This is a genomic window from Nocardiopsis sp. NPDC006938, from assembly GCF_042869555.1.
In the GTDB taxonomy this organism is placed as follows: Bacteria; Actinomycetota; Actinomycetes; order Streptosporangiales; family Streptosporangiaceae; genus Nocardiopsis.
Genome location: NZ_JBIAGA010000003.1, coordinates 57,672 through 173,014, shown reverse-complemented (window position 1 = coordinate 173,014; position 115,343 = coordinate 57,672). Strand labels below are relative to the sequence as shown.

95 protein-coding genes and 1 pseudogene (2 of these 96 cut by a window edge) are annotated in these 115,343 nt (G+C 71.9%); 45 read left to right on the top strand and 51 right to left on the bottom strand.

Annotated elements, in window-relative coordinates; all coding sequences use genetic code 11:
• The 3 genes from thrS to ACFYL4_RS06175 all read right to left on the bottom strand — a co-directional run.
• On the bottom strand, positions 1 to 403 hold the 5' end (the start) of the coding sequence (gene thrS / locus ACFYL4_RS06185; protein WP_387516844.1) for a threonine--tRNA ligase. Its footprint begins 824 nt before the window's first position; the window shows 403 of its 1,227 coding nt (coding positions 1–403); its start codon is at positions 401 to 403; its stop codon lies off the left edge, out of view.
• A 140-nt stretch (positions 404 to 543) separates the two neighbouring features.
• Positions 544 to 1,014, bottom strand: a complete 471-nt coding sequence (locus tag ACFYL4_RS06180) for an NUDIX domain-containing protein (protein WP_387516842.1) — start codon at positions 1,012 to 1,014, stop codon at positions 544 to 546.
• A 37-nt stretch (positions 1,015 to 1,051) separates the two neighbouring features.
• Entirely contained in the window at positions 1,052 to 1,633 is a 582-nt protein-coding gene (locus ACFYL4_RS06175) for a GNAT family protein (RefSeq protein WP_357756508.1), read from the bottom strand.
• Positions 1,634 to 1,839: 206 nt separating this feature from the next.
• Here ACFYL4_RS06175 and xylA point away from each other — a divergent pair, with 206 nt between their 5' ends.
• Positions 1,840 to 3,006, top strand: coding sequence for a xylose isomerase (gene xylA, locus ACFYL4_RS06170; protein ID WP_357756505.1), 1,167 nt, complete (start codon positions 1,840 to 1,842; stop codon positions 3,004 to 3,006).
• Positions 3,007 to 3,081: 75 nt separating this feature from the next.
• On the opposite strand, the gene ACFYL4_RS06165 is transcribed toward xylA, so the two are convergent.
• From ACFYL4_RS06165 to ACFYL4_RS06105, 13 genes are all read right to left on the bottom strand, one after another.
• Positions 3,082 to 3,762, bottom strand: coding sequence for a hypothetical protein (locus ACFYL4_RS06165; protein WP_387516839.1), 681 nt, complete (start codon positions 3,760 to 3,762; stop codon positions 3,082 to 3,084).
• A 29-nt stretch (positions 3,763 to 3,791) separates the two neighbouring features.
• Entirely contained in the window at positions 3,792 to 4,499 is a 708-nt protein-coding gene (locus tag ACFYL4_RS06160) for a hypothetical protein (protein ID WP_387516837.1), read from the bottom strand.
• Positions 4,500 to 4,652: 153 nt separating this feature from the next.
• Entirely contained in the window at positions 4,653 to 5,024 is a 372-nt protein-coding gene (locus tag ACFYL4_RS06155; RefSeq protein WP_017544239.1) for an STAS domain-containing protein, read from the bottom strand.
• Positions 5,025 to 5,332: 308 nt separating this feature from the next.
• On the bottom strand, positions 5,333 to 6,397 hold the full coding sequence (gene meaB, locus ACFYL4_RS06150; protein ID WP_357756497.1) for a methylmalonyl Co-A mutase-associated GTPase MeaB: 1,065 nt from the start codon (positions 6,395 to 6,397) through the stop codon (positions 5,333 to 5,335).
• A gap of 62 nt (positions 6,398 to 6,459) precedes the next feature.
• Positions 6,460 to 8,733: a methylmalonyl-CoA mutase gene (gene scpA / locus ACFYL4_RS06145; protein WP_357756494.1), complete on the bottom strand. Its 2,274-nt coding sequence runs from the start codon at positions 8,731 to 8,733 to the stop codon at positions 6,460 to 6,462.
• Positions 8,730 to 10,694, bottom strand: a complete 1,965-nt coding sequence (locus ACFYL4_RS06140; RefSeq protein WP_387516835.1) for a methylmalonyl-CoA mutase family protein — start codon at positions 10,692 to 10,694, stop codon at positions 8,730 to 8,732. Before ACFYL4_RS06140 ends, scpA begins: the two co-directional genes overlap by 4 nt.
• A 186-nt stretch (positions 10,695 to 10,880) precedes the next feature.
• Positions 10,881 to 11,282 carry a spore-associated protein A gene (locus ACFYL4_RS06135; protein ID WP_357756488.1) on the bottom strand — a complete coding sequence of 134 codons (402 nt, stop codon included), beginning with the start codon at positions 11,280 to 11,282 and terminating at the stop codon, positions 10,881 to 10,883.
• Between the two features lie 11 nt (positions 11,283 to 11,293).
• A complete protein-coding gene (locus ACFYL4_RS06130) occupies positions 11,294 to 12,934 on the bottom strand; it encodes a serine/threonine-protein kinase (protein ID WP_387516833.1) in 1,641 nt (546 codons plus the stop codon).
• Positions 12,935 to 13,098: 164 nt separating this feature from the next.
• Entirely contained in the window at positions 13,099 to 17,502 is a 4,404-nt protein-coding gene (locus tag ACFYL4_RS06125) for an FtsK/SpoIIIE domain-containing protein (protein ID WP_387516831.1), read from the bottom strand.
• 215 nt (positions 17,503 to 17,717) lie between these two features.
• A complete protein-coding gene (locus ACFYL4_RS06120) occupies positions 17,718 to 18,014 on the bottom strand; it encodes a WXG100 family type VII secretion target (protein ID WP_387516829.1) in 297 nt (98 codons plus the stop codon).
• Positions 18,015 to 18,153: 139 nt separating this feature from the next.
• Positions 18,154 to 18,807, bottom strand: coding sequence for a hypothetical protein (locus ACFYL4_RS06115; RefSeq protein ID WP_387516827.1), 654 nt, complete (start codon positions 18,805 to 18,807; stop codon positions 18,154 to 18,156).
• 107 nt (positions 18,808 to 18,914) lie between these two features.
• On the bottom strand, positions 18,915 to 19,217 hold the full coding sequence (locus ACFYL4_RS06110) for a hypothetical protein (RefSeq protein WP_387516825.1): 303 nt from the start codon (positions 19,215 to 19,217) through the stop codon (positions 18,915 to 18,917).
• A 46-nt stretch (positions 19,218 to 19,263) separates the two neighbouring features.
• Positions 19,264 to 24,462 (bottom strand): hypothetical protein, encoded by a 5,199-nt coding sequence (locus ACFYL4_RS06105; RefSeq protein WP_387516824.1) that lies wholly within the window; start codon positions 24,460 to 24,462, stop codon positions 19,264 to 19,266.
• Between the two features lie 244 nt (positions 24,463 to 24,706).
• Between ACFYL4_RS06105 and ACFYL4_RS06100 the strand changes: the two genes are divergently transcribed.
• Complete coding sequence (locus ACFYL4_RS06100; RefSeq protein WP_387516822.1) at positions 24,707 to 26,185, top strand: hypothetical protein; 1,479 nt, start codon at positions 24,707 to 24,709, stop codon at positions 26,183 to 26,185.
• Between the two features lie 114 nt (positions 26,186 to 26,299).
• Here ACFYL4_RS06100 and ACFYL4_RS06095 read toward each other — a convergent pair whose 3' ends face one another.
• From ACFYL4_RS06095 to ACFYL4_RS06085, 3 genes are all read right to left on the bottom strand, one after another.
• Positions 26,300 to 26,863 (bottom strand): hypothetical protein, encoded by a 564-nt coding sequence (locus tag ACFYL4_RS06095; RefSeq protein ID WP_387516820.1) that lies wholly within the window; start codon positions 26,861 to 26,863, stop codon positions 26,300 to 26,302.
• Positions 26,864 to 26,868: 5 nt separating this feature from the next.
• Positions 26,869 to 28,374: a PQQ-binding-like beta-propeller repeat protein gene (locus ACFYL4_RS06090; RefSeq protein WP_387516818.1), complete on the bottom strand. Its 1,506-nt coding sequence runs from the start codon at positions 28,372 to 28,374 to the stop codon at positions 26,869 to 26,871.
• Between the two features lie 118 nt (positions 28,375 to 28,492).
• The gene (locus ACFYL4_RS06085; RefSeq protein WP_387516816.1) at positions 28,493 to 29,125 is read right to left on the bottom strand and encodes a YigZ family protein; all 633 of its coding nucleotides are present in this window, start codon (positions 29,123 to 29,125) and stop codon (positions 28,493 to 28,495) included.
• A 276-nt stretch (positions 29,126 to 29,401) separates the two neighbouring features.
• Here ACFYL4_RS06085 and ACFYL4_RS06080 point away from each other — a divergent pair, with 276 nt between their 5' ends.
• Positions 29,402 to 30,019 (top strand): superoxide dismutase family protein, encoded by a 618-nt coding sequence (locus tag ACFYL4_RS06080; protein WP_387516814.1) that lies wholly within the window; start codon positions 29,402 to 29,404, stop codon positions 30,017 to 30,019.
• A gap of 53 nt (positions 30,020 to 30,072) precedes the next feature.
• On the opposite strand, the gene ACFYL4_RS06075 is transcribed toward ACFYL4_RS06080, so the two are convergent.
• Together ACFYL4_RS06075 and ACFYL4_RS06070 are read right to left on the bottom strand one after the other, a co-directional pair.
• Positions 30,073 to 30,780, bottom strand: coding sequence for a YidC/Oxa1 family membrane protein insertase (locus ACFYL4_RS06075; RefSeq protein WP_387516812.1), 708 nt, complete (start codon positions 30,778 to 30,780; stop codon positions 30,073 to 30,075).
• Between the two features lie 645 nt (positions 30,781 to 31,425).
• A complete protein-coding gene (locus ACFYL4_RS06070) occupies positions 31,426 to 31,725 on the bottom strand; it encodes a DUF6412 domain-containing protein (protein ID WP_387516810.1) in 300 nt (99 codons plus the stop codon).
• 248 nt (positions 31,726 to 31,973) lie between these two features.
• Here ACFYL4_RS06070 and ACFYL4_RS06065 point away from each other — a divergent pair, with 248 nt between their 5' ends.
• Positions 31,974 to 32,285, top strand: coding sequence for a hypothetical protein (locus tag ACFYL4_RS06065; RefSeq protein WP_357756449.1), 312 nt, complete (start codon positions 31,974 to 31,976; stop codon positions 32,283 to 32,285).
• A gap of 180 nt (positions 32,286 to 32,465) precedes the next feature.
• Here the strand turns inward: ACFYL4_RS06065 and ACFYL4_RS06060 are convergent, their stop codons facing one another.
• Positions 32,466 to 33,401, bottom strand: coding sequence for a sugar kinase (locus ACFYL4_RS06060; RefSeq protein ID WP_387516807.1), 936 nt, complete (start codon positions 33,399 to 33,401; stop codon positions 32,466 to 32,468).
• The gene (locus tag ACFYL4_RS06055) at positions 33,398 to 34,996 is read right to left on the bottom strand and encodes an amidohydrolase family protein (protein ID WP_387516805.1); all 1,599 of its coding nucleotides are present in this window, start codon (positions 34,994 to 34,996) and stop codon (positions 33,398 to 33,400) included. Before ACFYL4_RS06055 ends, ACFYL4_RS06060 begins: the two co-directional genes overlap by 4 nt.
• A 181-nt stretch (positions 34,997 to 35,177) precedes the next feature.
• On the opposite strand from ACFYL4_RS06055, the gene ACFYL4_RS06050 reads away from it, so the two are divergent.
• Positions 35,178 to 35,558 (top strand): RidA family protein, encoded by a 381-nt coding sequence (locus tag ACFYL4_RS06050; protein ID WP_387516803.1) that lies wholly within the window; start codon positions 35,178 to 35,180, stop codon positions 35,556 to 35,558.
• A 143-nt stretch (positions 35,559 to 35,701) separates the two neighbouring features.
• Here the strand turns inward: ACFYL4_RS06050 and ACFYL4_RS06045 are convergent, their stop codons facing one another.
• Positions 35,702 to 36,352, bottom strand: a complete 651-nt coding sequence (locus tag ACFYL4_RS06045) for a class I SAM-dependent methyltransferase (protein ID WP_387516801.1) — start codon at positions 36,350 to 36,352, stop codon at positions 35,702 to 35,704.
• A gap of 208 nt (positions 36,353 to 36,560) precedes the next feature.
• Between ACFYL4_RS06045 and ACFYL4_RS06040 the strand changes: the two genes are divergently transcribed.
• Positions 36,561 to 36,881 (top strand): hypothetical protein, encoded by a 321-nt coding sequence (locus tag ACFYL4_RS06040; protein WP_357756435.1) that lies wholly within the window; start codon positions 36,561 to 36,563, stop codon positions 36,879 to 36,881.
• A gap of 165 nt (positions 36,882 to 37,046) precedes the next feature.
• Here the strand turns inward: ACFYL4_RS06040 and ACFYL4_RS06035 are convergent, their stop codons facing one another.
• The gene (locus tag ACFYL4_RS06035; RefSeq protein ID WP_357756433.1) at positions 37,047 to 37,661 is read right to left on the bottom strand and encodes a TetR family transcriptional regulator; all 615 of its coding nucleotides are present in this window, start codon (positions 37,659 to 37,661) and stop codon (positions 37,047 to 37,049) included.
• 192 nt (positions 37,662 to 37,853) lie between these two features.
• On the opposite strand from ACFYL4_RS06035, the gene ACFYL4_RS06030 reads away from it, so the two are divergent.
• On the top strand, positions 37,854 to 39,560 hold the full coding sequence (locus tag ACFYL4_RS06030; RefSeq protein ID WP_387516799.1) for an MDR family MFS transporter: 1,707 nt from the start codon (positions 37,854 to 37,856) through the stop codon (positions 39,558 to 39,560).
• 58 nt (positions 39,561 to 39,618) lie between these two features.
• Here the strand turns inward: ACFYL4_RS06030 and ACFYL4_RS06025 are convergent, their stop codons facing one another.
• Positions 39,619 to 40,068, bottom strand: coding sequence for a GNAT family N-acetyltransferase (locus tag ACFYL4_RS06025; protein ID WP_357756427.1), 450 nt, complete (start codon positions 40,066 to 40,068; stop codon positions 39,619 to 39,621).
• A gap of 157 nt (positions 40,069 to 40,225) precedes the next feature.
• Complete coding sequence (locus tag ACFYL4_RS06020) at positions 40,226 to 41,419, bottom strand: cell division protein DivIVA (RefSeq protein WP_387517177.1); 1,194 nt, start codon at positions 41,417 to 41,419, stop codon at positions 40,226 to 40,228.
• 381 nt (positions 41,420 to 41,800) lie between these two features.
• Between ACFYL4_RS06020 and ACFYL4_RS06015 the strand changes: the two genes are divergently transcribed.
• The 3 genes from ACFYL4_RS06015 (at position 41,801) to ACFYL4_RS06005 (ending at position 44,321) form a co-directional block, all read left to right on the top strand.
• Positions 41,801 to 42,364 carry a gamma carbonic anhydrase family protein gene (locus ACFYL4_RS06015; protein WP_387516796.1) on the top strand — a complete coding sequence of 188 codons (564 nt, stop codon included), beginning with the start codon at positions 41,801 to 41,803 and terminating at the stop codon, positions 42,362 to 42,364.
• A gap of 337 nt (positions 42,365 to 42,701) precedes the next feature.
• Positions 42,702 to 43,229, top strand: a complete 528-nt coding sequence (locus tag ACFYL4_RS06010) for a hypothetical protein (RefSeq protein ID WP_387516794.1) — start codon at positions 42,702 to 42,704, stop codon at positions 43,227 to 43,229.
• Positions 43,230 to 43,574: 345 nt separating this feature from the next.
• Complete coding sequence (locus ACFYL4_RS06005) at positions 43,575 to 44,321, top strand: hypothetical protein (protein ID WP_387516792.1); 747 nt, start codon at positions 43,575 to 43,577, stop codon at positions 44,319 to 44,321.
• Between the two features lie 240 nt (positions 44,322 to 44,561).
• Here ACFYL4_RS06005 and ACFYL4_RS06000 read toward each other — a convergent pair whose 3' ends face one another.
• The 4 genes from ACFYL4_RS06000 to ACFYL4_RS05985 form a co-directional block, all read right to left on the bottom strand.
• Entirely contained in the window at positions 44,562 to 47,276 is a 2,715-nt protein-coding gene (locus tag ACFYL4_RS06000) for a sensor histidine kinase (RefSeq protein WP_387516790.1), read from the bottom strand.
• A gap of 262 nt (positions 47,277 to 47,538) precedes the next feature.
• Positions 47,539 to 48,387, bottom strand: a complete 849-nt coding sequence (locus ACFYL4_RS05995; RefSeq protein WP_387516788.1) for an ABC transporter permease — start codon at positions 48,385 to 48,387, stop codon at positions 47,539 to 47,541.
• Between the two features lie 130 nt (positions 48,388 to 48,517).
• Complete coding sequence (locus ACFYL4_RS05990; protein ID WP_387516786.1) at positions 48,518 to 49,522, bottom strand: ABC transporter ATP-binding protein; 1,005 nt, start codon at positions 49,520 to 49,522, stop codon at positions 48,518 to 48,520.
• 550 nt (positions 49,523 to 50,072) lie between these two features.
• Entirely contained in the window at positions 50,073 to 51,458 is a 1,386-nt protein-coding gene (locus tag ACFYL4_RS05985) for a DUF418 domain-containing protein (RefSeq protein WP_387516784.1), read from the bottom strand.
• A gap of 99 nt (positions 51,459 to 51,557) precedes the next feature.
• Here ACFYL4_RS05985 and ACFYL4_RS05980 point away from each other — a divergent pair, with 99 nt between their 5' ends.
• Together ACFYL4_RS05980 and ACFYL4_RS05975 are read left to right on the top strand one after the other, a co-directional pair.
• Complete coding sequence (locus ACFYL4_RS05980) at positions 51,558 to 52,829, top strand: sensor histidine kinase (protein ID WP_387516782.1); 1,272 nt, start codon at positions 51,558 to 51,560, stop codon at positions 52,827 to 52,829.
• Positions 52,804 to 53,469, top strand: coding sequence for a response regulator (locus tag ACFYL4_RS05975; protein ID WP_387516780.1), 666 nt, complete (start codon positions 52,804 to 52,806; stop codon positions 53,467 to 53,469). Before ACFYL4_RS05980 ends, ACFYL4_RS05975 begins: the two co-directional genes overlap by 26 nt.
• A gap of 158 nt (positions 53,470 to 53,627) precedes the next feature.
• On the opposite strand, the gene ACFYL4_RS05970 is transcribed toward ACFYL4_RS05975, so the two are convergent.
• Together ACFYL4_RS05970 and ACFYL4_RS05965 are read right to left on the bottom strand one after the other, a co-directional pair.
• Positions 53,628 to 54,227 (bottom strand): TetR/AcrR family transcriptional regulator, encoded by a 600-nt coding sequence (locus ACFYL4_RS05970; protein WP_357756398.1) that lies wholly within the window; start codon positions 54,225 to 54,227, stop codon positions 53,628 to 53,630.
• Positions 54,228 to 54,582: 355 nt separating this feature from the next.
• On the bottom strand, positions 54,583 to 56,802 hold the full coding sequence (locus ACFYL4_RS05965) for a (Fe-S)-binding protein (RefSeq protein ID WP_357769831.1): 2,220 nt from the start codon (positions 56,800 to 56,802) through the stop codon (positions 54,583 to 54,585).
• A 559-nt stretch (positions 56,803 to 57,361) separates the two neighbouring features.
• On the opposite strand from ACFYL4_RS05965, the gene dnaK reads away from it, so the two are divergent.
• From dnaK to clpB, 5 genes and pseudogenes are all read left to right on the top strand, one after another.
• The gene (dnaK, locus tag ACFYL4_RS05960) at positions 57,362 to 59,218 is read left to right on the top strand and encodes a molecular chaperone DnaK (RefSeq protein WP_357769829.1); all 1,857 of its coding nucleotides are present in this window, start codon (positions 57,362 to 57,364) and stop codon (positions 59,216 to 59,218) included.
• A gap of 44 nt (positions 59,219 to 59,262) precedes the next feature.
• Positions 59,263 to 59,988 (top strand): nucleotide exchange factor GrpE, encoded by a 726-nt coding sequence (grpE, locus tag ACFYL4_RS05955; protein WP_357769827.1) that lies wholly within the window; start codon positions 59,263 to 59,265, stop codon positions 59,986 to 59,988.
• Positions 59,989 to 60,156: 168 nt separating this feature from the next.
• Positions 60,157 to 61,314: a molecular chaperone DnaJ gene (gene dnaJ, locus ACFYL4_RS05950; protein ID WP_357769825.1), complete on the top strand. Its 1,158-nt coding sequence runs from the start codon at positions 60,157 to 60,159 to the stop codon at positions 61,312 to 61,314.
• Positions 61,311 to 61,817: pseudogene (locus tag ACFYL4_RS05945) on the top strand (heat shock protein transcriptional repressor HspR); the annotation flags it as partial. The gene dnaJ and the pseudogene ACFYL4_RS05945, both read left to right, overlap by 4 nt.
• Positions 61,818 to 62,104: 287 nt before the next feature.
• On the top strand, positions 62,105 to 64,723 hold the full coding sequence (gene clpB, locus ACFYL4_RS05940; RefSeq protein ID WP_387516776.1) for an ATP-dependent chaperone ClpB: 2,619 nt from the start codon (positions 62,105 to 62,107) through the stop codon (positions 64,721 to 64,723).
• A gap of 69 nt (positions 64,724 to 64,792) precedes the next feature.
• Here clpB and ACFYL4_RS05935 read toward each other — a convergent pair whose 3' ends face one another.
• The 6 genes from ACFYL4_RS05935 to ACFYL4_RS05910 all read right to left on the bottom strand — a co-directional run bounded on the left by ACFYL4_RS05935 (position 64,793) and on the right by ACFYL4_RS05910 (position 68,734).
• Positions 64,793 to 65,023 carry a hypothetical protein gene (locus ACFYL4_RS05935; protein WP_357769822.1) on the bottom strand — a complete coding sequence of 77 codons (231 nt, stop codon included), beginning with the start codon at positions 65,021 to 65,023 and terminating at the stop codon, positions 64,793 to 64,795.
• A gap of 363 nt (positions 65,024 to 65,386) precedes the next feature.
• On the bottom strand, positions 65,387 to 66,109 hold the full coding sequence (locus tag ACFYL4_RS05930; protein WP_357769821.1) for a VOC family protein: 723 nt from the start codon (positions 66,107 to 66,109) through the stop codon (positions 65,387 to 65,389).
• A 636-nt stretch (positions 66,110 to 66,745) separates the two neighbouring features.
• A complete protein-coding gene (locus ACFYL4_RS05925) occupies positions 66,746 to 67,090 on the bottom strand; it encodes a hypothetical protein (RefSeq protein ID WP_387516774.1) in 345 nt (114 codons plus the stop codon).
• Positions 67,091 to 67,227: 137 nt separating this feature from the next.
• Positions 67,228 to 67,761, bottom strand: coding sequence for an ATP-binding protein (locus ACFYL4_RS05920; RefSeq protein ID WP_387516772.1), 534 nt, complete (start codon positions 67,759 to 67,761; stop codon positions 67,228 to 67,230).
• 101 nt (positions 67,762 to 67,862) lie between these two features.
• Positions 67,863 to 68,183: a hypothetical protein gene (locus tag ACFYL4_RS05915; RefSeq protein ID WP_387516770.1), complete on the bottom strand. Its 321-nt coding sequence runs from the start codon at positions 68,181 to 68,183 to the stop codon at positions 67,863 to 67,865.
• Complete coding sequence (locus tag ACFYL4_RS05910; RefSeq protein WP_387516768.1) at positions 68,183 to 68,734, bottom strand: ATP-binding protein; 552 nt, start codon at positions 68,732 to 68,734, stop codon at positions 68,183 to 68,185. Before ACFYL4_RS05910 ends, ACFYL4_RS05915 begins: the two co-directional genes overlap by 1 nt.
• A 507-nt stretch (positions 68,735 to 69,241) precedes the next feature.
• Between ACFYL4_RS05910 and ACFYL4_RS05905 the strand changes: the two genes are divergently transcribed.
• From ACFYL4_RS05905 to ACFYL4_RS05895, 3 genes are all read left to right on the top strand, one after another.
• The gene (locus tag ACFYL4_RS05905) at positions 69,242 to 70,066 is read left to right on the top strand and encodes a helix-turn-helix domain-containing protein (RefSeq protein ID WP_387517174.1); all 825 of its coding nucleotides are present in this window, start codon (positions 69,242 to 69,244) and stop codon (positions 70,064 to 70,066) included.
• 12 nt (positions 70,067 to 70,078) lie between these two features.
• Complete coding sequence (locus tag ACFYL4_RS05900; RefSeq protein ID WP_357762518.1) at positions 70,079 to 70,258, top strand: DUF397 domain-containing protein; 180 nt, start codon at positions 70,079 to 70,081, stop codon at positions 70,256 to 70,258.
• Positions 70,259 to 70,434: 176 nt separating this feature from the next.
• Positions 70,435 to 70,668, top strand: coding sequence for a DUF397 domain-containing protein (locus ACFYL4_RS05895; protein ID WP_387517172.1), 234 nt, complete (start codon positions 70,435 to 70,437; stop codon positions 70,666 to 70,668).
• A gap of 252 nt (positions 70,669 to 70,920) precedes the next feature.
• Here the strand turns inward: ACFYL4_RS05895 and ACFYL4_RS05890 are convergent, their stop codons facing one another.
• Genes ACFYL4_RS05890 through ACFYL4_RS05880 form a run of 3 tightly spaced genes read right to left on the bottom strand, consistent with a single transcriptional unit; the run spans position 70,921 to position 72,822 of the window.
• Positions 70,921 to 71,361 (bottom strand): arsenate reductase ArsC, encoded by a 441-nt coding sequence (locus tag ACFYL4_RS05890; protein WP_387516765.1) that lies wholly within the window; start codon positions 71,359 to 71,361, stop codon positions 70,921 to 70,923.
• Positions 71,348 to 72,436 carry an ACR3 family arsenite efflux transporter gene (arsB, locus tag ACFYL4_RS05885; protein ID WP_387516763.1) on the bottom strand — a complete coding sequence of 363 codons (1,089 nt, stop codon included), beginning with the start codon at positions 72,434 to 72,436 and terminating at the stop codon, positions 71,348 to 71,350. The genes ACFYL4_RS05890 and arsB overlap by 14 nt, the downstream gene beginning before the upstream one ends.
• A complete protein-coding gene (locus ACFYL4_RS05880; RefSeq protein ID WP_387516761.1) occupies positions 72,433 to 72,822 on the bottom strand; it encodes an ArsR/SmtB family transcription factor in 390 nt (129 codons plus the stop codon). Before ACFYL4_RS05880 ends, arsB begins: the two co-directional genes overlap by 4 nt.
• Positions 72,823 to 72,901: 79 nt before the next feature.
• Between ACFYL4_RS05880 and ACFYL4_RS05875 the strand changes: the two genes are divergently transcribed.
• From ACFYL4_RS05875 to ACFYL4_RS05860, 4 genes are all read left to right on the top strand, one after another.
• Complete coding sequence (locus ACFYL4_RS05875; RefSeq protein WP_387516759.1) at positions 72,902 to 73,366, top strand: ArsI/CadI family heavy metal resistance metalloenzyme; 465 nt, start codon at positions 72,902 to 72,904, stop codon at positions 73,364 to 73,366.
• 247 nt (positions 73,367 to 73,613) lie between these two features.
• A complete protein-coding gene (locus tag ACFYL4_RS05870; protein ID WP_387516757.1) occupies positions 73,614 to 73,994 on the top strand; it encodes a hypothetical protein in 381 nt (126 codons plus the stop codon).
• 239 nt (positions 73,995 to 74,233) lie between these two features.
• Positions 74,234 to 75,097 carry an aminoglycoside phosphotransferase gene (locus tag ACFYL4_RS05865; protein WP_387516755.1) on the top strand — a complete coding sequence of 288 codons (864 nt, stop codon included), beginning with the start codon at positions 74,234 to 74,236 and terminating at the stop codon, positions 75,095 to 75,097.
• 250 nt (positions 75,098 to 75,347) lie between these two features.
• Positions 75,348 to 75,701: an Inorganic pyrophosphatase gene (locus ACFYL4_RS05860; RefSeq protein WP_387516753.1), complete on the top strand. Its 354-nt coding sequence runs from the start codon at positions 75,348 to 75,350 to the stop codon at positions 75,699 to 75,701.
• Between the two features lie 81 nt (positions 75,702 to 75,782).
• On the opposite strand, the gene ACFYL4_RS05855 is transcribed toward ACFYL4_RS05860, so the two are convergent.
• From ACFYL4_RS05855 to ACFYL4_RS05835, 5 genes are all read right to left on the bottom strand, one after another.
• A complete protein-coding gene (locus ACFYL4_RS05855; protein ID WP_387516751.1) occupies positions 75,783 to 76,796 on the bottom strand; it encodes a DUF2797 domain-containing protein in 1,014 nt (337 codons plus the stop codon).
• Positions 76,797 to 77,014: 218 nt separating this feature from the next.
• Positions 77,015 to 78,001 carry an NAD-dependent epimerase/dehydratase family protein gene (locus tag ACFYL4_RS05850; RefSeq protein WP_387516749.1) on the bottom strand — a complete coding sequence of 329 codons (987 nt, stop codon included), beginning with the start codon at positions 77,999 to 78,001 and terminating at the stop codon, positions 77,015 to 77,017.
• A 506-nt stretch (positions 78,002 to 78,507) separates the two neighbouring features.
• On the bottom strand, positions 78,508 to 78,774 hold the full coding sequence (locus tag ACFYL4_RS05845; RefSeq protein WP_387517170.1) for an AbrB/MazE/SpoVT family DNA-binding domain-containing protein: 267 nt from the start codon (positions 78,772 to 78,774) through the stop codon (positions 78,508 to 78,510).
• A 274-nt stretch (positions 78,775 to 79,048) separates the two neighbouring features.
• On the bottom strand, positions 79,049 to 79,486 hold the full coding sequence (locus ACFYL4_RS05840; RefSeq protein WP_387516747.1) for a YciI family protein: 438 nt from the start codon (positions 79,484 to 79,486) through the stop codon (positions 79,049 to 79,051).
• 100 nt (positions 79,487 to 79,586) lie between these two features.
• Entirely contained in the window at positions 79,587 to 80,999 is a 1,413-nt protein-coding gene (locus ACFYL4_RS05835; RefSeq protein ID WP_387517168.1) for an MFS transporter, read from the bottom strand.
• 402 nt (positions 81,000 to 81,401) lie between these two features.
• Here ACFYL4_RS05835 and ACFYL4_RS05830 point away from each other — a divergent pair, with 402 nt between their 5' ends.
• Positions 81,402 to 81,668, top strand: coding sequence for a hypothetical protein (locus ACFYL4_RS05830; RefSeq protein ID WP_387516746.1), 267 nt, complete (start codon positions 81,402 to 81,404; stop codon positions 81,666 to 81,668).
• Here the strand turns inward: ACFYL4_RS05830 and ACFYL4_RS05825 are convergent.
• Entirely contained in the window at positions 81,665 to 84,529 is a 2,865-nt protein-coding gene (locus ACFYL4_RS05825) for a BTAD domain-containing putative transcriptional regulator (RefSeq protein WP_357762554.1), read from the bottom strand. The two genes, ACFYL4_RS05830 and ACFYL4_RS05825, sit on opposite strands and share 4 nt — an antisense overlap.
• A gap of 302 nt (positions 84,530 to 84,831) precedes the next feature.
• Between ACFYL4_RS05825 and ACFYL4_RS05820 the strand changes: the two genes are divergently transcribed.
• From ACFYL4_RS05820 to ACFYL4_RS05795, 6 genes are all read left to right on the top strand, one after another.
• A complete protein-coding gene (locus ACFYL4_RS05820; RefSeq protein ID WP_357762556.1) occupies positions 84,832 to 85,221 on the top strand; it encodes a nuclear transport factor 2 family protein in 390 nt (129 codons plus the stop codon).
• Between the two features lie 214 nt (positions 85,222 to 85,435).
• Positions 85,436 to 86,128, top strand: coding sequence for a DUF1449 domain-containing protein (locus ACFYL4_RS05815; RefSeq protein WP_357762558.1), 693 nt, complete (start codon positions 85,436 to 85,438; stop codon positions 86,126 to 86,128).
• A 349-nt stretch (positions 86,129 to 86,477) separates the two neighbouring features.
• Entirely contained in the window at positions 86,478 to 88,523 is a 2,046-nt protein-coding gene (locus ACFYL4_RS05810) for an SPFH domain-containing protein (RefSeq protein ID WP_357762562.1), read from the top strand.
• 11 nt (positions 88,524 to 88,534) lie between these two features.
• Positions 88,535 to 93,568 carry a DNA repair ATPase gene (locus ACFYL4_RS05805; RefSeq protein ID WP_387516743.1) on the top strand — a complete coding sequence of 1,678 codons (5,034 nt, stop codon included), beginning with the start codon at positions 88,535 to 88,537 and terminating at the stop codon, positions 93,566 to 93,568.
• A 268-nt stretch (positions 93,569 to 93,836) separates the two neighbouring features.
• On the top strand, positions 93,837 to 95,225 hold the full coding sequence (locus ACFYL4_RS05800; protein ID WP_387516741.1) for an ATP/GTP-binding protein: 1,389 nt from the start codon (positions 93,837 to 93,839) through the stop codon (positions 95,223 to 95,225).
• Between the two features lie 40 nt (positions 95,226 to 95,265).
• A complete protein-coding gene (locus ACFYL4_RS05795) occupies positions 95,266 to 95,868 on the top strand; it encodes an RloB family protein (protein ID WP_387516739.1) in 603 nt (200 codons plus the stop codon).
• Between the two features lie 15 nt (positions 95,869 to 95,883).
• Here ACFYL4_RS05795 and ACFYL4_RS05790 read toward each other — a convergent pair whose 3' ends face one another.
• From ACFYL4_RS05790 to ACFYL4_RS05780, 3 genes are all read right to left on the bottom strand, one after another.
• Entirely contained in the window at positions 95,884 to 96,390 is a 507-nt protein-coding gene (locus ACFYL4_RS05790) for a hypothetical protein (RefSeq protein WP_357762571.1), read from the bottom strand.
• Positions 96,391 to 96,485: 95 nt separating this feature from the next.
• Positions 96,486 to 97,088 (bottom strand): suppressor of fused domain protein, encoded by a 603-nt coding sequence (locus ACFYL4_RS05785; protein ID WP_357762574.1) that lies wholly within the window; start codon positions 97,086 to 97,088, stop codon positions 96,486 to 96,488.
• 116 nt (positions 97,089 to 97,204) lie between these two features.
• Positions 97,205 to 97,837, bottom strand: coding sequence for an NAD(P)H-dependent oxidoreductase (locus ACFYL4_RS05780; protein WP_357762577.1), 633 nt, complete (start codon positions 97,835 to 97,837; stop codon positions 97,205 to 97,207).
• Positions 97,838 to 97,957: 120 nt separating this feature from the next.
• On the opposite strand from ACFYL4_RS05780, the gene ACFYL4_RS05775 reads away from it, so the two are divergent.
• From ACFYL4_RS05775 to ACFYL4_RS05710, 14 genes are all read left to right on the top strand, one after another.
• The gene (locus tag ACFYL4_RS05775; RefSeq protein WP_387516736.1) at positions 97,958 to 98,569 is read left to right on the top strand and encodes a TetR/AcrR family transcriptional regulator; all 612 of its coding nucleotides are present in this window, start codon (positions 97,958 to 97,960) and stop codon (positions 98,567 to 98,569) included.
• 196 nt (positions 98,570 to 98,765) lie between these two features.
• Positions 98,766 to 99,455 carry a DedA family protein gene (locus ACFYL4_RS05770; RefSeq protein ID WP_387516734.1) on the top strand — a complete coding sequence of 230 codons (690 nt, stop codon included), beginning with the start codon at positions 98,766 to 98,768 and terminating at the stop codon, positions 99,453 to 99,455.
• A 151-nt stretch (positions 99,456 to 99,606) separates the two neighbouring features.
• Positions 99,607 to 100,647, top strand: a complete 1,041-nt coding sequence (locus ACFYL4_RS05765) for a hypothetical protein (RefSeq protein ID WP_387516732.1) — start codon at positions 99,607 to 99,609, stop codon at positions 100,645 to 100,647.
• 211 nt (positions 100,648 to 100,858) lie between these two features.
• The gene (locus ACFYL4_RS05760; RefSeq protein ID WP_017590578.1) at positions 100,859 to 101,041 is read left to right on the top strand and encodes a thiazolylpeptide-type bacteriocin; all 183 of its coding nucleotides are present in this window, start codon (positions 100,859 to 100,861) and stop codon (positions 101,039 to 101,041) included.
• A 129-nt stretch (positions 101,042 to 101,170) separates the two neighbouring features.
• Positions 101,171 to 101,353 (top strand): thiazolylpeptide-type bacteriocin, encoded by a 183-nt coding sequence (locus ACFYL4_RS05755; RefSeq protein WP_049566824.1) that lies wholly within the window; start codon positions 101,171 to 101,173, stop codon positions 101,351 to 101,353.
• Between the two features lie 87 nt (positions 101,354 to 101,440).
• A complete protein-coding gene (locus ACFYL4_RS05750) occupies positions 101,441 to 102,358 on the top strand; it encodes an ABC transporter ATP-binding protein (RefSeq protein ID WP_357762590.1) in 918 nt (305 codons plus the stop codon).
• The gene (locus ACFYL4_RS05745; protein ID WP_387516729.1) at positions 102,355 to 103,245 is read left to right on the top strand and encodes an ABC transporter permease; all 891 of its coding nucleotides are present in this window, start codon (positions 102,355 to 102,357) and stop codon (positions 103,243 to 103,245) included. Before ACFYL4_RS05750 ends, ACFYL4_RS05745 begins: the two co-directional genes overlap by 4 nt.
• Entirely contained in the window at positions 103,242 to 105,890 is a 2,649-nt protein-coding gene (locus ACFYL4_RS05740; protein ID WP_387516727.1) for a lantibiotic dehydratase, read from the top strand. Before ACFYL4_RS05745 ends, ACFYL4_RS05740 begins: the two co-directional genes overlap by 4 nt.
• On the top strand, positions 105,887 to 107,035 hold the full coding sequence (locus ACFYL4_RS05735; RefSeq protein ID WP_387516725.1) for a hypothetical protein: 1,149 nt from the start codon (positions 105,887 to 105,889) through the stop codon (positions 107,033 to 107,035). The genes ACFYL4_RS05740 and ACFYL4_RS05735 overlap by 4 nt, the downstream gene beginning before the upstream one ends.
• Positions 107,028 to 108,884, top strand: coding sequence for a hypothetical protein (locus ACFYL4_RS05730; RefSeq protein WP_387516723.1), 1,857 nt, complete (start codon positions 107,028 to 107,030; stop codon positions 108,882 to 108,884). Before ACFYL4_RS05735 ends, ACFYL4_RS05730 begins: the two co-directional genes overlap by 8 nt.
• Positions 108,881 to 110,722 (top strand): TOMM precursor leader peptide-binding protein, encoded by a 1,842-nt coding sequence (locus ACFYL4_RS05725; RefSeq protein ID WP_387516721.1) that lies wholly within the window; start codon positions 108,881 to 108,883, stop codon positions 110,720 to 110,722. The genes ACFYL4_RS05730 and ACFYL4_RS05725 overlap by 4 nt, the downstream gene beginning before the upstream one ends.
• Positions 110,674 to 112,380, top strand: coding sequence for a hypothetical protein (locus ACFYL4_RS05720; protein WP_387516719.1), 1,707 nt, complete (start codon positions 110,674 to 110,676; stop codon positions 112,378 to 112,380). The genes ACFYL4_RS05725 and ACFYL4_RS05720 overlap by 49 nt, the downstream gene beginning before the upstream one ends.
• Positions 112,377 to 114,065 (top strand): thiopeptide-type bacteriocin biosynthesis protein, encoded by a 1,689-nt coding sequence (locus ACFYL4_RS05715; RefSeq protein WP_387516717.1) that lies wholly within the window; start codon positions 112,377 to 112,379, stop codon positions 114,063 to 114,065. The genes ACFYL4_RS05720 and ACFYL4_RS05715 overlap by 4 nt, the downstream gene beginning before the upstream one ends.
• 161 nt (positions 114,066 to 114,226) lie before the next feature.
• Positions 114,227 to 115,343, top strand: partial view of an acyl-CoA dehydrogenase gene (locus ACFYL4_RS05710; protein WP_357762613.1) — the 5' portion only. It continues 701 nt past the right edge of the window; 1,117 of the gene's 1,818 nt are visible here — the first part of the coding sequence; the start codon lies at positions 114,227 to 114,229; the stop codon falls past the right edge of the window.

The following is a 115,343-nucleotide window of genomic DNA, read 5'->3' as shown; positions in this document are numbered from 1 at the left end:
CCCCGGAGCGCTCCGAGCGGTACATGCCGCCCAGCTCGGCCACCCGCAGCGGGAGTTCCCGGTGGCCCCGCCCGCGCGATCGGTAGATCACCGCGTGGTGGGGGCACAGGCTCGGCCTCAGCACGACCTGCTCGCCACCGCCCAGGTCCATCGGCGGGTACATGTCGTCGCGGTAGTGGCTCCAGTGTCCGGAGGCCTCGTACAGCTCGCGTTTGCCGAGTACCGGCGAGTACACGTGCTGGTACCCCGCACGCCGTTCGGCGTCACGGACGTACTCCTCCAAGGCGTGGCGCACGGTGGCACCGTCCGGCAGCCAGTAGGGCAGCCCTGATCCGATCAGCGGGTCGGTGCCGAAGAGTTCGAGCTCGCGGCCGAGCCTGCGGTGGTCGTGTCGTGCGGTCATCACGTCTCCTCCTGTGGAACGAGTGACCGCAAGACGAAGGCCCCGGGGCACTCGCCCCGGGGCCTGTCGAAAACACGGTTCAGCGCGCCGGGGACTCCGGCGTCGTCGTCATGAAGGCGCGCTGCATACGGCTCACCGTATCAGCGTTCGAAATGGGGGGCTCCCTCGTCGAGCCGGGCCCAGCGGACGCGTTCCAGTACGCGTTCGGCCATGGGCGGCATCTCGTGGTCGGCGAACCAGCCCACGTCCAGGCTCTCGTCATCGTCGACCGTCAGCCGCCCGCCGACGGACCGGCAGCGGAAGGCCAGGTCGAGGAACTGCACCCGGTCGCCGTTGGGGTAGGTGTGCGGCTCCTGCCCGAGCACGGCGACCAGCCGCTCCACCTCCACCCTCACCCCCGTCTCCTCCCACACCTCGCGGACCACGGCCCGCGCGGGCTGCTCCCCCGGTTCGAGGATGCCGCCGGGAGTGGCCCAACGGCCGTCGTCGGAGCGCTGGTGCAACAGCACGCGGCCGTCGTCGTCGAGCACCACCCCGGTCACACCCACCAGGGGCAGCAGGGAGTGGCCGACGTGGGCGCGCAACTGGGTGACGAAGTCCGGGACGGGCATGCCCCCAAACTAACCCGGGGCGCGGTCGGCGGGCGGGTCAGCCGCGCGTGCGACGAAGCTCGGCGTACTCGTGGTCGAGGATCGACATCAGGACCGCGTCGTGCCACGCCCCGTCCCAGCGCAGGTGCTGGCGCCACACGCCCTCACGGACGAACCCCGATTTCGCGTACGAGCGTTCGGCGTTGGTGTTGAAGGCGAAGACCTCCAACGCCACCCGGTGCAGACCGGCGGTCTCGAAGGCGTACTCCAGGACCAGGTCGGTGGCCTCGGTGCCGTAGCCCCGTCCGGTGTGCTCCATGGAGCTGAGCGCGATCCGGTAGTGCGCCTCGGCGTTGTCCGGGTCCAGATCGAGGAGTGCGCAGTCCCCGACGACGCGGTCGTCGGCCCGGGAGCGGATCACCCAGTCGGCCCGGTCGTGCTGATGCTCGCGGGCCGTGAAGAGCCGGACGAGCCCCTCGGCGGTGAACTCCCGGTGGGTGCCGGTGAGCCTGCGCACCTGCGGGTCCATGTCCACCAGGCCGGGGACGAGGTCGTCGGCGTTGGCCGCCGTGAGCGGGTCCAGGCGCACGCGGTCACCGGTGAGGGCGGGCTGGTGGCGGAAGACGTCGGGAGGCACCATGAGGGTGATCCAACCAGCGCCCCCACCCCCGGGCAACGGGTTTTCGACGGGGACGACCGCCGGGCGGGACCCGGGCCCACCGGTGTGGGAGGGGGCGGGGCCGGGCACCGGGTTCGGAGGGTGAGGGACCATTGACGGCGGGTCGTGGCTCTGTACAGACTGTCCGGGTCCGCACACCCCCACGGATCGACCCCCCGGGAGCAGACTTGGTAGACACGACCGACCTCCGCCCCACCCCCGAGGACCGCTTCACCTTCGGCCTGTGGACCGTCGGCTGGCGCGGTGTCAACACCTTCGGCGACCCCGTCCGGCCGCCGCTCGACCCGGTCGACGCCGTGCGCCGCCTCGCCGACCTCGGCGCGTACGGCGTCACCTTCCACGACGACGACCTGATCCCGCCGGGCAGCACCCCCGACGAACGGGACGCGGTGATCCAGCGCTTCCGCAAGGCGCTCGACGAGACCGGGCTCACGGTTCCCATGGCCACCACGAACCTGTTCAGCCACCCGGTCTTCCGGGACGGCGGCTTCACCTCCAACAGCCGGGACGTACGACGCCACGCGCTGCGCAAGGTGATTCGCAACATCGACCTGGCGGCCTCCCTGGGCGCGACCACCTACGTGTGCTGGGGCGGCCAGGACGGCTCGGAGACCGAGGCGGGCAAGGACCACCGCGCCGCGCTGGACCGTCTGCGCGAGGCCTTCGACCTGTTGTGCTCCTACGTCCGGGAGCAGGGGTACGGCCTGCGCCTGGCGATCGAGCCCAAGCCCAACGAACCGCGTGGCGACGTGCTGCTGCCCACCGTCGGCCACGCCCTGGCCTTCATCGAGCGGCTCGCCCACCCGGAGATGGTGGGGGTCAACCCCGAGGTCGGTCACGAGCAGATGGCCGGGCTGAACTTCGCGCACGGCGTGGCCCAAGCGCTGTGGGCGGGCAAGCTGTTCCACATCGACCTCAACGGACAGCGCGGAGTGAAGTACGACCAGGACCTGCGCTTCGGCGCGGGCGACCTCAAGGAGGCCTTCTTCCTCGTGGACCTGTTGGAGCGGGCCGGATACGAGGGGCCCAGGCACTTCGACTTCAAGCCGCCGCGCACCGAGGACGTGTCCGGGGTGTGGGAGTCGGCGGCGGGCTGCATGCGCAACTACCTGCTGCTCAGGGAGCGGGCGGCGGCCTTCCGCGCCGATCCGGAGGTGGCCGCGGCCCTGGCCGACGCCCGGGTCCCCGAACTCTCCACTTCCACCCTCGCCCCCGGCGAGAGCGTCGCGGACCTGCTCCGGGAGGAGTTCGACGCTGAGGAGGCGGGGCGGCGCGGCTACCACTTCGAGCGGCTGGACCAGCTCGCCCTGGAGCACCTGCTCGGCGCCCGCTGAGCCGGGCGCGCCCCCGGGAGGACTTCCCCTCCCCCGGGGGCGCCGGGGGCTCTGCGCGAGCCGAGCGGCCCGGGGTCAGCGGTGGACGGTCGGGCCCGACGCGCTCCGGCGCGCGGCCTCGCGCTCGTCGTAGAGCCGTGCGAAGTCGCGCGCCCGCTGGCGGTAGCGCCGCACCCAGGGGCCGAGGAAGAGCACGTAGCCCAGGAACAGCAGGGTGATCACGAGCGGGAAGACGGCGTCAACACCCGGGCCGTGGGCCCGGAGGTTGAGGACGCTCAGCGTACCGAACAGGAGCAGGCCGATCACACTGATCACGGTGACCGTGCGCGGGGAGTTGATGCCCGCCTCCGCCTGGGCGGCGACCACCCGGGCGGCCCGGTTGACGGAGTCGCGTTCGTGGAGGCCGCCGCGGCGCAGCTGGCGTTTGGCCTCCAGCAGGTCGACCGGATCGGTGCCCGGAGCGAGGGTGGACGTGCCGAGGGTCCTGCGCAGGAACACGGGCATCAGCCACACCATGAGAGCCATCATGACCGCGGCGGGGGCGAGGCCCGCGAGGAGCGCGGGCACCGCGCTCCGCCAGTCGTCGGCCACGAGCACGCAGAGGACCAGCGGCGGGAGCACGACCACGGGGAAGAGGATGAGCGAGGCCCTGACGGCGTAGGCACGCGGATGGTTCTGCGCGTAGACCTGCATCCGGCCGAACAGGGCCCTGGGATGTCGGCGAGCGGACCGGGGGTGTGTCGTGTGCTCGTTCATGCCGCACCCCTACCCCGATTCGCCGTGACCTATCCGAGACCTCGGGAGGGTTCGCCCTTGACCGTGCCCCCGGGGCGGGCGTCGTAGGCCATCGCCAGGTCCCGGGCCCTCCGTTTGGCCAGGAGGTCGTGGGCGACGGCGAAGACCACCATCAATGCCATCAGGACGCTCACGACCAGGAAGACGGCCGAGCCGCTCCAGCCACCGTCCGAGGCGTACCGGTTGAGGGCGTTGAACAGGTTGAGGACGCTGAAACCGGCCAACATCAGCGCCGACGGCCAGAGCCGTTGACCCAGGACCTGGGCGGCCAGGGCTCGGGCGACCCGGTCGACCTCGGGCACGCCGGTCAGCGTCCTTGAGCGGAGCACGCGTCTGGCGGCCCGCAGGTCCGCCGGCCGGGTGTCGGCGGGGAGCGGGACCCTGAACACCATCAGGTGCACGAACGCGGTGACCACCATCAGGAAGAGGGGGAGGCCAGCCGCCACGCCGACCAAGGCCAGGACGGCCCACACGGCGGGGTGGTCGGCGACGCCGAAGAGCAGGCCGAGGAGCACGGTCAGGAGCGTCAGTGACAGCACGCCGGTGAAGGCCACCCGGCGTGCGTGCCCGGGGTCGTTCTGGGCCCGGACCTGGAAGCGGAGGAGGGGGTCGAGGAGGCGGGGGGACCTGGGGGCGGGGGGTGTGGTGTCGATGGTTCCATTATCCCCGCCGCCCGGGGTCGGAAGAGCGTTGTCCACAGGGGGAGTCGGCCGCCCCGGTGGGGGGCGGCCGTGGACGGACCCGCACCCGCCTCTCCGGGCGGTGTCCGCGTACCCGGCGCGGGCACGGGAGAGGGGGTGTTCACGGCTGGGGGCGGTCCCGGGAGAGGGGGCTCACGGGACCGGGCCGGACTATCCGGCCTGGCGCTTGGCCTCTAGGGCCTCCATCGCCGCTACGGCGGTGGCGACGGTCTGGTGGACCGGGACCTGCCGGTGCAGGCCGACCAGGCGGACGACCTTGGTGACGCGCTCGTTCAGGGCCGCCAGGGACAGGGAACCGTCCAGCTCACGGACGTTCCGGTAGGCGTTGATGATGACGTTCAGCCCGCTGGAGTCCATGAAGTCCAGGGCGGACAGATCCAGGATCAGCCACGGACCGTGGTCCTCGATCGCGGTCTTGATGTGTTCCTGGAGGTCGGCGGCGGTCGCGATGTCGAGTTCTCCCTCGATCGCGACGATGACGCTGCGGCTCTCGAACCGCGTGCTCAGTCCAAGCCTGTGCACGTTCACTCCTCCCGGCCCCACGCTCCGATGGTGAGGGGTCCCTCGCTTAACCATACGCAGCCCGACCGGGAACGACTACCGGACCCGGCTCCACTCCCACAGAGCCGGTCCGGTGAGGGAGACGCCTGCGCGCCCGAGCGGTCTGGTAAGTCGTTGGACACACACGGTATAAGCGAACCGCTCCCACGGGAATGGCATCGGGGAAGAAATTTTCGCCTCATGGGCGAGAACCCCCTCCCCCACGGGCGATACCTCCCGTTCACCCTGGGTCATTTCACGACATGGAACCCGGTGTCGCCCAGCTCTCCTCAGTCGTCCCCGCCGTCGTTCCCGGACCGGTCACGCCCCGTTCGCCCCTCGTGGACGCCGTCACCCTGAGTGAAGGAGGCCAGTAGGGAACGCGCGGCGAGAGTGGCGGTCGTCTCACCCGACCGCACCCGCGCCTCCATCTCCGGGACGAGAGCGGACACCTCCCGGTCCCTCAGGAACGAGTCCATCAGCTGGTCGCGCACCTGGTCCCACATCCAACTGACACCCTGGGCGCTGCGCCGCTCGGCAAGGGCACCGTCCCGCTCCAGCACACGCCGGTGTTCGAGCACGGTCTCCCACACCTCGTCCAGACCGTCGCCGGTCAGGCCGCTACAGGTGAGCACCGGCGGCCGCCACTCAGGGTGCACCGGTTGGAGCAGGCGCAGGGCCCGGGAGAGCTCCCGGGCGGCCTTGCGCGCGTCGTCGGCGTGCGCACCGTCGGCCTTGTTCACCGCCACCACGTCGACGAGTTCCAGCACGCCCTTCTTGATCCCCTGGAGCTGGTCGCCGGTGCGGGCCAGTGTGAGGAACAGGAAGCAGTCGACCATCGCGGCGACCGTGACCTCGGACTGGCCGACGCCCACGGTCTCCACCAGCACCACGTCGAACCCGGCCGCCTCCATGAGCAGCATGGTCTCCCTCGTGGCGCGGGCGACCCCGCCGAGGGTGCCCGCCGTGGGCGAGGGCCGGATGAACGCGTCGGGGTCGACCGCGAGCTCGGCCATGCGCGTCTTGTCGCCCAGGATGCTCCCGCCGGTGCGGGTGGAGGAGGGGTCGACGGCGAGCACGGCCACCCGGTGGCCGCGTGAGGTCAGCCGTGTCCCGAGCGCGTCGATGAAGGTCGACTTGCCCACACCGGGCACCCCGGTGATGCCCACCCGCTGGGCCTTGCCGGTGTGCGGCAGCACCCGCACCAGGAGTTCCTGCGCGGCGCGCGCGTGGTCCGGGCGGCGCGACTCCACGAGGGTGATGGCCCTGGCCAGGGTCGGCCGATGCCCGGACAGCACCCCCTCGGCCAGGGCGTCCACGTCCACCGGACGCCTCCCGCGCACCGCCACGTCCACTCCCCTTCCGGCCGTTCACCGGCCGCTCGTTCCCGCGCCGGACCCTCCGGACGCCGCTCGGACTACTCCGGGCCCACCGGGCCCCGGCCGCTCCGTGCCTCGCGCGACCCGTCCCCGCCGTCGGGGTCCAGCCGGTCCTCCAACTGGTCGAGCAGGTCGACGGCGGCCTCGGCGATCACCGTTCCGGGCGGGAAGATCGCGGACGCACCGGCCGCGCGGAGCTCGTCGAAGTCGCCCGGGGGGATCACCCCGCCCACCACGATCATGATGTCCTCGCGGTCCAGCCGGGCCAGCTCCTCGCGCAGCGCGGGCACCAGGGTGAGGTGCCCGGCCGCCAGCGAGGACACCCCGACCACGTGTACGTCGGCCTCCACGGCCTGGACGGCGACCTCGGCCGGGGTCTGGAAGAGCGGGCCCACGTCCACGTCGAAGCCGAGGTCGGCGAAGGCCGTCGCGATGACCTTCTGGCCCCGGTCGTGGCCGTCCTGGCCCATCTTCGCCACGAGGATGCGGGGGCGGCGGCCCTCGGCCTCGGTGAACTCCTCGACCCGGGCGGTCACCCGGTCCATCAGCCCGGCCGCGTCGGCGCTCCCGGCCGCCTCGTTCCTGTACACACCCTGAATCGTACGGATCTGGCCGGAGTGGCGGTGGAACACCTTCTCCATGGCGTCGGAGATCTCTCCGACGGTCGCCTTGGCCCGGGCCGCGTCGACGGCGGCGGCGAGGAGGTTGTTCGTGAGGTCCTCGTCGGCCCGGGACTCCCGTCCGGCGGCCTCGGTGAGGGCGTCCAGGGCGGCGCGCACCTCCCGCTCGTCGCGCTCCTCGCGCAGGCGGCGGAGCTTGTCGAGCTGCTGGGCGCGGACCCTGGAGTTCTCGACTTTGAGGACGTCGATCTCGTCGGGGGTGTCGGGGCGGTACTTGTTGACCCCGATCACGGGCTGGCGGCCGGAGTCGATGCGCGCCTGGGTGCGGGCGGCCGCCTCCTCGATGCGCATCTTCGGCAGTCCGGCGTCGATCGCGGCGGCCATCCCCCCGGCCCGCTCGACCTCCTGGATGTGCGCCCACGCCTTCTCGGCGAGCTGGTGGGTGAGGCTCTCGACGTAGTAGCTGCCGCCCCAGGGGTCGACGACGCGGGTGGTGCCCGACTCCTGCTGCAACAGCAGCTGCGTGTTGCGGGCGATGCGCGCGGAGAAGTCGGTGGGCAGGGCGAGCGCCTCGTCCAGGGCGTTGGTGTGCAGCGACTGGGTGTGGCCCTGTGTGGCGGCCATGGCCTCCACACAGGTGCGCGCGACGTTGTTGAACACGTCCTGCGCGGTGAGCGACCAGCCGGAGGTCTGGGAGTGCGTGCGCAGGCTGAGCGACTTGTCCTTGGCGGCACCCAGGTCCTTGACCAGGCGGGCCCACAGCAGTCGGGCCGCGCGCAGCTTGGCGACCTCCATGAAGAAGTTCATCCCGATCGCCCAGAAGAACGACAGCCGGGGCGCGAAGGCGTCCACGTCCAGTCCGGACCGCTGACCCGCGCGGATGTACTCCACGCCGTCGGCGAGGGTGTACGCCAGCTCCAGGTCGGCCGTGGCCCCGGCCTCCTGCATGTGGTAGCCGGAGATGGAGATGGAGTTGAAGCGCGGCATCCGCTGGGAGGTGAAGGCGAAGATGTCGGAGATGATCCGCATCGACGGCCGCGGCGGGTAGATGTAGGTGTTGCGGACCATGAACTCCTTGAGGATGTCGTTCTGGATGGTCCCCGACAGCTTCTCGGGCGGCACCCCCTGCTCCTCGGCGGCCACGATGTAGAGGGCCAGGACGGGCAGCACCGCGCCGTTCATGGTCATGGACACGCTCATCCGGTCCAACGGGATGCCGTCGAACAGTTGGCGCATGTCGTAGATGGAGTCGATGGCCACGCCCGCCATGCCCACGTCCCCGGCGACCCGGGGGTGGTCGGAGTCGTAGCCCCGGTGGGTGGCGAGGTCGAAGGCGACCGACAGGCCCTTCTGGCCGGCGGCGAGGTTGCGGCGGTAGAAGGCGTTGGACTCCTCGGCGGTGGAGAACCCGGCGTACTGGCGGATGGTCCACGGCTGGTTGACGTACATGGTCGGGTAGGGCCCGCGCAGGTACGGCGGGATGCCGGGCAGCCCGTCCACGAAGTCCAGGCCCGCGCGGTCGGCGGGCGTGTAGAGCGGCCGGACCCCGATGCCCTCGGGGGTCTCCCACTCCAGGGCGTCGGCGGCCTTGCCCGTGGAGTCCTCCAGGGACCGGCGCCAGTCGGCCGCGCCCTGGTCGCCGCCGGTGAAGGCCGGGTACCGGGGGTCGACGGCGGAGAAGTCGGGGATCATGCGTTCGCCCCCTGGGTGGAGTCGGTCGTGGTGGTCGGGGGGTCGGTGAGGAGCACGTCGACGAGGTCGGTGAGCAGCGCGACGGCGTCGCATCCCCGGTGGGCGAAGGCGTCCACCCCGGCCTCCCGGTAGGAGTCGCGCGGTGCTCCGGCGAGCAGGACGCGGCGGGCCCCGGCCCCCTTGAGGGCGCGGGCCGCCTCCTCGGCGTGCTCGTCGTAGAGGCGGTCCGACGAGCAGATGACGGCGACCCGGCTGCCGGAGTCGGCGAAGGCGCGGGCGGCGGACGGGGCGTCGTCGAGCGGGCCCGGGTCGCGGGCCTCCACTCCCCCGGCGGCGAGCAGGTTGGTGGCGAAGGAGGCGCGGGCGGTGTGCGCCGCGACCGGGCCGAGGGTGGCGAGGAAGGCCGCGGGCCGGTGGCCGGTGGCGGCGGTGTGCGCGTCGGAGCGGTCGCGCAGGGCCTCGTACTCCTGGGCGTAGCGGCGAACGGGAAAACCGCCTTCGACGGGGGCCCGGCGGGCCGGGTCGGCGGCGCGGACCAGGGGTCTCTCGTTCGGGTCGGGGAACTCGCTGACCCCGGTGAGCGGGGCGGTGCGGCGGGCGAGGTCGTGGCGGCGGCGCTCCCAGGTGCGGTCCACGGCGGTGCGGAGTTCGCCGTGCGCGACGGCGTCGGCGGCGCCCCCGGCGCGTTCCAGCTCCTGGAAGAAGGCCCACCCGGCGCCGTAGAGGGCGCGGGTGAGGGACTCGACGTAGAACGACCCTCCGGCCGGGTCGATGACCCGGGCCAGGTGGGACTCCTCGATGAGGAGCGACTGGGTGTTGCGGGCGATGCGGCGCGCGAAGTCGTCGGGCAGGCCCACGGCGCTGTCGAAGGGCACCACGGTGACGGCGTCGGCTCCGCCCACCCCGGCCGCGAAGCAGGCCACGGTGGTGCGGAGCATGTTCACGTGCGGGTCGCGGCGGGTGAGCATGGCGTCGGAGGTGGTGGCGTGCAGGCTCATGCCGCGCCGGTCGGCGGGCACCCCGCAGGCTTCCAGCACCTGGTTCCACATGGCGCGGACGGCGCGCAGCTTGGCGATGACGGAGAACTGGTCGGCGTTGGCGGCGAGCCGGAACTCGATCCGGCGGGCGGCGTCGGCCAGGTCGAGTCCGGCGCCGGTGAGCGCGCGCAGGTAGGCGGTCGCGGCGGCGACGGCGAAACCGATCTCCTGGGCTTCGGAGCCGCCCGCGTCGTGGACCAGGGTCCCGTCGGCGACGAACAGTCCGAGTTCCGGGTAGCGGGCGGCGTGTTCGGCGGCGAAGCGGGCGGGGTCGGCCACGTCGGGGCGCTCACCGGCCAGGGCCGCCGCGCTGATGGGGTCCAGGCCCAGGTGGGAGATGACCCGGCCGTCGGGGACGTCGGCGTCGGTGTGCGCCCTGAGCAGAGCGGTGGCGGCGTCGAGGGCGTGCGGTCCGGGCGCGGACACCACCACGGGCGCGAGGTCCAGGTAGACGTCGGCGAGGGCCTCGCCCAGGCGGGAGAGGGGGACACCGCCGGGCGGCGCGCCTTCGGGGGCGGAGTCCGGGCCCACGGCCACCCACAACGAGCCCGCACCGTTCATGAGGTCGTTGTGCGCGCGACGGCGGAGCTCGGCGGGGTCGGTGTCGGTGTGCCGGGCGCGGATGTCCCAGCCCCCGGCCACGCCCCCGCCCGGGCGGTAGCCGCGGGTGAAGGGGGCCAGCCCGGGGTAACCGGGATCGGCGGCGGGCGGGTCGGCGGTGTACAGGGGCGCGATGTCGAACCCGTCGTAGCCGTGCGTGGCCAGGACGGACTCGGGGGCGTCGGCGAGGCGTTCCTCGGCGACGCCGCTCTTGCGCAGCACCCCGGCGACGAGTTCGCGCCACCGTTCACGTGTGGCCGCCGGGAAGCCCTCGGCCAGGTTGGGGGCCGCGGTACCGGCGGGCCCGCTCTCAGGGACGTCCATACTTCGAGATGGTAGAGAACCGGGTTCGGTTCCGGCCAGCCGGGGTGTGGTGCTCGGCACAGCGGGGGGTACCACCGGCCCGACCCGGGCGTCGTCCCGACCGTGGGGGCGGGCCGTGGGGGCGGCGCCAGCGCCCGGTTGCGACCTGGGTCACACCGGGCGCGGCGCCCGTGTCGGCGCCGCCGGTCAGCCGCAGTTGGTGCCGTTGCGCACGACCCACTCGCCGCCGATCGCACCGCCCCAGTCCACGCACTGGCCCGCGGCCTCCAGGTAGACCGGGCCCGCGTAGGTGGTGAAGCTGCCGGGGTCGGTCTGCCAGGAGGTGGAATCGGAGCGCTTGAGGGCCGCGTCCATGCTCATCGCGGCCCCGGGGTTGGACCGCATCACGATCACGCAGTTCTTCCCGTTGGAATTGTTGTAGGCCAGGTGGATGGTGCCCCCGGGCACGGAGGCCGTGTTCACCACGCCGTACCCGCTGCCGCACTCCCCGTTGTAGGGGGCCGCGGCGGCGGGGGCGGCGCTGGCCAGGGCCGCGGCCAGGGCGATCGCGAGTCCGCCGGAGATCCGGCGGGTGAGGGTGTTCAGCACGTGTGCTCCTCCTACCAGGGCGGGGTTCCGCTGCCGCTGGTCCTGTGGTGCTCGACGAGTCGGGTGATGGTGAGGGTGCCGTCGGAAGCCTCGGTGTAGGTGACCTCCGCCGAGACGGTGCGGCTCCCGGTGTTGGCGTAGCCGGTCAGCGCGCCGGGGCTGGAGGAGACCGATCCGGCGGCCCCCTCGGCCACACCGCCGCCCTGCCCCTGGCAGAAGCTCCACGCGCACACCACCGTGGCGCCGTCGAGCACCGCGTACCGGCCGTCCCCGCCGTCGGGGCGGAAGGCCACGACGTGGTCGCCGGAGGGGCGGGAGCCGGAGGCGCTCACCCCCGCGCCGACCGTGGCCCTCACGGTGGTCGGAGCGCTCTCCTCCTCCTGCTCCTCGTCCGCGTCCTCGGCGTCGTCGTCCTCCTCCTCGTCGGGCTCGTCCGAGGGCGACGCCTCCTCGGTGGGTTCCTTGCCGACCGGTCCGGGGCGCCTCTGTTCGGTGTCGGAGCCCTCCTCGGGCACCTGACCGGCCTCGTCGTCCGCGTCTCCGGAGAACCAGGAGGCGACGGGCAGCGAGTCCCAGTTGTTGGCCAGGGCCACGCCGCCGAAGCCCAGCCCGGCGATGAGCAGGAGCGCGCCCAGGGCCGCTCCGACCACGGCCAGGACCCGGCCCGCGCCGGGACCGCCCCGGTTGGCGGCCACCGAGAACTCTCGTTCGGGGGCGGTCCGCACCCCGTGCCAGTTGTCGTCGACCAGTGCGCCCATCACGCTGCCCGCGGCGTCGGCGGAGGCCACCGGGGCGAAGGACCGTCCCGGATGGGTCACGGACACCATCTCCGAGACCAGTTGCAGGGCCGTGGGCCGCTGGGCGCCCTCCTTGTGGAGCGCGCGCCGGGCCAGGTCCGCCAGTGGCCCGGTGAAGCCCTCGGTGTCCGGTTCGCCGCTGATCACGCGGTGGGCGATGGCGGCCGGGTCCCCGCCGCCGAAGGGCGGTCGCCCGGTGGCCGCGTAGGCCACCAGGGCGCCCCAGGCGAAGATGTCGTCGGCGGTGCTGGCGGGCTTGCCCTGGTAGTGGTCGGGGCTGATCCAGCCGGGCGAGCCCATCACGGACCCGGTCCGGGTGAGGGCCGTCTGGTCGACCGCCCGGGCCACGCCGAAGTCGAGGACCCGGGGGCCCTCGGGCGAAAGCACGATGTTGGCGGGCTTGAGGTCGCGGTGCGCGATGCCCGCCTCGTGGATCTGGGCGAGCGCCTCGGCCACACCCGCGGCCAGGCCGACCAGCAGTCCCTCTTCGAGGGCGCCGTGTTTGCGCATGTAGGCGCTGAGCGTCAGGCCGCGCACGAGCGGCGTGACCAGCCAGGGCCGCTCGGCCCCGGTGTCGGCGTCCAGCAGGGGCACCGCGCAGGCGCCGCCGACCCTGCGGAGCAGTTCGACCTCGCGGGTGAAGCGCGCCCGGAACTCGTCGTCGGCGGCGTACTCGGGGTGGATGAGCTTGACGGCGACCAGCTCGCCCCCGCCGGACCGGGCCGCGTACACGACGCCCATGCCGCCCGCCCCCAGGCGCTTGAGGGGCTGGTACGGGCCGATCCGCGCGGGGTCGGTGGAGGTCAGGTCGGTGGCGGTGACGGGGAGGGAGACGGCTGACGGAGTTGGGTTCACGGGGAACAGATCCTGGTCGGCGTAAAGGGTGGGACGGGTGACTGGCTGCGGTGCCGGGCGCCCACCGAGAACAGGGGTGGCGGAGGGAGTCACAAGGGGATCAAAGGGATACTAGCGCCTCTCACCTCGCGCACAAGGTATCGATCGGCGCCCCGGCCCCTCGGTCACGGCATCGGCACCCTCACCTGCTGGGTCCTGCCGTCACCCAGGTGCAGGTAGGCGGTGCCCGGGGTGAGCCTCGGGCTGGAGACGCCCTTGGGCAGGCGCAACCCCAGGACCTCCCCGTCGGCCTGACTCTGCGGGGACAACAGCGCGCCGATCCGGTTGCGCTTGAGGTGGACGTGCCAGCCGTTGAACCCGCCCTGGAGCGCCTCGTTGGTGCCCGCCGCGACGATGCCCCACCCCGCGCCCACCATGCCGCGCGCGATCCGTGTGAACTCCTTGCCGAGGTCGCTCTGGAGCAGCAGCTCCGCGTCGTCGACCATCACGACCGCCGTGTCCGCCTCAAAGCGCCCGAGGGCCTCGTGCAGCTGGGACAGCCGCGGCTCGGCGGCGTCGATGACCGCCCGCACCCCGTGCTCGCCCCGCAGGTCGGCCAGGCGCGAACCGCGCGGGGTGACCAGCAAAAGCTCCGTCCCGCCCTCCAACAGCGACGCGGCCATGGTCGTGAGCATGCTGGACCGCCCGGACTGGGGCGGCCCGCTCACGAGGAAGGTCGGGACGCGCGACAGGTCGGCGGTGACGGCGGTGAGCTCGTTGCCACCGACACCGATCAGGGCGTGCAGCGGGCGGGGGGCCTCAGTCCGGTACCGGGCCATGTCCGCGTAGCCCAGCTGGTCCGGCAGGACGTCGACGCGGAACGGCAGGGGGCCGCCGCCGGGCCGGGGGCGCTGGGAGACGAACTCGGCGATGCGCGTGAGCTCGTGCCCCTGGGCGGCGCCCTGCGGGTTCTTCGTCAGCAGCGCGATCTGGACCTCCAGGGCGTCACCCGCGCGGAAGGCCCGGCCGTCCGGGACCTCCTCCGGCAGGGAGCGGGCCTGGAGTCCGGCCGAGCCGTAGTCGCCGCTGTCGTTGCAGCGCAGGACCAGCAGGTCCTCGGTGGTGGAGGAGTACTTCGTGCGGGTCAGCAGGCGGTCGCCGGTGGCGACCACGTGCACGCCCACACCGGCGCCGTCCCGCATCAGGGTGGTGACGTCCTCGACCAGGGCACCGTAGTTGTACTCGCCGAAGGCCTGCTCGAAGGCGTCCAGGCGGTCGACGAAGAGCACGACGTGCGCCGGACGCTCCCCCGCAGGCAGCAGGGCGCGCAGCTCCTCCAGGTCGGCGCAGCCGTGCGCCGCGAGCAGTTTCTGTCTGCGGTCCAGCTCCTCCGCGAGCAGCCCCAGCAGACGCACGACCCGGTCGCCCTGGGTGCGCTGGGCGACCGCCCCGCAGTGCGGCAGCCGCTCCATCGGCAGCAGCGCCCCGTTGCCGCAGTCCAGCCCGTACAGGTGCACGTCGTCCGGGTGGTGGCCCAGGGCCAGCGAGGCGGCGAGGGTGCGCAGGGTCTGGGAGCGGCCGGTGCGCCCCGACCCCATGACGAGCAGGTGGCCGTTCCTGGCCAGGTCGAACGTGTACGGCATCTGGCGCTGTTGGGCCGGGACGTCGATCAGCCCGATCGGGACCGGGCGCACCACACCGGGCTCGGCCTGCGGAGGCCGCCCCCTCAGAAGCTCCGAGAGGGTCAGCGACGTGGGCAGGGCGTCCAGCCAGGGGCTGGGCTGGCGCCGCGCGCCGACCAGCTCGGCGGCCTCCCGCACGGCCGTGACCAGCGCTGTGAGGTCGGTGGCCTCCACGTCACCGCTCCGCTGCTTCTCCTTGGCCGCGACCGGGGCGGGCAGTGCCAGGTCCGACCACCGGACCGCGTGGGCGACGGGCGCGGAGGCGTTCTCGACCGCCACGACCCGCCGACCGCCCACCCGGCCCGACTGGAACGGCAGCAGGGACGCGTGACCGAGTCGGACGTACGCGCGACCGGGGGTGTCGATCCCGATGTGCGCCGACTCCGCCGCGTCGATGACGTCGCGGCTCTCGGTCTCGTCGGTCATCCGCAGCGCGATCCGCAGGTTCGTGTTGGCGCGGATGTCGTTGGTGACCACGCCGCCGGGCCGCTGCGTGGCCAGCACCAGGTGGATGCCGAGGGAACGGCCCCGCTGGGCGATGTTGACCAGGCCCTTCACGAAGTCCGGCAGTTCGCGCGCCATGGACGCGAACTCGTCGATGACCAGCATCAGCCGGGGCATCTGCGGCATGCGCCGGTCGCGGTCCAGGAGTTCGAGGTAGTCCTCGATGTCCTTCGCCCCGGCCTTGGCCAGGATGTGCTCGCGGCGGTGCAGCTCGGCGCCGAGCGAGACCAGGGCGCGCCCCACCAGGTGGGTGTCCAGGTCGGTGACCATACCGACGGTGTGCGGCAGGTCCACGCAGTCCTTGAACGCGCTGCCGCCCTTGTAGTCGACGAGCACGAACGACATCGACTCGGGGCGGTTCACCGCCGCCAGCGACGCCACCAGCGTCTGGAGGAGTTCGGACTTGCCGGAACCCGTGGTGCCCGCGATGAGCGCGTGCGGGCCGTCCCGGCGGATGTCGACGGCGAAGGGGCCGTCCAGGCCGACGCCGAGGGTGGCGACCGTGCTCCGGCCGCCGCTGGTCCAGTGGGCGGCGATCGCGTCGCCGTTGGGCGGCTCCAGGCCGATCACGTCGAGCAGGCGGGCGCTGCGCGGGAGCGAGCCGCCGGACTCGCCGACACTGCTGTCGCGCAGCGGGGCCAGGGCCCGCCCGAGCCGGTCCGCCCAGGCGGCGGACGGGACGTCGGCCCGCACGTCCTCGACGTTGTCGAAGGAGGTCCGGCGCAGGCGCATCCCGTGCGGGGTGATGCTGACGACCGCGCTGCACTCCTCGGGCAGCAGCCGCTCCTCGGCGTCCAGGCACAGGACGTAGATGCCCACCTCGGGGCCCTCGCGCAGCAGCTGCACGACACCGGGAAGCGACCGGATGCGGCGGGCGCCGTCGAGCACCACCACGATCGCGGGCTCGTCGTCGGCGGCTCCGCGCGGGGCCTGCGCCCGCGCCTCCAGGATCATCAGCAGCTCGGAGACGCGGCGCGCGCAGGTGGTGGAGTCGATGCCGATGCGCCCCAGCGAGAGCTGGGGGTGGTCCCCGCGCAGGTGCGGAACGTAGCGGGTCCACCGCCACCGGCTGTGGTCGCCCTCCATGGACAGCAGGTACAGCTGGAGTTCGGCGGGGCTGTGGAGGGCCACGAGCTGGGCGACCAGCCACCGCTCCAGGGCGTGGGCGCCCTCGCCGCTCCCGGCCACGCCCACCACGCCGTTGTCCTTCACCGACACGCTCACCGGCACGTCGCGCATGTCCCAGGTGACCTCCTTGCGGTGGTCGTCCTTGGTGGGGTCCGTGAGGACCACCTCGGAGGGGATGCTGCCGGTGCCCACGCGCAGCTGGGTGAAGTCCTCGTCGATCTTGCGGCGCTCCCACAGGCGCGACCGGGGGCCGGTGGAGAGCAGCAGGACGGCGGCGGGGTCCGGGCAGGTGTCGCGGAGGCGGCGCTGGGCGGCGACGAGGGCGTCACGGGCGTCCTTGGTGACCCGCTCGGTCTTCTCCTCGAACTCGCGGAGTTCCCTGTCGTAGCGAGCCTTGGTGGTCTTGCGCTGCATGAGCTGCATGAACAGCACCGAGACGGGGGCCAGCAGACCGATGAGGAGCATCTGCGGACGGTTCATGATGAGCGCGCCGCCGACCGCCATGGTGATCGGCATCAGGATCATCATGAGCAGCTGGGCGATGGGCTTGTCGGGCGGCTCGGGCGGGCTGGGCAGCTTGAACTTGGTCTTGGTGGGCGCGGGGTGCAGCCGGGGCGGGCGGTTGTAGTCGAGGCCCGTGCCGTCCTCGGAGGGCACGACGGCGGCGTCCGGCCGGTGGTGGGGCCACGCCTCGAAGAGGGTGCCGCCCAGGGTGAGCTGCTCGCCCTGCGGCCACGGGGTGTCCGGGGCGACCTCGTCGCGCTCCAGGTGGGCGCCCTGCCCGCCGCTGGTGGCCAGCAGGGTGACGGTGCCGTCCGGCGCCACGCGTACGCGCGCCCAGTGGCCGTCCGCGTTCGTGACGAGCACCGCGCTCTCGTGGTCGCCGACCACGTAGTCGCCGGGGTCGAGCCGGACCACCCGGCCCGCGTCGGGGCCGGAGACCACACGGATCTCCACCACGCCCGGCGGCTCCGCCCCGACCTCGGCGGGACCGCCCACGCCGATGACCGACCCGTCGAGGATTCCGGCCTCCGCCAGGGACGCGGACGGGTCGATCCGCCGGTCTCCGACATAGAGCGGGACCTCCTGGCCCCGCACGCGCGGCACGGTGCGGACCACCGGGTCCACGACCTCGGTGAGCTGGCGCACCGTGGCGCCGGGGTCGGCGTCGACGAGCATGTCCAGACGCAGGGGCGAGGTGGCGACGGGTCCGGAGCCGTCCGGCCCGTCCACGGACGGGCCGGTGGCGGGAGTCGCGGTGAAGAGAAGGCGCACGGTGGGGGCTGCTTCCAGGTCTTTGCCGTCAGCGGCGGGCTCGGTGGTCGACGCGGCGGCCGGGGGCCGCGCGTCCGCCCCGCGCCCGGACCGGAACCGGGAGGTGGGGCGCGAGGGGCCCGGGCACGGGTGCTCGGGGCGGGGCGGAACGGGGCGGTCACCCGAGGGGGTGCGCGGCGGTACGGAGCGCGCGTTCCGGGGCGGGCCGGGGGCCGTCAGCCCTTGAGGCCCTCGCCGAGCTTCTCGTCGGTCTCACCGAAGGTGCTGCCGACCTGCTTGAGGTACTTGGCGATACCTTCGAGGCCCTTGTTGACGTCCTCGAAACCGCTGTTGAAGTCCTCGAAGAACGGACGGAAGTGCTTCTCGGCGGCGGGGGTGCTGTAGCCGTCCGAGATCAGGCCGTCGACCTTGTTCTTGATGGACTGGAGGCGCTCGGTGAACTCGTTGAACTCCTGGGTGAGGGAGCCAGAGGTCTCCTCGGTCTTGTCGCTGTCGACGTTGTACGCGGGCATGTGTCTCTCCTCGTGTGTGTCTCCCGGCGGCCTGGCCGGACCGGGAGCCCTCTTCGTCCTCATTGTCGCGGATGTTCGCCCGCGGGTGACGGTCACCCGCGAACGCGCCGGTGCGCCCCGGACACCGGCGGGCGGGACCTCAGGTCCCCGCGTCCACGGGAGCGTCGCGCTCCCAGAACCGCGCCGACGCGGTGATCGCGTCGAAGAGGTCCAGGACCTCGTCCACCTCGTGGGAGTTGGGGCTGGTGCAGCTGACCAGGATGCGTTTGTCCAGGCCCGGGTATTCGAAGGCCGTGTGCATGGCCACCGTGCGCAGGATCGCCTCCTCCGTGTCGTAGTCCGTGACGCCGAAGATGCGGCCGCACCTGCCCAGGCCCGACTCGGTCAGGTCGACCACGGTCTTGTTCAACCAGGTGCCCTCACGGGCGGTGGCCGAGTCCTGGTAGACGAAGTCCACCAGGCGCAGCGGGTCGATGGCGTACTCCCCCCGGCCCGCGGGGAACGCGAACACGCAGACCGTCGCCATGAAGAAGCCGTCGTCGTACTCCTCGAAGGTCCCGGCGGCCGAGATCAGCCCGGCTCCGGTCGCCTCGCCGGCCACGGCCGCCATGTCGGCGATCAGCTCGTTGAGCGCCTCGGCCTCCTCCGGTCGGTTCCGGTAGGCCTCCAGGACCTTGGCGCGCATCGAGGCGAACGAGTCACCGGACAGGTCGTACTGCTTCCAGCCCTCCGGAAGCGCGTAGTCGAACAGGATGTCCCGCTGGGGGACGTCCTCCTCGAACAGGTAGGCCATGGCGGTTCTTCTCCTCGTGCGGTCCTCGTGCGGCCGGTCGGTGGGCCCGGATCGGTGGTGGAACGGCCGGGCTCGGGCCGGGCGGGTGTGTTCCCGGCCGTGGGCGCCTACTCCTCGGACTCCAGGCTGTTGCACAGCTCCTCGTCCGTCTCCTTGAAGGCCTCGATCACCGGGTCGATCGCCTGTGCCAACGCGCCCAGGTCCTCGGACTGGCGCTCGTAGTTCTGCTTGCAGTCCTTGCCGTAGTCCCTGGCCTTGTCCACCAAGAAGCCGGGCCCGATGTCCTCCGCCCGGTCCTCCGGGCTCTGGTACGAGCCCTCCTCGGGCTCCGTGAAGGCGTTCTGGATGCGATCCAGCGTCGCCTTCGTCTGGCTGAGCGTCTCGGTGTCGATGCAGACGATCCTGGCCATCCGATTCTCCTTCCTGCGGCCCGCGCTCCGCCGTGCGAAGCCAGCCCTACTCCCGCATCTTCTGCACGTCAGCCAGGCTGACGTTGTAGAGCTCGGCGAGCTCCACTTCCAACTGCTCCCTCTCGGCCTTGGCCCTTGCGAGGAACTCGTCCGCCCGTTCCTGTTCGGCGGCGGCGTCCGGGTCGGGGTGGTCGTCGAGGCGGGTGTCCTCGTACTTGGTGAGGTTCTCCTTCGTGAGCAGCTTGTTGAGGACTTCGAGCTGCTTCTCGACCTTCTCCCCCTCGCGGAAGTCCTCGTGGTACTCGTCCAGATACTCGTCCCGGAGGTTGTTGCGCATGGCCTGGTGGCCCAGTTCGAGCGGGAGGTTGGGCAGGCCGTCCGCGCCTCCGTACCTGCCCTCGGCGGCGGCCTTGGGGATCGCCGTGCCGAGCTGCATGAAGGACTGCACCACGTAGCTGGGGTTGGGCAGGCCGTCGGGACCGAACGCGATGCCCTCGGAGAGCCAGTCCTGTCCCGTCCACTCGGCCACGAAATGGCGGCCGAAATCGAAGCCCGTCCCGGCGACCACGTTGAGCACGTTCTTGAAGAACTCGAACGGGATCGGCTGGAGGGCGGCCCGGCGCGTGTCTCTGAGCGTGGTGACCGGGTCGGGGTCCGGGCGTTCCGCATCCCCGGAGTCACGTCGGCCGCCTCTTCCGGAGGCGGTGTCGTCGCCGTCCCGCTGAGGCGCGTCGGTGTCCCCGTCCCGCTGAGGCGCGTCGGTGTCGCCGTCCCGCTGGGCGGGGGCGTCGCCGTCCCGCTGGGGTGCCCGCGCGCCGTCGTCCCCGGTGGTCGGCGGAACGGTGGACGCGCCCTCCCGGTTGCGGAGGGGGCTGCCGTCGGCCCAGGAGCCCGGGATGTCCACCCGGTGCTGGACCCCGTCCGGCGCGGTGACACGGACGTGGCCCTCGGTGACGCGCAGCTCGGGGCCGCCGCCGGAGTCGACGCGGACCCCGCCCCGGGCGTCCCTGACCGTGGTTCCGTTGGCCCCGTCGGTGACCTCGGCCCGCCCGGAGGCCGACCGGGTGCCCGAGACGTTGCCGCCGGACTCGAACCGGACCTGGTCGGGCGAGACCAGCGGATCGCGCAACCGGGGCCACCGGCCGTTACCGGTGTGGACCGGGTTCTGCACCCCGGGCCTCCCGGGTTTGGCCGTCACCTCGATGCTCTGCGCACCGTTGTGACCGCTCGTCCGGTCGGGGCCCGTCGACACCTCCCAGGAATCGGCGTCACGGCCGGTGCCCCGGGCCGTCAGGCCGTCGGAGCCGACCTCGACCGTCCGGTCGCCGGAGCGGACGGAGCCGGGCTCCTGACCCCGACCCGTCGTCGTGCGCACCTCGCCCTCGCCGACCGTGACTCTCGTCCCCTCACTCGTGGAGACGGAGGTCTCGCCCGCAGAGCTCTCTGCGAAGGGGCGCCGGGCCTCCCTATCGCTCCTGGTCTCGGCCACCCTCTCGCCCGGGTTCCCGGCGCGCTCGTCCGTGCGCACCGTCGTGGACGCCTGACCGTCGGACACCCGCACCCGGTCTCCGTCTGTGGCGCCCTGGAGCCCATCGGGTCCGAAGACGCTGAGCCGACCGCCACCGTTGTCGGCCCGGTGACTCCCGTCCCTGGTCGTCACGGCCACCGAGCCGTCACCCCGGTGCGTCACCTCCAGGCTGTTGTCCCGTCCCCCCGGCGCCGTCATCGTCACGTCACCGTCTCCCGAGGCGCGTACCGACCAGCCATACGGGTTGTCGACGCGCAGGACCGGGGCCGTCCCCGTCCCGTCACCGCCGCGCCCCGGCTCGATCGTCACGCCGGTGAGCGCTCGGCCGTCCGGGCCGCTGATCACCGTGGAGGGCGTCCCGGTGGCCGGGTCCCAGGGCAGACTCGGATAGGTCTCCCCCCTCACGGGCGTACCGTCCATGTTGTAGGTCCGCTGTCGGCCACCGTCGACCACGCGGATGGCACTCGTCCCTTGGTGGTCGACGATCTCGACCCGGGAACCGTGGTCGAAGCTGACCCGCCCGGGTTCCACGGAGACATCGCCGGTCCGGGCCACCGGCCGGGAGTGGCCCTGGGCATCGGTCTCCTGCCTGAGAGTGGCATCGTTCCGGCTGGAGAAGACCGTCGCCTGGAGGTCGATGCCGCCATCGGCGCGGATCTCCGCGCTGGAGGGCCCGCCCCTGACCCTGCCGGTGCCGTCTCGCCGTAGTTCGAGGTCCACGCCTCGATCCACGTCGGACAGGTGGGCCGCGTCGGGGCTCACCTCCGCGCGGGTATCCCCGGATTCGACGCGTACCGTCCCGTCGGCGCGGTCGAAGCTGTGCGAGGAACCACCCGGGACCTCGACCCGGTAGCCGTCGACACCGACCGTGGCGTCTCTCCCCGTGGAGGGGTCACTGACCTGGGTACGTGGAGTGTCCCCCGCCCCGTCGGCCGCGGGCCGGCTGACTTCGAGACCGTCCCCGTCGAACCGCTGCCGGACGGGTCCGTCGCCGGTGTGGCTGACCCGTAGGCCGTCCCCGTCCTGGCGGACGGTGAGGCCGTCAGCGGTCCGGACCTGGTTGCCGTTCCGGTCCTGGGAGACGGAGACATCGCCGTCGCTGGTGGAGACCGTCAGCTCGCCGTCGCGGTAGGAGGCGCGTCCCCGGCCGCCGGGACCGGTCACCTCCAGGTCCCCCGGATGGTCCGCGCCGTCCCTTCGGGCTCGGACCGACGATCCGTCCGCCGAGGACATGTCGAACCCGCGTCCGGTGCTCCGCACGCCGGTGCCGTTGACGTCGACACCGTCACGGGTCACGTTCATGGTGAAGTCGGGATCGCCCTCGCGGGTGGCCGGGTGGCGGTAGGCCACGTTCTGCTCCCCGTCGGTGCCGCGCGTGGTGGTGAACTCGCCCCGTCCCGTGGTGCGCGTGTGGGTGACCTTCGCGCCGTCAGGGGACTGCGGGGCGGAGCCGTCGCCGCGCCCGGTCTCGGGGGCCCGGCCCTCCTCGCCGGATCGATGGGGGACGGACTCCCCGGCCTGCTCAGGAGCCCGCGTCGCGGGCCCGTCCAGGCCCAGGTCGGCCCGGGGCGACGGGTTCGGGTCGCCGGGGTTCGGGGGCGGTGTGGAGTCCCCGTCAGAGCGTTCCCCGGAGCGTGCGGCGGTGTCGGGCTGGGGGTCGCGGTTCGCGGGGGCGGTCTCCACGTCGCCCGGCTCTCCGACCCGCGCCCGAGGGGTACCGGACGGCTGGGGAGTGTTCGCGCCGCCGGTCCGGGTGACCGGAGCGAACTCCTCTGGGGGCTGCGTTCCGTCGCCCCGGCCGCCCTGACCGCCTTCGGCGTCGTTCGTACCCGGACCCTCGGCGCGGTCGGGCTGGGAGCCGCCCGTGTCGGTCGGGGCCTCGGGGGCGGACCCGTCGGAGTCCGGACGGGCACCGGCGGTAGCGGACGACGGTTCTGCGGTACCGGAGTCCTCGCGTGTGGCAGCCGCCTCGGACGACGAACCACCGGAACCAGAGTCCGACTGGTCGGCACCCGACGGGGCCGAGGAGTCGGCCGGACCGCCGGTGTTCGCGGGAGCGTCGGCCGTCTCGCGCGACGCATCCGGGCTACCGGTGTCCGTGTGGGCCGCCCCGGTCTGCGGCGCCGCGTCACCCTGACCACCGGTGTTCGCGGGAGCACCAGCCGGTTCGGGCGACGAACCGCCCGCGTCGGAACGGGCACCCGCCGTCTCCGGCGATCCCGCGCCACCGCCGACACCGGAGTCCGCCGAGGAACCGCCCGCGTTCGTCGGAGCGCCAGCCGACTCGGGAGCCGCGCCACCGGAACCCGCGGAACCGCCAGCACCACCGGTATCAGCCTGCGCGGCACCCGTCTGCGGGGCCGAGTCACCCGGGCCGCCCTGCTGGGGCACCGAGTCCCCCAAGCCACCCATGGGCGCGGGTCCGGACTCGGGGGTGGCGGACCCGGCACTCGGCGGCGCCTCCCCGGTACCGCCCCCGCCGGTGGTGGGGCCGCCCTCGCCGGTGTCACCGCCTCCGGAGGAGCCCTGGGTTCCGGCCGGGTCCGACCCTCCGTTACCCGTGGCCGGGTCCGATCCGCCTCCGCTCGTACCGCCGCTGCCCGAACCGCCGCCGAAGAGGTCGGGCAGCGCCCCCTCGTTCTTGAGCACCCCGACGGTCGAACCCGCCGCGCTGGTCCCGAAGGCGGTCAGCGCCTCGTTCGTCAGGCTGATGTCGTTGAAACTCTTGCCCTCGCCCGCGACCTGCACGGTGATCGACGAGGCCATGCTGGCCGCGCTGTCCTTGACCACGGTGGTCGCGATCTTGCCGCCCGTGGTGTTGCGCAGCACGGACGGCACGGCCCGGCTCGCGCCGCTGCGCACGGACGAGGCCGCTCGGCTCACGCCGCCCGCCACACGCTGTCCGGTCACCCGGGTGGCCGCCTGGCCCGCCGCCTTGCCGACCGCGCGGCCTCCGCGCAGCAGAGCGCCTCCCGGGACCAGGGAGAGCGCGTCCATGCCCAGGGTGAACAGGGACTCCCGGTTGAAGCCGAGCTTGCCCTCCTTGTGCAGGGTGGCGGTGCTGATCGCGAGCACGGTCAGGGCCAGAGCGATACCCAGACCGGGGATGAAGATCGCCGCCAGACCCGCGACGACCATGGCCACCGCGTACAGCAGCGGGTTGTCCTCGACCCACGTGACGATCTTGTCCAACCAGCCCCACAGTTTGCGCGGGCTGCCCTGTTTGGCCTCCTCCAAGGCGTCGGCGCAGTCGCGGGCCGCGTCGTCCATGTCGTCCAGGACACGTTTGAGCTGGTCGACGAACTCTTTCCGGACGGGGTCCTCACCGTCGAGCTTCTTCGTCCAGGCGTCGGGGTCCTCCAACGCGGAGTGGGCGGTGACGGCCCGGTGGACGATCGACGCGCTGTCCATCCGGGCGGCGCCGAGGGCGACCGCCCACTTGTCGAGGGCCCTGTACCCCTTCTCGTACGCGTCCTGGGCCTTGTCCAGGTGCCTGGGCAGTTCCTTGACGAGGTCCTGTAGGGCGGAAACGGCATCGCCCTGGCCGAGTTCGTCGCCTTCGAGGCGACGCATGTCCTCAGCGGCCTGCTTGGCGGCGTCCGACAGCCTCTCGTAGAACCGCTTCAGCGACCGTACGTCACTCGGCAGCCACGGAACGGGGTCTTCGCGGCAGTCGAGCAGCTTCCATTCAAGGAACTCACGAGGTTGTTTCGCCACGTCCCGAAGCACTCGCCTTCCAGGTCCGGCTGGGGACCATCGCGTTGTCCGGCCGTCGGGAGGCACGGCCAGTGAGGGGTTCGCAGGGCTCTGGGGCGTTGGCGCCACGCGAGTCCGACATCATAGACTCCCATCCCCCTGAGTGAACAGATGCCTGGGAAAGCCCCGGGGTTCCCGCGAACCGGCAGGAGTCCTCGCGCATCCCCCTCCAGGGACCCCAGCGAGTACATTCACGGGAGAGCGAGTGACCCTGACAGCGGCGGCACGACCCCTCGACGCGCGGTCGACCGCGACGCGGGCGGCCCGCACCGGCGCGGCGGTCGGCGCCTCCCTGGTGGCGGCCCTGCTCTCCGCGCCGACGGTGTCCCCGGCCCACGCCGACACGGCGGGCACCTACGACATGTGCCCGGAGGTCTACTACTACGTGGTGCCCGAGGGTTCTCCCGGGCTCGGCGCGGTCGCCGACCTCATCCTCGGCGACCCCGAGCGCGCCGACGAGATCCACGAACTCAACGCGGGGCGCTCCCAGGCGGACGGGACGGCCCTGGGCGAGGACCGCGCACTCCAGGCGGGCTGGCGGCTGGTGGTCCCCTTCGACTCGGGCGGGGAGGGCGTCTACGAGGGCCGCGATCCCCTGTGCGTGGTCGCGGTCGACCAGGCCAACGCCCAGGGGATCGCCCCGCCGAGCCCGCACCCCGCACCGCCCGCGTACACGCCGCCTCCCGAGGCGGAGGAGTCGGCCGAGCAGGGCGAGGTCGTCGACGTCACCCCCCAGGACGACAAGCCCAAGATCGACCCCCGCCTGCTCGCTGCGGGTGCGGCCGCCCTGGTCCTGCTGACGCTGCTCACCCTGTTCTGGCAGCCGATCGGCCGCGCCATCGCCTGGCCGTTCCGGCGGATCGCCGCGCTCCCCTGGCGCAGGCCCCGTAAGCCCCGGTCCGCCCGGATCGCCGCGGCCACGCGCCGCCGCCGGGCCGCGACCGAACGCGTCACGGCGGACCCGGACGCGGTGCACCGGGCCGGAGGCGCCCACTCCGACCTGCTGAGTGCGCCCGCCGACGTCCCCGCCCGGCCGGTGGCGATCCTGACCACCCGGGTGGAGACGACCGCGATCGTCCCGGTGGGGGCGACCCCGCCCGCGACCTCGTGGCGGGTCGTCGACACCACCACGTGGCGCTACTCGCGCGGTTCGGCGTCCTCCGGTCCGCACAACTTCGCCGCGTCCACCCACACGATGGTCCGCCCGGTGGCCCACGGGGTCCTGGCCTGCCTGGGGACGCTGGAGGACGGCGAGACTCTGGTGCACGTCGACCTCACCCGTACGCGCGGCCTGCTCGCCGTGGGCGGCGACCGCGCGGTCGCCGCCGACGCGGTGCGGGTGATCGCCGACGCGCTGCACGCCCGGGGGCTGTCGATCCGGGTCCTGAAGGAGGGCCAGCCCCTGCACTCGTTGGTGCCCTCGGCCCCGCCCGACCTCTCCGCGCCGGACCCCGTCCACGGGCTGGAGCCCAGCAGGGAGCACCCGCTCGTGGTGGTCGTGCCGCGTCCCCTGGGAACCGCCGACGAGCACGTGCTCGGCGCCATCCCCGCGAGCACCCTCGTAGTGGGCACCGGGGAGTCGGTGCACGCGCGCTGGCAGTGGCGGGCGCACGAGGACGGCACCCTCGACACCGGGGCGCTCGGCCTCGACGTGATCCTGCGGCTGCCCGAGCGCCGCCGGTGAGCGGTGCGCGGCCGGTGCGCGGGACGTCGTAGGCGAGCAGGCCCCGCCGGTACCCGCGACGTCGTAGGCGAGCAGGCCCCCGGCGCCCGGAACGCGCCGGTCGGCGAGCGCGCGTCAGCCGTGGTCTCCGGTGCGGTCCTCGCGTCGGACCCCTTGGGCGCGGCCGTCCCCGACCAGCGCCGAAGGGAAGGGGACGCGCAGGGCCGCGGGGTCCAGACCCTCCGCGAGCAGTGCCCGGACGAGTTCGTCGGGGGTGTCGGTGCGCGCGGTGACGTACCGGCCGTCGCGACCGACGATCTCCACGCCCTCGCCCGCGCGGGCGTTGGCCAGGTGGGTCCGCCCCCAGCGCCACGCGGGGCGGGTCCCGATGCGGGCGCGGCCGACGTAGCCGATCGAGGCGACCGGAACGCGGGCGCCGCGCCGCCCGGCGTGGATCTCCAGGACCCCGTTCGCGACCCGTGTGTGGACGCTGGCGGAGTACACGAGGGTTCCGCCGATCGCGGCGGCCAGGAACAGCACCGCGAGGAACGGCCACCAGAACGGCCCCTCGTCGACGATCAGGACGCCCGTGCCGACCACGGCGATCCCCGCGCCGGTCGCCAGGCCCGCGATCCGTCGCACCGGGTGGGTGAGGGCGCTCCGCTCGTAGCCCGGGGCCGCTGTGGTCCGGTCGCGCACGGTGCTCAGTCGGTGTCGTCGGAGGGGCTCGGGGACGCGCTACCGTCCGCCTCCGCACCGTCCCCGTCGCCGTCCGCGCCGTCCTCCTCGGAGTCCTCGGGTGCGGGGCCGAAGACGAAGCGCTGTCGGTCCTGGACGAGGATGGCGTGCCCGGTGGCGGTCACGGCCTCCACGTAGGCGGAGAGCTCGTCCTCCACCACGTCCATGGTCTCGGCGTCCAGCACCAGCTGGAGGTCGCCGTCCTCGTTGGAGCGCGAGTCGCCGTACACCAGCCCGCCGTGGGCGAAGGCGGGGGAGATCGAACCGGCGTCCTCCTCCAGGCCCCAGCGCACCTCGCCCCCGGCCAGGTCGACGGCGACCATGGTGGCCTCGCCGCTGGCCTGCGACAACAGCAGGGTCCCGGTCTCGGAGTCGTAGAGCAGGCCCGGGGTCCCGGCCTCGTCGAAGTGCCGGGAGACCGGGTTGGTTCCGGCCTCCACCAGGGACCACAGCGGCGTGCCGTCCTCGGTGTCGTGCGCGGAGAGCACGGAGGGCGCTTCGGGTTGGGCCCAGCGCAGCAGCATCGTGGTGGTGACGTCGCCCTCGCCGTCCCCCTCCTCGGCGTCGTCTTCGGAGGAGGGGACCGGGTAGACGCCGAGGATCTGCGGAACCGGGACCGGTGCGGTCGCGGGCAGGTCCAGCTCCTCGTCGGCGGCGGAGACCGACCACAGCGGGGCGCCCGGGTCGTCGGGGTCGAGCGAGTGGGCGCGCAGGACGGAGTCGCCGGAGTCGAGCAGAACGGTGTCGTCCCAGGCCGCCACCGGGACGCCCAGGCGTTCGGGATCGTCGGTGCCGGTCCCCTCCTCCGGGTCCTCGTCGGACCCGTCGGGGTCGTCCGCGTCGTCCGGGTCGGCCTCCTCGGCGCCTTCCTCCCCGGACTCCTCCGGCTCGAAGGTGTAGGACCACAGCTCGTCGCCGTCGGTGTCCAGCACCGTGAAGTCGCCGTGCGGCTCCTCCGCGCTCCAGTCGGCCGGGCGGCGCACCGCGACGCCGTCGAGGTAGGCGTCGCCGTCCGCGTCCGGTTCCCAGAGCGGCTCGCCGTCGGCACCGAGGACGAAGGGGCCGCCCTCGGGGTAGCTCATGAGCAGGACGGCCCCGCCCCGCCCGTCGGTGTCGAACCCCCGGAAGCGTGCCTCGCCCTCCCACAGGGTGTCTCCGGTGGCCGCGTCCTGGAGGAGGTGACGGTCCTCACCGCCGGAGCTGATCAGGAAGGCGCCCTCGACGGGGCTGATCCGCACGCCCAGGGGGTCGTCGAGGATGTCGTGTCCGTCCGCGTCGTCTCCGTGCAGGTGACGCAGGACCTCGCCCTCGATGCCGGGAGGCGCCTCACCCTCGAACTCCGTGGGGAGCGGAGGGGGCTCCTCCTCCGGGGAGGGGGCGGGGGCGGGCGGCTCCGGATCACCGGTGCACCCCGCGACCAGCAGCGCCGCAAGGCCACAGGTCAGCGCCTGAAGCACCCGTGAGCTGCGCATTGACGGTATCTCCCCACGAAACGATGACGTTTACGGCAAATCCTAAGCCGGGGAGCGGCCAGGTGGATACACGGTGTCGATCACTCGTTACGGGCCTGTGAGCGCGCCGTTCCCGGGCTCAGGGCCCGGTCCCGGGCTCGACCTCGATGGTGGTGACACCCCTCACCTCGAACTCCGCCCTGCCGCCGGTGAGCTCCGCCAGCCGGACCCCGAAGTCGGGCAGCTCGGCCTCCGGCACGGCCACCTCGATCCGGACCCGGTCCTCGTAGGCGACCTCCCTGACCGTCAGCGCGGAGTCGCGCAGGTCGTTCTCCAGCCGTCCGCCCAGAACGTAGTCGGCGAAGACGTCCACCACCAGGAGCTGGCGCCGTTCCAGGAGCCCGAGTTCCTCGACGGCGGCGGAGACCGCGTTGCCGTAGGCGCGGATCAGGCCGCCCGCGCCCAGTTTGGTCCCGCCGAAGTAGCGGGTGACCACCGCGACCGTGTCGGTGATCCGCCTGTGGCGGAGCACCTCGAGCATGGGCACACCGGCCGTCCCCGCGGGCTCGCCGTCGTCGCTCGAGCGCTGGACGCCGCCGTCGTCACCCAGCACGTAGGCGGTGCAGTTGTGGTTGGCGTTCCAGTGCTCCTTGCGACGGTCGGCGATGAACGCGCGGGCGGCGTCCTCACTGTCCACCCTGGCCAGGGCACAGACGAACCGGGACTTCCTGATCTCGATCTCGTGTTCACCGCCGCGCTTGATCGTTCTCATGTCGCCTGTTCAGAAGGGTTCGTGGTGGGACGCACCAGTCTGCCATCTCCGAGGGCCCGGACCCCTCCGGCCCGGGCTGCTGGTACGGTCCCCTCACCGGAGGGCCCGCGAGCACGGGAGGCCCCGAACCACAGGGGCCGAGCGCGGGGGCGCGCCCCGGGTGAGGGCGATGCCGCCCCTCCGACCACACCACAGATTCCGCACACCCAGTTAACACTCAAGCACTTTGGGTAACGTTGCGGACGTCCACAGCACTGAGCACCGGGGAGTCCCGACATGCGCACCACGCCACCCGCCGTCGGTCTGGTCCTGACCGCCCTTCTCGCCACCGGGTGCGCCCAGGGCGCCCCCTCCACCAGTGACGGGGCGGCCTCCACCCAGAACCCGGCGGCCCAGCCCACCACCACCCCGAGCGTGACCGCGTCGACCTTCCTGCCCCCGGGCCAGAGCGCCGGCGCGATCACCTACGACGAGACCGCCGTACCCGAGGGCGCCACCTCCGACGTCCAGGTCCGTGTCCAGGACGGTTCCACGTTCGTGCAGTTCACCGGGACCGGCCTGGAGGCGGACCGGGACTTCGGCGCCCACGTGCACACCCGCCCCTGCGGTGACGACCCCGCCGACGCCGGTCCGCACTACCAGAACGAGGTCGACCCCGCGGCGACGGAGGACGAACCCTCCACCGACCCGGAGTACGCCAACCCGGAGAACGAGGTCTGGCTGGACATGACCACCGACGGCAGCGGCAACGCCTTCGTCACCTCCACCGTCGACTGGGAGTTCCGCGAGGGCGAGGCGCACGCCCTGGTGCTGCACGACGAGCACACCGCCACCCACGAGGGCCACGCGGGCACCGCGGGGGACCGGCTCGCCTGTGTGACCGTCGAGTTCTGACACTCACGGGTCCGGCACTCGCGCACACGCGGCCCCCGCGGTTCCGGGTCGGCTCAGTCCGGGAGAACCCTGCGCAGCACCACCTTCTCGGCGAGCGCCCACGTCGTTGACGCGACCAGGTAGACCCCGGCGGCCAGCGGCACGAACGCGGCGATGACCACGGTCGTGAACTGCATGTAGGACAGCGCCGCCATCATGGGCGGCTGCGCGGGGTTCTCCCGCATCATCGGGAGCACCACGTAGCGGCGGTTGGCCCACGCCACGAGGGCCAGGAGCAGCAGGAGGCCGACGAAGACCGGGGGCACCAGGAGCCCGTTCGCGCTGGTGACCAGGGTGGAGCCCAGTTCGACGCCGCCGAGGGTGTGCGCGAGCAGGGGCTCCTCCCCCGGTCCGGCCCCGATGAACAGCCCGTACAGGGCCACGACCAGCGGGATCTGCGCGAGGCCGGGCAGGCAGCCCGCCAGCGGTGAGGTGCCCGCCTCCGCGTAGACCTTGCGTTGTTCGGCGAGCATCCGCTCGGGGTTCTTGCCGTGGCGCTTGGTGATGTGGGCGAGCCGTGGCGCGAGCCGGGCGCGCTGCTTCTCCGCGCGTACCTGGGCCACCCCCAGCGGCAGGAGCAGGAGGCGCACGGCGACGGTCAGGCCGACGATCGCCAGTCCTGCGGCCAGGGCCCCGGCGAACGGGGCGAGTGCGGTGGTGAGGGCGGCGAGGACCGCCGAGAGCATGCTGATGACGGCCGCGATCGGCCCGAAGGTGTACAAGGTCGAGACCCCTCGTCTGGGTGGGAAGGACAGACGTCGGGCCGCTCGGAACGGAAACCACGGTGGTGCGCGCTTGGTCGGACCGGTCGGGTCGACACGGTGCCCGGGGCGCGGGCACCCGCGACGACGCGGCTCGGAGCGCCCGTCACGACGGACGCGTGCCAGCGCGTGGCCCGTACCGGTGCAACCGGACCCCGGACACCCGGGCCCCGGACACCCCAGGCCCCCGACACCCCCGGCGCCACGGCCCACGAGCGCGTGAGCCCAAGCGCGGGCGCCAGTGGCTGTCACCACCGGCGTCCAGGTCGGCGACAGCGGGTCGGGCACACGTCAGTGCGAGCCCGGCCCGGGCACCGGCACAGGGCAGGTGGCGTCATCACGGGCGCGCCCCGGCACCTGTCGTCTCGGGCCCTCTTGGGGAGCCGCCAGACGGGGGCGCCGGGCGCCTGCGCGCGACGGTCCGGGAAGGCACGGGATCGGGCGGGCGGGTGTCAGCACAGAGTGTCGCCACGTGTACCCGCCAGGCGGGCGGGACCCCGGAGCCAGCCCCGGTGCGACGACCCGCGACAGCGCACGGCGACACCGGTCACGACGGTTGCGGTTCGGTTCGAACCCACCGGGGCACGAGGCGTGCACCGGAGTGGTTCAGCGAGCGGCCGGAAGGGCCGCCCCGGGCGCTCGGGGCCGCGGTCTGCCCGCCGCGTCGGGGTCGCACAGCGCGAGGACCGGGAGCTTGCTGGCTCTGCGGCGCATCGCGTGCGCCGTTCCGGTGGCGGTGTCGCCCACCGGCCACAGGGTCGTCCGGCGCAGGGCCAGCAGAACCAGGGCCGCACCGACCGCCACGACCAGCAGGGTCACGGCGCCGCCATCCACTCCGGGAAGGGGCAGGTCGGCCGGGAGGAAACCGAGGGCGAGGAACTCGAAGAAGGGCAACAGGTACTGCACGTGTTCCCCTCCCTCCGTGTTCGTTCCCGCCCATCGTACCCAGCGTCGGCCGGACCGGCCACGACGATCCGTGCCCTGTGGAGAAATCCGCCGACACTCCGCCCCGGCTCCCGTCCTTTCGCGCGATCCTGTAGCTAAATGACACAGAGTAACCATCTGTGCGCTCGGCAGCGCCCGTCGGTGCCCGGCCGCGTCTCCAGTACCTGTCTCCCATGGGCTCGCGCGAGCCCGGCGAAAAGGGGAATCCCGTGCCGATCCGCCCTGCCAACCTGGCCACCATGTCCGCGACCATCGCCGGGGCCATCTCGGGGATGGCCAGCAAGAAGGAGGACACCGCTCCCATGCGTGTCACCTTCGAGTCCGGCCACGAGCAGAGCGTGGAGAACGGCGGCTGCCGGGTCCTGGAGACCGGGCAGGGCGGGGTGGTCGAGATCGAGGGCGAGTACCGGTTCGCGCTGTTCGCGGGCACCAGCTGCCAGGGCAGTCGCACTCTGGCCTCCGGTCAGGGTTCCGTCCGGTTCGGCACTCCGGTGCTGGCCGGTGCCATCGTCATCGGGTAGACGCGGCGGGCGCACTCCCGCGCCCGCGCACCCGCGCCCGTGCGGCACGGTCGGCCTCTTCCTGGGTGCGGTGGTGCCCCGCGCCCGCGCACCCGCACCGTCTTCGTCCGGACGGCGCACCGATCCCTGCCCACCCCGCCCGGGGAGCGCGTCGGCCGGGCACCCACCCAGACGTCCCGATCACGTGCCCAGGTCGGCGTCCGGGGCACGGATGCCGGGGACCGTGTCCGGGACCCGGTCGAGGGTGTCCCCCCGTGAGCACAGCACCTCTCCCGCGGCGGCGTGCCCCAGGCTCAGCCGCCGTTCCGGGGCCAGTCCGTCGAGCAGCCCCGAGAGGTAACCGGCGGCGAAGGCGTCTCCGGCACCGACCTCCTCCACCACGTCCACCGGCGGGGCGGGCGCGAACACCGTGCCCGCGCCGTCGAAGCTGGTCGCCCCGTTCCCGGCGTCCTTGACCACCAGGGTCGGCACCTCCGGGAGCACGGCGCGGACGTCGTCGGCGTCCGGGGTCCCCCAGAGGCGCTCGGCCTCGTCGCGGCCGACGAACACCACGTCGGCTCGGCGGGCCAGGTCCAGCAGCACCGGCCCGGCCTCGCGGGTGCTCCAGAGCGCGGGCCGGTGGTTGACGTCGAAGCAGCGCAGCGCGCCGTTCCCGGAGCGCCGGTCGAGCAGTTCGCGGACGAGGGCGGCCGCGCGCCCGGACAGCGCGGGGGTGATCCCGGAAAGGTGCACCAGGCGCGGGCCCCGTGACCACACCTTCTCGGCGTCCCCCACCGACATCACCGACGCGGCCGACCCCTTGCGGTAGTAGAGGACCCCCGCGCCTCCGGGCGCCGTGTCCTTCACGTACAGGCCGGTGGGAAGCCCGGGGTCCACCTCCACGCCCCGCACGTCCACGCCGCAGCGGGCGACGGAGGCGGTGACGATGCGCCCGAAGGGGTCGTCCCCCACCCGGCTCACCCACGCGGCCCGGTGACCCAGCCTGGCCAGTGCCACGGCCACGTTGGACTCGGCGCCGCCGGCGCCCACGGCCAGCAGGGAACCCTCGGTCAGCGCCTCGGGTGAGGTGAGCACCGCCATGGTCTCCCCCACGCAGACCGCGTCAATCCTGGTCATCGGGCGTTCCTCCGAAGTGATCGGCCGGGGAGGCGGTCGGTGCGACGCCCGTCCCTGACGGTGAACTCACCCGCGATCAGCACGTGTTCGATGCCCACGGGGGGCAGGCGCGGCTCCTCGTAGGTGGCGGGGGAGCCGACGGTGTCGGGGTCGAAGACGGTGAGGTCGGCGAAGGCGCCCGGCTGGATGACGCCCCGGTCGGTGAGGCCCAGCCGCTGGGCGGGCCGGGAGGTGAGGTGCCGGACGCACTCCTCCAGGGTGAGCAGGCCGACCTCGCGCACGTAGTGCCCCAGGTAGCGGGGGAAGGTGCCCCAGCCGCGCGGGTGCGGGCGTTCTCCTACGAGGATGCCGTCGCTGCCCGCCGTGTGCGCTCCGTGCCGCATGATCGTGCGGATGTTCTCCTCGTTGCCGACCTGGAGGAGGCAGCCGCTGCGCAGCTCGTCGGCGACGAGGAGGTCGACGAACACCTTGCCCGGCGACTCGTCGCGGTCGCGGGCCAGGTCGGAGATGGAGGACCCGACCGCCCAGGACAGCGCGGGGTCGGCGGTTCCGGTGATCACGAGGGAGGTCCAGTCCATGGGGACGCCGTGGTTGCCGTCGGTGCCCTCGGCCTCGACCTCCCGCAGGACGCGGGCCCGGGTGGCGGGGTCGCGCAGGCGGGCGAGGGTGGCCGCCGTCCCGCCCTCCTGGGCCCAGGAGGGCAGTGGGGCGGCGAGGTAGGTGGCACTGGCCCGGTAGGGGTAGGTGTCGAGGGTGACGTCCAGGCCGTAGCGGACGGTGGCCTCGTCGATGGCGTCCAGGACCTCGCGGGCACGGCCCCGGTTCTGCGGGAAGTTCACGTGGCAGTGCGCGAGGTGGAGGGGAACGTGGGCGCGGCGGGCCACGTCCAGGCACTCCTGGTACGACTCGACCACGCGCGAACCGTAGTTGCGGTGGTGGGGGCAGTAGTAGCCGCCCGCGGCGCGGACGGGTTCGAGGAGGGCGACGATCTCGTCGTCGCTGGCGTACATGCCGGGCGTGTAGGTGAGCCCGGCGGAGAGCCCGTGCGCGCCCTCGGCCATGCCCCGGGCCACCATGGCGCGCATGCGCCCGATCTCGGCTTCGGTGGCGGGGCGGTCGTCGTCGCCCACGACCGCCATGCGGACGTTGCCCTGGGGGACGAGGTAGGCGGCGTTGGTGGGCGATCCCCGGTCGATGAGGTCGAGGTACTCGCCGACCCCGCGCCAGGAGTGGTCGAGTTCGGGGGTGCCGTTCCACGCGGCGATCTTCTCGCGGACGGGGTCGGCGGTGGCGTCGGTGACGGGCGCGTAGCCGAGCCCGTCCTGGCCGAGCACCTCCAGGGTGACGCCTTGGAGGACCTTGGCCTCGTGTGCGGGGTCGGCGAGCAGGGCGAGGTCGGAGTGGGCGTGCATGTCCACGAACCCCGGGGAGACGGCGAGGCCGGTCACGTCGACGACGTCGCCGGTGCTCTTCGCGGTACCCGGCGGCACGATGTGGCTGATGCGTCCATGGCGCAGGATGAGGTCGGCGTGACGGGAGGGGCCGCCGGTGCCGTCGATCACCCGTCCTCCGGCGAGTACGGTCTCGGGCTGCACTGTTCCTCCGATCGGGGTCCCCGACGCCCCGGTCCGCGCTGCCTTCGCCCGGAGTGTCGGTGTGGCCCAAGATAAGCTTTGGGAAGGATAATTGATAACTTTGTTGCCAATAAGCGTGTCCGCGAACCCGACCACGCGGCCCCCGAGGTGCGGGGACACGAGACCCGACCGAAGGAGACGCATGTCCAAGAAGGCGGTCCAGACCGACAACGCCCCCGTTCCCGCCGGCGCCTACAGCCAGGGCGTCGTGGCGGGCGGCTTCCTGTACACGGCCGGGTTCGGCCCGCAGGACCCGGCCACCGGGCGGGTCGCGCCCACCGTGGGCGAGCAGACCAAGCAGGTGCTGGCCAACGTCGCCGCCGTGCTCGCCGAACACGGCCTGACCCTCGACGACGTCGTCAAGTCCACCGTCCACCTGGAGAACCTCAAGGCGGACTTCCCGGAGTTCAACGCCGTCTACGAAGAGCACTTCACCGCCCCCTACCCGGTCCGCACCACCGTGGGCTCCGACCTGGCCGACATCCTGGTCGAGATCGACGTGGTCGCCAAGCTCCGCGACTGACCGGCGCCCCCGCCCCTCCAGGGGAGTGTTCCCCCCGGAGCCCCTGATCGACCGGCCGTCCCCGAACTCGGCTCCCCGGGGGCGGCCGGTCCCCCTCGCCGGACCCCGGCGGCACCGGACCGCGTACCCCCGGTCGGCCCCGGTCAGCTGAGCCGACGCGCCCGCACCACCAGGTCGTGCACGGTGTGGGAGACCCCGTCCAGGACCTGTTCCGAGGGACGCGCCTCGTCGACGAGCACCTCCCACTCCCCCTCCACCAGTGCCGCGGTCACCGCGTCGCCCTCGTAGAAGATTTCGGGGTGGGGCGGGCGCGGCACCCCCGACGCCAGGTCCCGGGGATGGTGCGCGACCACCAGGAGCTCACCACCGGGGATCACCGCCGCCGCCAGGTCCGCGAACAGCAGCGCCCGGGGATTCGGGTACAGGTGCATGAACTGCGCCGTGACCAGCTCGTACTGGGGAGTCGGCGGAGCCCAGCGGGTGACGTCCGCGCGCAGCCAGGTGATCCGGTCCGCCACTCCCGCGCCCGCCGCCATCGCGTGTGCGGCCGCGCGGTCCAGCGCCACGGACGAGATGTCCACCGCGGTCACCCGCCAACCGCGTGCGGCCAGCCACAGGGCGTCCGCGCCCTCACCGGCGCCCACGTCCAGGGCCCTTCCCGGTGGGAGTCCCTCGACCTCCCTGACCAGGTGCCGGTTGGGCCGCCCGCTCCAGATCCGGTCGCTGGAGCGGTACCGCTCGTTCCAGAACTCCTCGCCCATCTCCTCGGGCAGGGAACCGTGCTCGTCGGTCATGTGTCGACCACCTCCTCCCCCACTCTGCTCAGCGGTGCGGGACGAAGCGAGTTCCCTTGCCGAACCGGCAAGGGAAAGGAACGGTACGGAAACGCGTGAAAAGACGGTCCCGATATTCACGAGCGACCCAGAACCGAACTCCCGGCCCCCACATCACACCGAGTGTCCGCATCCACCCCTTCAGAGACACCTCCAAGGACAGAACACCATGATCATCTGGCGCGGCTGGGGCATCCTGGTCATCCTCATCGCCGCCGTCTTCACCGTCCCCCTGGGCTTCCTGGCCGCCGAGACCGTGGGCAGCGAGTCCGCCGGTCTCGGCGCGGGCGCGGGCCTGCTGCTCGGAGCCGTGGGCGTCTACTTCGCCGGAGCCAAGCTGAACGCCCCCAAGCAGGGGTTCCACCCGGGCACCGGTCAGCCGGTCGAGTACCGCAACGCCCACACGTTCTTCTTCGTGCCGATGCAGTACTGGGGCTTCATCCTGCCCATCGGCGGTGTGGCGGCGATCCTGAGCGCGTTCCCGCTCTGATCCGGAGCCCGGGTCGTCACGACCCGGCGAACGGCCCCCGTCCTCCTCTGCCTGGGAGCGGCGGGGGCCTTCTCGCGTCCGACGCGTCCTACGCCCGTGCCCTCTCCGGCCCGGCCGCGCGGGCCCCGCCCGGGCGCCTTCCGCCGGTGGCCGGAGCGCCGGGGCTCAGGGGCCCTCGGCCCCGGGTTCGCCGAAGTCCTCCAGACACAGCTCCAGCAGGGCCAGAACCCTCTCCTTGAGCTGTTCCCGGTCGTGTGCGCGCAGCGCCGTCGCGCCCTCCACGCGTCTGACCCGGCCCACCCCGAGCAGGACCGCCGCGACCAGCGAGGCGTGCACCCGCGCGTCGGGCCCGCCCAGGTAGACGGCGAGCGGATCGATCAGCGCGCTCTTGAGCCGCCCCTGGTAGACCGTCTGGAGGTCCGGGTCCCCGGCCGAGTCGTCCAGTGACAGCTGCAACGGAGTGCCCTCCCCGTGCAGACGGCCCACGGAGTGCTCCGCCAGCCGCTCCGTGAGGTCCTCGGGGGCACCGTCCTCGATGAGCCGGGGGAAGACGCCGTCCGCGCGCAGGATCTCGGTCAGCAGTCCCGCCTTGGAACCGAAGTACCGGTTGATCAGCGCGACGTTCACCCCCGCGTGCGAGGCGATCTTGCGCGAGGAGACCGCGCCGTACCCCTCGCTGGTGAACAGCGTCTTGGCGCTGGCCAGGATGCGCTCCCGGGTCGCCTCACGGCCGCGCGCCGGCGCCTGCGCGCCGCCTCCGGTCTCGTCCGGACGCTCCATCTGCACACCCCTTGGTGGCCGCGATCTGGTCTTCGATACTCCAGGTTGACACCTCGATGTGCCCCACGCCTACCGGAAGCATCCGAGAGATACCGATTTGACAGGTCAACAGCGTTTACATATACCTGACGTGGATGCTCGCCCCCGGTGTACCTGCCGTGGGGCTTTCGTGCGTCCGGAATCGGGGGCCTCATGGAACAGTCAGCACAAGGGACGTCCACCACCCGGGGCCACTCCCCCGGAACCCCCGACGCACCCGCCCCCCAGGCCCCCGCCTCCCCCGCACCGCTCCCCGAGGCCGCACCCGAGTATCCGCCCCGCCCCGTCGTCCGGCGCATCATGGTCGGCCTGGTCCTGGCCATGCTCACCTCGATGCTCACCAACTCGATCATCGGCACCGCGCTGCCCACGATCATGGGCGAGCTCGGCGGGCAGGACCGCCTCGCCTGGGTGGCCACCGCCGCGCTGCTCACGATGACCGCCTCCACCCCCGTGTGGGGCAAGCTCTCCGACATCTGGGGGCGCAAGCTCCTCTTCCAGATCGCCCTCGGCGTCTTCATCGTCGCGTCGCTCGCTGCCGGGTTCGCGCAGGACATCAACTGGCTGATCGCCGCCCGGGCACTCCAGGGGCTCGGCGTCGGAGGCCTGGCCACCCTCCCCAACATCATCCTCGGCGACGTCGTCTCACCCCGTGAACGCGGCCGCTACAGCGGCCTCATCGGCATGGTCTTCGGCGTCTCCACGGTGCTCGGCCCGCTCGTCGGCGGGTTCCTGGTGGACAGCCCGCTCGGCTGGCGCTGGTGCTTCCTCATCACCGTGCCGCTCGCGGTGGTGGCCTTCGGCGTCATCCAGTTCATGTTCCGCATGCCGTTCACACCGCGCCACCGACCCACGGTGGACTGGTTGGGCGCCGGACTCATCTTCAGCGCCGCAAGCACGGTGATCGTCCTGCTCAGCCTGGGCGGAACCCAGATCCCCTGGAACTCCGCGCCCGCCTACGCCATGGGCGTCGGCGCGGTCGTGCTGACCGTCGCCGCCGTACTGGTCGAACAGCGCGCCAAGGAACCGATCATCCCCACCCGCCTGTTCCGCGACCGCACGTTCGTGCTGGCCTCGGCGGGCTCGGTCACCGTCGGCATGATGATGTTCGGTCTGATCATCTACATGCCGCAGTTCCTCCAGATGGTCCACGGGATGAGCCCGACCGTCTCCGGACTGATGACCCTGCCCCTGGTGGCCTCGTTCCTGCTCACGTCCATCGGGTCCGGCTTCGCGATCAGCGGCAACGGCCGCTGGAAGGCCTACACGGTCGTCGGCATGGCGCTGTGCGTGGTCGGGTTCACCGTGCTCAGCCTGACCCGGTTCGACCCCGGACTCGCCACGGTCGTCGTGGGCCAGGTGCTCGTGGGCCTCGGCTTCGGCCTCAACATGCAGATCCTCCTGCTGGCCGTCCAGAGCGCGCTCCCGCTGAGGGACCTGGCCGCCGGAACCGCCTCCGTCACCTTCTTCCGCAACCTGGGCGGCGCCATGGGCGTGGCCGCGTTCGGCGCCGTGATGGTGAGCCGCCTCAACGCCGAACTCGCGTCGGCGGCGACCGCCGCGCAGGAGGCGCTGGCCCTGGACACCGCCAGCGGCACCGACTCGGGCGCCCAGGAGCTGACGGTGGGCCTGGAACAGGCCGCCGAGTCCGCGCAGGGTTCACCGGAACTGGTGCACTCCCTGCCCGAACCGGTGCGCGACGTGGTGGTGGGCGCCTTCGACCACGCCATGCAGGGCGTGTTCGTGGCCGGGATCCCCATCGCCGTGCTGGGCCTGGTCGCGGTCGCGTTCATGAAGGGCGTACCGCTGCGCGGCGGCGGCCCGAAGCCTTCGCGCGCGCGGCGCGGCACGGGGGAATGACGGGCCCGCGTGCGGGTTCCGGCCCGGACGGGCCGGGGCCGACCCGCGCCGACCGGGGTCAGAGGTAGCGGCGAAAACCCGTCGCCGAGCTGTCGAAGCCCAGGGCGGCGTAGAACAGGTGCGCGCCCTGGCGGCTCTCGTGCGAGAGCAGTTCCACCTTGTAGCAGGTCGCGCGCGCGGCGCGGTCCAGGGCATCCTCCATGAGTGCCCTGCCGATGCCCTGGAGTCTGGTCTCCGGGTCGACGACGAGGTTGTCGACCACCGCCCAGGGCTGGGCGTCGTGAGTCAGGTTGGCCACCACCAGCAGGTCCAGGGTCCCGATGATCTGCCCCCGGCGCTCCGCCACCAGAACGGTGCGGTCGGGGTCGTTCTCCATACGGGTCCAGGCGCGTACGGCGGCGGAGGACATGCGAACATGAGCGCTCTGCGTGTGGGTGGTGTCACCGAGTTCGCGCAGAAGACGCAGGATCGCACCGAGGTCGGACCGAATGGCCGCGCGGATAATCATGGCTGTCGGCATCGTAGCCGACAGCCTGCGACAAGGCGGACGTCCCCCTACAACTGACCACAAAACACCGAGGGCGGGACCGGCAGGTCCCGCCCTCGTGACGTACCCGCCGACGACCGCCACGGGGGCCTCCCGCGCGGGCCGGTCCGACGCCGTGTCAGGGCTTGCGAATGACGCGCACGCCCTCGTCGTTCGCGGGCGGCTGCTGGCCGGCCTCGGGACGCCGGTAGACACCGGTGATCCCCGGGTCGCCGCCGGTCTCGTCCGCGGGCGGGGCCGCCGGAGCCTGCTGCGGGCCGCTCGGCTGCTGGAACCCCGGGGCCTGGCCCGGAGCCGGGGCGTTGAAGCGGGCACCCTGCGGGGGCTGCGGGGCGACCGGCGCGGGGTCGCCGCCCTTGCCCTCGTCCTGCTTGGGACCCCGCTGGCCCTCCGGCTCGGGGGCGTCCTGCGGAGCCGACTCGGGCGTGGCCAGCGGCTTGATGCGCACCGTGGCCTGGTCCGGCTCCTGCTGGAGCGGGGGAAGCTTCGTGGTGGCCTCCTCCTTCTTCTCCTGCTGGACGGCGGGCTTGGGTGCCTCGGGCGCCTTCGCCTCCGGGGCCTTGTTCTCGGGCTTGACCGCGGGCTTGGGCCGCACCGGGCTGCTCTGCGGACCCTGGTTCGGCTGGGCCTTGGGGGCCTCGGCCGCAGGCGTCACCGTCGCCTCGCGGGACAGCCCCGTCTCCAGCGCACCGGCCTTGTCCTCCGCCGCGACCAGGTCGGCCAGCGTGGAGTGCATGTCCTTGAGGCGGCGCAGCGCCTCGGCGTGCGTGGCCGTCAGCGTGGCCAGACGGCGGTCGGCAGTGTCGTGGATCTTCTTGGCGCGGGCCTCGGCCTCGCCCAGACGGCGGTCGCCCTCCTGCTTGGCCTGCTCCCGGAGCTGGTCGGCCTCCTTCTTGGCTCCGCCGACCATCTCGTTGGCCTCCGAACGCGCGGCGGAGACGATCCGCTCGGCGTGCTCCTCGGAGTCCTTGCGGTGCTTGGCGACCTCCTCCTGGGCCTTCTTCTGGGCCTCCTTCACCTCGGCCTCGACCCGGGAGCGACGCTCCTTGGCCTCCTCCTCGGCGATACGGAGGATCTCCGCCATGCGCTCGCTGATCTGCTCGTGCTCAGGCTTGACCTGGGCCTTCTCGCGGGCGATCGCGAGGTCGCGCTTGTACTGCTCCAGCTCGTCGTCCATCCGCTGGAGACGCTCACGGAGGTCCTTGAACTGGTTGTCCATACGGACGTAGTAGTCGTCGACGTGCGCCTTGTCGTAGCCGCCCTTGCGCACCGTCGGGAATCGGTCTTGTTGCAGTCCGCCGCCCGGCAACATATCGCTCATGCGCCTTTCATGTCCTTAACACCGCTGCACGTCGCAGATGGTGCGAAATGGTGAGAGTTGCCCCGTACCCGTTCGTCGTCGGGACACCCGTCGAACCGTCCGGTCTGGATCGCCCGCGGGTGCCCGCTGTCGTGCTCCGGCTCGGCTCGATGAGGGGCACCGGCCGAGAGCGGAGCGTAACGCCGAGACACCGTCCGAACGACCAAGGTAGACACGCGCTGCGCCGAGGCGTCAAGAGCCCTGGCGGGCACATCGCCGTGCGGACCCTGGTCACGTTCTTACTAAGGTATGCGCGATCATCCCCGTACGGGGGCGTAGCGGTCAACTTCCTGACCTTCCGCCCCGGGGGACCCACGCCGAGAGGACCCACGCATGGACAACCCGACGGACGGACCCGCGACACAGCCGCGTACCGGAGCAAGGATCGGCGGCGCCCCCTTCGGTGAACCGGAGATCCATCCCACAGCGTGGATCGCCCCGGGAGCCGTGGTGGTGGGCCGCGTCCGGCTCGGTGAGCGAAGCAGTGTCTGGTACGGGTCGGTCCTGCGCGCCGACACCGAGGACATCGTCGTCGGGAACCGGGTCAACATCCAGGACCAGTGCGGACTGCACTCCGACCCCGGGCAGCCCGCCGTGCTGCACGACGACGTGAGCCTGGGGCACAAGGCGATGGTGCACGGGGCCGTCGTGGAGGAGGGGGCGCTCATCGGCATCGGCGCCATCGTCCTGGGCGGGGCCCGGGTCGGCCGGGGCGCCCTGGTCGCCGCCGGATCGCTGGTGGCCCCGGGCAAGGTCGTCCCTGCGGGGACGCTCTGGGCCGGGGTCCCCGGCAAGGTGGTCCGTGAGCTGAACGACGACGACCGCCTCGTGCTGGAGCACACGCCCACCGCCTACGCCGCGTACGCCGTGCAGCACCAGGACGTCACCTGGCGGTGAGTACCCCGGACCGGAATCCGGACCGGAATTGCGCCGGAATCAACCCGGGGAGCGGCCTCGCACGGGCGGCCCCTCCCCGGGTCGGGACCCGGACCCGACCGTGGCACTCCTGGGGGAGAAGCCGCATCGCCGCCCCCCAAAGGGATGTGGCTCTCTGGCTAACCCGGGCCAGCCCGGTACTGGCCCACACGAGTCATGCGCCACGGGGCCCGGCCGCCGTACCCTGGAACTCCTCTCTCCTTGTGGGACCGGTTCCGTCGCGCCGCGCCCGCATCGCCCCGGGGCCCGGGGTTGACGACCTGTCCAGCGACACCCGTGTCCCGGGAGGTGAGTGGTGGTGAACGGCCTGGGTGAGTACGGGCTCGGAGTGGCCGACCGGCTCCACGACCACGTCGCGCTGGACGAGATCGAGCTCTACGCCGAGGTGCTCATCGCCGTGGCCGACACCGAACACCCGCTCAGCCCCGCGGAGATCGACCGCGCGCTGGGGCTGCCCTGCCGCACCGTGGCCGGTGGGCCCCCAGCCGACGACTCTCCCGCGACCAGCCACGACGGGGACCCGTCCGCCTCCGAACCCGAGCCCGCCACCCCTGGCGAGGCCGCCCGGCCCGACGCCCCGAACGCCGCCCCCGCGTCACCCGTCCCCGCTCCGGCCGGGCCGGAGCGCGTGCGACGCCAGCCCGTACCGGAGGGCGCGCCGGGGACCGGACGCCCCGGCGCGGTGCCCCCCGCCCGCGACGGCCACCGCCCGCCCGTCTTCGTCCTGCCCGTCCGGGGCGGAACCCCGGACCCGCCCTCGGGACCGCGTCCGCTGTGCGACGTGGTTCTGCCGCACTTCGTGCCCTGGCGGGCCTGGCACCTCTGAAACCCGCGCCGGCGCGGGACCCGTCCAGCTGAGGGACCTCCCCCACTGGTGATCAGTCCGCCCCCGCCGCCCCACCGTCCCCCGGCCTCGCGCCACCGGGCGGTCCCGGCTCCTGAGGGACCTCCCCACGGCCTCCACCCCCTGAGATCCGCGGCGGTCCGAGGTTCGCGATCCCCTAGACCCAGCCTTCGCCCCAGTCACACCATTCTCGGATTCGGAACTCGAACCGTCCGGAATCGGCCTGATCCGGCCACCTTCGTACGGCTCCGTGCCGAACCGTTCTGGGTAGGGCCCCCTCAGGGCCCCTCAGCCCACAGAACGGCCAGCAGCCCCTCAGGAGCCGAGATGCGCACAGGACCCGACAGGCCGGAACGCGAGGTGGAGCGCCCGGACACCCGCGCCCCCGCGGACCGCCGCACCGTGGGTGAACCGGACCACGCCCGCCGCGTCACCCTCACCGTCGCCCTCGTGGTGACCTTCCTCTTCCTGCTCGTGACCGCTGGAGGCGTCGGCTGGTTCCTGGCCGGTGGCGGAGGCGACTCCGAGGGCGGACCGGACGCCGCCTCGGGCACCGACGAGGACGATTCCGCGGACAGCCCCACCACCGTCTCGGGTCCGCCGCCGGGAGCCGAGGGCACCGTCACCGACTCCAGGTCGGGGCTGGCCTACGCCCTGCCCGGCGAGGGGTGGGCCCGGCTCGGCGACGACCAGGTCCCGGCGGAGTACTCCTCGTACACGGTGTACGGCTCCGAGGACGATCCCGACGCCTTCATCGTCACCGGCACGGAGGAGATCGGCCCGCTCGAACCCCTGGCCGCCACCGGGCTGTCCCTCGCCACGGACATGGTCGCGGAACTGGCCAGCGGGGGTGTCGACCTGCGGGTCGAACCCTCGGCGGAGACCACCCTGAACGATCTTCCGGCCTTCGGCGCGACCCTGGACGACACGTCCGAGGGAGGCGGCTACGGGCGGTTCCTGGTCGTCCAGGTGAGCGACGACCGGGGCGCCTTCATGTTCGGCCTCAACACCGACGGCGGAGAGGAGGCCACGGCGGGGATCAACGCCGCGTTCGACTCCCTCGGCGTTCTCTGACCTCACCGCCTCCCATGGTCCCCCCGGATGTTCCGTGGCGCCCAGGTCCAGGGCGCCACGGAACAGGGCGGTCACGGAGGCGGGGCTCCTCACCGGGCCGGGACGGCAGGCGGTGCCGGGGCCCGGAGAACCACCCACGGTCCCACGCCCCCGGACCACCGTTCACAGGCCCCACTTCCCCGGCCCAGGCCCACGCCCAGTTTCCAGACCCCCAGGCCATTCCCCATGCCAGTCCCCAGGTCAGAAGGGGATCACGGCCCGCAGCAGGAACCCGCCGTCCCTGGTCCGCGCCCGGGACAGCGTCCCCCCGGCCAGAGCGACCCGCTCGGAGAGTCCCGCCAGCCCGTTACCGTCGCTCCCCCCGGCCGCCTCGGCCTTGGCGCTGTCGTTGTGGACCTCCACCACCAACCCCCGCGACACGTCGGCGCCGTCCCTGGTGAGCCGGAAACTGATCTGGCACTCCTCGGCGTCGCTGTGCCGCATGACGTTGGTCCCGCCCTCACGTACCACCCACGCGGCCAGACCCGCGGCCTTCGGCGGGAGCTCCAGCCCCTCCATCCCCGTGACCACCGTCCGCGTGCCCCCCGACTCCAGCGCCTCGCCGACCGACCGGACCTCCTCCTCCAGGTCGGCCTCCCGGTCCCCGCTCACGGCCGCCCGCACCTGTTGGAGCGCCTTCCCGGCCAGGCCCTGGATCTCGGCGATCTCCGAGGCCGCGCGGTCCGGGGCCCGGTCCACGAGCCGCCCCGCCAGCTGGGCCTTGACCGCGAGCGCGGAGAGACTGTGTCCGAGCAGGTCGTGCATGTCCCGCGCGAAGCGCAGACGCTCCTGGGTCACCGCCAGTTGGGCGCTGGCCCGCTGACCCGCCACCGCCTCGCGGCTGATGTCCCACAGCCAGATGGTGCCGAAGGTGCTGAACGCGAACACGAGCGCCACGAACACGGCGAGGTACCAGAGCAGCCCGTACGCGGCCGGGTTGACGCCGTTGGGCTCGAAGAAGGCGGAGAAGGTCGGGATCAGCGGCAGGGGTGAGACCAGCAGCAGGACGCTGATCAGCAGTCCGGTGCTCCGCGAGGTGAAGAACACGGCCGTTCCCCACCAGGCGCCGATGATGACCAGCGCCACGGGCGGGACGTTGAGCAGGACCGCGCTCAGCAGGACCAACGCGACAGAGGCCCACAGGAGCGGTGGGCTGGGCTGGCGGTTGCCGTCCAGCCGTTCCCGGAGCAGCAGCAGGAGCAGGACGGCGACCACCACGGCGCACAACACTCCGGCCAGCGAGTTCCCCAGCGGGAACCCGTACACGACGCTGTAGTAGGGGTCGGTGACGGCCACAACGGCGATGCACAGGCTGTTGAAGCTGATCAGCGCCATGATGATCCGCCGGGAGAGCCGGACCCGTCGGTCGGCGGCCAGGTCGGCGAGCAGCTGGGGGTCGGGGGCCGTGCCGTCCGAGGCCCCCGCGACCGTCGGAACCGAACCCGCCGTGGCCTCAGCCGCGCCCCCGGCCCCGGTCGGTGCGGCGCTCGGCGACACGCCTTTCGCACCCGCGCCCCCCGGTCGGGGGCCGTCCTCTCCGCCGACGGCCCGCACCCGATCCGGCGCGTCCGTCAGGGGCAGTACGGCGCGGAGCAGGAACCCCCCGTCGTCGGTCCGGGACGCCGAGAGCGCGCCGCCGCCTCCGGTGATCCGCTCGGAGAGCCCGGCCAGTCCGCTGTCGGAGCCCACCCCGCCCCGGACCCCCTCCCTCGCGCGGTCGTTGGCCAGCTCCACCGCCAGCTCCCCGGCTCCGTCCTCGGAGGGGGCCGCGACGGAGAAGGTGATGCGGCAGGTCTGGGCCCGGCTGTGTCTGAGGACGTTGGTGCCGCCCTCGCGCACCACCCAGGCCGCCAGGGCCGCCGTGTCCGCCGGGACGTCCAGGTCGGTGACCCCGGAGACCGTGGTGACGGTGCCGTTGGCCTCCAGCACGGCGCGCACCGAACCGACCTCGGCGTCGAGGTCGATGTCCCGGTACCCCCGGACCACCGAGCGGACCTGTCTGAGGGTGGTCCGTGCCAGCTCGTGGACCAGGCCGATCTCCCGTCTGGCCTCCTCGGGGTCGGCCCGCAGGCTCCGCCCGGCACGCCCCGCCCCGAGCCGCAGCGCGTCGAGCCGGTGCCACAGCAGTTCCTGGAGGTGGTGGGTGATGCGCAGCCGCTCGCCGTCCACGGCCAGCCGAGCCCGGGCCTGCTGGCCCTCGGTGACCCGCCGGATGCCGTCCCACAGCCAGACGGTGTACACGCAGCCGATCCACAGGAACGCGCCCCAGACGATCATGAACACGCCGTTGCCCACGATGCTGCCGAAGAACCCCGGAAAGCCGGGGGGATCGTCGGGGCCCGGCAGCAGCGGGGTGTGCACCGGGCTGACCTGTGTGTTCACCACGGCCAGTGCCAGCGCCGTCACGGTGAGCAGGAGCAGTTCCCTGCGGGTCGACAGAAAGGCGACCAGTACCCAGGCCGAGACGCACACGGCGAAGACGCTGGGCGTGTGCCACAGGAAGAGGCACAGGACCAGGAGCAGGGCGAGGCTGCTCCGGTACATGACGCGGTCCGGTCTGGTCCGGCCGTCCAGCCGGTCCCGGATCATCCGGAACATCGCGAGCGCGCTCAGCACCGAGGCGGTGAACAGGGCGAAGGTCCGCGCCGCGGCCAGGACCAGGACGTAGTCCGGCTGGCCTTCCAGGAGCTCCCACGCGTGGGCGAGGTCAACCAGGAGCCCGGTTCCGGCCCAGAGGGGCACCAGGAACGGGAAGGCGGCCATGCTGATCAGGCAGTACAGCCGGGCACGGCGGATTCTGCGGGTCAGGCCCGCGCTCATCCCCGGAGCCCCGGGGGCCTCCGTGCCCCGGGGTCCGTGAGCCGTGGCGGCCCCCGTCTCCCCCACGGGCGCCGCGCGCCCGTCCGTCTCCACCACGTGCCTCTCCCGCCTTCCGCGCACCTCTCGTCGGATTCCAAGGTAGGGGCGGTACGACCTCTCAGAGCCGTTGTCCACAGGGCCGGTTTCCCGCCGGGTGGCGTTCCCGTGATAGCGCGACCTTCTGACCACACGACCGGGAGAACGGGCTACCCCGCGCCCCGCGTTCGCACCGACTCCGAAGCGCGGTGGAGCCGGAGGGCCCCGTCCTGGCCCTTCCGGCTCCACCGCTCCGCCCGCCCGTCCGCACCGTGGTGGGGACTCAGGGCTGGCGGGGGTCCCACTTGAAGTAGCGCCGCACCAGCAGGGACAGCACGACGATCCAGGCCGCCATCACGCCGATGGCGGGCAGGGCTCCGACCCACAGGGCCGCCGTTCCGAGGGCCTCGGCTCCCTCGTATCCGCCGAACACGTCGTAGCCGGTGTAGGCGGCCTGGGCCATCTCGGCCGCCGGGGCGACCGGAAGGAACTGGACGACCATGCGGACGGGCTCGGGCAGCAGGTCGAGCGGCAGGAAGATCCCGCCGGTGAGGAGCAGGGCCATCATCGGGACCACGGAGAACATCTGCGCCGACTCCGCGCTGCGCACCAGGGGCGTGATCAGCAGACCCACCAGGGTCATGGCCACGGAGCTGAGCAGCACCGCGACCGCCAGCATCACCGGGTCGGCGGGGAGCTTTCCGCCGAGGGCCGCGACCGCCCCGAGGATCACCGCCGTCAGCGCCACGGAGAAGACGACGACCACCACCGTCACGCTGCCGAAGATGGCGGTCTGGGGGACTCCGCTCACCCGCAGGCGCTTGAGCACGAGGGACTCGCGGCGCGCGGCGAACACGTTGGAGGGGTGCCCGATTCCCAGCATCAGGCCGATGCCGATGACCGCCGAGGCCAGCGACAGGTCGTGGGTCGTGAAGTCGCCGAACACCGGCGCGCTGGGCGTGGACCACAGCGGCATGAAGAGGATCGCCGGCATGATCAGGTACATCAGCGCGGTCTTGTACCGGACGAAGAGGGTGAACTCGGTGCGGGCCAGACGCAGGGTCCGGTTCAGGGTGCTCGGTCCGGTCCGGGCGGTTCCCCTGGCCGGGGGTCGGGTGGCGGTCGTGCTCATGGTGTCTCTCCTGGGTTCGGGGCCGGGGTCGCGCGGCGGCGCGTGGTCCCGGCGGCGGGGCCGTGGGGTGGGGTCGAAGGCGGCGGGGCGCAGCGTCGCGGTCGGGGCGAGGTGGCCCGGACCGCCGTCCTCACGAGGTGACGAGGTCGGTGGCGCCGTCCGCGACCTGGAGGAAGACGTCCTCCAGGGAGGCTCCGCGCACCTGGAGGTGTCGGAGGGCGGTCCCCTGTTCGGCCGACCACGCGACGAGCGCGGCGACGGCGCGGTGGGCGCGCTCGGCCACGTCCCCGCCGGTGACCGTGTAGGTGGCCCAGAGCTCCTGGTCGCGGGTCTCGACCTCGATCGTGGCCCCGGGCACGTCGGGCAGGTCCGCGGTGCGCACCTCCCCGGGGAGCAGGAAGCTCACCCGGTCGCCCCAGCCCGCGAGCACCCCGGCGAGGGTGCCCTCCACCCGGATCTCTCCGCGGTGCATGATGGCGAGCCGGTCGGCGAGGCGTTCGGCCTCCTCCAGGTAGTGCGTGGTGAGCAGGACCGCCACGCCGCTCTCCTTGAGGCCGCTGACGATCCGCCAGGTCTCGTGTCTGGCCTCGGGGTCCATCCCGGTCGTGGGCTCGTCCAGGTAGAGGACCTCGGGGCGGGTGAGCAGCGCCGAGCCCAGGTCGAGGCGGCGCTTCTGCCCTCCGGAGAGCTGGCGCACGCGCAGGCCGCGCTTGTCCTTGAGGTCGACCAGGTCGAGGATCTCCTCGACGTCGCGGGGGTCGGCGGCGAGGTCGCTGGTGAGGCGCAGGCTCTCGTCGACGCTCAGGTCGTCCATGAGGCCGCTGCCCTGGAGGACGGCGTTGACCCGCTCGCGCACCTCGGCCGGTTGGCCGTGGGGGTCCTGACCGAAGACGCGTACCGTCCCGGAGCTCGGGCGCCGGAAGCCCTCCAGCGTCTCGATGGTGGTGGTCTTCCCGGCGCCGTTGGTTCCGAGGAGGGCGAAGAGCTCGCCGGGGCGGATCTCGAAGGAGACCCCGCGGACCGCCTCGAAGTCCCCGTAGCGCTGGTGGAGGTCGCTGACCACCACCGAGGGGGCCGTCGTGGGGGCGGGACCCGGGTTCGCGGCGGCCGGTCGGGCGTTCTCAGTCGTCGTCATGGCACCAGCGTCGCGCGAACGGGCCCCGGCCGACAGACGTCGCTGTCACCGGTACCCGATGACACTTCATCCGCCCCCGCCGCTGACAAATGTCATCGCGAGGCCCGTCCGCGTTGGGTTCCCGCTGGTCCGGCCCCTCAGCCGGACCGCGGGAACGAGGCCGCGCCCGTGCGTGCCCCTTCGTGAACTCACGTACGAGCGCGGCCCTCACCACCGGTCGGAGGCGCGCCCGTCCCCTCACAACACGTCGTCGGGCGCGGCCCCTCGGCAGTCACCAATGTTCTACACGATTCGGGGGCGGCGCACGGCCGGAATACCGCGATTACCAGCAGAGGGATCGCGGGGAATGCGCGCAGGGGTTGGCTTCTTCTTGGGAAACATCGTCCAACGGGTGGCTTCCGCCCTCCGGGCGCCTGGCGAACGACGGTACGAATGACATCACGGGTGGCCGACCACCCCCTCAGACCCCGGGGCTGATCTGGGAGGACGGACACGGAACTCCGATAAGCGAAATTGCGCACCCACCCTCGCCCGGGCCAGGGGAAAGGTTTTATCGATGCCTCCGACGCATTCCAACAACTGAAGAACGGCGCTGGTCAGAGGGGTGAGCAGAAGTGTCACCCTTCGAGGAATCACGTTCCGGGACCAAGGACACCAACCGCTTTCCGACCATTTCCAGCGGCCCCCGCCCGAACCGCCGGAGCCACCAACGGGCTCCGGCCACCAGGACCAGGGCGATGCCGAGTCCGACCGCGAGCAGCACCGCCTCCCTCATGGCCCCGTCGATCCCCCGCTCCTCCAGGAACCCGGCCAGCCCCAGCCCCCAGCCGTAGAAGACCACCGAGCCCAGCAGGTTCTGGAGGACGTAACAGGTGAGCGCGGTGAGCCCCACCGCGCGCAGGGACCCCGCCAGCCGACCGTCACCCCCGGAACGGTCCAGCAACCAGCCCACCAGGCCGACGTAGCCCAGCATGAGCACGATCGCGAAGCCGTACCGGTGCGCCTGACCGAGAACGGAGATCTGGGAACCGAGCAGGCACAACGGCAGGCCCAGCCCGATCCCCCAGCGCGCGAGCCGCGCGCGAAACGCCCGGCCCCGGGCGTCGTCGTCGAAGGCACCCGCCCGGTAGAGGCGCACTCCCAGCAGGAAGAGGAACAGCACGAGCGGGAAGGTCACGAGGATCTCGATCCTGGTGCCGAGGAAGTCCCGCCCCCGCTCGGCGACCTGTTCGAGGTAGCCGCCCTCGAGGAAGAGCACCTGGTGCTCCGTGAGCCCGCGCGGTTCGGGGGGTCTCGTCCCGGACGCCTCGGCCAGGGAGAACACCGCCGTCATCACGGTGAGGAAGGCGACGTTGACCGTGAGGGCCGACCACATCACCACGGAGCGGACCCGATCGGAGCGGCCCAGCAGCCAGATCACCAGCAGCCCGGTGACGGCGTAGCCCATGAGCACGTCCCAGGCGAACAGCAACAGGCCGTGCAGGGCGCCCTCGACCAGCAGCAGGACCTGGCGCCACCGGCTCCGGCCGGGCCAGGGCCGCCCGCGCGCCGCGGCGGCCCGGTGCTGGACCGCCAGACCCACGCCGAACATCATCGCGAGCATCGCGAGGAACTTGCCGTTGACGAGGGGGTCGAGGAGCTCGCGCGGGAGGGAGGGGGTGCCGGGAAGGGCGGGATGGAAGAGCCAGATGTTGGAGGCCAGGGTGCCGAGGATGGCCAGGCCGCGCAGGACGTCGAGCAGGAGGAGGCGTGGCGGCGGAGTCGGTCGCGGGGCGCTCGTGGTGGAAGGACCGCCGGAGGCGGGGGGCGGGCCCGGATCGTCCGGACCCCCGGTGGCGAGCCGTTCGACGGCGCCCGGCCGCGTCGGGTCGTCCGAGTCGGCGTGGACCCGTGCGGCGTGTGACGCCCCGGTCCGGGGCTTCGTGGAGTCGTCCATGGGCCGAGCCTGCCGACTCCCCCTGCCGGACGCGTCTGCCGAAGGGCGTATGTCCTTCGGCAGACGCGGCCCCGGCCACCGTGCCCCACCATGGGACGCATGCACACACGCGAGAGGCCGCTCGACACCCTGGCCCGGCGTTGGCGGCGGCTGCCCGTGACCACGCGCGACGCGGCGCTGACCGCCCTGCTCGCCTCCGCGCTCCTCGTCGGCTGGCCCTTCGGCCCGGAGTCGGTTCCCCCCTGGTTGGTCAGCCTCTCCCAGCTGGCGTGCTGCCTCCCGCTGGTGTGGCGCCGCAGGTTCCCCTTCCCGTCCGCCCTGGCCGTGGGGACGGCCGTCTTCGTCCACCACGCCGTCCTGGGCTTCAGCGACCCCTTCACCATCTGGCTGGCCTGCTTCGCCGCCTGGTCAGCGGTCCGGCACGGAAGCCCGGTGTCCCTGGTGGCACCGCTGTCGGCGGTGTGGATACTCGCCTTCTTCAACATCGTCACCCACGGCGACATGCTCAGCCGGGAGTCGATCCCGCAACAGCTGTCCATCACCGTCCTGGCCATGTCGCCCGCCCTCGTCGGCTCCCTGGTGCGGCTGCGGGTCGAACGGGCCGCGCAGCGACGGCGGGCCAACCTGGACCGGGCGCAGCGGGAGCGCGCCCGGGAGCGGGCGCGGATCGCCCGTGACGTCCACGACGTCGCCGGGCACCACCTGAGCGCCATCCGTCTGCTGGCCGTGGGCGGCCGGGAGTCGTTGAAGGGGCCGAACGGCGACCCGGACGCGGTGCTGGCGGCGATCTCCGAGGCGTCGGGGCGTGCGGTGCGCGAGATGCGTGAGCTGTTGCAACTGCTGCGCGAGGACAGATTGGACGAGCCCGCTCCCCCGGACGTGCTCCTGGACGACCTGCCGCTCCTGGTGGCGGCGCTGGACGACACGGGCCTGGCCGTGGACCTGGAAGTGCCGAAGGCGGTCGAGGGGCTACCGGCCCGGCTGGAGGCGGACGCCTACCGGATCGTGCAGGAGGCGCTGGGCAACGTGCTGCGGCACTCCTCGGCGGAGAGCGTGCTGGTCCGTCTGGAGTCGCGCACCGACGGGGCTGGCCGGGAGCTGGTGGTGACCGTGGAGGACGACGGCTCCCCGGCGACCGGGGGACGTGGGAGCCGGTCGGCGTCCACCGGTGAGGGGCCGCCCGGCCTGGGTCTGCGCGGGATACGCGAGCGCGCCGAGGGCTGGGGCGGTCGTTCGGAGGCCGGTTTCGGTCCGGGCCGCGGCTGGCGGGTGCGGGCGCGGCTCCCCGTACCGGGTCGCCCGGAGTCCCGTGAGGCGGACCCCGGTCAGGAGGAGGTGGCCGAACGTGATCAGGGTGTTGTTGGCCGATGACCAGCCCGCCGCCCGGGAGGGGCTGCGGTTGCTCCTGGGCTCCGCGCCGGACATCGAGGTGGTGGGCGCGGCCGCCAACGGCCGTGAGCTGGTGGTGATGGCGCGGCGGCTGCGGCCGGACGTGGTGTTCTCCGACATCCGGATGCCGGGGATGGACGGCGTGGCGGCGGTGCGGGAGCTGGCCCGGCTGGACCCGGCGCCGCCCACGGTCATGCTGACCACCTTCGACATCGACGACTACCTCTTCGGCGCCCTCCAGGCGGGGGCGGTGGGGTTCCTGTTGAAGGAGAGCGAGCCGGAGCTGCACGTGGAGGCGGTCCGGGCGGCCTACCGGGGTGAGGGGGTGATCGATCCGAAGGTGACACCGCGCCTGGTGAACAGGTTCGCGCAGACCTCGCCCCGGGCCGCGCCGCGACGGTCGGCCGACCTGACCGGGCGGGAGCGCGAGGTGCTGCGGCTCGTGGCGATGGGGCACAGCAACGCGCGGATCTCGGAGGAGTTGGGCATCACGCCGGGGACCGCCAAGATCCACGTGACCCGCATCCTCACCAAGCTCGGGGTGGAGAGCAGGGTGCAGGCGGCCGTGTACGCCTACCGCTACGGGCTGGCCACGTGGTCCGACACCTTCGGGGAGGACTGATCCGGGCGCCCCGGAGGGCGAGGGACCGAACGCGCGCCCCGGAGGGCGGAGGGACCGAACACGGGCCCCGGAGGGCGGAGGGACCGAACGCACGCCCCGGGGAACACCGGGCGGACACCACGGCGGTCGCGGGCCCCGGGGCGGACTCCGGGGGCCGGTCAGCGCATGAGGAGCCGGACCGCCGCGTCGATCGCCGCGCGCTGGGCGGCGAGGTCGGCGTCCTCCGGCAGGCGGGCGCAGGTGAGCCACAGGCCGTCCAACAGGACCATGAGCAGTTCCGCCGCTCCCACGGGCTCCTGGCCGGGGGCGAGTTCGCCTTGGTCGCGCGCGTACTCCATGACCATGCGCAGGTGGGTACGGGCCTGGTCGTCGAGCGCGGCGAGCACACGGGCGAAGTCCGGGTCCACGGCCGCGCGAGCGTAGAACGCGGACCAGATCCTGGCCTGGGCGCGGCGCCGTTCGTCGGTGGGCAGCAGGTCCAGGAGCACCTGGCGCAGGGCGCCTGCGACGGTGAGCGCCTCCGGTCCGACCCTGAACCGGCCGAAGCGGGCGGAGACCTCGTCGACGGAGGCGCGCAGCGCGAAGTGCAGGAGCTCGTCCTTGGTGGCGAACTCGCGCTGTACGGCGCCCGCCGACAGTCCCGCCTCGGCGGCGACCACCCGGACGCTGACTCCTTCGAGTCCCTCCCTGGCGGCGATGCGGTGGATCGCGTCGGCGACCCTCCTGCGTCGATCTTCCCTGTCCACGACCTTCGGCACCCCGTCATTCTGGCACACCCGGGGCCTGTTGATGCCCTCGTATCGGTACATGCGTATCGACGATGGGTGGCAGCGGCCGACCGGCACGGGCGCGTCAGCCGCCCGGCTCCCCGGGGCCCGGCCGACCGGCACGGGCGCGTCAGCCGCCCGGCCCCCCGAGCCCGGCCGACCGGCACGGGCGCGTCAGCCGCCCGGCCCCCCGGGCCCGGCCGACCGACAGGGGAAGCACGCCGCCTCCGCACGGCACCCGGCCGTACCGGCGGCCGCACACACGCAAGGGGCGGGGTGCGCGCGGCACCCCGCCCCTCGTGCGGATCGCGACCCGAGCCGGGTTCACCCCGGCGCGGCCCGACGCCTAGGCGTCGGCGGTCTCCTTCTCCTCGCCGCCCTCGGCCGGGTTCGCACCCTTGACCGAACGGAGCAGCAGCTGGGAGACGTCGACGACCTCCAGCGACTCCTTGGCCTCACCGGCCGACTTCTTCTCGTTGATCGCGTCGCCGAGCATGACCTGGCAGAACGGGCACGCGGTGGAGACGGTGTCGGGGTTGGTGGTCAGCGCCTCGTCCACACGCTCGGTGTTGATGCGCTTGCCGATCCGCTCCTCCATCCACATGCGCGCGCCGCCCGCGCCGCAGCAGAACCCGCGCTCCTTGTGGCGGTGCATCTCCTGCGTCTTGATGCCGGGCACCTGCGCCATGATGTCGCGCGGGGGCGTGTACACCTTGTTGTGGCGGCCCAGGAAGCACGGGTCGTGGTAGGTGATGTTCTCGTCGATCGAGTTCACCGGGGTGAGCTGCCCCTCCTCGACCAGCTTGGCCAGCAGCTGGCTGTGGTGGATGACCTCGTAGGTGCCACCGAGCTGCGGGTACTCCTTGGCCAGCGTGTTGAAGCAGTGCGGGCAGCTGGCCACGATCTTGGTGACCCCGGCCTCGTTGAGCGTCTCCACGTTCTGCTGGGCCAGCATCTGGAAGACGTACTCCATGCCGAGGCGGCGCGCCGGGTCACCGGTGCAGGCCTCCATACCGCCCAGGACGGCGAACTTCACGCCCGCGATGTCCAGCAGCTCGGCGATGGCCTTGGTGGTCTTCTTGGCGCGGTCCTCCAGGGCGCCGGCGCAGCCGACCCAGAACAGGTACTCGGTGCCCTCGGGGAGCGTGTCCTCGACGACGGGGACCTCGACCGGGTTCTCCTGGGAGGCCAGCTCCTCGATCCAGTCCATGCGCCGGTCCTCGGCCATGCCCCAGGGGTTGCCCTTGTTCTCCAGGTTCTTGAGCAGGGTGTTGGCCTCGGACGGGAAGTTCGACTCGACCATGACCTGGTAGCGGCGCATGTCGAGGATGTGGTCGATGTGCTCGATGTCGACCGGGCACTGCTCGACGCACGCACCGCAGTTGGTGCAGGACCACAGCTCGTCGGGGTGGATGACGCCACCCTCCTCCTCGGTGCCGACCAGCGGCTTGTTGAGGAGGGCGAGGACGTCGACGCCCGCGTGGCTGTTGTCGGGCCCCTCGGCGATGGTCTCCTCGGTGATGCCCTTGAGGAGGTAGGGGGCCTTCTCGTAGGTGTGCTTCTGGAGGTCGAGGATGACCTTCTTCGGGGAGAGCGGCTTGCCGGTGTTCCAGGCGGGGCACTGGGACTGGCAGCGACCGCACTCGGTGCAGCTGGTGAAGTCGAGGAGGCCCTTCCAGGTGAAGTCCTCCAGCTTGCCCGCGCCGAACGGGTCCTCGTCCGGGTCGGCCTCCTCGAAGTCGAGGGGCTTGGTGCCGGACTTGTCCATCATCTGCTTGGCGGCGCCGAGGGTCGGGGTGCCGTCGGCGTTGCGCTTGAAGTAGATGTTGAACGGCGCGATGAAGCGGTGCCAGCCGATGCCCATGGTGAGCTTGAAGTACAGGACCGCGAAGAACAGGTAGCTGATGATCAGCTTGAACGCGGCGACCAGGGCGATGGCGGGTTCGGCCACGGCGGCGTCGGTCGGCAGGATCGTTCCGACGGCGTGGGAGATCGGGGTGGCCCAGGTCGGGAACGGGAAGTCGCCGATGGCGACCTTGAGTCCGCGGATCACGAAGATCGAGATCAGCAGGGCCCACAGGTAGGCCTCGACGTAGTACGCCGTCCACGTCTTGGAGTTGTAGAACCGCGAGTCGCGGCCCTTGCGGTGCGGGCCGTTGAGCAGGCGGTAGACCGTCAGGCCGATGATGCTGACGAGGCTGGCTCCGGCGATGATCTCGATGGCCAGGCCGTAGAGGGTCCAGTCGTGGATCAGCGGGAGCTTGAAGTGCGGGTAGAACACCTCGCCCTGGGCCTCGATCACCGTGAAGACCAGCAGCGGGAAGGAGACCATCACGAACCAGTGGGCCACACCGACCCACGGGCGCTTGAGCATCCTCGAGTGTCCGAGGATCTCGATGAGCGTCATCGTGAACCGTTGTCCGAACGGCCCCTTCCGCTCCGGCTCCACCGCTCGGCCCACACCCACGGTTCGCACGATCTGGCGAATGGCCAGACCGAACAAGGTGAACGCGACCACGGCGAAGACCGAGGTGATGATGCCCAGTGTCAAGTACAGAGGGTGCATCGTCCGTGGCCTCCCATCCTGCTTCCGTCACCCGGTGCGCCACACACCGGTGGTCCCTGTTGATGTTACTAGCGAGTAATAGCACGGTGGCCACCGACCCGGGCCCCACCGCGCGGCGGGTGCCACCGTAGCCAGTCGCGACGCGCCGCCCCGCACGCGGGTGCGCCCGAGCCGCCGCGGACACACCGCGCACCCCCATCAAAGCGGACCGGCGGCACGACACGGGCCAACCGGACCCCGCGAGGACCCCCGGACGTGTCGCGGCGACCGCCCGCACACCGCCGACCCACCCCAGCGGCGAGCCCGCCGACCGGCCCCAGGACGACCCCGAGCCACCCTGAGCGCCCCTGGTTTCCGGGTCAAGGATGTCCCCGAGTTGTCCCGGGGTTCGGCCATTCCCCTCGTGAAAACACCCCTGGTCGGGAACATCCCCGCCTGGCCGCCCGTTGTCAGGTCGTAGGAACTAACTTGAGTCGGGTCGACTCAACTGACTTGACAGCCCCAACCCGACGAAGCAAACTTACGCCTGAACGACTCAACTTTGACGGAGGAAACAACCATGGCACGTGCGGTCGGAATCGACCTCGGTACGACGAACTCGTGTGTCGCGGTCCTTGAGGGTGGCGAGCCGACGGTCATCACCAACGCCGAGGGCTCCCGCACCACCCCCTCGGTCGTGGCCTTCGCCAAGAACGGTGAGGTGCTCGTCGGCGAGGTGGCCAAGCGTCAGGCCGTCACCAACGTCGACCGGACCATCCGCTCGGTGAAGCGTCACATCGGCACCGACTGGTCGGTGCAGATCGACGACAAGAGCTTCAACCCGCAGCAGATCAGCGCCTTCATCCTCCAGAAGCTCAAGCGCGACGCCGAGGCCTACCTGGGCGAGGACGTGACCGACGCGGTCATCACCGTCCCGGCCTACTTCAGCGACTCGCAGCGCCAGGCCACCAAGGAGGCCGGCACGATCGCGGGCCTCAACGTCCTGCGCATCATCAACGAGCCCACCTCGGCCGCGCTCGCCTACCACCTGGAGAAGGAGGACGAGGCGACGATCCTCGTCTACGACCTCGGTGGCGGCACCTTCGACGTCTCCCTGCTGGAGGTCGGTGACGGCGTCGTGGAGGTCAAGGCGACCAACGGCGACAACCACCTCGGCGGCGACGACTGGGACCAGGCGATCGTCGACTGGCTGGTGGAGAAGTTCAAGAACTCCAACGGCGTCGACCTCGCCAAGGACAAGATGGCGCTCCAGCGTCTGCGCGAGGCCGCGGAGAAGGCGAAGATCGAGCTCTCCAGCTCCAGCGAGACGCAGATCAACCTGCCCTACATCACGGCCTCCGCCGAGGGCCCGCTGCACCTGGACGAGAAGCTCACCCGCGCCGAGTTCCAGCGGCTGACCTCCGACCTCGTCGAGCGGACCAAGACCCCGTTCCAGCAGGTCATCAAGGACGCCGGGATCAACCTGGACCAGATCGACCACGTCGTTCTGGTCGGCGGCTCGACCCGTATGCCCGCCATCGCCGAGCTGGTCAAGGAGATGACCGGCGGCCAGGACCCCAACAAGGGCGTCAACCCGGACGAGGTCGTGGCCATCGGCGCCGCGCTCCAGGCCGGTGTGCTCAAGGGCGAGGTCAAGGACGTCCTGCTGCTGGACGTCACCCCGCTCTCCCTGGGCATCGAGACCAAGGGCGGCGTGTTCACCAAGCTCATCGAGCGCAACACGACCATCCCGACCAAGCGCTCCGAGATCTTCACGACGGCCGACGACAACCAGCCGTCCGTGCAGATCCAGGTGTACCAGGGCGAGCGTGACATCGCCCAGTACAACAAGAAGCTGGGTGTCTTCGACCTGACCGGTCTGCCGCCGGCGCCGCGCGGCGTCCCGCAGATCGAGGTCGCCTTCGACATCGACGCCAACGGCATCGTCAGCGTCACCGCGAAGGACCTGGGCACCGGCAAGGAGCAGTCCGTCACCATCTCCGGCGGTTCGGCGATGTCCAAGGACGACATCGACCAGATGGTCCGCGACGCCGAGCAGTACGCCGAGGAGGACCGCAAGCGCCGCGAGGACGCCGAGGTCCGCAACAACGCCGAGTCCCTCGTCTACCAGACCGAGAAGGTCATCAAGGACAACGAGGACAAGGTCCCGGCGGACGTGCGCTCCGAGACCGAGGCCGCGGTGGCCGAGCTCAAGACCGCGCTGGAGGGCACCGACACCGAGGCCATCCGCACCGCGAGCGAGAAGGTCGCGCTGGCCAGCCAGAAGATCGGTTCCGCGATCTACAGCCAGGGCCAGCAGGGTGAGGGCGCCGAGCAGCCCGGCACCGGCAGCGCCGACGCCTCCGCCGAGGACGCCGACGTCGTCGACGCCGAGATCGTCGACGAGGACAACGGCAAGGGCACCCAGGGTTCCTGACCCGCACTGCCCGAGGAGAGCCGAGGAAGGAGGAAGCGTCGGACATGGCGCCGTCGGACAAGAACAACCCCGAGACCGGTGACGAGAACCAGGGTCCGGTGATCCGCAACAACCGCAAGGTCGACCCGGAGACCGGCGAGGTGCGCACGCCCGAGGGCGAGTCCGCCGAGGAGACCAGCGTCTCCGAGGAGGGGCCCGAGGTCGTCGAGGTCGACCTCGAGGACGCCATCGAGGTCCCGGACACCCCGGAGTCGGTGGTGACCGAGGCGATCAACGCGGACGAGCGGGTCATCGAGCTCACCAACGACATCAAGCGGGTGCAGGCGGAGTACGCCAACTACCGCAAGCGTGTCGAGCGCGACCGCGTGGCCGTCCGCGAGGTGGCCACCGCCCAGGTCGTCGGCGAACTCCTGCCGATCCTGGACGACATCGGCCGCGCCCGTGAGCACGACGAGCTCAACGGCGGGTTCAAGGCGGTGGGCGAGGCCCTGGAGGTCACGGCCACCAAGCTGGGCCTGGAGAAGTACGGCGAGCAGGGCGACGAGTTCGACCCGAACGTCCACGAGGCGCTCACCCTGGTCCCGGTCCCGAACATCTCCGTGCAGACGGTGATCGAGGTGTTCCAGCCCGGGTACCGGATGGGTGAGCGGGTCCTGCGCCCCGCCCGCGTGGTGGTGGGCGAGCCGATGGAGGGCGCGGGGGACGACGAGTCCGCCGAGTCCGCCCCTGAGGCCGACACCGCCGACGAGGGCGGCGAGGACAAGAAGTAGGGGTGTGAGCGCCCGTCTCGGGACACGAGCGGGACACGCCCATGGACCCGGCCGTGGCCGACGTGAGAACGTCGGTCACGGCCCCGGGTCGCCCCCGGCACCCCAGCGGTGCGGGGCCACGTGGAAACATCGGACGCAACCGGCACCAGCGGGAGAAGGCACCAGTCGATGAGCACCAAGGACTACCTGGAGAAGGACTACTACAAGGTCCTGGGAGTCTCAAAGACGGCCTCCAAGGACGAGATCAAGTCGTCCTACCGCAAGCTGGCCCGGGAGAACCACCCGGACGCGAACACCGACGACCCCCAGGCCGAGGACCGCTTCAAGGAGATCTCCGAGGCGTACAACGTCCTGTCGGACGAGAAGCGCCGCAAGGAGTACGACGACGCGCGCTCCATGTTCGGCGGGTCGTACCGGCCCGGCGGCGCCGGGCCCGGCGGGTTCGACATGAGCGACATCTTCGGGCAGAGCACCGGCGGTGGGGCCGCGGGCGGCGAGCGCCTGAGCGACCTCTTCGGCGGGCTGTTCGGCAACCGCGGGCGGGGCGGCACGGCCACCCGCAGCAGGCGCGGCGCCGACATCGAGACCGAGACCACTCTGAGCTTCCGCGAGGCCGCGGACGGGGTGACCCGTTCGTTCCAGCTGAGCAGCGAGGCGCCGTGCCCCACCTGTAAGGGCACGGGCGCGCGCGCAGGCACGGCCCCGCGGATGTGCCCCAAGTGCAGCGGCACCGGGCACGACAGCACCAACCTGGGCGGCTTCTCGCTGTCCGAGCCGTGCAGCGAGTGCAAGGGACGCGGCCTCGTGGTCGACGACCCCTGCCCCACCTGCACCGGCAGCGGGCGCGGCAAGAGCACCCGCACCATACAGACCCGTATCCCGGCCGGTGTGACCGACGGCCAGCGCATCCGGATCAAGGGCAAGGGCGCTCCGGGCGAGCACGGCGGCCCCAACGGTGACCTCTACGTCGTCGTCCACGTGAAGGGACACCCCGTGTTCGGCAGGAGCGGCGACAACGTCACCATCACGGTGCCGGTGACCTTCCCCGAGGCGGCCCTGGGCGCTGAGGTCCGGGTCCCGACCCTCAGTGGGTTCCCGGTGACCGTGAAGGTGCCGCCGGGCACCCAGAACGGGCACACGCTGCGGGTGCGCGGCAAGGGCGCCACCCGTAAGGACGGCACCGCGGGCAACATGCTGGTCACCTTCGAGGTGGACGTGCCCAGGACGCTCAGCGGCGACGCCCGCGAGGCCCTGGAGAAGTTCCGTGCGGCCACCTCCGACTACGACCCGCGCGACGGGCTCGAGGCGCGGGCGAAGGGCGCGTGAACAACGTGAACGATCCTGCCTTCGGCGCCGACGCACCGGTCTACGTGATCTCGGTGGCCGCCGAGCTGGCCGGGATGCATCCGCAGACGCTGCGGCAGTACGACCGGCTCGGGATCGTGTCTCCGGGCCGCACGTCGGGGCGAGGGCGCCGGTACTCCATGCGCGACGTGCGGACGCTGCGCGAGGTGCAGCGCCTGTCGCAGGAGGAGGGCATCAACCTCGCCGGGATCAAGCGCATCCTGGAGTTGCAGCACGAGGTGGAGCAGTTGCGTGAGCAGGCGTTCCACCTGGCCAACGAGCTGGAGGCGGCCCGCCGGGCGGTGTCCCGGCGGGGCCGTCCGGCCCGCCCCGAGGGCGGGCCGGTGCGCGGGGAGCTGGTGCGCCGCACCCGCGTGACGATCTTCAACACCGCCGAGCCCGACGCCGAGCGGCCCGACCAGGCGCGCCAGGGCGGACCGGGCGGCCAGAGCGCTCCCGGTGGTCAGGGGCCGGGCGGCCAGGGCGGCGGCCAGGGGCGTTCGACCGGCGGTCAGGGCGGCTCGGCCGCCGGGCCGGGCGGCCAGTCTTCTGGTGGCCCGGGTGGCCAGTCCGGTGGCCCGGGTGGCGGTCCGGCCGGTGGCTCGGCTGGTGGCCCGGGCGGTCGGACCGGCCGGGACGAGACCGGCCCGGGCGGCCCGGGCCAGGGCTGACGGACCGGCTGACGAACCCGGGGGTCTCCGTTCGGGGAGCGGTCCCAGACGACCCCGCATGGTCACTCTGAGTAATAGACTTTGTGGAAGGGGTAATCGGAATGAACTACAAGCTCACGCGGAAGAGCCAGGAGGCCCTGGCCGCCGCGATCCGCGAGGCCACCGCCGACGGCAGTCCGCAGACCGAGCCGCTGCACCTGCTGAACGCCCTGCTCGACCAGGCCGAGGGTGTCACCCGACCGCTCCTCAAGGAGGTTGGCGCCAGCCCCGACCAGCTCAAGGACAAGGTCGAGGCCGGCATCGGCGCCCTGCCCAAGGCCGCCGGTTCGACGGTCAGTTCACCGTCCTCCTCCCGCCAGCTCATCGTCTCCATCAACACCGCCGCGCAGCGCGCCCAGCAGATGGAGGACGAGTACGTCTCCACCGAGCACCTGCTCGTCGGGCTGGCCACCGACGGCGGCGAGGCCGCCCGGCTGCTCAACGAGGCGGGGGCCGCCCCGGACGCGCTCCTGGAGGCCTTCGAGCGGGTGCGCGGCACCGGCAGGATCACCTCGGAGAACCCCGAGGACACCTTCCAGTCGTTGGAGAAGTTCGGTGTGGACCTCACCGAACGCGCACGCGAGGGCAAGGTCGACCCGGTCATCGGGCGCGACGGCGAGATCCGCCGCGTCATCCAGGTGCTGAGTCGGCGCACCAAGAACAACCCCGTGCTCATCGGTGAGCCGGGCGTGGGCAAGACCGCCGTGGTGGAGGGGCTGGCCCAGCGCATCGTGGCGGGCGACGTGCCGCAGTCGCTGCTGGGCAAGCGGCTGATCAGCCTCGACCTGTCGGCGATGGTCGCGGGCGCCAAGTACCGGGGCGAGTTCGAGGAACGGCTCAAGGCGGTGCTCGCGGAGATCAAGGAGTCCGAGGGCCAGGTCATCACGTTCATCGACGAGCTGCACACCATGGTGGGCGCGGGCGCGGCGGAGGGCGCCATGGACGCGGGCAACATGCTCAAGCCCATGCTCGCGCGGGGCGAGCTGCGCATGGTCGGCGCCACCACCCTGGACGAGTACCGGGAGAAGATCGAGAAGGACCCGGCGCTGGAGCGCCGGTTCCAGCAGGTCATGGTGGGCGAGCCGTCGGCGACGGACACCATCGCGATCCTGCGCGGACTCAAGGGGCGTTACGAGGCCCACCACAAGGTGCAGATCTCCGACTCCGCGCTGGTGGCGGCGGCGACCCTGTCGGACCGCTACATCACCGCGCGGTTCCTACCGGACAAGGCGATCGACCTCATCGACGAGGCCGCGTCCCGGCTGCGTATGGAGATCGACTCCAGCCCGGTGGAGATCGACGAGCTGCGGCGCACGGTGGACCGGCTCAAGATGGAGGAGATGGCGCTCGACAAGGAGTCGGACCCGGCCAGCCAGCAACGGCTGGAGCGGCTGCGCTCCGACCTGGCCGACCGCCAGGAGCACCTCAACGGTCTGGTGGCCCGCTGGGAGCAGGAGAAGGCGGGGCTGAACCGGGTCGGCGACCTCAAGGGGCAGCTGGACGAGATGCGCACCCGGGCGGAGCTGGCCGAGCGCGAAGGCCGCTTCGAGGAAGCCTCCCGGCTGATGTACGGGGACATCCCGCAGCTGGAGAAGCAGGTGGAGGAGGCCTCCAAGGCGGAGGAGAAGGCCGAGGCCTCCGGCGAGGACACCATGGTCAAGGACGAGGTGGGCGCCGACGAGATCGCCGATGTCGTCTCCTCCTGGACCGGGATTCCGGTGGGGCGGCTGATGGAGGGCGAGACCTCCAAGCTGCTGCGCATGGAGGACGAGCTCGGGCAGCGGCTGATCGGCCAGCGGGACGCCGTGCAGGCGGTGTCGGACGCGGTGCGCCGGGCGCGGGCGGGGATCTCCGACCCGGACCGCCCGACGGGTTCCTTCCTGTTCCTCGGTCCGACCGGTGTGGGCAAGACGGAGCTGGCGAAGGCGCTGGCGGAGTTCCTGTTCGACGACGAACGCGCGATCGTGCGCATCGACATGAGCGAGTACTCCGAGAAGCACTCGGTGTCGCGCCTGGTAGGGGCTCCTCCCGGTTACGTGGGGTACGAGGAGGGCGGTCAACTCACCGAGGCGGTGCGGCGGCGGCCGTACACGGTGGTGCTGTTGGACGAGGTGGAGAAGGCGCACCTGGAGGTGTTCGACACCCTGCTCCAGGTGTTGGACGACGGGAGGCTCACGGACGGCCAGGGCCGCCAGGTGGACTTCCGCAACACCATCCTCATCCTCACCTCCAACCTCGGGTCTCCGTTCCTGGTCGACCCGTCGCTGGAGGAGTCGACGCGCAGGGAGCGGGTGATGGACGTCGTGCGGGCCACGTTCAAGCCGGAGTTCCTCAACCGCCTGGACGACGTGATCATGTTCGACGCGTTGTCGACGGAGGACCTGACCCGGATCGTCGACCTCCAGGTGGACAAGCTGGCCCGGCGCCTGGCCGACCGGCAGCTGACCCTGGACGTGACCCCGGCGGCCCGCGAGTGGCTGGCGCTGACGGGATACGACCCGAACTACGGCGCGCGGCCGCTGCGTCGGCTGGTGCAGTCGAGCATCGGTGACCCGCTCGCCCGGGAGTTGCTGTCCGGTGAGCTGACCGAGGGGGATGCCATCCGGGTGGATGTCAACGACTCCCGCGAACGGCTGACGGTGAACACACGCAAGGCGGACGAGGTGGCCCCGGAGGTCTGAGGGGCGCCGGTCAGAGGGGCGTACGGGGGTGGCCGTGGGCGGGGGAACGCGCCCGCGGCCGCTCCTGTGTCAGAGTGAGAGGAAGTAGAGGTAGACGATGAAGCTGAACACCGTGCCGAAGATGATGGAAAGCCAGGCGTAGCCAACGAAGCGGTCCCGGTCCGCTTCGTCGGTCTTGCCGACGGCGACCGAGGCGAAGATGATGCCGAGGACTCCGCCGATCAGGTTGCAGCAGAGGAACGTGAGGATGGCGGCGGCGAGGGCGAGTCCGGGACTGCTCCCGGGGGGCGTGTCAGCCATGGGATTCTCCGGTGCTGGGGGACCTCACTCTGTGAGATGCCCCCGGGCACGCGGTGGTTGAAGCGGATTCGTCGACCTCCGGCGGTTCCGGTGCCGCCGGTCCCGCCGCGCCGGGGCCCGCCCCGCGTGCGCGGAGAGCGGGTCGCAGGCGCGGTCGCCGGAATCGCGCGCACGGGTCCGTCCCCGCGTGCGCGGGCAGCGGGCTCCTGACTCTCGCCCGAGGGGCGCCGGGACGGAACCATCCCCACCGGTCGGGGAGTGCGACACGCGACCCCGCGTTATCCCGTCTCTTCTCGCCAATTCCGGGCGCCGCTGGGAAACCATCGGTATTCGCTGATGACCGCCCGCTCCTTGATCCGAATGTCAGATTCCCTTCCGCGGTTTCAGCAGCCTGAACTCGTTCCCCGAAGGGTCAGTGAACAGATGCCAGGGGCCGTCGATGTCATTTTTCACAGAAAGTGCGCCCGTACTTACCAACAGTCGCAGGGCGTCAGCCTCCCGCTCGTTTTCGCCGAGGCGTAGGGCCAGGCCCATGAGGTTCGGTTCAGCCGCGGGTTTGGGGCCCAGTTCGGCACAGAACTCCAGGCGGACGCCCGGCCCCTGAGGGGGACGCAGCTGCGGCGCGCTCCCCTCGGCGGCGGTCCAGCCGGTGGCGCGGGCCCAGAAGTCCCGGTCGATCCGAGGGCGCGCGGAGTCGACGGGCAGCGACCCCAGGCCGGGGCCCTCCTCCTCATAACGGTCGCCCGGCATCACACAGAACAGGTTTCCCTCGATGTCGGCCAGCACCTCCCACGGCACGTCCCCCTGCCGCACGTCGCGAGGCCGTGCGCCCAGCGAGCACAGGGTGCGAGCCCAGGAGCGGTGGTCCTTCCCGCCGTTGAGGTCGAGGTGAAGCCGTGTGATGGCCGTTTCCGGCCGAGGGGCGGCGGAGGTCGGCGCCGGGATGACGCGGAGCGGCAGCCCCGGGGTGGGGAGCAGGTAGCCGTCGGGCGCGACGCTCACGGCCGTCACCCCCAGGGCCTGCGACCAGAAGTCAGCGAGGGCGGAGGGGTCGTCCGCCTGGAGGGTGATCGAGTCCAGGAGCATGGCGTGGAGGGTAGCGCGGGAGTGTGACCCTCGGAGCGGGGCCCGTGCGTCTCCCGGCCGCGCGACGCTGACGGCGCACGCTGGCACTGTGCCGCTTCTCCCCCGCACTTGCCGTCCGATGGACGCCCATGCCCCTTGCGGCAGTGGTCGTTACCTGTTCGGCGGCGGCGCTTCCTCGCAGGCTGGAAGGGTGAACCTTTTCGAAACCGGGGCCCCGGGCACCGGGGCGCTCATCCAAAAGTGCGCCTGAATTCCACCTCGGAGACATGTCTCGATTTGACACATCTGACAACCGGGATTGCCCATGTTCGTGAGGGGAAGTTACTCTGACCGAGTTGAACTGTGATGCCGTCGACTCGTGGAGGTACGCATGTGGGACTGGGTGTAATTCCTGATTCTCGACGACGTGCGGAAACGACGCAGCGGCGCTCGTGAACGCGCAGGTCGACGAGACCGCTCCCCGCACACGTGGGGAGCCCCAACGGCCCTCAGAGCTTTCTGAGGGCCGTTCCGTTTCCCGCGCGCAAGACGGGCTCCTTCGCGACAGCCAGAACGGCGGCACCGTCGTCTGCCCCTCGCCCGAGCGGGGTGTGCGGGGCCCGGCGGGTGTGCCGGGCCCCGCTTGTGGTTGTCGGGTTAGATCGGGATGCCGATGTCGGGGGCCAGGCTCGCTCCGGGGGTTTCCATGGCGGTCTGGCCCAGGAGGAGGACGGTTCCGAGGGCGACGGCGGGCCACCCCCACCAGCGGCGCGGTGCCCGGTGGCGGCCCCGGGTGCGTGCGGTGGGCTGCGGTTCCGTCTCGGTCAGCTCGGCTCGGGCGTCGGCGGCGGCCTGTCGGGCTTCGCGGGCCTTCTGTTCGCGGGCGACCTTGACCCAGTGCGGGACGGGTCCGTGTTGGAGCATGTACACCACTCGGGGGTTGCCGTCCATCTGGCGCAGGAGGCGTTCCTGTCGGGCCTGGTGGGTCTCCTCCCAGGGCATCGCCGAACGCGTTGCCTCCGTCTGGGGTGCCTTCGGCGGAACCGGGAGGGCCCGGTGCGGGCGCCCGGCTGGTCGGGTGAAGCGGTGGCCTCGGGGAGCGGTCAGGACCGACCGCACCTGAGTGCTGATGTGCGCCGTCATCGGGTGCCCCCAGTAGCGGCCGGGAGGGTGAACTCGGCCCAGATGACCGTGCCCAGCCCCTCGCAGAAGGGGAAGTCCAGCACGGGCCGGAACCCCCACTTCGATGCCAGCTCACCGACCATGAGCAGGCCACGGCCGCGTTCGGCCTGCTCCCAGTCCTTGCGGGTGCGCCTGCGCGGAACCCTCGGGAGGGAGCCGGTGGTGTCGGTGCGGGTGCCGTCGTCGATGATCGACACCCTCACCAGCCCCGGGGCAGGAGTCTCCAGGGTGCGGACCACCCTGCCGTCCGGGTCCTGTCCGGAGCGGGAGTGCTCGCAGGCGTTGGCGAACATCTCGCTCACGCACAACACCATCTCCTCCCGCACCTCGCCCGGTACCCCGGTCATGCGGTTGAGGTCGGTGTTCAGGTCGGAGCGGACCTGGCTGGTGTGGGAGAGCTTCCCGGGATAGACCCGGCACTCCCACCGGGACTCAGCCGGGGGAGGGTTGTTCGTGTGGTTCAGGGCAGGGGTGTGCGGCACAATAGCCATGTCGGCAATCTGCTTTCTTTCAAGCGTGGTTGGTTGTCGGCCTGCTCTGGGGGTGTTGTCGCACCCGCCAGAGCCTTTTTCGTGAACGCCTTCGCCAGGCTTCAGGCTGCGTTCGGGGGTTCCGGGTCGCCGTTGTGGTCAGCGCGGTGGCGGCGGGAGAGCAGCCGGGACCCCGGTACCGGCCTGTTACCGGGAATCCGGGTGGGGGCGGGGTAGTCATGCACCGCCTGGTCGATCAACTGCATGGCCCGTTCGGCGTCGCCTTCTTCGCGGGCGATCCTGAGTGCTTCCAGCACCAGAGGCATGCGGTTGCGCAGGGTGTGGTTGTGCCACACGTCCTCCTGCGCGGGAGTCAGATACTCGGGGGCGGTGAGGGCGTCTCCGGCGCAGGAGAGCAGGTCCCTGGTGTCGATGTCCAACATCAGCACTCCACCTCGTTCTTGCCGATGTCCTCGGCGTCGTCGGTGTTCTCGGTGTCGATGTGGCTCCACGGGTTGTCGGTCAGGTCGTAGGCCAGGAAGAACCACACCTGCCGGAACTTCGGGTCGCCGTTGTCGCCCCACCGGTCCGCCAGGGTGTCGACGAGAGCCAACCCCCGACCCGTCGCGGTGCCCGCCTCGATGTCGGCGAACGTGGCGGCGGTGAAGGTGCCCTTCTCCTGCGGCAGACGGCTGCCCTGGTCACGGCAGATCAACGTCATCCCCTTAGCACCCCGATCCACGGTGAGCGTGTAGGTGCTGCCGCGCTCGCTCGACCGTGAGTGGGCGATGGCGTTGTTCGCCAACTCCGACCCGAGCAGGGTGAACAGGAACTGGAACTCCTCACACCGCTCCGCCGCACTGGTGTCCAAGAACGCCCGCACCAACGGCATCAGGCCGGGCAGCCCGGCGAAGGAGTACTGCCGCTTGCGGTACGGGGGGCCGACGGTGCGGGAGAAGTAGTGGGAGTGGAACGGCTTGATGAAACTCGCCACCGGAGCCACCACCTCACGGCGAGCCAACTCGGGCGAGAACGGCGGAGCGGGCCTCACGGGACCACCACCAAACGCCGCAACCCAGTCAGGACGGCCCGCAAGACCTCCAACGGGACCGCGTCGATCGGCCGCCGGGGCGAGGGGACCACAGGGACCCAAGAGCCGGACGGGTGGTGGCGGCTTGGGTTCGCGGCGAAGGCCCGCACACGGGCCGCCTGCCTGGGGCGAGGGCGACGTATCGCCTCGGTAGCGAGGTAGCGGGTACACGCCAGCTCGCAGAGTTTCAGGTAACGGGGCGCCATCAGCGCACACCTCCGGTACGGACAGTGCCGGGCGGGAAGCCCAGTGCGAGTGAATATGTGACCATACTGACCCTGTCAGATTGACTAGTCAATAGGACCCCGTCAGACTGACCGTAATGCCCGTTTCTGGGCGGGAGCTTTATGATCCAGATGGCACCACCCCGATCCAGCGAAGGCAGACGTGGCACAGAAAGACCGACCCAGCATTGAGCGGAGACGGTTCGCAGCCGAGCTACGGAGGATGCGCGAAGCCGTCAGCATGACCGTGGAAGAAGCTCGCCTGGCACTGGCGTGGTCGTCCGGGCGCCTCAACCACATGGAGGGTGGGCGGCACAGCATCCCCGATGTATCGGCACTCAGTGCCCTGATGGATCTCTACAAGGTGACGGACCCCGCTAGGCGCGAGGCCTTGCTGGCACTCCGCCGTGAGGCGAGAACTCGACCTTGGTGGCATGATTTCGAGGACGTACTCGACGATGGCTACGTGGGTTTCGAGGCTCAAGCACGCCGCATCTCAGCGTTCCATCCGATCGTGGTGCACGGCCTGCTCCAGACTCCGGCTTACGCAGCTGCCTCCGCACGCGCGTCCCTAGCTCGCACAGAAGCTGAGATCGAACGCATCGTTGCTGCCCGAATCGAGCGCCAGAAGCTGCTCATACGTCCTGATGCGCCGGAGTTTCGATGTGTTCTCGACGAAGCTGTTCTTCTTCGGTTGGCAGTGAACCCCGAACTCGCACGTGACCAACTGCAACACTTGGTGGACATCGCGGAAGCCATCAACACCGTGGCCCTGCAAGTACTCCCGATCGGAGCCGGGCTACACGGTTGTATGCATGGATCAACCGTCATCCTCGACTACGAGGACGAGCGTGATCCCAGTCTGGTCTACCTCGAAACGCGAGGGCGAGGCACGTACTTGGACTCTCCGGCACAGGTATCCGACTACCGTCTTGCGCTGGATGACGTCGCCTCAGACGCTCTGTCCAAGGTGGCAACGATCGAGCTCATCAAGAGCTTGATAGACGACTAGAAGAGGCACACCGTGTATTCATCCCAGGAGTTCCACAAGAGTAGCTACAGCGCCAACGAAGCCGCATGTGTTGAGGTGGCGGAGGGGCGCAGTGTATTGGTGCGAGACACCCAGAACCGCGAAGCCGGGCACCTGACTTTCGCGTCCCAGGAGTGGGCCGCGATGCTGAGCACCGCGCGCACAGAACGGTAGCCGCGTAACGGACAAGGGCCCCGACCACACTTGAGCTGTTCTCGTGGCCGGGGCCTTCTCATCGGCCAGAATCACCGTACGCAGCGGACCCACGAGTGAGAAGTGGGTTCGGCTGTCCGGTCCTGGACAGGGTCGGAACGTCCTCCTCTGAGCATGAGTCCCAGATGCGGGAAGAACTGTGTGCGTCAGCCTGTGCCCCCACCCCAGCGAAGGCCCCACCCACGCACCCCCGCACCACCGAACTCACCTTCCGTAAAAGCAGCTACAGCGGTGCCCGCACGCAGGACTGTGTCGAGGTTGCCGACATCCCCGGCGCCTCGGCTGTGCGTGACACCCAGAACTGCGACGCCGGGCACCTTGAGTTCCCGACCGCAGAGTGGACGGCGCTCCTGCGCGCTTCCACCAAGTAGCCGAGCGCGGCGAAGGCCCTCAGCCCATGCACGTGCTGTGGGCCTTCGCCATGCTTTTCCTGCAAGCGTGCGCACTGTACTTACCCGTCCTGTACAGGGGAAGCAGGCCCTGGCATCCGAGGGGCGACCGCTCATAGCCTGGTGCTCCGGCTCCTCGCCGCGTTCCGCGACCCGTTGCCGTCCCGAAGGGGACCGCACACGGACCCCGCCCGAACACTCCTCCAGATCGCCCCGCGTGTTCTGTTCCCCGCACTACGGGGATGATCCCTCGCGGCCACCGGCCCCTGGAGCCCCCAGCTCCTCCAACAGGTCCTCGACCAGGACGCGGACGCGGTCGCGGATCGGCCGCACCGCCTCCACCCCCTGCCCGGCGGGGTCCGGGAGGACCCAGTCCAGGTAGCGCCTACCCGGGTAGAACGGACAGGCGTCCCCGCACCCCATGGTGATGACCACGTCCGAGGCCCTCACCGCTTCCGTCGTCAGGACCTTCGGCACGTTGGCGGCGATGTCGACGCCGACCTCCGCCATCGCCTGGACCACGGCCGGGTTGACCGTGTCGGCCGGAGCCGAACCTGCCGATCGCACCCGCACCCGTCCGGCTCCCAGATGGCGCAGGAAGGCGGCTGCCATCTGGGAGCGTCCGGCGTTGTGCACGCACACGAACAGCACCTGCGGGATCTCAGCGTCGGACACCGCGCACCTCCTCGTGGGGGAAGAACCGTCGCGACCACAAGGCGACGTGCACCAGGGCGATCAGGACGGGCACCTCGATCAGCGGCCCCACCACCCCGGCGAGGGCCTGGCCGGAGGCGGCGCCGAAGGACGCGATGGCCACGGCGATCGCCAGTTCGAAGTTGTTGCCCGCCGCGGTGAAGGCCAGGGTGACGGCCCTCGGGTGGGTGAAGCCGAGGACCCGCCCGAGGAGCAGGGTTCCGGCCCACATGAGCACGAAGTACACCAGCAGCGGCGCCGCGATGCGGACCACGTCCCAGGGCTGGGAGGTGATCGCCTCGCCCTGGAGGGCGAACAGCGCCACGATGGTGAACAGGAGCCCGTACAGCCCCCACGGGCCCAGCTTCGGGAGCAGCCGGGTCTCGTACCAGTCGCGGCCGCGCGCCCGCTCGCCCAGGCGGCGAGTGAGGTATCCGGCAAGCAGCGGAACACCGAGGAAGACCAGGACGGAGACGGAGATGTCGACGAAGGACACCTCCAGCACGGCCCGCTCCCAGCCCAGCCACCCCGGCAGCGCCACCAGGTAGAACCAGCCCAGCGCGCCGAAGGCGACCACCTGGAACACGGAGTTGAGCGCGACCAGGACGGCGGCGGCCTCGCGGTCGCCGCAGGCGAGGTCGTTCCAGATGATGACCATCGCGATGCAGCGGGCGAGCCCGACGATGATCAGCCCGGTGCGGTACTCGGGAAGGTCGGCGAGGAACAGCCACGCCAGGGCGAACATGACCGCTGGTCCGATGATCCAGTTCACCACGAGCGAGGTGACGAGCAGGCGCCGATCGCCGGTGACGGTGCCCAGGCGGTCGTAGCGGACCTTGGCCAGCGGCGGGTACATCATCACCAGCAGGCCGAGGGCGATGGGGACCGACACCCCGGCCACGCCCATCCCGGCCAACGCCTCCCCCAGGCCGGGAACCATCCGGCCGAGGACGAGGCCGACCGCCATGGCGAGCAGAATCCACACGGTGAGGTAGCGGTCCAGGACCGGCAGGCGGGGGGCGCCCGCCTCGGTGGTCAGCCGGGCGGGAGCGCTCACGCTTCGGCCGCCGTCGTGGCGCGGCGGGTGAGGATCGCGGCCAGGCGGTCGGTGGCCTCGGGGAGGAGCCGGTAGTAGACCCAGGTCCCGCGCCGTTCGGCGGCGATGAGCCCGGCCTCGCGCAGCAGTTTGAGGTGGTGGGAGATGGTGGGCTGGGAGAGGTCGAAGGCGGGGGTCAGGTCGCACACGCACACCTCGCCGCCGTCCGGGGTGGCGATCATCGACAGCAGTCGGAGCCGTACCGGGTCGCCGAGGGCCTTGAAGACCCTGGCGAGTTCCGTGGCCTCGCCCTCGTCCAGCGAAGTGGTCAGCAGGCCGGGGCAGCAGTCCGCGACCGTGCCGGGGACCGAGGCGGGAGCATCGGCCGTGCGCTCTTGATTCGACATGCGTCTATGTTGACAAACTTCGAAACAACCCGCAACCTTGCATCGACGGATTTCGATACAAGGCCTGTGGAGGTCCCCCGTGTCCCGTGTGCAGCTCGCCCTCAACGTCGCCGACCTCGAAGCATCGGTCGCCTTCTACACGCAGCTCTTCGGCGTCAAACCCGCCAAGCGCCGCCCCGGCTACGCCAACTTCGCCGTCGCCGAACCCCCGCTCAAGCTGGTCCTCATCGAGGGAGAGCCCGGCCAGGAGACGCGCCTGGACCACCTGGGAGTGGAGGTGGAGGACTCGGCACAGGTCGACGCCGCCACCAACCGGCTCAAGGAGGCCGGACTGGCCACGTTCGAGGAGAACGACACGTCGTGCTGCTACGCGGTCCAGGACAAGGTGTGGGTGCACGGGCCCGGCCGGGAGCCCTGGGAGGTGTACGTGGTGAAGGCCGACAGTGACCAGCGCGGCCGGGCCGAGGACATCCCGACTCCCGACCAGTCCGCCCAGAGCCCGGTTCCGGGCCCGGCCCCTGCGTCGGGTTGCTGCGGCGGCTGAGTGGCACGAGGGGCTGTCACCCGCCGGTGATCACGCCGGCGGGTGAGAGGGAGAGGGGTCGACCCGTCCAACAGGAGGAGCCCCCTCTCCCGCGCTTGAGGCAGCGTGGGACGCACACGGAGCAGTTCCCTCGCAGCCCCGGCGGGCATGGCCAACAGCGCACGCGGAGCGGTAGAAAGGGTGGCGGAATCGTGTGACCCGTCCTCGCTACGAAGGGGGCACTTTCGACGAGTTCCGAGGAGAGAGCATGAGGTCGTTCCTTGGCCCGCTGATCTGTACGGTGGCGTTGACGTTGGCCGTTTCGGCGTGTTCCCCGGGCGGAACCGTCGACCTGGACAACGTGTTCGCGCAACCGGAGGGAGAGTGGCACCTCCAGAGCAACCCCCAAGAAGCGACCAGCGAGCTGTGCACCGAAACACTCGACTGCATTCAGTCCTACACCACTGACCAGGCCGATTACCTCAGGTTCGCGTCGACCGACGACGCCGAGGCCGCCGCCGCGGGCATGGCCTCCCCCACGCATCTGTCGAACTACATCGTCATCCGGTTCACCGACCCGGAACTGACCGACGAGCAGCGGACACAGATGGCCGAGCGGATCGACGGCGTCCACAACTCGGACACGTGATTCCCGGATGTGTTGTCGACGGAACCTTTCCACACCCTCCGGATGTGACACCTCTCCACCGTTCCACTGCTAGACACAGTTCACGAAGGCTGCTCCCCGCGCACAGGGGGATGAACCCCATCCCTCAACCGGTGAGGATGCCGCCGACCTGTTCTCCGCCTACGTAGGGACGGACCCTCTTGGCATCTCCCTCGCCACCCGAGCCAGCCCGCTCCCCAGACGCGAAGGGAGGACAGCTGATGAGGTCTCCGGACGCGACGGGGCCGCTCGTGGTGTTGGATGACCTGTCGGCGGTGGACATCAGTGATGTCCTGACCCGCGCACAGGAACGGTTGGGACGCTCTTTCGACGGCGAAGGCGTCCACTTCAACCGCCTCAACGGGTCCGCTGGATTTTCCACCGACGCCGGGACATGGGTCCGTCTGGCCTGGCGCCGGATCTCGCGCATGAACGCCCACGCCTGGACCGGCGGCGAGGCGGCGACACGGATTCACGGTGTGCCCCGCCCCCGGTGGATGGCCACCGCCACCTGGGTGGACCAGGAGCGAGGGGTGGTGTGGAAGGCGGAAGAGAGCACCTTGTCCACATCGCCAGCCGTCTCCGCCACGGCGGACATCACCGCTGACCCCGGGCTTTCCGAGACATGGTGGAACGCGCTGGAAGAGGCGCTGAACACCCTGTCCCGTCACTCGACCGACCGTGTCGCCTTGTCCCAGGACCACCTGACGCGCCGCGTCCACGAGGTCTACGGGCCCGGCATCGACACCCACATCGAGGACGAGGAGTGGGACTGCGCGCACGGCGACCTGGGCTATGCCAACATCACCGCTCCGGAATTCATGCTCCTGGACTGGGAAAGTTGGGGGCGGGCCCCTCGCGGATGGGACGCCGCGTGCCTGTGGTCGGCCTCCCTGAGAGTTCCAGAGGTCGCTGAGCAGATCCGTGCGCGGTTCGACGACGTTCTGTCCAGCCGTTCGGGACGACTGTGCCAGCTGCTCCTGTGCGCCAACGCCGCCCGGGCGGCCCGCAGGACGGGACGGTCACTGCCGATCGGACCGGTCATGGAGGAAACCGCGAGGACACTCCTGACCCAACTCTCCTGAACACAGGGCTCACCCCACGGTTCGTGTTCCTCCCACCCCTCCCACACAGGCGGTCCGGTATTCGTGTTCAGCCTTGGACTGTGCCGCCGGAATCCGGCAGTTCTCCCACGTCGGGCTCCGGCTGCCGCGTCCGACCAGCGCGGGGTCTCGCCGAGCTGATGGAACTCGTGACTTCCACGGCCTTCACGGTGAGGGGCAGGCTGGAGCAACCGAGCGCCCGGCGTGACCAGATTCGACAGGAGACGCGTTGATGCCCAAGGAAGCCGCGTTCTGGTATGAGCTGGACCGGTTGGTGGAAGGCCACACGGTCAGGATCGACCGGCCTCGGGGAAGCTCTCACCCGAGATTCGAGGAGTACGTGTACCCGGTCGACTACGGGTACCTGGACGAAACGCGTGGGGGCGATGGTGAAGGTGTGGACATCTGGGTGGGCTCCGGCCCCTCCGGTGTGGTGGGCGCCGTCGCCACGGTGGACCCGATGAAGAAGGACGCCGAAATCAAGATCCTCCACGGTTGCACGACTGACGAGGTGACCCGGATCGAGGAGTTCTACGTACCGCAGCCGCAGGCCGCCGTCATCATCCGTCGTGGGCCCGAAGGCTGACGGAGGTTGCCGGACGTCCTCCCACACCAACCGGGCTCAGAACTGTGGGGGGGGTCGCCCACGTCCCCTCCGACGTCACCGTCAGAACAGGCGGATCTGGTCCGCGTCCAGGTCGTGCCGACTCGGGGACGGGGTCCGGCTCTCTATCCGTAGACCTGCCGAGCGCTCAGGAGACGGAGCCAACGGGAACCCGGCCAGAAGGCGGGTGTCCACGAACAGCGGGCGGTCCGTATGGGCCTGGGCACCGATCAGCACCCGACCCACCACAGCCTCAAGGCGCAGCACCAGACCGGCCGGAGTCCGAAGACCGGTCAGGGCGTCGTAGTCGGCGGGGAGCGGCCCCACCAGACCGAACTCCTGCGCGATGAGGTGGACGGTGTCACTGGTCGGTTCGAGCAGATCCAGCAGACCGGCGGCGGTAATGGCGGCCCGGGCCCGCTCCAGCGCGATGTGACCACCAGCGAAGGCCTCGGGATCGCTCAACGCGGCGAGCTTGCGGACGAGGCGCAGGCGTTCGACCGCGTGGTCGGTGGCGGCGATGGCGCGCTCGGCCGCGCGCACTGCGGGCAGCGGTCCACGGCCCAGCTCCGTGTAGGCCAGGGCGCCCTGTTCCAGGAGACGGCTCCGTCCGCGTTCGGCGGCGGTCAGCCCCACCTTGACCAGACCGGGGCCGAACCAGGCCAGGTAGAGCAGGTAGGTGCGGTCATCGGTGTAGGCGTCACGAGCCAGCAGACGACCCCGGTCGTTGGCGGCGCACTCGGCGCACTGGGCATCGGTCCCCCGCGCGGGCACGGGCGCCGTGCACCAGCGGCGACACCCGCGTTCACCGTCCCAGCGGCCCACGCACGCACGCGGATCGGCGAGGCCCAGACGCACCGTCGTACCCGGCCCGAGTTCAAGGGATCGATCAGCCTGGTCGGGTCGGGAGGCCACCCACCGAGGACGCCCCTGGCGCCAGAACAGCCCGGTGATACGCCATACCGGCAGGCTGGCGCCCGCGTTCATCGTGCTCAGTGTGTCCTCCCAGACCAGCGGGCAGGCGATACGGCCTACGGCCAGGGTCTCACCCCGCCTGCCAGCGGGGGATGCGGGCACAGACGCACAGAACGCCCGCCCCTGTGGGAGAAGACAGGGTGGTGCTCAACGGGCTTGGTGCCCCCAGAGCAACCGGACTCCCCGCCCGGGCGCGGGGTCGGCCCGGTACCCGAGGTGGACCTCGCCCGGCTGGAACACCCCGCTTCTCCGAGGACGGTTGCCGGAAGAACAGCCGGACCACCGCCGGAGTGCGACGGGACCGGCCGTCGCCGGGGCGCTCACAACCCCAGGGCTCGGGCCTCGACCTCGGGGTCCAGGCCGACTCTCGGGCGGTCGGGACGCTGTTCCACCTCCCCGCCGAGGGAGCTCATCCACGCCCACGTGTCGGCCACCGTCTCCGCGACCGGCCTGCACCTCAAACCGGTGGCCAGTGCGCGGTCGACGTTCCCCTGGTGCAGGGTCTCGTGCAGCTCACCCGGCGGCAGCCACACCGGCAGCTCCCGCCACGGCGTGATCCCGGCCTCCGCGACGGCCTCCGGGGAGAACCAGCGGAACTCGGCGTCGGAACCCGTCACCTCCCGGCATGCGGTGAGGAACTCCTCCATCGTCGTGTGCCCGATCGGGCTCACCATGTTGTAAGGCCCGCCCAACCCCTTCTCCGCCGCGTCCAGGGTCCACGCCGCCAGGTCACGGGCGTCCACGTACTGGAGCGGGAGGTCACGCGGCCCCGGCGCCAGGACGGGCCCTCCCCGGGCGATCCGGCCCAACCACCAGGGCAGCCGACCGATGTTCTCGTACGGCCCCAGGATGAGCCCGGCCCGCACGAGCAGCGCCCGGTCGCCGAACACCTCCTCCGCCGCCAGCTCCCCACCGCGCTTGGCACGCTCGTAGTCGGTGCCGTCGTCGTCCACCGACGCCTCCACCACCGGCGCGCTCTCGTCGGCGTGCGCCGCGCTGGGCACACCGTGAACGGAACGGCTGGAGACGTAGGAGTAGTGGCCGACCCTCTCCAACAGCAGACGCGCGGCCTCCAACACCGCCCCCGGAGCCGCCGACCACGTGTCCACCACGTAGTCCCACTCCCCCTCGGCCAGCGCAGCGAGACCGCCCGGCTCGGTGCGGTCGCCGTGCAGCACCCTGACCCCGGCCGGAGCCTCGTGCCGACCACGGTGGAACACCGTGACCTCCCAGCCACGGGCGAGCGCGTCCTCCACGACCGCCCGCCCCACGAACTCCGTACCGCCCAGAACCAGAAGAGTCGTCATGGGTCCAGTGTCTCCGGGGGTGCCGGTTGGCGCCAGGGTCCGTTGCTGAGAGCAGAACACGCGGTCGCCCCGCCCGCATCACCGACCCCGCTGACCTCATGGGCACTACCAACCTCGCGACCCCGTCCCGTTCGGTCGCTGGGAGAGTGAAGGCTGCGAGATCCTCGTCCACCGGCCCCGCAACTCACGGTCGCCGGGCCGGTGGTGGGCGGGGGCCAGGGCGGGCCGGGCTTGAAGATGGCGTGGGTACCGACCCGCCGCCAGATCACATGCGGGGTGCCGGGAAAACGCTCGTCCCCGTACTCCCACGTGGCTCGCCCGTCAGGAGCCCAGGTCATCTCGTAGACCCCCGGAGCCCCTTGGACGCCCTTCACCCGTAGGCCGGGACGGAACTCCCCCTTCTGTACGTCGGGCGACCACGCGCCGATAGCGCGCGGCCTGTTCCTGGTCAGCTTCTTGAAGTCCGCTTTGACATGGGAGTGGTAGCGAACGCGGCCAACTGCTGCTCACTGCTCCTGTTCAAGAGCGTCGAACATCGACTCCGCGTCCTCGAACTCCTCGGTCTGGCCAGCGGCGATCCGCTCGCTGGCCTCCCGCTCGCCCCGCTGCCACTGCCGATCCCAGAACCAGGCCTGATCGGCGGGGACCACGGTCATGCCGCGCAGCACGACCTGACCGTCCTCACCGATCTCGAACTCGACCTCGTCGCCTTCGCGGATGTGCAGCGCCTCGGTGACCTCCCGAGGCAGAGTGAGCTGGTTCCTACGACGCATCACCGCGCGCCGAAGTCTCGTCTTCGTGTCACTCATGTGCGGCCTTTCGGTGGTGGTGCTCCGAGCTTCCCTCTCGCGGAACCAGTTCAGGGATGCTCCGGGCCGATCGCCATCGGCACGGCGACGGCGCGATTGAACTCCACGAAGGCCCATCGATGCGCCAGACCGCCTCCACCTCGTGTTCGACACCGGTGTGACCCATGCGGCCATCTCAGCACCACCGGCCACACCGGCGCAACGGAGATCACCCCGCTCCACACGCCTCGGGAGGCGCTCAGGCGTCGTCGCCGGGCTGGTTCGCGCGCCGCTCGCGCTCGCGCTCCTTGACCTCCTCGGGCATGTCCTCCAGGTCCTCCAATTCGGCGATGCGGCGCAGCTGGAGCTTGAGCTCGGTCGGGTCGCCCTTGGGCGGGTGCGGGCACCGCTTGGCCCACTCCAGCGCCTCGGCGTGCGAGGACACCTGGAGGACCCAGTACCCCGCGATGAACTCCTTCGCCTCGGTGAAGGGCCCGTCCACCACGGTGGCCTCACCGTCGCGGAAGACGACCTCGGCCCCGGCCGAGGTGGGGGCCAGGCCCTCACCGCTCAGCAGGACACCGGCCCGCACCAGTTCCTCGTTGTACCTGCCCATCTCCTCGTAGACCTCGGGGCCGACCTCGTAGTCGGCGGCCTCGGACTCGGGGGTGCTCATGATCGACATCAGGTAGCGCATGGTGTGCTCCGCTCTTCGGGTGTGGAGCGGGCCCGTTCCCCGCTCTCACCACCACGTCGACGGGGCGGGCCGGGATCGACACCCCTCCGGGTTCTTCCCCCTACCCCTTCTCCTGCCCGACTCCCCGACCCTGTTCACCCAGGTCAGCCATACTTTCCCGGCCCTTGGCTCCGGTGTCCGGAACCGAGCCCGGGGCGGAGTCGGTGGAGCCGGTCTCGGGACCGGAAGCCTCCGAGCCGGTGCCCCCGGCGGCCCCATCGGCCGCGGCCATCTGCTCGGCCTCCTTCTCGTCCGCCTGGCCGGTGATCCGGCGCAGCGCGGACACGGACAGCAGCAGGGCGGCGAACACCGCCACGCCCGCGGCCACCGGTACGTAGAACAGCTCGACCCTGCCGAGCGCACCGCCCAGCAACGCTCCGATCGGGGAGAAGCCCGCACCGGACACCTGGACGCACGACATCACCCGCCCCATCTGGGCACCGGGGACGATCAACTGGATCGCGCTGAGCATCACGATGTTGGAGGAGGTCAGACAGAACCCGAGCACCGTCCAGGCCGCGGCGGCCACGTACGCGTTGGGCGCGAGCCCGAACACGACACAGCACACGGACGCCAGGGTGAAGAGCACCAGCTCCGTGCGGAACCGGCCCAGACGGCCCACGATCCGGCTCACCGACGCGGCACCCAGGAGAGCGCCCACCGCCGACGCGCCCAGGAAGACGCCGTAGAGGGCGGCGGGCACCCCGAAGTGGTCGCGGACCAGGAGCACCATGACGGCGGACTGGGCGACGAAGGCCATGTTCATCACCACGTTGAACGCCAGTACCGGCCCCAGGGAGCTACCACGGAAGACGAAGGCCAACCCCTCACCGATGTCACCGAAGACCGAGCGCACCACACCCCGGCCCTCGCCGTCCTCCCTCTCGGACGCGCCCTCGGGGCGGGGCGGGCGGCGCACCGCCAGCGGAAGGCCGAGCAGCACCAGGGCTCCGAGCAGGTAGGCGCCCGCGTTGACCGCCAGCGGCAGGAACGCCGCCACCGCGAACAGGAACCCCGCGAGCGGACCGCCCGCGAACTGCTGGGTGACGGTCTGACCGCCGACCAGTCGGCCGTTGGCCCGGTCCAGCTGACCCGCCGGAGCGATGTCCGGCAGCATCGCGTGCCCCGCCAGGTCGTAGAAGACCTCGCAGACCATCACCGTGAACATGACGGCGTAGAGCACCCAGATCGAGGCGTGGCCGGTGGCGATCGACACGGCGAGGGCCACGAGTGCGCCGCCCCGGCCGAGGTTGGTCAGGACCATCAGGCGCACCCGGTCGACCCGGTCCACCACCACACCGGCGAACAGCCCGACCAGCAGCCAGGGCAGGTATCGCACGGCCGTCAGACCGGCCACCAGCAGGGGATCGTTGGTGAGCAGCGCCGCCACCAGCGGTAGCGCGACGAACATCATGCCGTCGCCGAGGTTGCTGGAGAGGCTGCCCGTCCAGAAGCGGTTGAAGTCCCGCCCCAGGGGCGGCCGGGCCTGCTTCCCGGGGGTGGGGGTGCCGGGGGGTGCGCTGCTCACGGGGGACGTCCCTTCGGGGGTGCTGGGAGCCGTTGCGGCCAGCCCCCAGACTTCCCGGCCCCGGTCAACTCCGGGTCACGGCGGCGTCTCCGGTCACCACACCGCCCGCGAGGCCGCACGCACGCGCGGCGGTTCCCGGCGGGCCGGGGGGCGTCGGCGGCCCCGGACGGGGCGGGCCGCCAGCACGCTCCCCTCACGGCGGCAAGGGGGCCACTCGCTCCGGCGCACTCCTCTCACCTGCGCGAAAGCGCCGTCAATAGCCGGAGGATAAGGCCGGGAACGGTGCCTCTTCCTAACGTGGGGAACAACAGAGACAGCAGCAGGTACGACGGACACACAGGAGTAGAGATGCGTATCCCCCACCTGGCCCTCACCCTCGCCACCGCCACCGCGCTGACCTTCCTCGCGGCCTCTCCGGCGGCGGCCTCCGCCCCGCACGCCCCCGCTCTCCTGACGGCGGCCGCCGCTCCCGCCGCCGCGCCGTCCGGGCTCCCCCTCCTGCCCGACGTCATCGACAAGGTGTGCGGCCTGGTGCCCGGCCTGCCGAGCGTCCCCGGCCCGATCGACCTGAACCCCTGCGAGGACGGCCCGAACGACGAGTGGGACAACCACTAGTGCGCGTCGGCCAGCAGCCTCTCGACAACGGCCTGCGCCTGGCGGTCCCGCAGATCCTCGTACAGGGCCAGGGCCTGGAGCAGGGTCGCGCGGCCGCTCTCCGTCTGGTCCTGGGCGAGGTAGGCCTCTCCCAGACTCTCCAGCAGTGCCGCCTCACCCTTGGGGTCGTTGATCCGCCGCACCAGCTCCAGCGCCGTGGTGAGCTTCTCCACCGCCGCCTCGTGCTGGTCCAGGTACAGGTGGGTCCGGCCGACCCACCAGCAGGCCTGGGCGCGGCCCCGGAGGTCGCCCACCTCCTCGGCCAGGGCCAGCGCCTCCTCCAGCTCGGCCCACCCCCGGGTGGTCTCTCCCGAACGCACCCGTAGATTGCCGAGCAGCAGCAGGCACCGCCGTTGGCCGATCCGGTTCCCGAGGCGGACCCAGCCCCGCAGCGCCTGCTCCCCGTACGCGATCGCCCTCGGCAGGTCGCCGTCCGCCCGGCTCCGGAACGCCAGGAGCGTGCGGGCCGTCATCTCGCCGTGGTCGTGGCCGAGGTCGACGAACTCGGCCAGGGCGTCCTCCACCAGGCTCTGCCGGGAGAGCGGGTCGTACCGGTCCCTCAGGAGGTAGCCGACCTCCGTGTCCAGGGCCGCCGCGCCCAGCCGGTCGCCGCCGTCACGGACCAGTGTCATCGCGGTGTCGTACACCTCGGTCAGGTCGTCGACGTAGCCGCGCCGGTCCAGGAAGTTTCCCAGGGCCACCGCCAGCTCCCAGCACTGCTCGCGCAGCCCCTCCTTGGCGGCCTGCACGACCGCGTGGCGCAGGTTGGCGCGCTCGGCCTCCAACCAGACGTAGGGGTCGGCCAGGAGCCGGTCCACGTACTTGGCTGGCGGATGCCAGCGCGGCGCGCCCCCGCGTACCTGGAACACCTCGGTGCCGGAGAGCCTGCGGTTCGCCTCGTCGAGCAGGGCCAACCAGCCGCCCAACAGGCGCTCCAGCGCCTGGGAGCGCTCCACCCGGTACTCGTCGCGGGTGAGCTGCTCTCGGGCGTAGTCGCGCACCAGGTCGTGGAAGCGGTACACCGGCTCCCCCGCCGGGTCCACGCCCATCACGTCCAGCATGTGCGCGTCCACCAGCGGTTCGGCCAGGTCCGAGGGGAAGGGGCCGTCGTCGTCCAGGACCGCGCCCGCAGCCCACGCCGGGAAGGTGGGGCCCTCCGCCAGGCCGAGGAGCGAGAACACGCGGGCGCTGCGCGCGTCGAGCCCGTCATGGGTGAGCGACAGGCTGGCGCGCACCGTCATGTCGCCGTGGGCGAGCTCGTCCAGGCGTCGGCGTTCGTCGGAGAGGCGGTCCACCATCCCGGCCAACGGCCAGTGCGGGCGGGCGGCCAGCCGGGCGGCGACGATCCGCAGCGCCAACGGCAGGCGGCCCACCGCCTGCACCAGCGCCTGGGCGGCGTCCGACTCGGCCCGCACCCGTTCCTCACCCAGGACCCGGCCGAGGAGCTCCAGGGACGACCCCTCGGAGAGGGTGTCCATCTCCACCCGGGTGGCGCCGGGCAGGGCGGTGAGCCGGGCCCGGGACGTGATGATCACCCCGCACCCCGCCGACCCCGGGATGAGCGGGTACAGCTGGCCCTCGTCGGCGGCGTCGTCCAGCAGCACCAGCACCCGGCGGCTGGCCAGCAGACCCCGGTACATGGCGGAGCGCTCGTCGACGTCCTCGGGTATCCCCTGCCCGGGAACACCCAGGGCACGCAGGAACCGCGCCAGGACGTCGGCGGGCTCCAGCGGCACTTCACGGCTGCCCCGCATGTCGCAGTACAGCTGCCCGTCCGGGAACGCGCCGTCCGCGAGGTCGTGGGCGATCCGCACCGCAGTGGAGCTCTTGCCGACCCCGGCCCGGCCCACCAGGGTGACCACGCCGACCGTGCCCGCGCCCCGGGCGAGGGTCCGCTCGGCGGTCTCGACCACGTCGCGCCGGCCCACGAAGTCCGCCGTGGCGGTGGGCAGCTGGAACGGGGTGACCGCGTGCGCGGCGGCCGGGGCGGTGTCCGGCGGGGAGGCCGCGACCGGCTCCGGTTCCGGGTCGGGGCCGCGGCCGTCGGCGGCGGCGTCCCGTTCCGGGACCTCGTCGGGGAGGTTGAGCGCGGGGTCTCCCGCCAGCACCGCCGCCTCCATGTCGCGCAGGCGGCGGCCCGGCTCCAGCCCCAGTTCGCCGACGAGCAGGTCGCGACCGCTCCGGTACACCTCCAGCGCCTCCGCCTGGCGGCCCGACCGGTACAGCGCGAGCATGAGTTGGGCGCGCAGGTTCTCCCGCAGCGGGTAGGCCTCCACCAGCGCGCCGATCTCGGAGACGAGCCGCGCGTGGTGGCCCAGGCCCAGTTCGATGTTCAGGTAGGTCTCGGTGGCGTCGACCCGTTCGTCCTCCAACCGGGCCGCCTCGGCGGCCAGGCCCTCGTGGTCCGCACCGCCGAGGGCGGCCCCGCGCCAGAGCCCGACCGTGGCCCGCAGCAGGGCGGCGGCCTCCTCCCTGCGCCCCTCCCGGAGCAGGACGGCGGCGTCCCGGACCTGGAGGGCGTGCAGCTGGGCGTCCACGGTCTCGGGCGCGGACCTGAGCTGGTAGCCGGGCGGCACGGTCTCGATGGTGGCGCCGGTCGGGCCGAGCAGCTTACGCAGCCGGGAGACGCAGATCTGTACCTGGGTGCGGGCGGTCTCGGGCGGGGAGTCCCGCCACAGGACGTCGACGATGCGGTGGGTGGGCACCACCCGGTTGATCTCCAGGAGCAGCAGGAAGAGCACCGCCTGCTGCCTGCCGGGGGGTACCCGGACGGGCCCGTGGTCGCCCAGGACCTCCAAAGGGCCGAGGACGCGGAAACGCACCGGTGGCTGAACTGACCGATCTCCCCGGACGGCGTCGATCACTGGCCCCCATTCAGAATGATCGCTCACCGGTAATGGGAGCGTCTCGGCGAACTGACTGTATATCACAGACCCCAATTGTCACCTCTGTTTCTTCACATTCACACGGAACGAACACACGGACCGAACGCGGGAACCGAACGCGGGAACCGAACGCGGGAACCGAACACACGGAGTAAACCCGCGATAGCAGACGGATAGCGAGCGAATTACCCGAGGAATCACCATGGGATGAACCGACCGACCAGGACCCTGGAGTGACCGTGGCTTATCCAGCCGAGCCCCCGCCGGAAGCCGCCCTCAGCGCCCGCGTGCCGGACATCGGTCGCGAGCACATCCACCTGTCCTACGCCTACCTCGATCGCCGCGACAGCGAGGGGCTCGCCTCTCTCGTGGACCCCGGCGCGCGTTTCCACGGACCGCGCGCGCGGGTGGCCCGGGGCCCCCAGGAGGCCACCGAGCTGCTGCTCAGGCTCGTGTCGGAGGGGTCGGCGCACACCCTGCACAGAATCGTCGTCGAGCACGACGGCGCGGCGGTGTCCGGGGCCCTCACCACACCCGAGGGGAAGCGGGTCGATTTCGCGGACTTCCTCAGCATTTCCGATCACGGACTCCTTCTCTCCTGGCGAAGATTCCATTCCGTGGAGTGGTAATCACGGAATGCGATAACCGAAGGACAGGAGCACTTCCGAACCGCTCACCCGCGTGGCAAACCGCTGGCCGCCCCCATTACCGGTGCCCGACCGTGAACGCCCCGCCCCCGAGCGGCACTGGCCACAATCGGTCAGGGAGCCCCCGCCCACCACGCTGAGCTGGGGCGTTCGATAGGGTTCCGGGACGGTTCGGACATGGGGGCGGGTACACGGAATGGGCGTCTTCCTGGGTTCCGCCTTCGGCTTCCCGACGGTCCTGTTCACCCCGATGCTCGTCGTCGTGCTGGGCTACTGGATCTTCGTGATCGTCGGCGCCGCCGACACGGAGCTGCTCGACAGCGTGGACTCCAACGGCGACGCCGCCGGGTTGAGCGCGTTCCTGGGCAGGGCCGGGCTCACCGGGTCCACACCGAGGACGTCCGCCGGGACCGCCGGGCCGCGGCGGTCGGGCGGGGTACCGGTGACGGTCGCCCTGACCCTCCTGATCTGCGTCGCCTGGTTCGTGAGCATGATGGGAAGCATCTTGACCACTCTCGTCGAGACCACCTCCACCCCGCTGTTGTACGCGCTCGGCGCCGTCGTGCTGGTCATCGCGCTGGTCGCCGCCTGGGCGGTCACCAGCGGCGTGGTCATGGGCGTCCAGCGCCTCGTGCCCGGGCGCCGGGGCGACTCCAAGCACGAGCTGGTCGGACGCACCTGCGTGATCCGGATCGGCGAGGCCCGGGAGGACTTCGGCCAGGCCGAGATCACCACCGCGGGCGGCGCCTCCATCTCCATCCCCGTACGCACCACCGGCGGTGAGGTCCTGGCCCTGGGCAGCACCGCGCTCATCTTCGACCACAGCACGGACGGCGACGTCTTCCTGGTGACCGCCTTCGACGCCGCCCTCGACCCCGGGCAGTCCTGACCGGGACCACCCCTACCGCCACCCACCGCCACCCCCGGCTCGGACCGAGCGGCCCGTGCCCGACCACGAACGACCCGACGGCGCGCCGCTCGCAGGCCCGATCCCGGACGACGCGGCCCCGCACCCTCCGCAAGCCCCACCCTCCGCTCCGCTCCGCCACCACCGCTCCCGCCGTCCCAGCCCACCCACGGTGAGCAGGGACGACCTTCACCGGCGGTGGAACCGAACGCCCCTGCGGAGCGTCACAAACCCTGACGAACGCAACCCACCCCGGGTCAGCGCACCGCCCACCCCGCCGTTCCCACCGGTGCGGAACCGACCCCGTTCTCCTCGCAGAAAGAGACACCACGTGCTGTTGAGCGCATCCTCCACCGGCCAGGAGGCGGCCGACGCCGCCTTCCTGACCTTCGGTGTGGCCCTGGCCGTCGGCCTCGTCGTCCTCCTCGCACTCCTGCTGATGGTCACGCGACTGTTCCGCAAGGTCGAGCAGGGCAAGGCCCTGATCATCTCCAAGATCCGGGACGTCCACGTCACCTTCACCGGCGCCATCGTCCTCCCGGTCCTGCACAAGGCCGAGGTCATGGACATCTCGCTCAAGAGCCTCACCCTGGAGCGCGGCGGCCGTGACGGACTGACCTGCAAGGACAACATCCGTGCGGACATCAAGGTGTTCTTCTACGTCCGCGTGAACGAGACCGCCGAAGACGTCAAGAAGGTCGCCAAGGCGATCGGCACCGCCCGCGCCAGCGACCAGGACACCCTCCAGGAACTCTTCAACTCGAAGTTCTCCGAGGCGCTCAAGACCGTCGGCAAGCAGTTCGACTTCGAGGAGCTGTTCACCCACCGCGAGGAGTTCCGCCAGGCGATCGTCTCGCTCATCGGCACCGACCTCAACGGCTACATCCTGGAGGACGTGGCCATCGACGAGCTGGAGCAGACCCCGCTGCACCAGCACGACGCCAACAACATCCTCGACGCCCAGGGCATCTCGAAGATCACGGAGCGCACCGCCAAGGAGCACAAGCGCACCAACGAGTTCGAGAACGACCGCAAGAAGGAGATCGACCGCCAGAACACGGAGACCGCCGAGACCCTCGCGGAGCTGGAGAAGCGCCGCGAGGAGGCGACCGCCAAGGCCAAGCGCGAGATCGAGATCATCCGCGCCCAGGAGGAGGCCGAGACCGCCCGCGTCCAGGCCGAGGAGCGGCTCAAGGCCGAGGCCGCCAACCTGCGCACCTCCGAGTCGCTGGGCGTCCAGCACCAGAACCAGCAGCGTGAGATCGCGGTCGCCGAGAAGAACCGCGAGCGCGTCATCGCCATCGAGACCGAGCGCATCGAGAAGGACCGCCTCCTGGAGGTCATCGGCCGCGAGCGCGAGACCGAGCTGAGCCGCATCGCCAAGGACAAGGAGGTCGAGGCCGAGAAGCGCGAGGTCGCCGACGTCATCCGCGAGCGCGTGGCCGTCGACCGCACCGTCGCCGAGCAGGAAGAGGCGATCAAGAAGCTCCGCGCCGTGGAGGAGGCCGAGCGCCAGCGCCAGGCCATCATCATCCACGCCGAGGCCGAGGCCCAGGAGAACCTGGTCAAGGACATCAAGGCCGCCGAGGCCGCGGAGGCCGCCGCCAAGCACAAGGCCCAGGAGGAGCTCACGCTCGCCGAGGCCCGCCAGCAGGCCGCCGAGCTCGACACCCGCGCCAAGATCCGTCTCGCCGAGGGCATCCAGGCCGAGGCCGCGGCCGCCGGCCTGGCCGAGGTGCAGGTCCGTCACCAGGACGCCGAGGCCGTCGAGAAGCTCGGCCGCGCCGAGGCCGTCGTCGCCCGCGAGAAGGCCGAGGTCGAGGCCGACGCGGTCGAGAAGAAGCTGCGCGCCGAGGCCGCCGGTCTCACCGACAAGGCCGCCGCCATGGCCGCCCTGGACCAGGTCAGCCGCGAGCACGAGGAGTACCGCCTGCGCCTGGACGCCGAGAAGGAGGTCCGTCTGGCCGGGATCGACGTCCAGCGCCAGGTCGCCGAGGCCCAGGCCACGGCCATGGCCGCCGGTCTGGAGAGCGCCGACATCAGCATCGTCGGCGGCGACGGCGCCTTCTTCGACCGCATGGTCAACTCCATCGGCATGGGCAAGGCCGTCGACGGCTTCGTCGGCAGCTCCGACACCGTCCAGGCGCTGGGCAGCGGCTGGCTGAGCGGCGAGGGCAACTTCGCCGAGGACGTCAAGCGGGTCCTGGCCGAGGCCGACACCGAGGACGTCAAGAACCTCACCGTCTCCGCACTGCTGCTCAAGCTCATCGCGGCGGGTGGCCCCGACACGGGCAAGCTGGACGGCCTGCTCACCACGGCCCGCACCCTGGGCCTGGACCAGCTCCCCGTCAACGCTCTCGCCCCTGTGAAGCAGTGAGGTAGTCCTCCGTGACCGAGGCCCAGTCCCAGGAGACCGAAGGCCCCGGACCCGACACCGAGGACGCGCGGTCGCTGGACGCGGGCACCTACGAGGTGCTCCGCGCCCGGCTCCGCGAACAGACCGGTGAGCTGGCCCGGCGGACCGAGGAACTCAACAACCGCCGTCTCGGGGTGTTCGGCGGCACCGAGCTCTCCCTGCGCGGTACCGAACGCATCCGCACCGAGCACAACTGCGTGCCGCGCGACATCGTCAGCGTGGGGCGCTCCGTCGGGGACGACGCCGACGGGGACATGATCCTCTTCGGCTACAACGTCTACATCGGCATGCAGAGCCAGACGCACGTCTCCGACGTGTTCTCCCTGCACCGGTACGACCACGACGGTGACTCCTTCGCGTTCACCGACACCGAGGAGGGGGCCGTACCCGGCCTCCTCGCCGACGAGCGGTTCCGCCAGGAGTTCGCCCAGCTCTACCGCTACTACCGCGACGCCCGCCTGCTCCAGCTGCGCCGGGTCGAGGACCGGCTCCTGGCCGTCTTCCAGACCGGCCCGCGCACCGAGGACGTGCGGGTGCTGCGGTGGACGGTCGCCCCCACCGGGGAGATCGCCTACCTCGACGACCGGGGCGAACGCGACCACGTGTTCCCGCCCGCGCACGACTTCTCGTGGACCGAGTCCACCCGAGAAGACCACGTGCAGGGGCGGCACCCGCACATCTCGATCCGCGACGAACTGTTCGTGGAGACGGTCGGCGGCGACCTCACCATCAAGGTGGAGGACAACACCGAGGTCGGCGAGGGCATCTACAGCGAGCCCGTCGACGAGCCGTTGCAGAGCCTGGCCGACGCGTCGGTGCGCCACGCGCGGGTCGGCTCGCTGATCCTGCTGAAGATCCAGCCCTACAACGAGACCGCGTGGCGGTACCTGGTCTTCAACACGCGCACCAAGGGGGTGGAGCGCCTCGACGGCATCGGGCAGTCGTGCCAGCGCCTGCCCGACGACCAGGGGCTCATCTTCCCCGGCGGCTACTACCTGGCCACCGGGGTCGCGCGGACCTTCGACACCGACGTCACCGACCTGGAGTTCGAGCGCGTCGTGCGCTCGCCCAACGGTGAGGACGTCCTGTACGTCTTCCACTCGCGGGCGGACGGCCGCAGCCTGCTGTTGTCGTACAACACCATCCGCAAGGAGGTCGCCAACCCGATCGTCTGCCACGGCTACTCGCTGTTCGACGACGGGACCATGACGGTCTTCCGCGACACCTCCGGTGAACCCACCCGGGTGCACCCCATGCAGGTGTGGCAGACCCCGTACGTGTCCGACGTGTACGCGGCCGCGCAACCGGTCGGCACCGGGCCGCTGGAGCGGATCGGCAACGCCGAACTCGTGCAGGGCGTGTCCGAGTGCCTGTCGGTGGCGCGCATCTCCGAGGACATGCGGCCCTCCGCCGAGGTGTTCGAGGCGCTCATCGCGTCCTGCCGCCGGGTCCTGGACCGGTTCCACTGGTTGGGCGACGAGGCGCTGGGCGACCTCGCCACCCCGCTCGCCGAGGTGCGGTCCACGGCCGAACGGGTCCTGGACGAGTTCGAGACCGTCCAGGAACTCACCCGGCAGGCCGCCAAGAGCCTCACCGAGACCGAGGAGCGGGTCACCGCGCTCATCCGCCGGTCGCGCGGCGAGACCCCGCGCTCGGCCGAGGGGTGGGTGACCCGGCTGACCGACCTGCGCCGCGCCCAGGGGCAGGCCGCCACACTGCGCGAAACGCGCTACGTGGACACCGGCCGGATCGACGCGGTGGAGGAGGCCCTCGGTGAGGAGATCGCCTCCGCCGGGCGCCGCACCGTCTCCTTCCTCGAACAGGACGACGCCTTCGACGGCTACCACTCCGAGGTGGAGCGGCTGGTCGAGGAGGCCGAGGCGCTGGAGGCCGTCAGCGCCGCCACCGCCGTGGGCGAGCGCATCGCCGAGCAGACCGAGGGCCTCCAGGTGGTCACCGAGGTGATCGGCTCCCTCGACATCGGCGACGCCCAGGTGCGCACCCGCATCCTGGAGCGGATCAGCGAGGTGATGGCGGGGGTCAACAGGGCCCGCGCCACGCTGGAGTCGCGGCGCCGGGAACTGCTCGCCCTGGAGGGGCGGGCGGAGTTCGCCGCCGAGTTCGCGCTCCTGGGGCAGGCCATCACCGGGGCCATCGCGGCCGCCGACACTCCGGACCGCTGCGACGAGCAGTTGGGCCGGATCATGCTCCAGTTGGAGAACCTGGAGTCGCGGTTCGCCGAGTTCGACGACTTCCTCCAGGAGCTGTCGGACAAGCGCGAGGACGTGTACGAGGCGTTCTCCACCCGCAAGCAGGCGCTCGTCGACGAGCGCTCCCGGCGCGCCGACCGGCTGGCGTCGTCCGCCGCCCGTGTGCTCGAAGGCGTGCACCGGCGGGTCGCGGCGCTGACCACCCTGGAGGACATCAACACCTACTTCGCCTCGGACGCCATGGTGACGCGGCTGCGCCGCACCGCCGAGGAGATGCGCGAACTCGGCGACACCGTGCGCGCCGAGGAGCTGGAGGGCCAGATCCTGGCCGCCCGTCAGGAGGCGGGACGGGCGCTCCAGGACCGCACCGACCTGTTCGAGGGCGGCGCGGGCGGCGAGACCATCCGGCTGGGCCGACACCGGTTCGCCGTCAACACCCAGCCCGTCGACCTCACCCTCACCCCGCACGACGGGCACATGTCGGTGGCGGTCACCGGCACCGACTTCCGCACCCCGGTCCGCGACGAGGCGTTCCAGGAGACCCGGCACCTGTGGGACCGGCTCCTGGTCTCCGAGAGCCCCGAGGTGTACCGGTCCGAGTACCTGGCCACGTCCATCCTGAACGCGGCCGAGGAGGGCGCCGACGGGTTCACCCTGGAGGCGCTCAATGAGGCCGCCCTGCACCCCGAGAAGGGGGACTCCCTGGAGTCCCTCGTACGCGGGGCCGCCGAGTCACGCTACGACGAGGGGTACGAGCGGGGCGTGCACGACCACGACGCCGCGCGGGTCCTCGCCGCGCTGCTGCGGCTGCGGGCCGGGGCCGGGCTCCTGCGCTACCCCGGGCACGCCCGGGCGGCGGCCCAGCTGTTCTGGGCGTTCGGCGCCGACGAGACCCGGCGTGCGGCCTGGCGGACCCGGGCGACCTCGCTCGCGCGGGCTCGCAGCGTGTTCGGGGCGCGCCGCTCGGCCGCGATCGACGCCCTGCGCACCGAGCTCGCCGAGGGCGTGGACGCGTTCCTCACCGACACCGGCCTGTACCAGGACGCCGACCTCGAACTCGTGGGCGACTACCTGTTCGAGGAACTCGCCCAGGACGTTCCCGCCGCGCGCGGGTTCGTGTCCGGCGCGGGCGCCCGCCAACTGCTCGACCGGTTCCACCGGGCCCTGGGCAGCACCCGGGAGACCACCCGCAAGGCGTTCGAGGACGACCTGCGCGGGCTCGGCGACGACCTGGCCGCCCGCCACCAGCTGGTGACGGCGTGGCTGGAGGCCTACGCCACCACCCTGGAGGAGCCGCCCGCGCCGGGCGACCTCCCCGAGGCGGCGGCGATCGCCCTGACCGCCAAGGCGGTGGAACGCTACGAGTCCTCGGCGGCGGTGAGCGAACGCGTCACCGGCCTGCTGGGGTCGCACCCCCGGATCAGCGAGCGTTCGCTGGAGGTGCGGCTGGACGAGATCCTGCCGCGCACCCGGCGGTTCCGCACCGTGGAGGTACCCGCCTACCGGGACTTCCAGCGCCGCCGCAACGCCCTGGTGGCCTCCGAGCGCGAACGCCTGCGCCTGGAGGAGTACCGGCCCAAGGTGATGAGCGGATTCGTGCGCAACCGGCTCCTCGACGAGTCGTACCTGCCGCTGATCGGCGACAACCTCGCCAAACAGCTCGGGGCGGCCGGAGACGACAAACGCACCGACCAGAGCGGTCTGCTGCTGCTCATCTCCCCGCCCGGGTACGGCAAGACCACGCTCATGGAGTACGTGGCCAGCCGACTCGGCCTGGTGTTCGTCAAGGTCAACGGGCCCGCCCTCGGGCACGCCGTCACGTCCCTGGACCCGGCGGAGGCCCCCGACGCCACCTCCCGCCAGGAGATCGAGAAGATCTCCCTCGCGCTGGAGATGGGCAGCAACACCATGCTGTACCTGGACGACATCCAGCACACCAACCCCGAACTCCTCCAGAAGTTCATCTCGCTCTGCGACGGCCAGCGCCGCATGGAGGGCGTGTGGGAGGGGCGCACCCGCACCTACGACCTGCGCGGAAAGCGGTTCGCGGTGTGCATGGCGGGCAACCCGTACACGGAGCAGGGCAAGCGGTTCCGCATCCCCGACATGCTCGCCAACCGCGCCGACGTGTACAACCTGGGCGACGTGCTCTCGGGCCGGGAGGAGCTGTTCGCGCTCAGCTACATCGAGAACGCGCTCACCTCCAACCCGACCCTGGCGCCGCTGTCCACCCGTGACCGCGAGGACGTGTACACGTTCGTGCGGATGGCCCAGGGCGACGACTCGGTCGGCACCGACCGGCTCAAGCACCCGTACTCGGCGGCCGAGGTGGACCGGATCGTGTCGGTGCTCCAGAAGATGCTGCGGGTGCAGGAGGTGGTACTGGCCAACAACCAGGCCTACATCGCCTCGGCCGCGCAGTCGGAGGACGCCCGCACCGAACCGCCGTTCCAGCTCCAGGGCTCGTACCGGAACATGAACCGGCTGTCGGAGAAGATCGTGCCGGTCATGAACGACGCCGAGGTGGAGGCCGTCATCGACGACCACTACCTGGGCGAGGCGCAGACCCTCACCTCGGGGGCCGAGGCCAACCTCCTCAAGCTCGCCGAACTGCGCGGGGTGATGACCCCCGAGCAGGAGGAGCGCTGGCGGGAGGTCAAGGAGGGCTTCCGCCGTGGCCGGGCGCTGGGCGGGTCCGACGACGACCCGATGACCAGGGCGATCGGCGCGATGGGGCTGCTCGCCGACCGCGTGGGCGAGATCGGGTCGGCGATCGAGCGGGGCTCCGAGCGGTAGCCGCGCCGACCGGGTGAGGAGGGGGCCGCCGCCGTCCCGCGAGGGGCGGCGGCCCCCTCCCGCGCGTCACGGTCCGACGGTTCCCACCTGCGCCACGACCCTGGGGTGTGGTTTCCCCCCGGGCCCGAACCGCGGGTGAGCCCGCCCCGGACCTGTGGAAAAGTCGTCCCTCGCCCCGTGCGTGGCCGCTGGGCTCCTCTAGAGTGGTCCGGGCATAGTGAAGCCAAGCCAGCCCAGGGGGCGCCGCACCAACCGGGGAGCCGGGACCATGCTGCTGAGTTTTCGGGTGGAGAACCACCGGTCACTGCGCGACGAGCAGGAACTCCTCCTCCTTCCCTCGGAACAGAGCGAGGGCGTCTCCCCCCTCCCAGGCGAGATCACCCCTCTCCGGGTCACCGGGATCTTCGGCGCCAACGCCTCCGGCAAGTCCGCCCTGGTGAAGGCGCTCCAGTTCATGCGCGTCAGTGTGCTCTACGGTTTCGGGGTCGGGCTCGGGAGACCCCGCCCCGCCTTCGGCGCGGAGGACGACGACGAGGACCGCATCCCCCGGGAGCCCTTTCTCCTGGACGGGGACTCCGCCGCCAGGACGTCCGGGTTCGCCGTCGAACTGCTCCTGAAGGGCGTGCGCCACTCCTACGGGTTCACGGTGGACCACGCCGAGATCGTGGAGGAGTGGCTGCACCTCCAGACCGGCGACGGCGACGACCAGGTCGTGTTCGAGCGCGATGGGCTCGCCTTCACCTACGGCGACCGCGATCCGGACGCTCCGGAACTGACCGACCTGCTCAACCTCTCCCCCAACACCCTCCTCATCACGGTCCTGGCCAACGCCAACCCCAGCACGTTCCACTCCGAGACGGTGGCCGCGCTGAGCCGGGTCAGGCAGTGGTTCCGCCGTTCGCTACGGCTCCTCCAGGGAGACGTGGCGAGAGGCGGCCCTCCCGTGTCCCGGCTCCCTTCGAGCGACCCGGACCGTCTCGAACGCCTCGCCCTTCTGGCCCAGGCCGTCGACACCGGCATCCGCGGCTACAGCGTCAAGGCGAACCCGCTCACCGAGGAGGAACGCGGAGAGATCGAGGAGCGGTTCGGCAAGAGGCGCGCGCCCTCCTACATCCGGCAACGCGAACGCGGCCGGGTGTCGTTCCACCACCGGGGAACCGGCAAGGACCGGCCCCTGGACTACGCGGACGAGTCCTCTGGCACCCAGGCCCTCCTCGCCCTGGGAGCGGTCATGATGAGCCTCCTGGAGCGCGGCGGCACCCTGGTCGTCGACGAGATCGACACGAGCCTGCACACCCTGCTGTCGGGCAGCCTCATCTCGCTGTTCAAGGACCCGGAGAACAACCCCCGCGGCGCCCAGCTGATCTTCACCAGCCACGACACCAGCCTGCTCGGCCGGGTGCACGGGCGGGAGGTGCTCACCGAGGACGAGATCTGGTTGACGGAGAAGGACGCCGAGGGGGCGACCTCGCTGTTCCCGATGTCCAGCTACGAGAGCGCCGGGGAGGAGAACCGTGACCGGCGCTACCTCGTCGGCCGCTACGGCGCGGTCCCCTTCGTGGACGAGGACCTCCTGATCCGGGCCCTCCGTCCCCACACACACGCACGGGAGAACGACGGCTCCGGAGAGGAATCCCCCCATGAGGAAGGGCCGTAGTCAGGGACGACGACCGGGTCCGAGGCGCGAGCACGCCAAAGTGCTCGTCCTTGGCGAGGGAGAGACGGAACGCGAGTACTTCACCGGGCTGCGGAGGCATTTCAAGGAGCTCGCGGCGGGCTCCCCGCCGGGTTCCGCGCACGTCCCCGAACCCGTGTCCGTGGAGATCGCCGCCAGGACGGCGGCCGATCTGATCGTGAAGGAGGCGTTGGACCGCCGCAGCGAGGGCTACTCGGAGATCTGGGCCGTCTTCGACACCGAGGGCGAGAACGTCAACCCGTTGAGGGCCCGGGTTCGGGACACCAAGTGCTCGAACGCCGAGGCGACCGTGCGTACCGCCGTCTCCCACCCGGCGTTCGAGGTCTGGCTGCTGTTACACCACCTGGGTCCCGGCGACCTGAGCGGGTGTCACCAACCCAAGGACGCGGAGAGGCTCTTGAGGAAGACCGTGCCCCGGTGGGCCAAGGGCCAGGTCAGGCGAGGCAAGGCCGGTACCGAGTTCATCGATTTCCGCAGCGGTCTGGACCGCGCTCGGACCCGGGCCGCCAGCACGCGGGCCGACCAGTACGACGGCTACCCCTGGTCCGACGTCCACGAAGTCGTCCGCGCGATCGAGAGCCGGTACCGCCAGGCGACCGAGTGAGGAGCGGGCCCTTGGTTAGTCCGCCGCGTCGATGCCCGCCAGGGCTGCCTCCGACATGTCGTCGAGGGGCCGTATCCGGGCGTACCTCTCCGCCGTGCCCCGGGGTAGGAAGAGGCCGTCGATCTCGATGTGGCGTGAGCACCCGTAGAGGACCGCGTCACCCCTCTCATACGCGCGGATCAGGGGTGCGAACGGGTCGGGGAGGTCCGCGTCGATCCCGCCGACGTCCCTGAGGTGCGCGAAGTGCAGGGCCCACTCCACCGTGTGGAGCGTGTGGTACGTTCCCCCCTCGGAGGCCGCCGCCCTGGCCGTCTCCACCATCGCGGCCGGAGCCCGGACCGAGGGGTCCACGCGCGCCGCGACGTCGAAGAACGGCCAGCCGCCCGCGCCGAGATGGCCCGCCCACAACGCGGACCGCCTGAGGTACTCCTGCACCAGCCTCCCCTGCGACCGGCGCCAGGAGTTTCTCTCCTTCCAGGTGATCGCCCGGACGCGCTCGGCGAGCGCCTCGCAACTCCTCATCGAACCTCCTGCGGGGGTGGGGGCACGGTGGAACGGGACGCCCGGACGGCCGCCGCCGCGAGGCTCACCGCCCCCTTCCGCCGCCCCTCCGGTGCCTACAGGCGGATGGTCTCGCGGTTCGGGTCGGTGATCATCTTCGGGTCGCGGTCGCGCAGCAGCGCCATGATCGGCGCGACGGTGTCGGCCTCCTGGGCGTACTCGCCCTCCTCGGTCTTGAGCCCCACGACCTGGAAGAACAGCACCAGCCCGTTGTCGGTGTCCAGGATGCGCATGTCGGCGTCGGGCACGATCGCGAGCGAGGTCATGTCGCCGTTCGCGCTCTCCCCGCCGAGCGGGGACCGGGTGACGATCCAGTGGCCCACGTCGAGCTGTGCTCCGGCGACGTACTGGTCGGCCAGCGCGTGGAGCACGCGCAGAATCCACGCGGGCACCGTCTCGTCGCCGTCCGCTCGCGGGATGCGGCAGGTGAACTCGAACCCCGCGCCGGAGACCCGCTTCTCCTCGCTGGTCTTCTCGCCCAGCTCGGTGAGGCCGAAGGTCACCAGCAGCCAGTGGCCCTCCATCGGGTAGGCGAGCACGCCGTCGATGCCCTGCTCGGACTCCCGTGCGGGGAACTGGATGGTCAGCGGGTGCACGTCCGGGTAGTGCTGCGCCCACCCCTCGTAGATCTGGGTGAGTCCGGGCAGCAGTTCCAGCATCGTGTGCTCTCCAGGTTCGTGATCGGTGCACCTCAGAGAATATGCGGCCGCGAATCAGCGCCGTCCGGCGGACGAGGCGGGGGCGGCGGCGTGGTGGCGCCGCCCCCGGCCGCCGGTCAGACCCCCGCGAGCACCCGACCGGTGTCGCGCGCGGCGTCGAGGGCCTTGGCGCGCTCCCGCTCCGCGAGGTCCCGCAGGCCCTCCATCCCGGGAGTGGTGGCGGCCAGGGTGAGCTCGCACTTGATGAGGGTGAGGTCCGCCTGCCAGAGGTCACCGACGACCCGCTCCAGATAGGGCGTGGAGTGGTCCCAGCCCTCACGGGGGGAGCCAGGGCCGTATCCGCCTCCGGCGGTGGTGACCAGCGCGGTGGGGACCCCCTTCAGCACCGGGTTGGTGGGCCCGGCACCCGCGATGACCAAGTCGACCCAGGTCTTGAAGTGCTGGGAGACGCCGTAGTTGTACATCGGAACGGCCAGGATCACGGCGTCGGCGTCCTCCAGTTCCCCGGTCAGGCGGGCGGCCAGGGCCAGCGCCTCGTTCTGGGCCGGGGTGCGCTCGGCCTCGGGGGTGTCGGAGCCCACGGTGGCCTGGACCCAGGCGTCGGCGGGCAGGGGGTCGGTCCCCAGGTGGCGGCGGTTCACGACACCGCCCGGGTGCGCCGTCGTCCACTCGGACTCGGCACGGTCCGCGATCTCGGCGCTGGAGGACACGGACGGGAAGATGCTGCCGTCGAGTCGGAACAGGTTCATGTTGCCTACTTCTCCCAAAGGTTCGGTGGACCGCGGACCGGACGCGTGCCCGGTGTCGCGGTGTGACGACAGCATAAACGGACTATCCCCCGCTTAGTATTCCCGGGGTAGATTGACTCCGTGGATGTGCCAGTGGTCCCCTTCGGAAAGCCGCGCCCGGAACGGGCCGACGCGGCCCGCAACCGCGAGCACCTGCTGCGCACGGTCCGCGCGATGATCGACGAGCAGGGGCCGGAGAACGTGACCATGGACGGCCTCGCGGAACGCGCCGGGCTGGGCAAGGGGACGGTCTACCGACGCTTCGGCACCCGCGCGGGCATCTTCCAGGCCGTGATGCACGACGACGAGCTGCGGTTCCAGGAGTCGGTGCTGCACGGACCGCCGCCGCTGGGACCCGGCGCCGAGCCCAAGGAACGCCTGATCGCCTACGGCCTGGCCCGCTTCGCGATGCTCAGGAGCAACCACGCCGTCATCCGCGAGGGCCTGGACCGATCCGCACCGACCCCCGCCACCGTGAGCATGACCCCTCCGCACTTTCGGATGCTGCTCCGCCAGGTCAGGCCGTCGCTCCCCCACCCGGACGGCCTGGCCCTCCAGCTCTCCGCGGCCCTGGAGGGGCCGTTCCTGCTGTACCTGGGCACCGACGACGTCACCGGAACGGCCGGAGAGGAAGGCTGCGACCACCTGGCCGACAGCTGGAGGACCCTGGTCGAGCGCGTCCTCGGCCGCTGATCCCCCTCACCGCGGGGCCGACCGGAGAAGCCTCCCGCCGCACGCCCGTCAGCGGTCGGCCGGGGAGGCTCATCCCCGGCCGCCCGCCGTTCGGACCGCACGGGATACGCCTTTACGAGGACCTTGCAACAGTCGCCGTAGCGTGGACTCCCCTTCCTCGGTGGAGGACGGGGTGTGACCGAACGGGAGACACCGAGTGAGCACCAGTGATCCGACCACGGCCGGTGGCGTCGTGGGGTGGGTGGTCGGCCTGATCGAGCCGCTGGGCGGCCCCGGGGTGGCGCTGGCGCTCGCCCTGGAGAACCTCTTCCCGCCGATCCCCAGCGAGGCGATCCTCCCGTTGGCCGGGTTCACCGCCTCCCAGGGGGACCTGGGGTTGGCCGAGGTGATCGTCTGGGCCACCGTCGGCTCGCTGACCGGCGCGATCATCCTGTACGGGCTGGGCGCCTGGCTGGGCCGGGAGCGGTTCCGGGCGCTCGCCGGCCGCGTTCCGCTGGTGAAGGTGTCCGACATCGACCGCACGGAGGCGTGGTTCCTGCGCCACGGCACCAAGGCCGTGTTCTTCGGCCGCATGGTGCCGGTGTTCCGGAGCTTCATCTCGATCCCGGCGGGGATCGAGCGGATGAACCTGTCGGTCTTCCTGGCTTTGACCACCGTGGGCAGCACGATCTGGAACACCCTGTTCATCCTGCTCGGCTACCACCTGGGCGAGCAGTGGCACGTGGTGGAGGAGTACGTCGGTGTCGGGTCCAAGCTGGTCCTGGCAGCGGTGGCGGTGGTCTGCGTCGGGTTCGTCCTGGTGCGCGTGCGGGAGCGCCGTCGCACCCGCCGGGGGTCGGGGTCGGCCCGCCCGGACGACGAGGAGGACACGCTCTCCTGGCGTTGAGGTGAGAGTCCGGGACGGGTTCGCAGGGGCCCTTGTCCGGGCACGGAGCGGGAGGTAACTTTCCTCCGAGTCAGAATCCGTGTTGGAAAACCACCGACAGTGCCCCGGTCGGCATCGCCCCTCCCCTCGAACCCGCTCCAGAGGTGGACACGTGAAGACCCCCCGACCGCCGTTCGCTCGGCGTGCCCTGACCACCCTCACCGCCCTGACCGCCGCCGTGCTGATCAGCGTCCCGCAGGCGGCCCTGGCCGCCCCCTCCCCCGACGTCGTCGAGTACGTCCCCACCCCGGCCGACACCCCCGCCGAACGCGCCGAGGCCGATCGTGAGGCGGTGGAGGAGAAGCTGGCCAACACCGCCATCCCGCCGGGTCCGCTGAGCTTCGGCGCCCAACCCCTCGCCGCCGCCCGGAACGCCGCCGAGGGCGCGGCCGCCGGGGCCTCCTGCGCGATCACGGCGGAGTCCGCCACCGCCCTGGCCCTGGCCCCCGTGTGGCCGGAGGTCTCCGCGGGCTCCTCGCTGGCGCCCTCCCCGATGACCCTGTCGAGGTACGACAACCAGTCCGGCCTGTACGACCCCGCCGGGCGCGCGGGCCTGTTCTTCAACCCGGGCGTCGGCCTGTGGCAGATGGACTCGGCCGGGCTCGGCACGAACAACACGGCGGGCGAGGCGATCGACTCCGTCTGGGTGTCGGACTTCGTGGTGCCCTACATCGTGGACAAGTACTGCGCGGCGATCAACCGGGGCTCGACGGCGCCCGCCGCCCGGGCCACCGCGTGGGCGGACTGGAACGCCTGCGCGGGCGGCGACTGTGACACCGCGTACTGGAGGGCGATGAACACCGGCATCGGTTCGGACCCGAGCGTGGGGCGCCACGGCGGCGCGCAACCGCGCACGTGTGAGTTCCGGGGCGCGTCGTACGACTGCCTGTTCGTGGACGTCGCCAACGCCGAGGGTGCCAACTGGTGGACCCGGCCGGAGAGCGGGCGGTCCCCCGTCCCGGCACCGTTCTACGTGTTCAGGACGGGTTCGGGCGACGGCGTCAGCGAGGTGCGCGTGTGGCTCGCCGCGGACTCCGGGCACGGGGTCGACGTGACCGTCACTCGGCCGTTCGGGGGCAACGCGCGGACCGCGCTGTCGTGGACCGACGGTCAGGGTCTGTGCGACACCACCGCTGGGCGCGGCTCCTGCTGATCACGTTCCGTACCGGCGGAATTCGGTCCCTGGTTCCTTCGGGAACCAGGGCCCATTCTTGTTTCCGGTGTTTTCGCTGTGAAGCGCAGGAGAACCGGTGGCCACACCAGGGAAAATGATCAATACAACCTCTATCTACCCTGTCAGATCGCATGTTATTTTCTTTCCCGCCCGGGGGACCCGCTAGGAAGATTCAAACGAAGAGGCCACAATGCCCCATTCGACGGCACCCGAGATCGACCTGCCCGAGCTGAACTTCGACGACATGGAGGTGATGAGCGTCCGCGAGGCGGTCGCCGTCCCGGAGACCGGCGCCACCAGTGGCTCCAGCTCCTGCACCTCCACCTCGTGCTGCGGCTCCAGCAGCTGCTGCTCCGGTGGCTCCTGCGGCTGACGGAGTACTCCGGACAGCCCCGCCACCGGAATACGCGTGTGACTGAATGATTTCAGAGCGTGAATTCGGCAAGGGCAAGCGTCAACGTTTCACGCCAACATCCCCCTCCCATCCAGAAGAAGGTGTCCGATGGCGTTGCAGGAAACCCCCACGATCGACCTGCCCGACCTCAACTTCGACGACATGGAGGTGATGAGCGTCCGCGAGGCGGTCGCCGTCCCGGAGACCGGCGCCACCAGTGGCTCCAGCTCCTGCACCTCCACCTCGTGCTGCGGCTCCAGCAGCTGCTGCTCCTCGGGTTCGTGCGGCTGACCCGCTGAACGGGGGCGGCCCTCTCGCCGGGGCCGCCCCTCCCCCTTCCGCCCCCGAACCCCAGAAGAAGCACGACGAGGGCCGCACGTGTACGCGATCAACGCCACGGACATCACCAAGGACTACGGGAAGGGAGAGGTGCTCCACGGCATCTCCTACCACGTGCCCGCCGGACAGATCGCCGCGCTGCTCGGCCCCAACGGGGCCGGCAAGACGACGCTGATCGAGATCCTGGAGGGCCACCGGGGACGCACCTCCGGCACGGTGGAGGTGCTCGGCCTCGACCCCGGCAACCGCCGCGACTTCGCCGAGCTCCGCACCCGCATGAGCGTGGTGCTGCAACAGACCATGCTGGAGCCGGGCCTGTCGGTGCGCGACATCGTGCGCCGCCACGCCTCCTACTACCCCGACCCGCTCGGCGTGGACGAGGCGCTCGCCCAGGTGGAGCTCACCGAGAAGCGCTCCGCCCTGGTCAAGTCCCTCTCGGACGGCCAACGGCGCCGCCTCGACCTGGCGCTCGCGCTGACCGGCCGCCCGGAACTGCTCTTCCTCGACGAGCCCACCACCGGGCTCGACCCCGTCTCACGCCGCCGCATCCGCAGCCTGGTGGCGGGGCTGCGCGAGAGCGGCACGACCGTGGTCCTGACCTCCCACGACCTGACCGAGGTCCAGGAACTCGCCGACCGCGTCGACGTCATCCGCGACGGCTCCTTCATCGCCTCCGGCACCCCCGACGACCTCGTCCGGGGGTCGTCCGCGTACACGGTGGTGGAGTTCGCCCCGCCCGAGGGCACGGACGGACGCCTCCCCGAGGGCGCCGAACTGGTCAACGGCAGGGCCCGCATCCTCACCGACGACCAGGACGCGGTGGTGGAGCGCGTACAGGCCTGGGCCCGGGACGAGGGGACGCGGATCAGCGGCCTCACGATCGTGCCGCCCAGCCTGGACGACGCGTACGTGGCGATGTTGGAGAACGGCGTGCTGGAAGCGGGGAAGAGCGAATGAGCGTCACGGGAACCGAACGCGCGCGGGGCACCCGCCGCCCGTCGTCCTTCTGGCTGCACGTGGACGGCGAGCTCAAGGAGTTCTGGCGCTCCCCCATCACCCTCGCGTTCATCGTGCTCATGCCTGTCATGTTCTATGTGGGCTTCGGGCTGGCCTTCCGCTCCCAGGCGGACGAGATCCGGCTCGTGGGCGAACACGAGGTCACCCAGGCCAACCTGAGCTTCGGCGGCATCCTGGGGTTCGCGCTGATGTCCGTGGCCTTCGCGAACGTCGCGATCGGCCTGGCCATCCGCCGCCACCACGGGCTGTTCAAGCGGTTCCGCACCACCCCGGTCAGCCCGGCCACGGTGATGGGCGCCTACTTGGTGAACACCCTGCTCACCGCCGTGATCGTGCTGGGCGTGGTGACCGCGATCGGCCTGCTCGGCATGGGCGTGACCATCGACCCTGCCCGGCTCCCGCAGCTGCTGACGGCGCTGCTGCTCGGCTTCGTGTGCATGGCCCCGCTGGGCGCGGCCGCCTCCCTGCTGCCGCCCAACGCCGACGCCGCCGTGCCCATGGTGAACGGCATCTTCTTCCCCACGGCGTTCCTCGCGGGCGGATTCGTCATCCTGCCGCTCGGTGACACCGTGGGCGCGGTCGTGGACCTGTTGCCCGGCCGCCCGCTGACCCTGCTCGTGCAGGGCGCCCTGTCCGAGTCGGGCCCCGTGTGGGACTGGTCGGCGGTCGCGCTGCTGCTGGCGTGGTCGCTGCTGGGCACCGTGGCGGCGCTGCGCTGGTTCCGTTGGGCCTCCGAGCGGGAACCGCGCGGGTTCGGCTCGACCCGCAACAAGGGCAAGGGCGAGGACGAGGCCTCCTCCGCGGCACCCGGGGGGACCGGGGAGTGAGCACACCCGACGAACCCTCACGGTCCTTCGAGGTCGTGGAGGGCCCCTACCTGGTGTCCCGGGTCAATCCCCATCCCTACCGGAGGTTGGGCGGCGGGGCGCCGACGGCGTCCGCGCTGCGCGAGCTCGCCCGGCTCGAACGGCTCCGCGAGGACCTGCGCGAGGACCTGCTGGACGCCCTACACCGGGCCGCTCCCGGGCTGGGCGCCCACCGGAGCGCGGCGCTGGCCGCCAAGCGCGCCGTGTTCAACCGCCGACCGCCCCGCGGGGACCTGTACGACCACCCGGTCACCGGGGAGGTCCCCCTCCTGTCCGCGTGGGCCGACCACTGGCGGGCGTCACTCGACGCCGCCGCGCTGGTGGACGCCGCGCACGAGCCCGAACTCGCGGTCGAGCGGGCCGCCCTGGCCGCGTGGGCGCGCGATCCGGGCGTGGACCGCGCCACCGCGCTGTCCAGCCCCGACCTGCACCGGGCCGTGGCCGCCCGGGCCGCCACCGACGGCGCCCCGGACAAGAGGATGCGCAAGGCCGAGGCGGCCCTGGTCCGGTACTTCTCGCGGTCGACGGTGAAGGTCAGCCCGTACTCGCTGTACACGGCCGTGCACTTCGCCCCGTTGGAGGGCGCGGCCTCCGAAGACGCCGACCAGCCCCTGGAGCTGTCCTCGCACGCCGCGCTCCGGCGCCTGCTGCCCCGCCAGGCGGCGCGGGCGCTGGCCGCCGACCCCGAGGCGCGCCTCCACCTGGAGTGGGTGCTCACCGGAGGGGCCCGCCGTGAGGCCTCCGACCAGGGAGAACGTCTCGTGGTGCGGCGCCGCCGCTGGGCGCCGCCCTCGCCCGGCCTACGCGCGGAGGCCTTCGGAGAGGAGGAGGTGCGGCTGCCGATGAACGGGAGCTGGGACCGCCTCGTCTCGGTCCTGGAGAAGCGGGCGACCGCGCCGGTGCGCCTCGACGCGCTGCGCGACGCCGTCGCCGCCGACCTCGGCTGCGGCGCCGAGCGCGCCATGGGCGTCCTGGACCAGCTCGTCGGCGTGGGTGTCCTGGTGCCGTGGTCACCCGTACCCGAGCAGTCCCCCGACTTCACCCGGCACTGGCACCAGCTGGCCCGGACCCTGCCCGGGGCGGCGGCCGCCCGGGTGGCGACCGCCTTCGAGGAGACCGAGGAGGTACTGGCCGGGTTCGCCGAGGCCGACGGCGCGCGACGCGCCCACGACGTGCTGCGGCTACAGAACCTGTGGTCGGCGGCGGTGGGCGTGGAGGGTTCGGCCACCTCGCCCGTGGTGGAGGACTGCCTGGTCTCGCGGGGCGTGCCCGTGGCCCGCGAGAACACCCGGGCCTGGTCGGCCGACCTGGGCCGACTCATGCCGCTGCTGTTCGCCCTGGACGACCAGCGGGTGCTCTCGGGGGCGCTGGAGCAGGTGTTCGTCTCCCGTTACGGCCGGGGCGGACGCTGCGCCGACCTGGAGGGGTTCGCCCAGCACGCGCGGGCGGCCTTCCCCCTCACGCAGGAACTCATGGGCGGTGCCCCCGCCGCCCTCGCCGGAGCCGACCCCGAACTCACCCGGGTGCTCGACGCCCGCCAACGCGCCGTGGACCACCTCGTGGAGCTTGGCCGCTCCGGCGGCGAACGGGTGGAGGTCGACCCCGGGGTCGTGGACGAGGTCGCCGCCATGCTCCCCGACCGCGAGTTCGCGGCCCGCCGCTCCTTCGCGGTGTTCGGCCAGGTCGTCCCGGACGGGCTGGTGGTCAACCACCTGTACGGCGGCCGCGCCCGCTACTTCAGCCGGTTCCTCGGACACCTCCCGGAGCGGGTCCGCGAGCGGGTCGCCGCACACGTGCGGCGGCTGGGGCCGCCGGGGGCCGACACCGTGCACATGCGGTCCGCCCTGGGGTTCAACGCGAACCTGTCGCCCGTGCTGGCCGACGAGGAGCTGGCGCTGCGCGACGAACCCACCCTGGTCCCCGGGCCCTCCACCCTCGACCTCACCCTGGTGCACACCCCGTACGGTCTGCGCCTGGTCAGGGCGGACGGCCGCGAGATCGACCCCGTCTACACCGGATTCCTCGTACCGCACGCCCTGCCCTACGACGAGATGCTGGTGGCGATGGTCGCCGACTCGCCGTTCTTCTCCTTCGGCGACCTCACCATCGACCTCCACGAGCGCTGGTCCCGCCACGGGTACCGAGGCGGGACACCGAGGATCGGCTTCGGCGGACTCACCCTGTTCCGCCGCAGGTGGGGCATGGACACCGCCGAGTTCTCCGCCAGGCCCGAGGAGTCACCCGCCCAGCTGCACCGGCGGTTGAACGTGGACCGCGAGCTGCGGGGCATCCCCGACCAGGTGTTCGTGCGCCCCCTCCAGGGCGCCCGGCTCGGCCCGCTGGAACGCGCCATGGCGCCCAAGCCCCAGCACGTGGACTTCCTCAGCAGGCTGCACACCGGCACCGCCGCCAAGCGCCTGGACCACCTGGGCCCCACCCTGCTCGTGGAGGAGATGCTCCCCGGGCCCGATCACCACCGGGTGCGCGGCCCCGCCGGAACCCACGCGGGCGAGCTCTTCCTCGAACTCTCCACGGTGCCGCGCCCGGCTCACACCGCCCCCACACCCCCTTCCCGTCCCCCAGGCGAAGCGAGGCTGACCCCGTGACCGTCGGACTCAGAGTCAACTACCACGACAGCGACAAGGCCGCCCTGCTCGGCGACTGCCTCGTACCGGCGGCCCGCACGGCCGCCGGGCGCGCGGGCGTCACCGCCGCCTGGCTGCACCTGCACTGGCGCCTCGGCCCGCACTGCGTGCTCTACGCGGACGGAGCGCCCGACGCGGTCGAGGCGGCCGTGGCCGAGGCCGAGGAGGGCGTGCGCGCCTTCCTGGCCCGCCACCCCTCCCTGCGACGGCTGGACCCCGCACAGTACGAGACGTTCTCCCAGCGCATGGGCCGACTGGAGCTGGTCGAGGGCCCCTACTCCCCCGTCGAGCCGGACAACACCACGCGGCGACTGGTCGGCGACCCCGTCGACACGTTCCTGCGCGGCCCGGAGGCGGTCGCCCTCAAGGGACGGGTGCTCACCGACGGCCTCACCCGCGTGGCCGACCAGGCGGGCGGGCGCGGCGGCGAACGCGCCGTGTCGGCCAACGTCTTCGCCGGGATGGGCGCCATCGCCACCCGCTACCCCGAGTGGGGTCTGCGCTCCGGCTACCAGGCGTTCCTGTCCCACTGGAAGGAGTACTTCCACTGGTCGGACCCGAACGGGACCGCCCAGGAACGGCTGGCCGCCGCCTACCGCACCCAGCGCGAGGGGCTCGTGGAGTCCCTGCGCGCGGTGCACGAGGGCGGCGGCACCGACCCCTACGCGCTGGCCTGGGGCGCGTGGGCGGACCGGTGGCTCCCCGAGGCGATCGCCCTCGCCCGCCAGGACCACATCCTGCCCTTCCCCCACCCGGAACGGCAGGAACAGGCCGCGAAGTTCGGCGACGACGTGCGGGTGCGCTGGAGCGGCTCCGACGACCGCTCCTACAGCGACTTCCACCGGGAGTTCCGCAAGCTCGACTTCACCCGGCTCGGTGACGGGTACGGGTTCGCGGCGTTCCGGTTCCTCATCAACTGCTTCTTCGACCTGCTGCCGCTGATGGGGGTCGCCCCGGTCCAGCGGTACTCGGTGGCGTACCTGTTCACCGAGGCCGCGCAGGAGGTCGTGGGCGAGGGCTGGGAGGAGACGGTCCGCCGGGTCGTCGACCACCAGAGCACCGATCCCGAACTGCGGCCGACCCTTCCGTGGGTGGGCGATGCCTGACACCACCGCGACCACCCCGCCGGTACGGCTCAAGAGCGCCGTCCGGGCCCGGTCACTCGCGGCGGAGGGGGTGGCGCTCAGCATGGGCGCCACCGCCGTCGTGGTCCGGGGCGCCCGGGCCGAGACCGTGTGGCGGGCCCTGGAACCCACGCTGCGCGCCGGTTTCCACCGCGACGACCTGCTGGGACGCTTCCCCGAGGCGGGGCGCCCGTTTCTGGCGGGCATCCTCGACCAGCTGGCGGAGCACCGCTTCCTCCGCGACCTCGAACCCGAACCCGACACCCTCACCGAGGCCGAACGGGCCGCCTACCCGCACCTGGAGTCGGTCACCCACCGGCCCTACGCGGCGCTGGCCGCCCTGCGCACCGGGGTGGTGCGGGTGCGTTCGTCGTGCCCGCTCCTGGAGGCCCAGGTGCGGCGGGCGCTGGCCCGTGCCGGGTTCGGCGAGGTGCACGCGGACACCGGGCCCGAGCCCGAGGAGCCGGTCCTGCTCACCGCCCGACTCGCGCTCGCCGAGGGCGCGGACGGGAGCGGTGCGGGGGCCGAGCCCTCCGAACACGTCGTCGCCGCCGGTGACGGCCTCTGGCTGACCGGGCCCCGCGACCGTCCGGGCACCCCGGACCTGTCGGGGCGGTTGCGCGCCTGGTTCGCCGGAAGGGACGCGGGCGCCGACCACGGGGAACCCGACCCGGCCGCCCTGGCGGTGACCCGGAGCCTGGTCGCCGCCCAGCTGGCCCTGGCCATGGTCGCCCAGGTGGCGCGATCCGTCTCCGCCCCGGAGTCCCTGCCGGAGCTCGGAGTCGGGCCCGAGTTCATGGTGACCACGGACGAGCTGGTCAGCGAACCCCACACGCTGCTCATGGCCGACCCCCTGGCCCCGGACGCGCGGCGGGCCCTGCCCGCGCCGCCGCCCGAGGAGTTCGCACCGGCGGAACCGCTGGAGATCCCCGACCGCTTGGACGCCCTCACCCACCTGTGGGACCGGGTGTTCGGCGCGGTCGGCGCACCGGCCCCCGGGGAGCTGACACAGCTCCCCGTGGGGTTGGCCCGGTCGGGCCGGTACGCGGGGTACGGGCTGACCACGGCGCTCGCCCGCGAGAACGCGCTGGTCAACGCCCTGCACGAGGTCGTGTGGGGGAAGGCGGGCACCGGTACGGACTCGGGGGAGGCCCGGGCGATCGCTGGGGGGCGGCCGGTCGACGGCGCGCGGCACGCGGACGACGCGGACGGCTTCGGAACGCCGGAGACCCGTTCACGGGCCGGACACGGTGACCGGCGGACGGTCGGACTCACGGCCACCGGACCGGAGTGGCACGGGCTCGGGCACGGGCACGGGTTCACGGCCACCGGAACGGACGGGCCGGGGCACGGGCTCGGTTTGGGGCTCGGGCTCACGAACGCGGCCGCGATCGGCGCGGCCGTGGGCGACCTCCTCCACCGCACCCCCGACGAGCGCTGGAAGGACGTGGACCCCCCGTCCCTCTCCCCCACCGCCCGTCGGTTGTGGGCCGCGCTCACCCTGCGGTCCGGGGTGGCGGCCCGACTGACGTTCCAGGAACTCGACGGAACGGGGATCTGGCGGGCGCTCGTGGACACCGCCTCCGGCCCGCTCGGCACCGGCACCGCGCCCGACCCCGCCGCCTGTGCGGAGGAGGCCCTCCTCCTCGCGGTCGCCCGGGTCCGGCTGTCCGAGGAGGCCCCCGGCGCCACCCTCGCGCCCGCCGCCACCGGCACTCCGGCGCTGGCGCGGTGGGCCCTGGAGACCGGGACCATGCGGGTGGAGGCGCCCGGCGGCGCCGACGCCTGGCGCGACCTCGGCGTGCACGCGGCGGTGGCCTCGTGGACGTGACCTCCTCCCCCTCCTCCCCCCACCGGCCCGCCCCGGTCGGCACCGCGCTCGGCACACCGCTCGGCACGCCGCTCGGCGCCACCCTCGACCAGCCGCACACCACACGCGTCGCGGGCGGAGTCCTGCACTCCGCGATGAGCGGCTCCCTGGCCGTCCTTGGCCCGTGGACCCCGGACGGCGGCACCGGCTGTGCCCGGTGCGCCGGGCTCTGGCGCGCCGACACGGAGGGCGAGCTCGCCCCCGCCGCCCCCGCGCCGGACGGCCTCCCCGCCCTGTGGGCGGACGCGTTCACCGCCCTGTCCGCCGCCACCGACCCCGCCGGACTGCGCCTGCGCCTGGTGGCGCTGGACTGCCGCACCGGCGAGGTGACCCGGCACCGGATCGTCCCCCACCCGGGCTGCGACCACTGCTTCCCCGAGTGCGGGGGGCTCGCGGTCACCGACCCCGGGGACACCCTCGACCCCGGCACCCCGCAGCCGGTGGTCGGGGACGCCCTGCGCACCCGCGCCATGGACCGCGACGTCCTCCGCGACCGGCTGCTGGACTTCCGGTTCGGCCCCGTCGCGCACGTCTACCGCGACGAGGAGTCACCCCTGGCCCTCATGACCGCCGAGACCGTCGCTCCGGGACGCGCCACCCGGGAGGGCGGGTACGGGCGATCCACCCGCTTCACCGCCAGCGAGGTCCCCGCCTTCCTGGAAGGGGTGGAGCGGGTGACCGGGGGACGGCGGCTGACCGGCGCCGCCACCGTCCACGGCTCCTACGCGGAGGTCGCCGACGACGCCGTCGACCCCGCCAGCCTCGGCCTGCACGAACCCGAGTGGTACGGGCACCCGGCGTTCGACCCCGTGCCCTACACCCCCCACACCCCCACCACCTGGGTGTGGGGGTGGTCCACGCGGGAGCGGCGGCGCGTGCTGGTCCCCGAACACGTCGCGTACTGGCACGCGGGCCGCCCCTCGGAGCGGTTCCTCTACGAGTCGTCCAACGGCTGCGCCGTGGGCGGCACCCTCGCCGAAGCGGCGCTGTACGGGCTGTTCGAGGTGGTGGAGCGGGACGCGTTCCTGCTCGCCTGGTACTCGCGCACCCGGCTGCGCGTCATCGAGGGGGCCGACGACCCCGACCTCGCCCACCTCACCGACCTGCTCACTGAGCGCGGCCTCACCCTGCGCCTGTTCGACCTCACCTCCGACCTGGGCGTCCCCACCGTCCTGGCGACGGTCACCGCCCCCGAGGAGGCGGTCCGGGAGGGCCGGGCGCCCGCGCTCAGCCTGGCCACCGGCACCCACCTCGACCCGCGCCGCGCGCTCATGGCGGCCGTGGAGGAGACCGCCACCAACGCGCTGATGTACCCCAAGTGGGTGCGGATGCGGCCGTCCGTGTCGGTGGAGCGGTGCCGACCCATGCTCGACGACCCGACCCTGGTCCGCACCCTGGAGGACCACACCGGCCTGCACGGGCTGTGGGAGGCCCGCCCGATGTGGGAGTTCCTGGAACACCCCGGCGGCAGCGTGTCCCTGGACCGGCTCACCGCCGACCGGCCCCGGTCGTTCGCCGGAACCGACCTGGCCGCGGTGCTGCGCGAGCGGCTGGCGGTGGCGCACGGGCTCGGGCTGGACGTGGTCGTCGTCGACCAGAGCAGCGCCCCCTACACGGCGGCCTCCGGCACCCGGGCGGTCAAGGTGATCGTGCCCGGGGCCCTGCCGATGACCTTCGGCCACACGCACCGCCGCACCCGCTCCCTGGAGCGGCTGTCCCGGGCGTCCGAACTGTTCGAGGGAGGGGTTCCATGGGAAGCGCCCGGCAGGACGTACCCGGCACCGCACCCGTTCCCGTGACGGGCGGGACCGGAGGCACGGACGGGACCGGAGGCGCGGACAGGTTCGGAGGCGCGGACAGGTTCGGAGGCGCGGACAGGTTCGGGGACGCGCTCGCGCACTTCCACGCGCAGTCCCACGACAAGGACGTCACCCAGGTCGAGACGCTGTTCTTCGGCACCGGACCGTCGAACGGACTGGCTCGCGCGGTCGCCGGTCAGAGGCGTCCGCCGCTGCCCGCGCTGGCGCCGCTGCGCGACCTGGACCCGGCCGGTCCCGCGCTCGGCGGGGCGTGGACGCCGGGCGAGCGCCTGCTCGCCGCGTGCGTGGAGGCGGTGCGGGTCCGCAGGATCTCGCCAGCGGACCGGTATCCGGTGCACCGCGCCTACCCGTCCCCTCGGGGGCTGTTCGGGGCGGACCTCTTCCTGGTGGCGCCGGAGGGGGGCGGGTGGTGCCTGCGGGTGGACCCGCAGTCGCACGCCCTCCAACCGTGTGGAGGCGGGGGTGTGCCCGCCGACCTGGAGGGGGCCCGCCTGGTGGTGGCGGTGGACCGGCACCGGTATCCGCCCGAGTACGGCAGGTTGCGCCCCTCCTTGGCGCGTCTGGAGGCCGGGCACCTCCTGGCGGCGCTGGGGCTGACGCTCACGCGGGCCGGGCTGCGGGCCGCGACCGTGCCCGACCCGGCGCACCCGGCGTGCGCGGAGGCGGCTCCGCTGCTGCCCTCGGGGATGCTCCCCGTCGCCGCCGTGACCCTGGACCCCCCGGCCGCCACCGACTCCGTCGGCACTCCCGCCACCGGGTCCCGCCCAGGAGACGCGGGCAGCCCCAACAGCACCGGCCCCACCGGGACCCCGCTCCCCTGCGGCTTCACCGGCACCACTGGCGACTCTGGCACCACCGACATCCCTAGCACCACCAGCCCCACCGACCCCGGTGACCACAGCGATCCCGAGACCTCAGACACCCCGGGGACCATGTCCATCTCGGGCCCCACCAATCCCACCGGCGCCCCGCTCCCCTCCGGTTCCGGCCCCTCGAAGCGCCTGACCCTCCCGCCCGAGGCCACCGCACACATCGTCACCGCCGTCGCCCCGGCCGGGCGGAGCCTGCGGCGCTGGCTGGACGAACGCACCAGCGGGGTCTCCACCGCCAACCTGGTGACCAGCGCCTACGTCAGCCCGCACGACGGCTCCACCGTCACCGCCGGGCTGGTCAGGGCGCTCCGCGCGGTACACGACACCCTCCCCCGCCCCCGCGCGCTGCGGCTGTACCGGCACGTGCTGGAGGACGACCACGTCGACGACCGGGCCGTGCGCGAACTGTTCCCCGACGGCACCGAGGGCCCCGCCCTTCCCGTCCCCCGGACCGGTGAGACCAACTTCTCCGCCACCCTCGGCTACACCCTCGCCGTGGACTTCCCCGCCTGGGCCCGTGCCCTCGGACCCGACCACGCCGAGACCGCCCTGCACGTCCTCCTCGGGTGGATCGCCCAGTGGGGATGCCTCGGCGCGGCCGCCACCGACCTGTGCGCCCGCCCCATGCGCAACTACTCCGAGTCCGACTGGGCCGGAGCCCTCGGCCTCCACCCCGACCAGACCCCCGCCTACCAGCTGTGGGTGCGCGCCGAGCGCGGCACCTACATGGACACCCCCGTCGACGCCGCCCCGGAGACCCCATGACCCGCACCTGGTCCGCCGTGTACGTGTACCTGCACCGCAGCAGCGCCGACATCGACGCCTTCCTGCTGGAGCACCTGGCCCCCGAGGCCGAACGGCTGGTGTCCTCGGGGCGGGCGGCCTCCTGGTTCTTCCTCCGCTACTGGGACGGCGGCCCCCACCTGCGGGCCAGGTTCCTGGACGCCGACCCGGACGCGGTCACGGAGTTCGCCGGCCTCATGCGGGAACGGGCCAAGGAGACCTCCGCGGCCGCCCTCGACCTGGACAGCGCCGCCTACTACGCCGACCTCCCGCAGGCCGACCCGTCCCGGTGGCACGCCGACGGCGACGTGGTGGACGCCGTGTACGAGCCCGAGACCGAGCGTTACGGCGGCCCGAGCGCGCTGGAGGCCTGTGAGGACTTCTTCGCCACGAGTACCCGGATCGCGCTGGCCGTGCTGCGGTCCGCTCCCCAGCGCCACCAGAGGCGGGTGGTCGCGGTCGACCTCACCTCGCTCGCCTTCGGGGCCCTGGGCTTCGACGACGTGACGGCGGTGCGGCAGGCCCGCGGGTACTACGCCACCTGGGACTACTCGGCCGAGGTGGCGCGCGGCGGCACCCAGGCGCGCGCGGAGGCGGAGCGGCTGTTCCACGCGGCGCCCTCCCGGTGGTTGCAACGGCGCCCGCAGGTGGAGCGGCTGGTGTCCGGCGAGGGCGCCTCCACCCACCACCTGTGGGACCGCGCCCTGCGGGAGACCATCGCCCGCCTGCGCCGGATCGGCGTCCAGGAGGGCCTGGCCAACGGGCTGGACCGGATCGTGTGGTCGTTGCTGCACATGACGCACAACCGGCTCGGGCTGGACATCGACGACGAGCGGCGCATCGCCTGGCTGCTCTCGCTGGCCTACCCCCGCTGGGAGCCCCCGGGCGACTACTTCGAGCCCGGGGTGGGCGCGCCCGACCGCGCCTACCTCGAGGCCAGCAAGTACCTGCCGGACACCATGGGGGGCGCGCACCTGCCCCGCGAGGTTCCGGCGGAGGGGGTGCGGGAGGGCGCCTCGGAGGCTCCGGAGGTGGCGCTGCCCGAGCCCGGACCGCTCGACGCGCCGCTCGACCGGGTGCTGGCCGAGCGCAACAGCGACCACGGGGACCTGGGCTCGCACCTGGAGCTGGCCGACCTGTCCGCTCTGCTCGGGCACGGCGCCGGGATCAGCCGGGCCCGCGCCGACCAGCCCGGTCGGCACGCGCCGCCGCGCACGCACCCCTCACCGGGGGCGGCCTACCCGACCGAGGTGTGGGTGGTGGCCCGGCACGTGGCGGGCCTGGAACCGGGGGTGTACCGGTACCAGCCGGAGGGGCATCGGCTCCTCCGGGCGGACGGGCCGCCGGAAGCCGACCGGCTGACCGAGCTCTCTCCGTTCCTCCGTGAGCACGCGGACGGCCGTCCGGGGGTGGTGGCCTCGACGGCGGGCGCCCTGGTGTTCCTGGTGGGGGACGTGGGACGCCTGCGCCAGGGATACGGTCAGCGGGCGCTGCGGCTGCTGCTCCAGGAGTGCGGGCACGTGGCGCAGAACCTGACGCTGTGCGCGGCGGCGCTGGGCCTGCGCTCACTGGTGGTGTCGGGGTTCGCCGACGACGCGGCCAACGCGCTGCTCCACCTGGACGGGGTCGACCGGACGGTGCTGACTCTGGTCCCGTTGGGCACATGAACCCCTCTTGACCTGCGAGGCCGCTTCCTTGACCTGACCCTGGGGCCACAAGTGTCTACCGCCACTGGCATCTTCATCTACTGGGTAGTAACATTGACTTGTTACTAGTCGGTAGATCCGCGTGTACAGACACCGCGGCCAGGGACACAGCGGAGCTGTCCATGACGCATTACAAGAGCAACCTGCGCGACATCGAGTTCAACCTCTTCGAGCTGTTCCGGCGCCAGGACGTCCTGGGCCAGGGCCCCTTCGAGGAGCTGGACGAGGAGACCGCGCGCACCATCCTGGACGAGATCAACCGTCTCGCCACCGGTGTCATCGCGGAGTCCTTCGAGGACGCCGACCGCAACCCGCCGGTCTTCGACCCCAAGACCAACACCGTCGCCCTCCCCGAGAGCCTCAAGAAGTCCTACCAGGCCTACATGGACGCCGGCTGGTACAACCTCGACCTGCCCCAGGAACTGGGCGGCCTCGGCGCCCCCCGCTCCCTGGTGTGGTCGGCCGCCGAGCTGATCCTGGGCTCCAACCCCTCCATCCACATGTACTCGGCCGGTCCCGGCTTCGCGAGCATCCTGCACTCCGAGGGCAACGAGGCGCAGAAGAAGTTCGCCGAGCAGGCCATCGAGAACGGCTGGGGCGCCACCATGGTGCTCACCGAGCCGGACGCCGGTTCGGACGTCGGCGCGGGCCGCACCAAGGCCACCGACCAGGGCGACGGCACCTGGCACATCGAGGGCGTGAAGCGCTTCATCACCTCGGCCGAGCAGGACATGACCGAGAACATCTTCCACCTGGTGCTGGCCCGCCCCGAGGGCGCCGGCCCCGGCACCAAGGGCCTCTCGCTCTACCTCGTGCCGAAGTACCTGGTGAACGAGGACGGCTCCCTCGGCGAGCGCAACGGCGCCTACGTCACCAACGTCGAGCACAAGATGGGGCTCAAGGCCTCCACCACCTGTGAGCTGACCTTCGGCGACAAGCACCCCGCCATCGGCTACCTCGTCGGCGACAAGCACGACGGCATCCGCCAGATGTTCCTCGTCATCGAGTACGCGCGCATGATGGTCGGCACCAAGGCGATCGCCACCCTGTCCACGGGCTACCTCAACGCCCTGGAGTACGCCAAGAACCGCGTGCAGGGCAACGACCTCGCCGGCGCCAAGGACTCCCCCAAGGTCACCATCACGCACCACCCGGACGTGCGCCGCAGCCTCATGACGCAGAAGGCGTACGTGGAGGCCATGCGCTCGCTGGTCCTGTTCACCGCCACCCAGCAGGACG

Coding starts and splice junctions, on each gene's coding strand:
- ACFYL4_RS05995 (WP_387516788.1), bottom strand. CDS start 48,387: ATGAGCACGACCGCCACCCGACCCCCGGCCAGGGGAACCGCCCGGACC.
- ACFYL4_RS05935 (WP_357769822.1), bottom strand. CDS start 65,023: ATGGCTGACACGCCCCCCGGGAGCAGTCCCGGACTCGCCCTCGCCGCC.
- ACFYL4_RS06040 (WP_357756435.1), top strand. CDS start 36,561: ATGATCATCTGGCGCGGCTGGGGCATCCTGGTCATCCTCATCGCCGCC.
- ACFYL4_RS05785 (WP_357762574.1), bottom strand. CDS start 97,088: ATGCTGGAACTGCTGCCCGGACTCACCCAGATCTACGAGGGGTGGGCG.
- ACFYL4_RS05815 (WP_357762558.1), top strand. CDS start 85,436: ATGGGCGTCTTCCTGGGTTCCGCCTTCGGCTTCCCGACGGTCCTGTTC.
- ACFYL4_RS05790 (WP_357762571.1), bottom strand. CDS start 96,390: ATGAGGAGTTGCGAGGCGCTCGCCGAGCGCGTCCGGGCGATCACCTGG.
- ACFYL4_RS06115 (WP_387516827.1), bottom strand. CDS start 18,807: ATGGCCTACCTGTTCGAGGAGGACGTCCCCCAGCGGGACATCCTGTTC.
- ACFYL4_RS06005 (WP_387516792.1), top strand. CDS start 43,575: ATGCGCACAGGACCCGACAGGCCGGAACGCGAGGTGGAGCGCCCGGAC.
- ACFYL4_RS06140 (WP_387516835.1), bottom strand. CDS start 10,694: ATGGACGTCCCTGAGAGCGGGCCCGCCGGTACCGCGGCCCCCAACCTG.
- ACFYL4_RS06015 (WP_387516796.1), top strand. CDS start 41,801: ATGGACAACCCGACGGACGGACCCGCGACACAGCCGCGTACCGGAGCA.
- ACFYL4_RS05715 (WP_387516717.1), top strand. CDS start 112,377: ATGACCCGCACCTGGTCCGCCGTGTACGTGTACCTGCACCGCAGCAGC.
- ACFYL4_RS05800 (WP_387516741.1), top strand. CDS start 93,837: ATGCTGCTGAGTTTTCGGGTGGAGAACCACCGGTCACTGCGCGACGAG.
- ACFYL4_RS05845 (WP_387517170.1), bottom strand. CDS start 78,774: ATGCGTCGTAGGAACCAGCTCACTCTGCCTCGGGAGGTCACCGAGGCG.
- ACFYL4_RS05730 (WP_387516723.1), top strand. CDS start 107,028: ATGCCTGACACCACCGCGACCACCCCGCCGGTACGGCTCAAGAGCGCC.
- ACFYL4_RS05830 (WP_387516746.1), top strand. CDS start 81,402: ATGCGTATCCCCCACCTGGCCCTCACCCTCGCCACCGCCACCGCGCTG.
- ACFYL4_RS05985 (WP_387516784.1), bottom strand. CDS start 51,458: ATGGACGACTCCACGAAGCCCCGGACCGGGGCGTCACACGCCGCACGG.
- ACFYL4_RS06165 (WP_387516839.1), bottom strand. CDS start 3,762: ATGAACGAGCACACGACACACCCCCGGTCCGCTCGCCGACATCCCAGG.
- ACFYL4_RS05980 (WP_387516782.1), top strand. CDS start 51,558: ATGCACACACGCGAGAGGCCGCTCGACACCCTGGCCCGGCGTTGGCGG.
- ACFYL4_RS05760 (WP_017590578.1), top strand. CDS start 100,859: ATGCCCCATTCGACGGCACCCGAGATCGACCTGCCCGAGCTGAACTTC.
- ACFYL4_RS05865 (WP_387516755.1), top strand. CDS start 74,234: ATGAGGTCTCCGGACGCGACGGGGCCGCTCGTGGTGTTGGATGACCTG.
- ACFYL4_RS06085 (WP_387516816.1), bottom strand. CDS start 29,125: ATGAGAACGATCAAGCGCGGCGGTGAACACGAGATCGAGATCAGGAAG.
- ACFYL4_RS06035 (WP_357756433.1), bottom strand. CDS start 37,661: ATGGAGCGTCCGGACGAGACCGGAGGCGGCGCGCAGGCGCCGGCGCGC.
- ACFYL4_RS06060 (WP_387516807.1), bottom strand. CDS start 33,401: ATGACCAGGATTGACGCGGTCTGCGTGGGGGAGACCATGGCGGTGCTC.
- ACFYL4_RS05920 (WP_387516772.1), bottom strand. CDS start 67,761: ATGGCTATTGTGCCGCACACCCCTGCCCTGAACCACACGAACAACCCT.
- ACFYL4_RS05720 (WP_387516719.1), top strand. CDS start 110,674: ATGGGAAGCGCCCGGCAGGACGTACCCGGCACCGCACCCGTTCCCGTG.
- scpA (WP_357756494.1), bottom strand. CDS start 8,733: ATGATCCCCGACTTCTCCGCCGTCGACCCCCGGTACCCGGCCTTCACC.
- ACFYL4_RS05755 (WP_049566824.1), top strand. CDS start 101,171: ATGGCGTTGCAGGAAACCCCCACGATCGACCTGCCCGACCTCAACTTC.
- ACFYL4_RS05880 (WP_387516761.1), bottom strand. CDS start 72,822: ATGTCGAATCAAGAGCGCACGGCCGATGCTCCCGCCTCGGTCCCCGGC.
- ACFYL4_RS06045 (WP_387516801.1), bottom strand. CDS start 36,352: ATGACCGACGAGCACGGTTCCCTGCCCGAGGAGATGGGCGAGGAGTTC.
- ACFYL4_RS05850 (WP_387516749.1), bottom strand. CDS start 78,001: ATGACGACTCTTCTGGTTCTGGGCGGTACGGAGTTCGTGGGGCGGGCG.
- ACFYL4_RS05990 (WP_387516786.1), bottom strand. CDS start 49,522: ATGACGACGACTGAGAACGCCCGACCGGCCGCCGCGAACCCGGGTCCC.
- dnaK (WP_357769829.1), top strand. CDS start 57,362: ATGGCACGTGCGGTCGGAATCGACCTCGGTACGACGAACTCGTGTGTC.
- ACFYL4_RS06025 (WP_357756427.1), bottom strand. CDS start 40,068: ATGATTATCCGCGCGGCCATTCGGTCCGACCTCGGTGCGATCCTGCGT.
- ACFYL4_RS05930 (WP_357769821.1), bottom strand. CDS start 66,109: ATGCTCCTGGACTCGATCACCCTCCAGGCGGACGACCCCTCCGCCCTC.
- ACFYL4_RS05780 (WP_357762577.1), bottom strand. CDS start 97,837: ATGAACCTGTTCCGACTCGACGGCAGCATCTTCCCGTCCGTGTCCTCC.
- ACFYL4_RS05745 (WP_387516729.1), top strand. CDS start 102,355: ATGAGCGTCACGGGAACCGAACGCGCGCGGGGCACCCGCCGCCCGTCG.
- ACFYL4_RS05925 (WP_387516774.1), bottom strand. CDS start 67,090: ATGCCCTGGGAGGAGACCCACCAGGCCCGACAGGAACGCCTCCTGCGC.
- ACFYL4_RS06080 (WP_387516814.1), top strand. CDS start 29,402: ATGCGCACCACGCCACCCGCCGTCGGTCTGGTCCTGACCGCCCTTCTC.
- ACFYL4_RS06050 (WP_387516803.1), top strand. CDS start 35,178: ATGTCCAAGAAGGCGGTCCAGACCGACAACGCCCCCGTTCCCGCCGGC.
- ACFYL4_RS06175 (WP_357756508.1), bottom strand. CDS start 1,633: ATGGTGCCTCCCGACGTCTTCCGCCACCAGCCCGCCCTCACCGGTGAC.
- ACFYL4_RS06120 (WP_387516829.1), bottom strand. CDS start 18,014: ATGCCCGCGTACAACGTCGACAGCGACAAGACCGAGGAGACCTCTGGC.
- dnaJ (WP_357769825.1), top strand. CDS start 60,157: ATGAGCACCAAGGACTACCTGGAGAAGGACTACTACAAGGTCCTGGGA.
- ACFYL4_RS06180 (WP_387516842.1), bottom strand. CDS start 1,014: ATGCCCGTCCCGGACTTCGTCACCCAGTTGCGCGCCCACGTCGGCCAC.
- ACFYL4_RS06090 (WP_387516818.1), bottom strand. CDS start 28,374: ATGCGCAGCTCACGGGTGCTTCAGGCGCTGACCTGTGGCCTTGCGGCG.
- grpE (WP_357769827.1), top strand. CDS start 59,263: ATGGCGCCGTCGGACAAGAACAACCCCGAGACCGGTGACGAGAACCAG.
- ACFYL4_RS05870 (WP_387516757.1), top strand. CDS start 73,614: ATGAGGTCGTTCCTTGGCCCGCTGATCTGTACGGTGGCGTTGACGTTG.
- ACFYL4_RS05840 (WP_387516747.1), bottom strand. CDS start 79,486: ATGCGCTACCTGATGTCGATCATGAGCACCCCCGAGTCCGAGGCCGCC.
- ACFYL4_RS06110 (WP_387516825.1), bottom strand. CDS start 19,217: ATGGCCAGGATCGTCTGCATCGACACCGAGACGCTCAGCCAGACGAAG.
- clpB (WP_387516776.1), top strand. CDS start 62,105: ATGAACTACAAGCTCACGCGGAAGAGCCAGGAGGCCCTGGCCGCCGCG.
- ACFYL4_RS06020 (WP_387517177.1), bottom strand. CDS start 41,419: ATGTTGCCGGGCGGCGGACTGCAACAAGACCGATTCCCGACGGTGCGC.
- ACFYL4_RS05860 (WP_387516753.1), top strand. CDS start 75,348: ATGCCCAAGGAAGCCGCGTTCTGGTATGAGCTGGACCGGTTGGTGGAA.
- ACFYL4_RS05915 (WP_387516770.1), bottom strand. CDS start 68,183: ATGTTGGACATCGACACCAGGGACCTGCTCTCCTGCGCCGGAGACGCC.
- ACFYL4_RS06030 (WP_387516799.1), top strand. CDS start 37,854: ATGGAACAGTCAGCACAAGGGACGTCCACCACCCGGGGCCACTCCCCC.
- ACFYL4_RS05965 (WP_357769831.1), bottom strand. CDS start 56,802: ATGCACCCTCTGTACTTGACACTGGGCATCATCACCTCGGTCTTCGCC.